Here is a 115,343-nt window from a genome sequence, read left to right as displayed (position 1 = left end):
AAGAAAGCCCGCAGGGGCGGGATGAATGTCTGTGATCAATTTCAACATCGCCCAGTGGCGCGCATGGGCCCCGGGGCTCGAAAGCGTGGACGACTGGCAGACCTGGAGTCGACGACCGGTCGTACTGCCGGGCAGCGATGCGGCTCCGGACGTCTCGTTTCTGCCGGCCATGCAGCGTCGGCGCCTCAGCCGGCTGGCGCGAATGGCGTTCGGCGTCGGCTGGCCCCTGGCCGAAGGTCGCCAGGACTTGCCGCTGGTCTTTGTTTCCCGTCATGGCGAAACCCCGCGCACTTTCGACATTCTCAGCGAGCTGGCCACTGAACAGCCGCTATCCCCGACCCAATTCAGCCTGTCGGTGCACAACGCGATCATCGGTCTGTGGTCGATCATGCGCGGTGAAACCAGCGAGATGACCGCCCTTGCCGCAGCCGGCGACGGACTGGAACACGGCATGCTGGAGGCCGTGGCATTGCTGAACGAGGGTGCGCCGGCCGTGTTGTTGGTGGTAACCGAAGAGCAGCCTCCCGAAGCCTATTCGACGTGGATCGATGACGTGCCGTTTCCGTACGCCCTCGGCCTGTTGATCACGCCAGGCAATGATTGGCAGCTGTCCCTGAACAGCCCACCGCAAGCGTTGTCCAAAGCTCGCTGGCCCCATCCACTGAATCTGCTGCGTGCGCTGTCGGGCGAGCAAACCACCTGCCAACATGCCTGGAAAAATCGTGTATGGACCTGGCAACGCAACCCATGACCGAGAAAAACCGCGACGCCTACTACTGGCGCCTGCTGGCCACGGCTGCAAGCTTCACCCTGTTCGGACTGGGCGGGCTGTGCCTGCGACTGGTCGTTTTCCCGGTGCTTGGCTGCCTGCCGGGCGATGCCCGGACCCACCGGCTGCGCGCAAGGCGCATGGTCAGCCGCTGCTTCTGGTTTTTCGTGCAGTTCATGGCCCGCGCCGGCGTGCTGACTTATGATATTCAGGGCGCGGAGAAACTCGGGCGTCCGGGGCAGATGATCATCGCCAATCATCCCTCGTTGATCGACGTGGTATTCCTGATCGGGCTGGTACGCCACACCAACTGCGTGGTCAAGCAAAGCCTCTGGGAAAACCCCTTCACCCGCGGTCCGCTGCGCCGCACCGATTACATCAGCAACGACGGCAGCATGGACATGCTCGATGCCGCCGCCGACGCCTTGAAAGAAGGGCAAACCCTGATCATCTTTCCCGAAGGCACCCGCACCCAGCCGGGCCAGGCGCCAGCCTTTCATCGGGGGGGAGCGGCAATTGCCCTGCGGGGTGCGAAAATCCTCACCCCCGTGGTGATCAAGGTCACCCCGACCACTTTGACCAAGGCGGAGCCCTGGTATCGGATCCCCAAGCGTCGCGTGCACTTCAGTTTCCGCGTCGGGGCCGATATAGACCCACAGGCCTTCGCTGCAATGGGCGCGGCCCCTCAGGCCTCGCGCAAGCTCAACGATTATCTACATACTTACTTTATTAAGGAGCTCGCCGAAGATGAGCGATCTGCACCGTGATATCAAAATGCTTATCATCGACGCCCTCGGCCTCGAAGACATCAGTGCCGACGACATCGGCGATGACCAGACGCTCTTCGGTGAAGGCCTGGGCCTGGACTCCGTGGACGCCTTGGAACTCGGCCTGGCCATCCAGAAAAAGTACGGCATCAAAATCGATGCCGACGCCAAGGACACGCGTAATCACTTCAGTAACGTGACGAGCCTTGCAGCGTTCGTCACCGCAAAACAGGCAGCTTGAGACCGGACCATGCAAACTCGTGACGACATTTTCAACACCCTGCGCGATGCCTTGGTTGAGCTGTTTGAACTGGACCCCGAGCGCGTCAGCCTCGAATCCAACCTGTATCAGGATCTGGAAATCGACAGCATCGACGCGGTCGACCTGATCGACCACATCAAACGTCAGACCGGCAAGAAAATCGCCGCCGAAGAATTCAAGTCGGTACGTACCGTCAGTGACGTCGTCGAGGCGGTCTACCGTCTGGTTCAACCGGCCGCATGAGCCGACTGATCGGCCTTGGCCTGCTGCTGGCAGGCCTGCTGTACCCCTTTGCGGTGTATTTCGGCATGGAGCACTTCGCGCCGTGGCAGTTCGGGCTGCTGCTGGGCAGCCTGTGGCTGGGTCGCGCGTTGACCGGCCGACACAAGCCCGGCAGCCAATCGATGGCGGCGTCAGCCATCGGGTTTTGCCTGTTGCTGGCGCTGTTCGACAGCCCGGCGTTGCTGCGCTGGTATCCAGTGTTGATCAGCGCTTTCATGCTGGCACTGTTCGGATTGAGCCTGAAGTACGGCCCGCCGATGGTCGAACGACTGGCCCGCTTGCGCGAACCGTACCTGCCCGCCAAGGCTATTCGCTATACCCGTCAGGTGACGATTGCCTGGAGTGTGTTTTTTCTTTGCAACGGCTTGTGCGCCGCAGCCCTGACGCTGTGGGCGCCGCTGAGCTGGTGGATGTTGTACACCGGCCTGATTTCCTACGGATTGATAGGCCTGATGTTTGCCATTGAATGGCTGATACGACAACGGGTACGAGGCCACCCATGAATTGGATAAAATTTGAGCAGTTGCTGCTCAAGGCCGAGCCGGAGCGTGCCGTAACGGCCGAGCCGTCGCTCGATCACGCACACCTGTGCGCACAGGCCCTGAGCCTGGCCGCCGGCCTGCAAGCCCAGGGCGTGCAGCGCATTGCCGTGCACCTTGAAGATGCCGCCGAACTGGCGATTGCCCTGCTGGGCGCCTGGCGTGCCGGGGCCAGCGTGTTATTGCCGGCCGACCTTCAAACGCAAACGCGCCAACGCTGGTCGAACGAGGTGGACCTGTGGCTGACCGATCAGCCCGACGATGCGCACATCAGCGATTATCGGCATTCACCGCTCAGTCCCGCCTCGCTGGATGTGGATCAATGCCGGCTAAGCCTGTGCACGTCCGGGTCCAGTGGCGAGCCCAAGCGCATCGAAAAAAGCCTGCGGCAACTGGCCAACGAGGTCGAAGCCCTGGAACAGCTGTGGGGTGCCGATCTCGGTCCGGCATGCATCATCGGCAGCGTTGCCACCCAACACATCTATGGCCTGCTGTTCCGGGTGCTCTGGCCGTTGTGCGCCGGGCGTCCGTTCATGCGCAGGCAACTGGCTTTTCCCGAAGACTTGCAACGCGCCAGTCGCGCGCATTCGGCCTTCGCCTGGGTCGCCAGCCCGGCGCTGCTCAAGCGCATGGGCGACAACCTCGACTGGCCGGCCTTGAGCGCAGTGCGCCGGGTATTTTCTTCCGGCGGTGCGTTGCCGGCCGAGGCCGCGCAAAACCTGCAACAACGTCTGCATCAATGGCCGACCGAGATTTTCGGCAGCTCGGAAACCGGCGGCATTGCCTGGCGACAAGGGCATGCACTCTGGCAGCCGTTTGCCGGCATCAAGCTCAGCCAGGACGACGACGGCGCACTGCTCATCGCCTCGCCGTACTTGCCCGACGGACATATCGAACACACCGCCGATGCCGCGCGAATCGCCGCTGACGGCCGTTTCGAACTACTGGGACGGCTGGATCGGATCGTTAAACTGGAAGAGAAACGCATCTCGCTGCCGATGCTGGAGCAAGCGCTGATGACCCACACCTGGGTGGCCGAAGCGCGCCTCGGCGTCGTCCAGGAAAACCGCGCCTCGCTGGGGGCGCTGCTGGTTCTGACCGACGCGGGCTTGCATGCCTTGCGCAATCAAGGTCGACGCACGGTCACCGAGCAGTTACGCCAACACCTGAGCGAGCATTGCGAAGCGCTGGCCCTGCCAAGGCGCTGGCGTTTGTTGCGGCAAATGCCATTGAACAGCCAAGGCAAACTGCCCCAGACCACCGTCGAAGCCCTGCTGCTGGCACCACGCCCCAAGGCACCGGAAGTATTGGAGCAGTCCGAAACCGAGGGCGAGTGGAGCCTGCAACTGGCCGTGCCGCCGGACCTTGCCTATTTCAGTGGCCACTTCCCCACGGCGCCGGTACTGCCTGGCGTGGTGCAGGTTGAATGGGCGCTGAATCTGGGCCAGCAATTGATGAACCTGCCGGCAACGTTCGCCGGCATGGAAGTGCTGAAATTCCAGCAACTGGTGCGCCCGGGGGATGAAGTCCAGTTGCACCTGCGTTTCGACCCGGTGCGCGGCAAGCTGTATTTCGCCTATCGCAACGAAACCGCGACCTGCTCCAGCGGGCGTATTTTGCTGGAGGCGGTGCATGCATAGCCCCTGCGCAATCATTCCGGTCTACAACCACGAAAGCGCAATCACCACCGTGGTCGATGCACTGATTGCCAGCAATCTGCCATGTATTCTGGTGGACGATGCCAGCAGCCCGGCCTGCGCCCGGGTGCTTGATCGACTGGCCCAACGGGAAATGGTTTACCTGATCCGCCTCGCGACCAATCAGGGCAAGGGCGGCGCGGTGATGACCGGCTTGCGTGAAGCATCGCGCCTGGGCTTCAGCCATGCCTTGCAGGTGGACGCCGACGGCCAGCATGACTTGCAAGACGTACAACGTTTTATCGAGCTGTCACGCAGCCATCCGCAAGCGGTGATCTGCGGCTATCCGCAGTACGATGAGAGCGTGCCCAAGGGTCGCTTGTACGCCCGCTACCTGACCCACGTCATGGTCTGGATCAACACCCTGTCGCTGCAGATCCGCGACTCCATGTGCGGCTTTCGTGTCTACCCGCTGCCGCCGGTCCTGGCGCTGATCGACACTGCGAAAATCGGCAAGCGCATGGATTTCGACTCCGACATCCTGGTGCGTCTGGCCTGGCGCAACCAGCCGATGAAATGGCTGCAAACCCGAGTTCATTACCCGCTGGACGGCGTTTCGCATTTCCGCATGTTCCACGACAACGTACTGATTTCGAGCATGCACACCCGGTTGTTCTTCGGCATGTTGTTGCGCTCGCCCGTGATCCTCTGGCGACGGTGGCGAGCATGAGCAACGAAAAACAGCACTGGGCCGATCACGAAGAGCGCGGCAGTTTCTGGCTGATGAAATTCACTGCGCTCGCCGCCAAAGTGCTTGGCCGTCGACTGCTAAGCCCCTTGCTGTATGGCATCGTCCTGTATTTTTTCCTGTTCGGACGCAGCGCCCGCCACAGCGCCTGGCAATACCAGCAACGCCTGGCCGACTGGAGCGGTCGCCGCGAATTGCGCCCGACCCATTGGCGAGTGTTCGGTCAGTTCATGGCGTTCGCCGATTCCATGCTCGACAAACTCGACGTGTGGAACGGTAAATTGAGCATCGAGCAGATCGAAATCATCGACCCGGCGCTGCTGCGTAATCAGCTGCGCGGTACGCGCGGACAGATGCTGGTCGGAGCGCATCTGGGCAATCTCGAAGTCTGCCGCGCACTGGCCGAGATCGGCGAGAAAGTGACGATGAACGTGCTGGTGCACACCAAGCACGCCGAGCAGTTCAACCGCTTGCTGGGCGAAGCCGGCGCGACCAATCTGCGCCTGATCCAGGTCAGCGAACTGGACCCGGTGATCATGCTGCAACTGCACGAGCGCCTGGAGCGCGGCGAGTGGCTGGCGATTGCCGGCGATCGCGTGCCGCTGCATGGCGGTCGCAGCGTGACGGTGGATTTCCTCGGTCACCCGGCCAGGTTTCCGCAAGGGCCCTGGCTGCTGGCCGGTTTGTTGAAATGCCCGGTCAACCTGTTGCTGTGTCTGAAGAAACCCGACGGTGACTATCGCCTGACCATTGAACCGTTCGCCGACTCGATCATCTGGAAACGCACGGATCGCGAGCGGGTCATTCATCAGTGGGCCTCCCGCTACGCCGAGCGCCTGGGTCACTATTGCCTCGATGCGCCTCAACAATGGTTCAACTTTTACCCTTTCTGGAAGACCGATGACGACGCCAACGCTTGAGCCGGTAACCTTCGGCGAACTCCCTTTGCGCATCGAAGACGTGCTGGCCCTGGCCAACCGTCAGGCGCCCACGCAGTTGCAGAGCGATCCTGCGTACCGCGAGCGCATCGCCAAAGGCGCGCGGTTTCTCGACTCCCTGCTGGACAAGGAAGGCGTGATCTACGGCGTGACCACCGGTTACGGCGATTCCTGCGTGGTGGCGGTGCCGCTGCATCACGTCGAAGCGCTGCCGCAGCACTTGTACACGTTCCATGGCTGCGGGCTGGGCAAACTGCTCGACGCGCAAGCCACCCGTGCGGTACTGGCGGCGCGGCTGCAGTCGCTGTGCCACGGCGTATCCGGGGTGCGCGTGGAGCTGCTGGAACGCCTGCAAGCCTTCCTTGAGCACGACATCCTGCCGCTTATTCCGGAAGAAGGCTCGGTCGGCGCCAGCGGTGATTTGACGCCGCTGTCCTACGTCGCCGCCACGCTGTCCGGCGAACGCGAAGTGATGTTCCGGGGCGAACGCCGGCAGGCCGCCGACGTGCATCGCGAACTCGGCTGGCAGCCGCTGGTGCTGCGTCCGAAAGAAGCCCTGGCGTTGATGAACGGCACTGCGGTGATGACGGGCCTCGCCTGTCTGGCCTTCGCCCGCGCCGATTACCTGCTGCAACTGGCCACGCGCATCACCGCAATGAACGTGGTCGCCCTGCAAGGCAACCCGGAGCATTTCGACGAGCGCCTGTTCGCCGCCAAGCCGCATCCGGGGCAAATGCAGGTCGCCGCATGGCTGCGCAAGGATCTGGCGATCGAAGCGCCCACCGCGCCGCTGCATCGCCTGCAAGACCGCTACTCCCTGCGTTGCGCGCCCCACGTCCTCGGCGTGCTGGCCGACAGCCTCAACTGGCTGCGCTCGTTCATCGAGATCGAACTCAATAGCGCCAACGACAACCCGATCATCGATGCCGAAGCCGAACGCGTTTTGCACGGCGGGCATTTCTATGGCGGGCACATCGCGTTCGCCATGGACAGCTTGAAAAACCTCGTGGCCAACGTCGCCGACCTGCTGGACCGACAACTCGCCCTGCTGGTGGATGAGCGTTACAACCACGGCTTGCCGAGCAACCTGTCCGGTGCCACGGCCGACCGCGCCATGCTCAACCATGGTTTCAAGGCCGTTCAGATCGGCACCAGTGCCTGGACCGCCGAAGCGCTGAAAAATACCATGCCGGCCAGCGTGTTCTCGCGCTCCACCGAGTGCCACAACCAGGACAAGGTGAGCATGGGCACCATCGCCGCGCGCGATGCGATCCGTGTTTTGGAACTGACCGAACAGGTCGCCGCTGCCACGCTGCTCGCCGCCAATCAAGGCGTATGGCTGCGCGGCCAGGCCGAGGATGCGCGACCGCTGCCGCCAGCGCTCGCGGCCATGCATGAAGCGTTGGGCAAAGACTTCCCGCCGGTGATCGAAGACCGCGCGCTGGAAAGCGAACTGCGCCTGTGCCTGAAACGTATCGCCGAACAACACTGGAGGCTGCATGCGTAGCAAGGGAGTGCTGCACACCGATACGGAAATCCTCGTGCCGTTCTTTGACGTCGACAGCATGAACGTCGTCTGGCATGGCCACTACGTCAAATACCTGGAGGTCGCCCGCTGCGCGCTGCTGGACAAGATCGGCCACAACTACAACGCCATGTCCGAGTCGGGCTACGCGTGGCCGGTGATCGACCTGCAATTGCGCTACGTACGCGGTGCGGTGTTCGGTCAGAAACTCAACGTGCGAGCCAATCTGGTGGAGTGGGAGAACCGGCTGAAGATCAACTACCTGATCAGCGATGCGCAAACCGGCGAACGCCTGACCCGCGCGGTGTCCGTGCAGGTCGCGGTCGACATGAGCAACCGCGAGATGCTGCTGGCTTCGCCGAAGGTGTTCACCGATGCCGTAGAGAGGGCCTTGCCATGACTTTCTTCCACCGCCGTTCCCCTGTAGGAGCTGGCTTGCCGGCGAGGGTCGTTAACGATGACGCTGGGCACCTGACACCCCGCAGAACTCTCAGGTTTTTCGCGAGCAGGCTCGCTCCCACAGTGCTCTGCGTGTTACTGGGCGTTCCAGTGCTGGCCCACGCTTTTGATCTGCAACAACTGAGCGATCAACTGGCCAAACCCGACGTCATCCACGGCAACTTCGTCCAGGAAAAACACCTGCGTGCCCTGCCCCAGCCACTGACCAGCAAAGGCACTTTTGTCCTCGCGAAAAATCACGGACTGTTGTGGCTGCTGAAAACGCCGTTGCAGCAGGATTACCGCATCACTGACAAAGGCATTGCCCGACGCGACGCCAACGGCTGGCAGATGCTACCGGGCAAGAGCGCTGGCGCCGAGCAGAACCGGTTGTTCCTCGCCGTGTTGCAAGGCGACAGCAGCAGTCTGCGACGGGATTTCGAACTGTCGCTGAGCGGCGATGCCCAGAACTGGAAACTGACACTGCTGCCGCGCTCGATGCTGCTCAAGCAGGTGTTCAACCAGATCAATATCACCGGCGCTGAGCTGGTGCACAGCATCGAACTGCTGGAAACCCAAGGTGACAGCACCCTGTTGCGCATGCAGGACAGCACCAGCGCGCAACCATTGAGCGAAGCGGAGCAACATGACTTTGCCCAGTGAACGCAGGCTGCCATGGCTGTTCCTGGCCCTGCTGCTGGCAGTGCTGGCGCTCGCCGGGTGGCAATGGCGTGACGGTGCGCCGCTGTCGGCCAACCTGATGGAGCTGGTGCCGGGCACTGCGCCCGACGCCCTGGAACTGCGCGCCGAACAGCGCATGCAGGAACCGCTGAACCGCGAAATGCTGGTACTGGTCGGCCATCAAAATCGCGAGCAGGCCATATCCATGGCTCAAAAAATGGGCGATCAATGGCAAGCCAGCGGCCTGTTCGAAAAGGTCCAATGGAACCTGCAAGCCGACTTGCCAGCGTTGCGCACGCAGTTGCTGCAAGGTCGATTGGCCATGCTGTCCGCTGACGACCGGCAACAATTGATCGAGCATCCCGACGCCTTCATTCAACAACGGGTGCAGGCGTTGTTCGACCCCTTCACCGGTTTCAGCCTGGTGCCAAGCCAGGACGACTGGCTGGGCCTGACCGGGCGCATCCAGAACAGTCAGCCGCAACACGGTGCGGTGCAACTGGACATTGGCAGCGGCGCGTTGATTGCCGATGCGGACGCCAAGAGTTGGGTGATGCTGCGCGCCCGAACCACCGGCAACGCCTTCGACATGAGCCTGCCGCTGCAAGTGGCTGACCTGCTCCAGCACAGCCGCGAAGAAGCGGCCAAGGCTGACGTGCAACTGTTGGCCGCCAGCGGTTTACTCTATGCCGCCAACGGTCAAAAACAGGCTTCGCGCGAAATGACCTGGGTCGGCGGGGGCGCCACGATCGGCATCCTGCTGTTGTTGCTGCTGGCTTTCCGGCGTTGGCGTGTGTTGCTGGCGCTTATTCCGGTGCTGGTGGGCATGCTGTTCGGCGCGGTGGCGTGCGTGGCGTTGTTCGGCCACATGCACGTGATGACATTGGTGCTGGGTTCGAGCCTGATCGGCGTCGCGGTTGACTACCCGCTGCACTACCTGTCCAAGAGCTGGAGCCTGAAACCCTGGCAAAGCTGGCCGGCGCTGCGCCTGACCTTGCCGGGCCTGACCCTGAGCCTGATCACCAGCGCCATCGGCTATCTGGCGCTGGCCTGGACACCGTTCCCGGCGCTGACCCAGATCGCCGTGTTCTCCGCCGCCGGTCTGTTGGGTGCGTACCTGTCGGCCGTGTGCCTGCTGCCGGCACTGCTCAAGGGCGTGGAGCTGCGCCCGGCGCAATGGCCGCTGCGGGTATCCGAATTTTTGCTGGCTCGTCGCGAAGACCTGCTCAAGCATCTGAGCACGCCGGTGTTGCTGGCGCTGTTGATTGCGTTCTGCGTCGGTGGCTTGCTGCAACTGGACACCAAAAACGACATTCGCCAATGGGTTGGTGCACCGCAACAGCTGACGGACGAAGCGCAAGCCATCGCGCGCATTACCGGCTATCAACCCACCAGTCAGTTCTTCCTGGTGCGGGCCGCCAATCAACAGCAATTGCTCGAAAGGTCGAATGCCTTGAGCGAGCGTCTGGATCAATTGGTCAATCTGGAAAAACTCCAGGGCTATCTGTCCCTCGACCAATTGGTGAGCCAGCCAAACGACCAGCAAAAAGTTCGCGAAGCCTTGAGCAAACTGCCGCAGTTCTGGCAGCCGCTGCTGGAAGTCGGCGTGCCGGTCGAAGCGCTGCAAGCTGAATTGGCCCAGTTACAAACACTGCCCGTGGAAGACATCGACGCAGCGCTGGCCGGACCGTTGGCCGAACCCTATCGCCTGCTGTGGCTAGGACCGACCGACGACGGCGTGGCGGCGATGGTCAGCCTGCAAGGCGTGAACAACCCGATGTTGCTGCAAGTTCAGGCCAAGGATTTACCGGGAGTGGTGCTGGTGGATCGTCTGGGTGAACTGAACAAAGTGTTCGCGGCCACGCAAATCAGCGCCGCCGAACTGAAACTCGCCTCCTGCGTACTGATCGTACTGGTGTTGGCCCTGCCGTTCGGTTTTGGAGGCGCGCTGCGCATTGTTTCCCTGCCGCTGCTGGCCGCACTGTGCAGCCTGGCCAGCCTTGGTTGGCTGGGACAACCGCTGACGCTGTTCAGCCTGTTCGGCCTGCTGCTGGTGACGGCGATCAGTGTCGACTACGCGATCCTCATGCGCGAACAGGTCGGCGGCGCCGCCGTGAGCCTGCTGGGCACCTTGCTGGCCGCGCTGACCACCTGGCTGTCGTTCGGCCTGCTGGCGGTGTCGAGCACGCCGGCGGTGAGCAATTTCGGTTTGTCGGTGAGCCTGGGGCTGATCTTCAGTTTCCTGCTCGCCCCATGGGCCGGGCGCCAGGTGCATGCCGTGCGTGTCGCGGAGTCGGCAGCATGATGATCGCGGTGTTCTGGGCAATGGCCCTGGCGCTGTTCGCCGTGGCGACCCGGCTCGGCCGCCACTTCGGCCTGATCCCGATCGTCAGCCAGTTGTTGCTAGCGACCATTGGCCTGCCGCTACTGATGTATTTCTGGATCGAACCGCATTGGCAAATGAGTGGCGCGGTGCTGGTCTCGCCGGGCTGGCTGAAGAACTTCTACAGCCTGAGCTTCGCGCTGCTGCTTGGCTACATTCTCAGCGACGTGATCGATCTGCAACTGGACCGCCAAAGCCTGAAAATCGCCCTGCCGAGTTTCTGCATTCCGTTTGCCTGTGGCCTGTTCACGGCCGTCTGGCTATTGCCGCCGCAACCGTGGATCAGCTCGCTGGCGGTCGGCCTGCTGTTTGCCATTACCGCGATCCCGGTGCTCTACCTGTACCTGCGACACATCAATTACCCGCCCGCCGCCACTCGGCGCCTGGTGCAGACCGCGATCCTGATCGACCTCGCCTGCTGGACCCTGTTCGGCATCGCCCAAGGCAGCCTGCACCTGAGCAGCTTGCTGCTGCCTTTGGCCGGCGCCTGCCTGCCGGTATTGCTGCGGCTACTCGGCCTGCGCCAGTTGTGGCTATACAGCCTTGGCTTTTTTGCCCTGCTGGTGGTGGCCGAACACTACAAGCTCAATGCGCTGATTTTCGGCATCGGCTATGTGCTGATCATGGCCGCGCTGAAGGTGCCGCTGGTGCTACCGCTGCCGGCGATCTGGATGAGCCGCCTGCAGACGAACATTGCCATTCCGCTGATCCTCACGTTCGGTATTGTGCAGATCAACGTGCACAGCGCGATGGACAGCCTCGGCTGGCTGCAACTGGCGGCGTTGCTGCTGCTGCCGATTGCCAGCAAATTACTGGGCAACTGGATCGGCCTTGGCTGGGCCGGCGCCTCGTTCCCGGGTGCCAGCCGCTGGCGCGAAAGCGTTCTGCTGAACATTCGCGGCTTGAGCGAGATCGTCTTTCTCAACCTGCTGCTGCAACAACAGCTGATCAGCCCGGCGCTGTACTTCGCCTTGATGCTGATGGGCCTGATCGCAACACTGCTGCCGGCACTCGCCGGTATGCATCGGATTCCCCTGAACGCTGCCGCCCCGGCAAGGAGCCCCCATGCCAACCGTTGAATTGCAACGTCACCCGATCGTGGTCATCGGGGCTGGCCCTTCCGGCGCCATCGCCGCCGCGCTGCTCAAGCGCAAGGGCCATGACGTGCTGGTGATCGAGCGACAGCATTTCCCGCGCTTCTCCATTGGTGAAAGCCTGCTGTCCCACTGCCTGGATTTCGTCGAGGAAGCGGGCATGCTCGAGGCGGTCAACGCGGCCGGTTTCCAACTGAAAACCGGGGCGGCGTTTGCCTGGGGCGAGCGCTACAGCACCTTCGATTTCGGCGACACGTTCACCCAAGGCAAGCCGACGACTTTTCAGGTCCAGCGCGCCGACTTCGACAAGCTGCTGGCCGATCAGGCCGCGCTGCAAGGCGTGGAAATCCGCTACGGCGAAACCATCGTCAGTGTCGAGATCGATCAGGCCAGACCACTGCTCGGCGTCAGGCGTGAAGACGGCAGCGAGTACCGCATCGAAGCCGGGTTCATGCTCGATGCCAGCGGTTACGGTCGCGTCCTGCCTCGCTTGCTGGACCTGGAGGCACCGTCGAATTTCCCGGTGCGCCAGGCCGTGTTCACCCATGTCGAAGACCATATCGACAACCCGAACTTCGACCGCACAAAAATCCTCGTCACCACTCACCCTACCCAGCGCGACATCTGGTTCTGGACCATCCCGTTCAGTAACGGACGCTGCTCGGTGGGCGTGGTCGCGGCCGCAGAACATTTTGAAGGCCGCACCGACAATCTGGACGATTGCCTGCGTGGCTTCATCGCCGAAACGCCGAGCCTGGCCGGGGTGCTGAACCACGCCGTCTGGGATACCCCGGCGCGTACCATCGGCGGCTACTCGGCCAACGTCAAAACCCTGCACGGGCCGGGGTTTGCCCTGCTGGGCAATGCGGCGGAGTTCCTCGACCCGGTGTTTTCCTCCGGCGTGACCATCGCCATGCGTTCGGCGAGCATGGCTGCCGGGGTCCTGCACCGTCAGCTGCAAGGTGAAACAGTCGACTGGCAACGCGAGTTTGCCGAACCGCTCAAGCGCGGCGTCGATACGTTCCGCTGCTACGTCGAGGGCTGGTACGCGGGGACTTTCCAGGACGTGATTTATTATCCCGACGGTGCTCCGGATATACGCCGCATGATCAGCTCGATCCTCGCCGGTTATGCCTGGGATGAACGCAACCCGTTCGTCGCCGAACCCAAACGCCGACTACGGATGTTGTCGGAACTCTGTGCAAGGGATGCCACATGGGCTACTTGAGCAACACCTACGTCGAAGAGACCCGTTTCGGGCTCTGGTTCCTGCGCAGCCACACCTGGCAGCATCACGTGCTACGCGTGGCGATCAATGATCTGCGGAGCCTGTTCAGCGAGCCGTTGCCAGGTCATCCGGTGTTGCTCGACGCCGGCTGCGGTCAGGGCAAGTCGTTCCGTTATTTGCACCAGACCTTCATGCCCGAACGTCTGATCGGCGTGGACGCCGACCCGCACAGCCTGAAACAGAGTCGCGAAGAAGCGGTCAATCAAGGGATGACGGTGGAGTTGATTGGCAGCGATTGCGCGACCCTCACTGTGCCCGACGCCAGCATCGACCTGCTGTTCTGTCACCAGACGTTCCATCATCTGGTCGAGCAGGAGCAGGCGCTCGCCGAGTTCTATCGCGTGCTCAAGCCGGGTGGTTACCTGCTGTTCGCCGAGTCCACCGAGGCTTACATTGATACCTGGGTGATTCGCTGGCTGTTCCGCCATCCGATGCAGGTGCAGAAAAGCGCCGCGCAGTATCTGGAGATGATTCGCCACCAAGGTTTCCAATTCACTGCGCAAAACGTGTCGTATCCATACTTGTGGTGGAGCCGCGCCAAGGACTTCGGCCTGCTTGAACGCTTGGGCCTGCGCCAGCCGAAGCCCTTTGGCCAGCGAGAAGAGACCCTGGTCAATGTGGTGGCGCGCAAACCGCTGGAAGGTGCTGTGTGATGTTTACCATCAGCCGCTTGAAACACTATCCCCCAAGGCTCGTGATCGCCATGCGTTTTCTGTTATTGGCCGCGGCCCTGCTGCTCAGCGCCTGCGCCAGCCGGCCTCCGCTGCCCGAACAAACCCCAAGCCTGACGTTGCCACTGCAATTGCACATCCAGCGCCTGCAAGCGGACCAACGTCAGGACTGGGTGCTGGTGATCCAGCATGAAGGCCCGGCCATTCGCTGGTCGATGATGGACCTGCTGGGCATTCCGCAGGCACGCCAGAAACTGGTCGACGGAACGTGGCGTGCCGATGGACTGCTACCGCCCAACCCGGAGGCCCGGGAGCTGTTCGCTGCCTTGCTGTTTGCGCTGACGCCCCGGGATGAATTGTCGGCCAACTACCCCTCCGCCTGGCAACACGGGACGCAACGCTCCCTGCCCGCGCGCTGGGACGTTCGTTATTCACAATCGTTGAGCTTCGAATTGAACCTGCCTGAAGGTCCGAATTATCAAATCACACCCCTGAGCGGTGACACGCCATGACGGCCTACCTGAACGCCCTCGGGGTGATCTGCTCGCTGGGGCGCGGCAAGGCGCAAGTCGCCCGTAACCTGTTCGCTGGCGATTGCTCCGGCATACGCAGCGAGACCGGCTGGGTGCCGGACCGTTCGTTGCCGGTGGGCGCGGTGCACGGCGAGCTGGCGGCGATCCCGGCCGAGTTGAGCCGGCACCGCAGCCGCAACAATCAACTGCTGCTCGAAGCCGCCCTGCAAATTCAGCAGGACATCGATCAAGCGATCCAGACTTACGGTCGCCATCGCATCGGCGTGGTGCTGGGCACCAGCACTTCGGGCATCGATGAAGCCAGTCAGGGGCTGGCCCACTACGTCCGCGAGCAGCGCTTTCCGGACGCGTACGACTATCAGCAACAGGAGCTCGGCGCACCGGCAAATTTCCTCGCCGAGTGGCTGCAACTGAGCGGCCCCGCCTATGTGATTTCCACCGCCTGCACCTCCAGCGCCCGCGCGTTGATGAGCGCCCGGCGCCTGCTCGATCTGGGGCTGTGCGACGTGGTGCTGTGCGGTGGCGTCGACACGCTGTGCAAACTGACCCTCAATGGATTTTCCGCCCTGGAGGCGGTGTCCGGCGAACGCTGCAATCCGTTCTCGGCGAACCGCAACGGCATCAATATCGGCGAAGCGGCGGTGCTGTTCCTGATGAGCAAACAATCAGCCGGCCGCCAATCGATCGCCTTGCTGGGCAGCGGCGCCAGCTCCGATGCGCACCACATTTCCGCCCCGGAGCCGTCCGGCCGAGGTGCCCGACAAGCGATGCGCAAGGCTTTGAGCCAGGCCAGCCTGCAACCTGAGCAGATCGGCTACCTGAACCTGCACGGCACCGCTACCCAGCACAACGACGCCATGGAAAGCCAGGCCGTGACCGCACTGTTTGCGCACGGTGTCCCTTGCTCGTCGACCAAACCCATGACCGGGCATACCCTCGGCGCAGCGGGGGCGCTGGAAGCAGCGTTCTGCTGGTTGAGCCTGCACCCTGACAACCAGCAGCACGCCCTGCCGCCCCACATCTGGGATGGCCAACCGGACCCGGCGTTACCGCCGCTGAAATGGGTGACCCTGGCCGATCGACTGGCGTCCACTGAACCTCGCTACCTGATGAGCAATTCCTTTGCCTTCGGCGGCAACAACGTCAGCCTGATTATCGGAGACGCCCCATGATTGACTGGCCGCTCGCCGAACTGCTGCCCCACGCTGGCGACATGATCTTTATCGATCAGATCCTGGCGTTCGATGACGAGCAGATTCATACCTGCCTCACCGTCAAGCCCAATGGCCTGTTCAGCCTCCCCGACGGCAGCTTGCCGGCCTGGGTCGGAATCGAACTGATGGCCCAGAGCGTCGCGGCCTTCGCCGGCTGCCATGCTCGCCAGCGTGGCGATGCAGTGGCCTTGGGCTTCCTGCTCGGCAGTCGTAAATTCGAATGCAACGTCGAAAGCTTTCCGGCCGGCACCGAACTGACCATCCACGGCATCCGCTCGCTGGAAGACGACAACGGCATGGGCGTGTTCGAATGCCACATCAACGCGCCCGGCATTCACGCCACCGCCCGCCTGAACGTGTATCGCCCGCCGCAAGCGGCCCACTATCTTCATGAACCTGCAGGAGTCCAGTCATGACTGAATCCGTACTGGTCACCGGCTCCAGCCGTGGCATCGGCCGCGCCATCGCCCTGCGCCTGGCCCAGGCCGGCCACGACATCGTGCTGCATTGCCGCAGCGGCCTGACCGAGGCCACGGCCGTACAAGCCGACATCGAAGCCCTGGGGCGCAAGGCGCGCATCCTGCAATTCGACGTCGGTGACCGCGCCGCTTGCAAAGCGACTCTTGAAGCCGACGTCGAAACCCACGGTGCTTATTACGGCGTGGTGCTCAACGCCGGCCTGACCCGTGATGGCGCTTTTCCGGCGCTGAGCGAGGATGATTGGGATGTCGTAATGCGCACCAACCTTGACGGTTTCTACAACGTGCTGCACCCGGTGATGATGCCGATGATTCGTCGTCGCGCCGCCGGGCGAATTGTCTGCATCACGTCGGTGTCCGGGCTGATCGGCAACCGGGGCCAGGTCAACTACAGCGCTTCCAAGGCCGGCCTGATTGGCGCGGCAAAGGCATTGGCGATAGAGCTGGGCAAGCGCAAAATCACCGTAAACTGTGTCGCCCCCGGCCTGATCGACACAGCCATGCTCGATGAAAACGTGCCGGTGGAAGAGCTGATGAAGATGATCCCCGCACAACGCATGGGCACCCCTGAAGAGGTGGCCGGTGCAGTGAATTTCCTGATGTCGGCGGAAGCCTCGTACATCACCCGGCAGGTTCTGGCCGTCAATGGAGGCCTGTGCTGATGAAGCGCGTCGTCGTCACCGGCATGGCCGGCATCACTTCCCTGGGCAGCGATTGGGACACCATCGCTGGCCACTTCGCGGCCAACCATAGTGGCATCCGCCGGATGGCCGAGTGGGATCGCTTTACCGAACTCAACACCCGTCTGGCCGGACCGATTGATGACTTCAAAGTGCCGAGCCACTGGACCCGCAAGCAACTGCGCAGCATGGGCCGGGTTTCACGGCTGGCGGTGGGTGCAGCGGAGCAGGCGTTGACCGACGCCGGATTGCTCGGCGACGAATCGATCAAGGACGGACGCATGGGCGTCGCGTGCGGTTCATCCACGGGCAGCACCGACGAGATCAAGGCCTTCGGCAACATGCTGCTGAATTCGGTGGCTGAGGGCCTGAACGCCAACTCCTACGTACGGATGATGCCGCACACCACGGCGGCAAACATCAGCATTTTCTTCGGCCTGACCGGTCGGCTGATCCCGACGTCGAGCGCCTGCACCAGCGGCAGCCAGGGCATCGGCTATGCCTACGAGGCGATCAAGTTCGGCCGCCTGCCGCTGATGCTCGCCGGTGGCGCCGAAGAGCTGTGCCCGACCGAAGCCATGGTCTTCGACGCGCTTTACGCCACCAGCCTGAAGAATGACACCCCACAACTGTCGCCACGGCCTTACGACAGCGGCCGCGACGGCCTGGTGATCGGCGAAGGTGGCGGCATGCTGGTGCTCGAAGAGCTGGAACATGCGCTGGCGCGCGGCGCACGCATCCATGCCGAAATCGTTGGTTTCGGCAGCAACGCCGACGGCCAGCACACCACCCGTCCGGAGCAAGTCACCATGCGCCGGGCCATGGAACTGGCGCTGGAAGACGCCGGCCTCAAGCCTTCGGACATCGGTTACGTCAACGGCCACGGCACCGCCACCGAACAGGGTGACATCGCCGAGACCCTGGCCACCAGCAGCCTGTTTGGCGAACACATGCCCATCAGCTCGCAGAAAAGCTTCCTCGGCCACACCCTCGGCGCCTGCGGTGCGCTGGAGTCCTGGTTCAGCATCGAAATGATGAACCGCGACCTGTACGCCCACACCCTCAACCTCGACGAAGTCGACCCGCACTGCGGCAAACTGGACTACCTGCGCGGCGAATTCCGGCAGATGAGCAACCAGTACGTGATGAACAACAACTTTGCGTTTGGCGGGGTGAATACTTCGTTGATTTTCAAGCGCTGGGCGTAAGCAATATCCCCCCTCTCAGGAGCGAGCCCTGCTCGCGCCTACAATGGTCAGGGTGGATCGAGTTTATCCAGCACCCGGTTCACCGCCAGCTCGCCCAGCATGATCAATTGCTGGATCCCCCCCAGGGTGTCGCTCTGCGCCCCCTTCAGGTACCTGGCGAAATCCATGGCCATCACGTTGGCGGAGGCCAGGGACACACAGTGGCAGCTGTACGCAGCGGGACGACCGTTACCAGTAATCTATTGGCCCTATGTTTGCGAATCACAGCAACGGGGCTGACTTTGACCACTTCAGGAATTTCATAACCCCTGACATCGCAAATCAGCACGCGGCCCTCCTTCGGTTGGTATAAAACTGGCATCCATGGCACTGGGCAAAAGAAATCGATTCCGCGCAAGATCTGGATAAACCACTAAGCCGGATCCGTTACTTGAAATGTCCCGGACAAGACGGTTTGCTCACGCCCCTACCCCCTCAACCTTCCTCGTCAACAACTCCACAAACGCCCTCGCCATCGGAGACTTCTGATCCTTGCGCTGCACCAGCCACACCGCCGACACCGCCGCCGGGTCGAGCAAGGGTCGATAGATCACGCCATCAATGCGCATCCGCTGGTAGGACGCCGGCAACACCGAGACCCCGAGCCCCGCTGCCACCAACCCGATGATGGTCATCGCCTCGCCGGCCTCCTGGGCGAAGTGCGGGCTGAAGCCGGCTTCGCGAGCCAGGCTGAGGAGTTGTGCATACAGGCCACTGCCATAGCTGCGCGGGAAAAACACGAAAGGCTCGAGAGCCAGGGCCGACAGGAACAAGCCCTCTTCACTGTCCTTGACCAACGGGTGCTTGGAACTGAGCACCGCCACCAGCGGTTCGCGCATCAGCTCCACCACGTTGAGGCAATCCGGCAGGCCCAATGGCCGCATGATCCCGACCTCAATCGCATTGTCCACCAGCGCATCGGCCACTTGGGTGCTGCTCATTTCCCGCAGGTTCAGGTGCACCGCCGGGAAACGCTGGCGAAACGAGAAAATCGCCTGGGGAATGGTCGAGTTGAACGGTGCCGACGAGGTGAAACCGATCTTCAACTCACCCAACTCACCGAGCTGGGCCCGGCGGGCGACATCCGCCGCTTTGTCGACCTGGGCCAACGCCAGCCGCGCCTCTTCGAGGAACAGCCGACCGGCCTCGCTCAGCTCGACCCGACGATTGGTACGTTCGAACAATCGCGCCCCGACCTCTTGCTCCAGCGCCTGAATCTGCTGGCTCAGCGGTGGTTGCGAGATGCCCAGCACCTGTGCGGCGCGGCCGAAATGCAGTTCTTCGGCGACGGCGATGAAGTAGCGCAGATGACGCAATTCCATGGGATTTCCATTAGGTCGTAAAAGCTATCAAACAGGTCGAACAATATATTGGATTGAATCATTAGCCAGCTATATGCTTTTTCCATTGCCTGACCGGCTGCGCCCCTCCGAGGTCCAACGTGAAAACTGCTGTCGCCCCACTTGCCCATGAAGTTCCACCTGCCGTACAGGACGATGTCGTCGCTGAACTCAAGGAGATCTACATCGAAAAAGGCACGCCGGCGTTCATGCGCACGGTGCTGGCGCTGTTCTGCGGCGGTTTCGCAACCTTTGCCCTGCTGTACTGCGTGCAGCCGATGATGCCGCTGTTATCCCACGAATATTCAATCAACGCGGCGCAGAGCAGCCTGATCCTGTCGGTCGCCACCGGCATGCTCGCCATCGGCCTGCTGATCACCGGTCCGATCTCAGACCGCGTCGGGCGCAAACCGGTGATGGTCGCAGCGCTGTTTGCCGCCGCACTGTGCACCATGGCCAGTGCGATGATGCCGAGCTGGCACGGCGTACTGGCCATGCGTGCGCTGATTGGGCTGTCGTTGAGCGGCCTGGCGGCGGTCGCGATGACCTATTTGAGCGAAGAAATCCATCCGCAGCACATCGGCCTGGCGATGGGTTTGTATATCGGCGGCAACGCCATTGGCGGGATGAGTGGGCGCTTGATCACCGGGGTACTGATCGACTTCGTCAGCTGGCACACGGCGATGCTGGTGATCGGGGGGCTGGCCCTGATTGCGGCGGCAGTGTTCTGGAAGATCCTCCCGGAATCGAAAAACTTCCGCGCTCGCTCATTGCACCCGCGCAGCCTGCTCGATGGCTTCACCATGCACTTTCGCGACGCCGGGCTGCCGTTGCTGTTTCTCGAAGCGTTCGTGCTGATGGGTGCGTTCGTCACGCTGTTCAACTACATCGGTTATCGCCTGTTGGCCGAGCCGTACCACATGGAGCAGGCCTTCGTCGGGCTGCTGTCGGTGGTGTACCTGTCGGGTATCTATAGTTCGGCGAAAATCGGCTCGCTGGCCGACAAACTCGGTCGCCGTAAAGTGCTCTGGGGCACCATCGCGCTGATGCTCGGCGGCCTGGCCCTGACGATGTTCACCCCGCTGCCGCTGGTGATCTTCGGCATGCTGGTGTTCACCTTCGGCTTCTTCGGCGCCCATTCGGTAGCCAGCAGCTGGATCGGCCGGCGCGCCAACAAGGCCAAGGGCCAGGCGTCGTCGCTGTACCTGTTCAGCTACTACGCCGGTTCAAGCATCGCCGGTACCGCGGGCGGGGTGTTCTGGCACCTGGGCGGCTGGAATGGTATCGGTCTGTTCATCGGCGGGTTGCTGTTGGTGGCGCTGCTGGTCGCGCTGAAACTGGCGAAGTTGCCGCCGTTGCCGGGATCCGGCGCGACTATCTGAGCACCATCCGCGCCTCCAGTACGACGTCACGCTTTTCCAGGGTCAACGATTGCAGCGCAATACCGTCACGTTCGATGCGGTCCAGCCAGGGCAGCAATGTCATGGCGTCGCCGCTGAGAGTCAGGCGCAGCAGGTCGTTGCTGCGTCGGCTGCCAGACCAGACCGAACGCCGCGACACTCAGGACAAACACACTCAGCCCCCCTAGCAGCCGCTGCCAGCGCTGTAACGTCGCCGCTTTAATCTCGCCTGGCTTCATGCCGCTTGCTCTACGGTCAGGGTCGCCTGCACCCGGTTTTGGCCCTTGCTCGCGTTGTCGATGCGCACAGGCGTTCCTTGTTGCCGCCCCCGCTCGCGCAATGAGTTCCAGACTACTTATCGAAATTTAAGGCGCGCATTGCTGGCGCTGAAGTTTGCGATATTGCTCAATCGTTGGGCTGAGCAAGGGTCCGAACCTTACTTGGATGAATACGTTTTCTATGTAGGAAATGTCCTTCCTGCCAGCAGGAACCGTCTCTACGACTCGTTCTCCGACATTGGACGAAAGAACTCCTACAAGCAGTGATCTCAGCTAACTAAGGAAAGCTGAGCATAAAAAAGCCTGTCGGGCACCAGGCCGGACAGGCTTTCGATCACGTCAAAGACGGTTATTCGTGATACTGCGCCGACAGCTCATGTACCGCACGCAAGAAAGCACCGGCATGTTCCGGATCGACTTCCGGCGTGATGCCGTGCCCCAGGTTGAACACGTGGCCGCTGCCTTTGCCGTAGCTGGCCAGGATGCGTCCGACTTCGGTGCGAATTGCTTCCGGCTTGGCGTAGAGCACGGTCGGGTCCATGTTGCCTTGCAGGGCGACTTTGTCGCCGACACGGGCACGGGCATTACCGATGTCGCAGGTCCAATCCAGGCCCAGTGCATCGGCGCCGGCATCGGCGATGCTTTCCAGCCACAGGCCGCCGTTCTTGGTGAACAGGATCACCGGCACCTTGCGGCCATCGTGCTCGCGGATCAGGCCGTTGACGATTTTCTTCATGTAGGCCAGGGAGAATTCCTGATACGCCGCCGCCGACAGGTTGCCGCCCCAGGTATCGAAGATTTGCACCGCTTGGGCACCGGCCATGATCTGGCCGTTGAGGTAGCTGGTGACCGACTGCGCGAGTTTATCCAGCAGCAGGTGCATGGCTTGCGGGTTGTCGTAGAGCATCGCCTTGGTCTTGCGGAAGTCTTTCGACGAGCCGCCTTCAACCATGTAAGTGGCGAGGGTCCATGGGCTGCCGGAGAAGCCGATCAGCGGCACACGGCCGCTCAGCTCGCGACGGATCGTGCTGACGGCGTCCATCACGTAACCGAGGTCTTTGTGTGGATCAGGGATCGGCAGGGCTTCGATGTCAGCCAGGGTGCTGACGACTTTCTTGAAGCGCGGACCTTCACCGGTTTCGAAGTACAGGCCCTGGCCCATGGCATCGGGGATGGTCAGGATGTCGGAAAAGAGGATCGCCGCGTCCAGTTGTGGATAGCGGTCAAGCGGTTGCATCGTGACTTCGCAAGCGAATTCCGGATTCATGCACAAGCTCATGAAATCACCGGCCTGGGCACGGCTGGCGCGGTATTCAGGCAGGTAGCGTCCGGCCTGGCGCATCATCCACACGGGGGTGACATCTACAGGTTGCTTGAGCAGGGCGCGCAGGAAACGGTCGTTCTTCAGGGCAGTCATGTCGGCATCCGGAAAAAAAGTGCGGGCATTTTCTCAGAGCCGGAGGCAAAAGGCACGGCAAGCGCCGCACCTTTTGTCTATCGGGTCAATTTGTCGCGGGTAAACACGGCATTCAGCAACACCACGAAACAACGGTGGGAGCGAGCCTGCTCGCGAAGGGGCCTGTACATCCAACATCGATGTTGGCTGACAGACCGCTTTCGCGAGCAGGCTCGCTCCCACAGGGGTTACTGCATTTGGCTCTGGATCGGGCTTAAACGCCCAGGTAATCCAGGATCCCTTCGGCGGCATTGCGGCCTTCGAAGATTGCCGTCACCACCAGGTCAGAACCGCGAACCATGTCGCCACCGGCGAAGATTTTCGGGTTGCTGGTCTGGTGTTTGTACTGGCCTTGTTCCGGGGCCACGACGCGGCCCTGGCTGTCGGTCTGGATGCTGAACTGCTCGAACCACGGCGCCGGGCTTGGACGGAAACCGAAAGCGATGACCACGGCGTCGGCCGGGATGATCTCTTCGGAGCCCGGGATTGGCTCGGGGCTGCGACGGCCACGGGCGTCCGGCTCGCCGAGACGGGTCTCGACCACCTTCACGCCTTCGACCTTGTCTTCGCCAACGATGGCGATCGGCTGGCGGTTGTAGAGGAATTTCACGCCTTCTTCCTTGGCGTTCTTCACCTCTTTGCGCGAACCCGGCATGTTGGCTTCGTCACGACGATACGCACAGGTCACCGACTTGGCGCCCTGGCGAATCGAAGTACGGTTGCAGTCCATCGCCGTGTCACCACCACCGAGAACCACGACCTTCTTGCCTTTCATGTCGACGAAATCTTCCGGCGACTTTTCAAAGCCCAGGTTGCGGTTGACGTTGGCGATCAGGAAGTCCAGCGCGTCGTAGACGCCCGGCAGATCCTCACCGGCAAAACCGCCCTTCATGTAGGTGTAGGTGCCCATGCCCATGAATACGGCATCGTATTCTTCGAGCAATTGCTCCATGGTCACGTCCTTGCCCACTTCGGTGTTCAGGCGGAACTCGATGCCCATGCCGGTGAAGACTTCGCGGCGATTGCTCAGCACGGTCTTTTCCAGCTTGAACTCGGGGATGCCGAAGGTCAGCAGGCCACCGATTTCCGGGTTCTTGTCGAACACCACCGGGGTCACGCCACCACGTACCAGCACGTCAGCGCAGCCAAGGCCCGCAGGCCCGGCGCCGATGATCGCGACACGCTTGCCGGTCGGCTTGACCTTGGACATGTCCGGGCGCCAGCCCATGGCGAACGCGGTGTCGGTGATGTACTTCTCCACCGAACCGATGGTCACCGCGCCGAAGCCGTCGTTGAGGGTGCACGCACCCTCGCACAGTCGATCCTGCGGGCACACCCGGCCGCAGACTTCCGGCAAGGTGTTGGTCTGGTGCGACAGCTCGGCAGCCGCGAGGATGTTGCCCTCGGCCACCAGTTTCAGCCAGTTGGGAATGAAGTTGTGCACCGGGCACTTCCATTCGCAATACGGGTTACCGCAACCCAGGCAGCGGTGGGCCTGGTCGGCCGACTGCTGGGGTTTGAAGGGTTCGTAGATTTCCACGAACTCTTTCTTGCGTTGACGCAACAGTTTCTTCTTCGGATCCTTGCGCCCGACCTCGATGAACTGGAAGTCATTATTCAGACGTTCAGCCATTGTTAAAACCTCATCAAACTCTTCAGGCGCATATCACTGCGGGTTGGCACGGGTGCTGGAAAGCAACGATTTCAGGTTGGCAGCCTTAGGCTTGACCAGCCAGAAACGACGTACGTAATCATCGAGGTTCTCGGCGAGTTCACGACCCCACTCGCTGTCGGTTTCCTCGACGTACTCGTTCAGCACGCGTTGCAAATGGCTACGGTAGGCTTCCATCGCCTCGCCGCTGATCCGCTGGATTTCCACCAGTTCATGGTTGACCCGGTCAACGAAGGTGTTGTCCTGGTCGAGCACGTAGGCGAAACCACCGGTCATGCCAGAGCCGAAGTTGTAACCGGTCTTGCCCAGGACGCAGACGAAACCACCGGTCATGTACTCGCAGCAGTGATCACCAGTGCCTTCCACAACGGTGTGGGCACCGGAGTTACGCACGGCGAAACGCTCGCCCGCGGTGCCGGCGGCGAACAGCTTGCCGCCGGTGGCGCCGTACAGGCAGGTGTTGCCGATGATGGCACTGTCCTGAGTCTTGTAGACGCTGCCCTTCGGCGGAACGATGACCAGCTTGCCGCCGGTCATGCCTTTGCCGACGTAGTCGTTGGCGTCGCCTTCCAGGTACATGTTCAGGCCGCCGGCGTTCCAGACGCCGAAGCTCTGACCCGCCGTACCCTTGAAGCGGAAGGTGATTGGCGCGCTGGCCATGCCCTGATTGCCGTGCTTGCGGGCGATTTCGCCGGAAATCCGCGCGCCGATCGAACGGTCGCAGTTGCAGATATCCAGTTCGAATTCAGCGCCGCTCAGGTCGTTGATCGCCGAGGTGGCCATGTCGACCATTTTCTCGGCCAGCAGGCCTTTATCGAACGGCGGGTTGCGTTCCACGCCGCAGAACTGCGGTTTGTCCGCCGGCACATGGTCGCTGCCCAGCAACGGCGTCAGGTCCAGGTGATGTTGCTTGGCGGTCTGCCCTTCGAGGACTTCCAGCAGATCGGTACGGCCGATCAGCTCTTCGAGGGAGCGCACGCCCAGCTTGGCCAGCCACTCACGGGTTTCCTCGGCGACGTAGGTGAAGAAATTCACCACCATGTCGACGGTACCGATGTAGTGATCCTTGCGCAGCTTCTCGTTCTGAGTCGCGACGCCGGTGGCGCAGTTGTTCAGGTGGCAGATGCGCAAGTATTTGCAGCCCAGGGCGATCATTGGCGCGGTGCCGAAGCCGAAGCTTTCAGCGCCGAGAATGGCGGCCTTGATCACGTCGAGGCCGGTTTTCAGGCCGCCGTCGGTTTGTACCCGGACTTTGCCGCGCAGGTCGTTGCCACGCAGGGTCTGGTGGGTTTCGGCGAGGCCGAGTTCCCACGGCGCGCCCGCGTATTTGATCGAGGTCAGAGGCGATGCACCGGTACCACCGTCGTAGCCGGAGATGGTGATCAAGTCCGCATAGGCCTTGGCCACACCGGCGGCAATGGTGCCGACGCCGGCTTCTGCTACCAGCTTCACCGAGACCAGCGCTTTCGGGTTGACTTGTTTCAGGTCGAAAATCAGCTGCGACAAGTCTTCGATCGAGTAGATGTCGTGGTGCGGCGGTGGCGAAATCAGGGTCACGCCCGGCACGGCGTAACGCAGCTTGGCGATCAGACCGTTGACCTTGCCGCCTGGCAGTTGACCGCCCTCGCCCGGCTTGGCGCCTTGGGCAACCTTGATCTGCAGCACTTCAGCGTTGACCAGGTATTCCGGGGTCACACCGAAACGGCCAGTCGCGACCTGTTTGATTTTCGAGCTCTTGATGGTGCCGTAGCGCGCCGGGTCTTCGCCGCCTTCACCGGAGTTGGAACGCGCACCGAGGCGGTTCATGGCTTCGGCCAGGGCTTCGTGAGCTTCCGGCGACAGCGCACCCAGGGAGATGCCGGCGGAGTCGAAGCGCTTGAGCACCGATTCCAGCGGTTCGATTTCGCTGATGTCCAGCGGAGTGTCGAGGGTTTTGACTTTCAGCAGGTCGCGGATCATCGACACCGGGCGGTTATCCACCAGCGACGTGTATTCCTTGAACTTGCTGTAGTCGCCCTGCTGCACGGCGGCTTGCAGGGTGTTGACCACGTCCGGGTTGTACGCGTGATATTCGCCACCGTGGACGAACTTCAACAGGCCGCCTTGCTGGATCGGCTTGCGCGGACTCCAGGCTTCGGCGGCAAGTGCTTTCTGCTCGGCTTCGATGTCGACGAAACGCGCACCTTTGATACGGCTTGGCACGCCGCGGAAGCTCAGGTTGCAGACTTCCTCGGACAGGCCGATGGCTTCGAACAACTGCGCACCACGGTACGACGTGATGGTCGAGATACCCATCTTCGACAGGATCTTGAGCAAGCCTTTGGTGATGCCTTTACGGTAGTTCTTGAACACCTCGTAGAGGTCGCCCAGCACTTCACCGGTACGGATCAGGTCGCCCAGCACTTCGTAAGCCAGGAACGGATAAACGGCAGAGGCGCCGAAACCGATCAACACGGCGAAGTGGTGCGGATCGCGAGCGGTCGCGGTTTCCACGAGGATGTTGGAGTCGCAACGCAGGCCTTTTTCGGTCAGGCGGTGGTGGACCGCGCCGGTGGCCAAGGATGCGTGGATCGGCAGCTTGCCCGGAGCGATGTGACGGTCACTCAGCACGACCTGGGTACGACCGGCGCGCACGGCTTCTTCAGCCTGATCGGCCACGTTGCGGATCGCCGCTTCGAGGCCGACGCTTTCGTCGTAGTTGAGGTCGATGATCGTGCGCTCGAAGCCCGGACGATCAAGGTTCATCAGCGAACGCCACTTGGCCGGGGAAATGACCGGCGAGCTGAGGATCACGCGCGAAGCGTGTTCCGGCGACTCCTGGAAGATGTTGCGTTCGGCACCGAGGCAGATCTCCAGCGACATAACGATCGCTTCACGCAGCGGGTCGATCGGCGGGTTGGTCACCTGTGCGAACTGCTGGCGGAAATAGTCGTACGGCGTGCGCACGCGCTGGGACAGCACGGCCATCGGCGTATCGTCGCCCATCGAGCCCACGGCTTCGTAGCCCTGTTCGCCGAGCGGACGCAGCACCTGGTCGCGCTCTTCGAACGTGACCTGGTACATCTTCATGTATTGCTTGAGCTGATCGACGTCGTAGAACGCCGAACCGTGGTCATTGTCTTCCATGGTCGCCTGAATGCGCAGGGCATTCTTGCGCAGCCATTGTTTGTACGGATGACGGGACTTCAGGCGGTTGTCGATCGCATCGGTGTCGAGGATCTGACCGGTTTCGGTGTCCACGGCAAAGATCTGGCCCGGGCCAACGCGCCCCTTGGCGAGCACGTCTTCAGGCTGGTAGTTCCAGACACCGATTTCGGACGCCAGGGTGATGAAGCCGTTCTTGGTGGTAACCCAACGCGCCGGGCGTAGACCGTTACGGTCGAGCAGGCACACCGCGTAGCGACCGTCGGTCATTACCACACCGGCCGGGCCGTCCCACGGTTCCATGTGCATCGAGTTGTATTCGTAGAACGCACGCAGGTCGGGGTCCATGGTTTCGACGTTCTGCCACGCAGGCGGAATGATCATCCGCACGCCACGGAACAGATCGATGCCACCGGTGACCATCAGCTCGAGCATGTTGTCCATGCTCGAAGAGTCGGAACCGACGCGGTTGACCAGCGGGCCGAGCTCTTCCAGGTCCATCAGATCGTTGCTGAACTTGGTGCGACGGGCCACGGCCCAGTTGCGGTTGCCGGTGATGGTATTGATCTCGCCGTTGTGCGCCAGGAAGCGGAACGGTTGAGCCAGCGGCCATTTCGGCAGGGTGTTGGTGGAGAAGCGCTGGTGGAACACGCAAATCGAGGTTTGCAGGCGCTCATCGCTCAGGTCTGGATAGAAGGCGGTGAGATCCGCCGGCATCATCAGGCCTTTATAAATGATGGTCTTTTGCGAAAAGCTGCAGACGTAGTGGTCGGTGTCAGCGGCGTTGGCCACGGACGAACGGCGACGAGAGGTGAACAGCTTGACGGCCATGTCCTGATCGCTCAGGCCTTCACCGCCGATGAACACTTGCTCGATCTGCGGCAGACGCTCAAGGGCCAGGCGACCGAGGACGCTGGTGTCGATCGGCACTTTGCGCCAGCCGACGAGATGCAGGCCGGCAGCCAGGATCTCGCGGTTCATGTTCTCGCGAGCGGCTTCGGCTTTGACCGGGTCCTGGTTGAAGAAGACCATGCCCACGGCATATTGCTTGGGCAGGTCGACGCCGAATGTTTCCTGGGCGATGGCTCGCAGGAACACGTCCGGCTTTTGAATCAGCAGACCGCAACCGTCACCGGTCTTGCCGTCGGCATTAATCCCACCGCGGTGGGTCATGCAGGTCAGGGCCTCGATGGCCGTTTGCAAAAGGGTATGACTGGGCTCGCCCTGCATGTGGGCTATCAGGCCGAAACCGCAGTTATCCTTGAATTCATCTGGTTGGTACAGACCTGCTTTCATAGACACTTTCTCACCAGGCTGCCTCTCATCGAGGCAAATTTCTTTTCAATTCAACCACTTACCATCCACGCCGAACGTACGCCAGCTTTGCAGAGGCAAAAGGGAGGTCATTGTACACACCGACACGGAGGCTCACAAATTTGACGACGAAATGTCGCAAATCTATGTCGCATTTGTGAAAGGTTTAAAGCGATCTGCTGTGCTAGTCAAAACTTTTTTAATTCTGACCGCAACGACTCAAAGACTACTGTGACGCAGACACCACAAGGCACGCGGCCTGTAGAGGCGGCATGCCGTGCAGAAATTTTGAGGTGCTTGGAGAGGCGGCCTGGGTAAGGCCGCCGAATCTTCAGCGAGTTGTTGCCAGTTCCTGTTGGACGCTGGCGACAGTGCGAGGCCAAGGTTTACCAGCCTGAACCTTCGCTGGCAAGGCCTTGATGGCGGAAACGGCTGCATCGCGGTTGCTGAAACTGCCGTAGGTGATGACGTAAAGCGGTTTGCCGTTCAGTACTTTCTTGAAGTACCGGTACTCGCCGCCCTGCTCCTTGACGAAGTTTTGCGCAGCCGCTTCGGAGCTGGTGCCGAGGATCTGCACCACGTAGTTACCCGGCGCCTGTCCGGCGTACCAGGTACCACCCGCTGCCTTGGTGGCGGCGGCTGGTTTCTCGACAGGCTTGGCCGCGGCGACGGCCGGTTTCGCAGGCGCCGGGGCAGGCTTGGCGGCAGGCGCCGGAACTGGCGCAGGTTTGGCGGTAGCAACCTGAGTCGGTGCCGGAACCGGCTTGGTCACCGGCGTCGGCGCAGGGCCGGCCGGAACGCCCGCAGGCGGCGCAGTGGTGGTGGTGACGGTCGGCGGGGTCTCGCTGGAACCTTCAAGCGGAACGCCATCGTCGCCTTCGGTGATACCACCCGCCGCTTCAGCCAGAGGCCCCCGCATGACAGGCTGCGAGTTACCGACCAACGGCAGCGGCATTGGCTGCGTATTGCCGGCAAATTCGACGGCTGGCGCACCACCGTTCGACTGAGGCGCACCCTGGCCGAGCGGCAATTGCGCCTGTTCGTTGGCCGGAGCACCCGTGGTCGGTGCCTTGCTGCGACCCGGCATCAACCAGGCGGCGGCTACCGCGACCACGACGACGGCGGAAATCGCCAATACGTGTTTCTTCGGCATATTGAACCCCATACTTGGACGTTTCACCGCTGAGCGGCTGGCAATCATGGCTTCGATCATTGCATCGCGGGCAACCTGGTTGATATTGCCAGGCCAACCCTCGGAGCTTTCGTGAATATCAGAGATCTGATCCGCGGTGAAAAGTTCGATACCCCGACCCGCACCTTCAAGGCGCTGGTCCAGGTATTCGCGGGTTTCTTCTTCGGTGTAAGGCTGCAGCTCGATGACGTGGAAGCGCTCTTCCTCGAGGCTCAATTGCTCGAGTTGGGCAATCAACGACGACTCGCCGAACAGGAACACATGCGGGCGTCCTTCCGGTGCACCGGCACCCAGCGCCATCAACGCTTCGAGCGCGGATTCATCGAGCTGCTCGGCGTCATCCACCAGCAGATAGACCTCCTGACCGGTCAGCGCCAGTTGCACCACCTGAGCCAGGATGGCGCCGATCTCAGGCTGGGCAACGTCCAGCGCCTGGGCGACCTGACGCAGCACACCCGCCGAATCGCCGGCGCCACGGGCGGACACCACCACGCTCTGCACCGACTGTTTATTGGTGCTGGCCACCAAAGCCTGACGCAGCAGGGTTTTGCCACTGCCTTGTGGCCCCGTGACCACCAGCAGCAACTGGCTGTAACGCGCCAGGTGATGCAACTGCCCCAGCACGGGCTTGCGCTGGGCCGGGAAAAACTTGAAGCCAGGCACCCGTGGAGCGAAAGGGTCATGACTCAACTGGTAATGGCCGAGGAAAGCCTCGTCGGCATGCAAACTAGTCATCGCGTTCTTATTAACCTTTAAGCTGAGCCAGGGCGCGGTAATCCGCTCCCAGCGTGGCCTGTAGAACCTCTTTCGGATAATCGTCGGTCACCACTGCTTCGCCCATGTGGCGCAGCAGCACCAGGCGCAAACGACCGTCGATCACTTTTTTATCAATTGCCATGTGTTCGAGGAAATCGGCCTCGGTCATCTCTTCAGGCGGGATGACCGGCAACCCGGCGCGCTGGAACAAACGAATACCGCGATCGCGCTCCTGCTCACTGATCCAGCCCAGGCGCGCGGACATCTCAAGCGCCATTACGGTGCCAGTCGCCACGGCTTCACCGTGAAGCCAGACACCATAGCCCATGTGGGTTTCGATGGCATGACCGAAGGTGTGACCGAGGTTGAGCGTGGCTCGCACACCGGTCTCTTTTTCGTCGGCACCGACCACCGCAGCCTTGGCCGCGCAGGAACGTTCGATGGCGTAAGTCAGGGCCTGTTGGTCCAGGTTGCGCAGGCGATCGACGTTGTCTTCGAGCCAGGTCAGGAACGGCTCGTCGCAGATCAGCCCGTACTTGATGACCTCAGCCAGGCCGGCAGACAGTTCCCGGGCCGGCAGGGTATTGAGGGAAGCGGTGTCGATCAGCACGACGTTCGGCTGATAGAAGGCGCCAACCATGTTCTTGCCCAGCGGATGGTTGATCCCGGTCTTGCCGCCCACGGAAGAGTCGACTTGCGACAACAGCGTGGTCGGGACCTGAATGAAATCAACACCGCGCTGGTAACAAGCGGCAGCAAAACCGGCCATGTCACCAATCACGCCGCCGCCAAGGGCGATCACGGTGGTGCGGCGATCGTGCCGGGCGGTCAGCAGGCCGTCGAAGATCAGTTGCAGGGTTTCCCAGGTCTTGAAGGCTTCACCATCGGGCAACACCACGGAAATCACCGAGAACTGCGCCAGACTGCGGGTCAGACGTTCGAGATAGAGCGGCGCAACGGTTTCGTTGGAGATGATCGCCACTTGCCGTCCGCGAATATGCGGGGCCAGCAGCTCAGGCTGATCCAACAAACCTTCGCCAATGTGAATCGGGTAGCTGCGCTCGCCTAGATCGACCTTGAGTGTCTGCATGTGTCCCCACAGTGAAGATGGAATCAGGCGTCCTGCCTTGAATTAACGAATGTCCACGGCCTCAGCTGGTGTGACGCCGTTCGGTAGCCAGCCGCCACAACCGTGTGCGGTCATGGCGGGACGCCGAGGATAGCGCATTTCGTGCGGCGCTTTAACGGGGCGGCAGCTGCTGCAGACGTTCCAGAATATCGAGCACGACCATTCGCGGTGGCCGCTCATCGGTTTCCACCACCAGATCGGCGATTTCCCGATAAAGCGGATCGCGGATCGCCAGCAGGTCCCGAAGGGTCTTGGCCGGGTCGGCGGTGCGAAGCAAGGGACGATTGCGGTCGCGAGCGGTGCGCCCGACCTGCTGCTCGACGGAGGCATGCAGATAGACCACGCGACCGCCGGCGTGCAGTGCCCGACGATTGGCCTCGCGCATGACAGCACCTCCACCGGTCGCCAGCACCACGCCGTCGTAATCGCACAGCTCGGCAATCATGGCCTGCTCGCGATCACGAAAGCCCGGTTCGCCTTCTTTATCGAAGATCCATGGGATATTGGCGCCCGTGCGTAATTCAATTTCCTTATCGGAATCTTTGAATGGCAAGCGCAGCTCTTTGGCCAGCAACCGGCCGATGGTGCTTTTTCCAGCGCCCATCGGTCCTACAAGAATCAAATTTCGCACAGAATCAACGACTCACAGCAATCGCCTGGTTATTCATGATACGCGGAGTGAGAAACACCAACAGCTCGGATTTTTTCTCCGAAACCACGTCACGCCGGAAAAGGCGGCCAAGATACGGCACATCGCCAAGAAATGGCACCTTATCTACAACCTTGCTCTGAGTATTTGAGAAAACACCACCAATGACGATGGTCTCGCCATCATTGACCAGGACTTTGGCGTTGACTTCGTTTTTCTTTATCGGCGGCACATCCTGGACCTTGTTCAAGTAGTCCGGCTCGTCCTTGGTGACCTTCACCTCCATGATGATCCGGTTGTCCGGCGTGATTTGCGGGGTGACCTCTAGCGACAGCGAAGCCTCCTTGAACGACACGGAGGTGGCGCCGCTGGAGCTGGCTTCCTGATAGGGAATCTCGGTGCCCTTGAGGATCTTCGCCGTTTCCTTGTCGGACGTGACCACCTTGGGTTGTGAGACGATTTCGCCGTTGCCGGTTTTCTCCATGGCGGTCAGCTCAAGGTCCAGCAGGACATTGTCGGTGATGAAGGCAATGCCGATTCCCGAGGTATTGTTGACTGCCCCCAGGTCGACGAACGGTGAATTGGTGCTGGTGCTGCCCGGCGTGCCGATGGTCGATGACGCATTGGCACCGTTGCTGACGCCCGACGTATTCCAGTTGCCCTTGTTCTGGATCGAGCCCCCCCAGCGCACGCCCAGGCTTTTGTCGTAATCGACGTTGGCTTCGACGATGCGCGCCTCGATCATCACTTGCCGCACCGGAATATCCAGTTGCGCCACGATCCGACGCAGCTCGTCGAGTCGGTCCTGGGTCTGGTAGGCGATGATGTTGTTGGTGCGCTCATCGACAGTGATCGAACCCCGTTCGTCGATTTTCGACTCGGCACTGGTCACCGACTGAAACAGCTTGGCGATATCGGCTGCCTTGGCATAGTTGACCTGAAGCAGCTCGCGACGCAGCGGCGCGAGTTCGGCGATTTGCTTTTGCGACTCCAGCTCCTGGCGCTCACGGGCGGCAATTTCATCGGCCGGCGCCACCAGCAGGACATTGCCGATTTTGCGTTTGTCCAGGCCCTTGGTTTTCAGCACCAGATCCAGTGCCTGGTCCCAGGGGACGTTTTGCAGGCGCAGGGTAATGCCGCCTTGCACCGTGTCGCTGGCCACCAGGTTGAGATTGGTAAAATCGGCGATCAATTGCAGCACCGAGCGCACATCGATGTCCTGGAAGTTCAGCGAAAGTTTTTCACCGCTGTAGGCGTAACGGTCGGCGTTACGTTTTTGCAGGTCGTCGGCGGTCATCGGGCGGATGCTGACGGTCAGCTTGTTGTCGGTCTGGAAGGTCGAATAATCGAAGACCCCGCTGGGCTCGATGGTGATCGTGGCTCTGTCGCCGGTGGAATTGGCATTGACGAACTGCACCGGCGTGGCGAAATCCTTCACATCCAGGCGCACTCGCAATGGTTCGGGCAAACGGGTCCTGGCGAAACCGAGAATGATCTTGCCCTCGCGCTCCTGGATGTCGGGCGCAATGGAAGGATCCGACAAATCGATCACCACATTGCCTTCACCCTGGGTGCCGCGCTGGAAGTCCACGCCGCGAATGGTCTTGCCTGCCGCCGCAGCCGGGCGCACCGGGGGCGTTGCCGCAATGGCGGTGACGACCGGTCGCGATACCGTGCTTTTGCCACCCTGCCCGACCACGACGAACAGGTTGTTGCCTTCGACGCGCGTGTTGTAAGGCGTCAGCTGGGTCAGATTGATGATCAGCCGCGTACGATCCTTGGCCTCGACCACTGTTGCGCTGCGGGCGTTGCCGGCGCCCAGGTCACGGGTCTTGCTGGTCAAGTGGCTGACCACGCCAGGCAGGTCGATGGCGATCCGCGCGGGCGACTCCGTGGTGTAACCATTGGGCGGCGGCGGTGGCTCATCGAACGCCAACTTCAACTCGATGCGGTCGCCCGGCAGCGCTGCAACCTCCAGCGCCTTGAGGTTGGCCGCTTGTACCATCGGCGACAGCAACGCTATCCATAGCGACATTCCGAGGGTGGAGAAAATCCTGTTCATTTTTCGAGTTCCACTATGAGTGTTCTTTCAAAGGGAGGGTCCGCGGTCTTTCCAGCCAGGCACCTTCACCATCCGGGACGATTTCGACCACGTCGACCTGGGTGCTGCTGATGGCGACTATTCGCCCATCGTTACGCCCAAGGTAATCGCCGACCTTCAGCCGATGCACCCCGCCGGCCCCGCGCAACAGCGCAAAGGAGCCCGCCGCGTTGGAAATCGTGCCGACCATTTCAAACTGCTCGATATTGAAACCCTCGAGGTATTGCTTGACCCGGCTCGGGTCTGGCTTGACGTTACGCGACCCTTGTTTCTGACCAGCCAGGTCGATTCTGACCTGCCGGGAAAAGGGGCTGCGCAGGTTCGCCGCGTTGTAGGTGAATGTCGGGTAAGACCGGAATGTCGGCGTTGGTTCAATCTTTCCCGGCGCCCGCAGGCGCATTTCGTTCATGTAGGCGTCCAGGTCACTGAAGTCCTCGCCACCGCAACCGGCCAGGACGACCAGCAATAGCGCTACGGTAAATCCGCGAACAAGGCTCATTGACGTAGCCCTTTGTCGTTGTAGCGATAGGTCTTGGCCAGGATGCTCATGCGCAGTTTCGGTCCGCCGTCAGGATTGACCGGGGACAGGTCGAAATCATGCAGGGTGACGATACGCGGCAGCCCGGCCACTCCGCTGACGAACGTCGCGAGGTCGTGATAGGCGCCGGTGACGGTAATCTGGATCGGCAATTCGATGTAGAACGGCTGGGTCACCTCCGGCAGCAGTTTGATTTCTTCAAACTCCAGACCACTGCCCAGACCGGTGCGGGTGATGTCTTCCAGCAGACCAGGCACTTCGGTGTCGCTGGGCAATTGACGCAGCAGCACACCAAAGGAGTTCTCCATCTCTTTCATCTGTTGCGTATAAAGCTCAAGGTTCGCCGCCATGTGCGCCTTGGTGGCGAACTGCTCTTTGAGGGTCGACTCTTCTTCGCGCTTGAGATCAAGCTGGGTCTGCAGCTCACTGGTGGAAAAGCTGTAACCCAGCGACAGCACCAGCACCATCAGTAACACAGCCACCAACACCTTGATCGCGGGGGGCCAGGAACCAATGTTGTTGGTGTCCAGTTCATTGATGTCGATCTTGCGCAGCCCTTCGAACCACCGGGTAAGGCTCATTTCCCGCCCTCCACGGCAGCAGGCTGCGTCTGACGCACGCTCAACTGAAAGACGTTGGCTTGATCCAGCTGACCTGCGGTGGTCGCTTTCACTTCGGTCAGACTGGGGGCATCGAACCAATCGGACGCATCCAGATTTCGCATCAGATCGGAAACACGATTGTTCGATTCTGCCGCACCGCTGATCGACAAGGTCTTGCCTGACATTTTGACTTCAGTGAAATAGACCCCGTCCGGCAAAGTACGCGCGAGCTGATCAAAAATCCGCCCACTGATCGGTCGGTTGCCTTGCAGGTCCTGGATGATGCGCATGCGCTCTACCAGCTGCTGGCGACGAGCCTTGAGCTCACTGATCTGCTTGATCCGCTCATCGACCACAACGATCTGTTTGCCGATGTAATCGTTGCGCGCAACCTGTCGGTCGATGGCGTTGTTGATGGCCTGATTGGCGATCAATACCGCGCCTGTCGACCCCACAAGCACGCCGACCAGAATCAATAGAAAGTGTTTGCGGCGTTGTTCACGCAGTTCCTCGCGCCAGGGTAAAAGATTGATCCGTGCCATCAGTCAAAACTCCTGAGGGCCAGACCGCAGGCGATCATCATGGCCGGGGCGTCGCTGGTCAGGGCCGCGGCATTGACCTTGCTGCTCAGGGTCATTTCGGCAAACGGATTGGCAACCTGCGTCGGCGTGCCCAGCTGCTGTTCGATCAATCGGTCCAGCCCGGAAACCGAGGCGGTGCCGCCCGCCAAAAGGATCTGATCGACTGAATGGTACTGACCGGACGCGAAGAAAAACTGCAACGAACGGGACACCTGCTGTACCAGTGCCTCGCGGAACGGCTGCAACACCTCGCGCACGTAATCGTCCGGCAGGCCGCCCTGCTTCTTCGCCAGCCCCGCCTGCTCGACAGTCAGCCCGTATCGACGCTGGATCTCTTCGGTCAGTTGCCGCCCACCGAACAATTGTTCGCGGGTGTAGATGATTCGCCCGTTGAACAGCACGCTCAGGGTAGTCATGGTCGCACCGATATCGACCACCGCCACCAGACGTTCTTTCGACGCCGCCAACTGACTGGCCAGCAAACCGAATGAGCGCTCCAGGGCATAGGCCTCCACGTCGACCACCCGTGCGGTGAGCCCGGCCAGGGTCAATACCGCTTCGCGAACCTCGACGTTTTCCTTGCGACAGGCGGCGAGCAGTACGTTGACCCGCTCGGGGTTGCGCGCTGACGCCCCCTGGACTTCGAAATCGATGGCGACTTCATCCAGCGGATAAGGGATGTACTGATCGGCCTCGATCTTGAGCTGGCTTTCCATCTCGTCATCGGAAAGCCCCGCATCCATCTCGATGGTCTTGGTGATCACCGCCGAACCGGAAACGGCCACGGCGACGTTCTTGACGCTGGTCCTGGCCTTGACCAGCACGCGGGAAAGGGCCTGGCCCACGCCTTCGAGCTCAGCGATGTTTTTCTCGATCACCGCGCTGGCAGGCAGTGGCTCGACCGCATAGGCCTCGACCCGATAACGGTCGCCCTGACGGCTCAGCTCCAGAAGTTTCACCGAGGTGGAGCTGATGTCGATCCCTAGAAGCGTATTGGCTTTTTTGTTGAAGAGTCCTGGCACTAGCAATTCCCTATGACTATCCGTGAGTTACGGACTCTGTAATATGTGTTGCGTTCCCTCCGCCCGTCTTGACAGCAGCCGCCAATGACGCCTGCACCGGAAAAATGCTTATAATGCCCAGCGTTTTTTTTCCGCTTTTTCTCAAGCGCGGGTCGTTCGCCTTTAGCCTGAACCCTGATGCCTAATTCATTCTTTGCCCTGGATATCCAAAAGCCTTGATTCGTCTGCTGAAATTTTTCGGTTGGTCCATCGTCGCGGTTTTCTGCGGACTGCTTCTGGGTCTGAGCGGGGCGTTTCTTTACCTTAGCCCCGGATTGCCGTCCGTGGAGGCTCTGAGAAGCATTCAGTTGCAGATTCCATTGCGGGTCTACAGCAGCGACAACAAGTTGATCGCAGAATTTGGCGAAATGCGCCGCACACCGATCAGGTTCGCCGACATTCCCCCCAACTTCATAAATGCGTTACTAAGTGCTGAAGACGACAATTTCGCCAACCATTATGGCGTTGACCCCAGCAGCCTGATGCGCGCGGCCACCCAACTGGTCAAGAGCGGCCACATTCAGTCCGGCGGCAGCACCATCACCATGCAGGTGGCGAAGAACTTCTTCCTGACCAGCGAACGCAGCTTCTCGCGCAAAACCACTGAGATTCTCCTGGCCTTGCAGATCGAACGTCAGTTGACCAAGGACGAAATCCTTGAGCTGTACGTCAACAAGATCTATCTGGGCAACCGCGCCTACGGGATCGAGGCGGCGGCCCAGGTGTATTACGGCAAGTCGATTCGTGACGTCAGCCTGGCGCAAATGGCGATGATTGCCGGCCTGCCAAAAGCCCCGTCGCGCTTCAACCCGCTGGCCAACCCGGCCCGCAGCAAGGAGCGTCGCGACTGGATCCTGGGGCGCATGTACAAGCTGGGCAAGATCAGCGAAGCCGATTACACCGCCGCGATCAACGAGCCGCTGAACGCCAGCTATCACGTACCGACTCCGGAAGTGAACGCCCCTTACATCGCCGAAATGGCCCGTGCCGAAATGGTCGGCCGCTATGGCAGCGACGCCTACACCGAAGGTTTCCGCGTCACCACCACCGTGCCGAGCAACCTTCAGGAAATGGCCAACACCGCCCTCCACGAAGGCCTGATGACCTACGACCAGCGTCACGGCTATCGCGGCCCTGAATCCCGCCTGCCGGGCAAGACCCGCGAAGCCTGGGCCACTGAACTGACCAAGCAGCGCACCATCAGCAGCCTTGAGCCGGCCATCGTGACCCAGGTCGACAAGACCGGTCTGCAGGTGCTGACCCGCACCGGACAGGAGCACGTCAACTGGGACACCATGAAATGGGCTCGCCCGTTTTTGAACACCAACAGCATGGGCGCCAATCCGAAGCAGCCGTCGGATGTCGCTCAGGTCGGCGACCTGATTCGCGTCCAGCGCCAACCGGACGACTCGCTCAAGTTCAGCCAGATTCCACAGGCCCAGGGCGCGCTGGTATCCCTTGATCCGCAGAACGGCGCCATCCGCTCGCTGGTGGGTGGTTTTGCCTTTGAGCAGAGCAACTACAACCGTGCATTGCAGGCCAAGCGCCAGCCGGGTTCGAGCTTCAAGCCATTCGTTTACAGTGCCGCGCTGGACAACGGGTACACCGCCGCCAGCCTGGTGAACGATGCACCGATCGTGTTCGTCGACGAGTACCTGGACAAGGTCTGGCGTCCGAAGAACGACACCAACACCTTCCTTGGCCCGATCCGCTTGCGTGAAGCGCTGTACAAGTCGCGCAACCTGGTGTCGATCCGCCTGCTGCAAGCAATGGGCGTCGGCAAGACCATCGACTACATCACCCGTTTCGGCTTCAACAAGCAGGACCTGCCGCCCAATCTGTCCCTGGCACTGGGCACCGCGACCCTGACGCCGATGGAAATCGCGACCGGCTGGAGCACCTTCGCCAACGGTGGCTACAAGATCACTCCTTACCTCATCGACAAGATCGAAAGCCGCAACGGCGACACGCTTTTCGTCGCCAATCCGCCGAGCGTGCCGAAGGGCGGCACGGCCACCGACGGTATCGCCGCGCCAGTCGCCGAGGCCTTTACCGTCAATGCCACCCCGAGCGACACGCTGAACGCGCAACCGGCGGCACAAGCACCGGCGGTGGCTGAACGCATCGTTGATGGCCGCACGACCTACATCCTCAATAGCATGCTCGAGGACGTGATCAAACTCGGCACCGGCCGTCGCGCCCTGGCCCTGGGCCGTGGCGACATCGCGGGTAAAACCGGTACCACCAACGAGTCCAAGGACGCCTGGTTCTCCGGTTATAACGCCGATTACGTGACCACGGTCTGGACCGGCTTCGACCAGCCTGAAAGCCTGGGCCGCAAGGAGTTCGGCGGTACCGTCGCCCTGCCGATCTGGATGAACTACATGGGCGCCGCGCTCAAAGACCTGCCGCCCCACACGCAGGCAGAGCCCGAAGGCATCCTGAGCCTGCGCGTAGACCCGATCAGCGGCCGCGCTGCCACTCCGAGCACGCCAGGGGCCTACTTCGAACTGTTCAAGGCCGAAGACACGCCGCCATCGGTGAACGAGCTGGGTAACGGCAGTGCGCCGGGCAGCCCGCTGCCAGCGGATGAAGCGGCGCCGATCGACCTGTTCTGATCGCAGCCACATTGAAAAGCCCCGCCTTCGAGAGAAGCGCGGGGCTTTTTTACATCTGACCGTTTTGCATTGACTGAACCGGCCTCTTCGCTGGCAAGCCAGCTCCCACTCCTGACCGCACTCCCCTGCGGGAGCTGGCTTGCCAGCGCTGGAACCCTAAAGGCAACACAAAACCCACAGGCATAAAAAACCCCGACTCATGACGAGCCAGGGCTTTGGGTTGAAGTGCTACAACGGCTTAGCCGTTGAACACGTCATCCACGCTTTTCAGCGGGTAGTTCTTCGGATACGGCAGGGTCGCCACACCGGTCTCGATGGCGGCTTTAGCGACGGCATCGGAGATCAGGGTGATCAGGCGGGCATCCATTGGCTTCGGAATGATGTACTCACGACCGAATTCCAGCTTGATGCCGCCGTAGGCGTCGCACACTTCCTGAGGCACTGGCAGCTTGGCCAGTTCGCGCAGGGCGTTGGCTGCAGCCACTTTCATTTCTTCGTTGATGCGCTTGGCGCGAACGTCCAGGGCACCACGGAAAATGAACGGGAAGCCCAGTACGTTGTTGACCTGGTTCGGGTAGTCCGAACGGCCGGTGGCCATGATCACGTCGTTACGGGTGGCGTGCGCCAGTTCCGGGGAAATTTCCGGATCAGGGTTCGAGCAAGCGAACACGATCGGGTTAGGCGCCATGGACAGCAGGCCTTCAGCGCTCAGCAGGTTCGGACCGGACAGACCGACGAACACGTCTGCGCCTTCCAGCGCATCTGCCAGGGTGCGTTTTTCGGTCGCGTGAGCGAAAACAGCCTTGTACTGGTTCAGGTCGTCACGGCCCGAGTGGATCACACCGGTACGGTCAACCATGAAGATGTTTTCGATCTTCGCGCCCATGCTCACCAGCAATTTCATGCAGGAGATGGCCGCAGCGCCAGCGCCCAGGCAGACGATTTTGGCTTCCGGCAGGGTTTTACCGGCGATTTCCAGGGCATTGATCATGCCGGCCGCGGTTACGATCGCGGTGCCGTGCTGGTCATCGTGGAATACCGGGATGTCGCACTGCTCGATCAGAGCGCGCTCGATCTCGAAGCACTCAGGTGCCTTGATGTCTTCCAGGTTGATGCCACCGAAGGTGATGGAGATGCGCTTGACGGGGTCGATGAAGGCTTGCGGGCTTTCGGAGTCGACTTCGATGTCGAAAACGTCGATGCCGGCGAAGCGCTTGAACAGCACGCCTTTACCTTCCATCACTGGCTTGGAAGCCAATGGGCCGAGGTTACCCAGGCCCAGAATCGCGGTGCCATCGGAAATGACTGCAACCAGGTTGCCTTTGCCGGTGTATTTGTAGGCCAGTTCAGGATCGCGGGCGATTTCGCGTACTGGTTCGGCTACGCCGGGGCTGTAGGCCAGCGACAGGTCGCGGGCGGTAGCGGTGGCCTTGGTGAGCTCGACACTCAGCTTTCCTGGACGAGGATTGGCGTGATATTCGAGAGCGGCAGTTTTCAGATCAGACATTTTGGCATTCCGCTTTTACTGTGGGACAGACTGGTCAGCGAGGATACGCGCCTCACAAAATCCCCACAAGACTGACCGGTCACCCCTGTCAAGCGCCCGGCCTTACGACTTTGGGCCAAGAGCCGCGGAACACAAGGGATAGACTGTTCACAATCAACAGAAAAAATGTCTACAATTTTTTCTTACGGCGCGACCTGAAGCATCGCCGGGTCGGTCAATGGCAGCACCCATCGCGCCTGACCCTCTTTGAGTCCGCCACGGCGCGAGCGATCCAGTACCCATCCGCGAGCCTCGACTTGCTTGCCTTTGAGGCCCTCCAGCGAAGCCACATCGAAGCGGCTCAGCAAATTGGGTGCAACGCGCAGTACAACCGGGTCCTGCAACTCGATCCAAACCCCGCCACGATTGCGTTGAACCTTGCTCACACGCCCGCTGAGCAGAGCAAAACCGGAGGCGCTGATCTGATCCGCTTTCAGTACAGGCGACTGGCGCCACACACCGAGCCCGGCCTGGCGGGCGCTGCGCTCCGCCGCCTGCTGACAGCTGACCAGATCGACATTCGGCGCGACCGCCACCAAAAACCCAAGGCCTTCGGCAAGCATTTGCGCTTCGAGGCTGGCGCCGTCGGCACCATAGACATGGGCCAGCGTGCGGCCATAGCGGTCTTTGCTTTCCTTACCAGGTTGCAGACTGACCCGCCCGTCGCTTGCCGCCACCAAGGCTTCCAGCCGTTTGCGCGCAGTCACGGCGAACGGTTCGTCGGAGCGACCTTTCTTGCCCAGCTCCGGCGTATTCAAGCCGATCATGCGCACATTGCGGCCATCGCTCAGACGCAGCGTGTCGCCGTCGACCACTCGCTGCACCGTGGCGGATGTCAGGCCGGACGGCGCGGGACAGAAGGCCTGGGCAGCGGAGAGCCAAATCGCGGACACAAAAAAGGCGCCCGCAAGGGACGCCTTTTTTATCAGCATGGAAAAACCGCGACGGCTTCCCAAGTTGATCGGCCTTAGGCCTTTTTCGCGCCGAACGCACCGAAACGGTCTGCGAAACGCTGAACGCGGCCGCCAGTGTCCAGAGTCTTTTGCTTACCGGTGTAGAACGGGTGGCATTCGTTGCAAACGTCGATCGCCATGGCTTTGCCGAAGGTCGAACGAGTTTCGAACTTGTTGCCGCAGCTGCAAGTAACAGCTACTTCTGGGTATTCTGGATGGATATCAGCTTTCATGGTGTCTTCCTCGGGCTAGCGTGCCGCCACCCAACACTATTGTTGAATACCGCACGTAATTAGGCCGCGGATTCTACCAGACAATGCCGATCACGCAAGCTGTCCCTTAGACCGACCGTCTGCTAGGCTCCCGGCCCAATACGCTGATCATCTGCATACAAGCCCGCTCCCACAGGGATCACGCTCAGCCTTTCTTCCCCGCCTAAAGAGACCATCCTGCGTGCCCGACGCCATTTTGCGCCTCGCCCTGCCTTCGCCGCTGCGCCGCCTGTTCGATTACCGCGCGCCAGCCGGCGTGCGGCGCGATCAGTTGCATCCCGGCATGCGCCTGCGAGTGCCGTTTGGCCGGCGCGAGATGATCGGGATCCTGGTCGAGGTCGCTGACACCAGCGAGGTGCCGGCGGAAAAACTCAAGCCCGCACTGGCCTTGCTCGACGCCACACCACCGCTGCCACCGGCGCTGTTCAAACTGTGCCTGTGGACATCCCAGTATTACCAGCACAGCCTCGGCGACACGTTGAGCTGGGCGTTACCGGTACTGCTGCGTCAGGGTGAACTGGCCGAAGCGCGCCAGGAACGCTTCTGGTCCGCCGCGCCGGGCGCGAGCCTCGATGACCCGCGCATCGCTCGCGCCCCGCGTCAACGGGAAGCCCTGGCGACGCTGGCCCAGCACCCCCATGGCGTCGCCCATCAACTGCTGAGCAAACTGATGCTGAGCAAAGACAGCCTGGACCTGCTGCTGGCCAAGGATCTGGTGCAGGTCGAGATTCGCCGCCATGCTCCAGGGGCTCGTCATGAACACTGGCTGGCCCAACCCGAGCTGCCGCTGAACCCGGAACAGCGTGCGGCGTATGAGGCGATCCGCGCCGGGTTCGACAGTTACCACGCGTTCCTGCTGGCCGGCGTCACCGGCAGCGGCAAGACCGAAGTCTACTTGCAGCTCATCCGCGAGACTCTGGAGGCCGGCAAGCAAGCGTTGGTGCTGATCCCGGAAATCAACCTCGGCCCGCAAACCCTGGCGCGCTTCGAGCAGCGCTTCAATGCGCGCATCGCGCTGATCCACTCGGCGGTCAACGATCGCGAACGCCTCGACGCCTGGCTCGCCGCCCGCGATGGCGAGGCCGACATTATTATCGGCACCCGCTCGGCACTGTTCACGCCGATGAAAAACCCGGGGTTGATCATCATCGATGAAGAGCACGACGGCTCTTATAAACAGCAGGAAGGCCTGCGCTACCACGCCCGCGATCTGGCATTGGTGCGCGCGCGACAGGAAAACATCCCGATTGTGCTCGGCTCCGCCACGCCTTCGCTGGAAAGCCTGCACAACGCCTACACCGGCCGATATGGCCTGCTACGCCTGAATGAGCGCGCCGGCGGCGCCAAGCAACCGCGCTTCCTGCGCCTGGACGTAAAAAGCCGTCCGCTGGACAGCGGCATTTCCGGGCCGATGCAACAAGCTATCGGCCAGACCCTGGCTGCCGGCCAGCAGGTACTGGTGTTCCTCAATCGCCGCGGCTTTGCGCCCACCCTGCTTTGCCACGACTGCGGCTGGATGTCCGAGTGCCAGCGCTGCGACGCGCGCATGACCGTGCACCAGCGTTACGGGGAGCTGCGCTGCCACCACTGCGGTTACGTCGAACGCGTGCCCCGCCAATGCCCGAAGTGCAACAAGGTCGATTTGCGTCCGGTGGGTGCCGGCACCGAACGGGCCGAGGAACGCCTGGCGATCCTGTTCCCGGACTACCCGGTATTACGGGTCGATCGCGACAGCACCTCGCGCAAGGACGCGATGAACCAGTTGTTCGCGACCATTCAAAAAGGCCAGCCGTGCATCCTGATCGGCACGCAGATGCTCGCCAAGGGTCACCACTTTCCACGGGTAACGCTGGTGTCGATTCTGGATGCCGACGGCGGGCTGTTCTCCGGCGACTTCCGCGCCAGTGAGCGCATGGCGCAATTGATTGTTCAGGTCGCGGGCCGCGCAGGCCGCGCCGAAGAACCGGGCAAGGTGATCATTCAGACGCACCTGGCCGACCATCCATTGCTGATACAGCTGACCGAGCAAGGTTACTTCGCGTTCGCCGAACAAGCCTTGAGCGAACGTCGCGCCGCAGGCTTGCCGCCGTTTGCGCATCTGGCGTTGTTGCGGGCCGAAGCACACAAACCAGGGCAGGCTGAAGGTTTTCTTGATGAAGCGTGCAGCGAAGCTGAGCGCCTGCTGGCCGAACAGAGCCTGACCGGTATCGAATTGCTCGGGCCGGTGCCGGCTCCGATGGAACGCCGGGCCGGACGTTATCGGGCGCAGTTGCTGCTGCAGGCAACGGCCCGGGCGCCGCTGCATCGATTGCTGGCCAGTTGGTTGCTGGTGCTGGAGCAGATGCCGAGCGGGCGGGCGGTGCGTTGGTCTTTGGATGTGGACCCGGTCGACTTGTATTGATAGCGGTTGATTTGTCACCACACATCCACAACCTGCCTGCTAAGGTTGGCAAGCCCGCCTTCGCAACGGATAATGCCCAGTTTTTCCACCAGCGCATGATGCGCCGCCGCGCCAGCGGTCGAAAGAGAAGACCATGAAAGACACCATTCGCCAGCTGATCCAACAAGCCATCACCCAACTCGTCAACGAAGGTGTGTTGCCTGAAGGCCTGTCGCCGGCGATCCAGGTGGAAAACTCCCGCGACAAGAAGAACGGCGACTTCGCCAGCAACATCGCCATGATGCTGGCTAAACCGGCGGGCATGAAGCCCCGCGACCTGGCGGAAAAAATCATCGCCGCGTTGCCGGCTGACGAAAACGTCAGCAAGACCGAAATCGCCGGCCCTGGCTTCCTGAACTTCTTCCAGAACACCGACGCCCTGGCCTCGCGCCTGGACGCGGCCCTGGCCGATGCCAACATCGGCGTGCGCAAGGCTGGCCCGGTGCAGCGCACCGTGGTCGACCTGTCGGCGCCGAACCTGGCCAAAGAGATGCACGTCGGCCACTTGCGCTCGACCATCATCGGCGACGGCGTGGCCCGCGTGCTGGAACTCCTCGGCGACACCGTGATCCGTCAGAACCACGTCGGCGACTGGGGCACCCAGTTCGGTATGCTGATGGCTTACCTGCAGGAAAACCCGGTCACCAGCGACGAGCTGTCGGACCTGGAAAACTTCTACCGTGCCGCCAAGCAACGCTTCGACGAATCCGAAGAATTCGCCGACCGTGCCCGTGGCCTGGTGGTCAAGCTGCAGGCCGGCGATGCCGATTGCCTGGCGCTGTGGACCAAGTTCAAGGACATCTCGCTGTCCCACTGCCAGAAAATCTACGAACTGCTGAACGTCAAGCTGACCATGGCCGACGTGATGGGCGAAAGCGCCTACAACGACGACCTGATCAACGTGGTCAACGACCTCAAGGCCGCCGGCATGCTGGTCGAGAGCAACGGCGCCCAGTGCGTGTTCCTCGACGAGTTCAAGAATGCCGATGGCGACCCGCTGCCAGTGATCATCGTCAAGGCTGATGGCGGCTACCTCTACGCCACCACCGACCTCGCGGCCGTGCGCTACCGCAGCGGCGTATTGAAAGCCGATCGCGCGCTGTACTTCGTCGACCAGCGTCAGGCCCTGCACTTCCAGCAAGTGTTCGCCGTGGCGCGCAAGGCCGGCTTCGTGACCCATCCGATGGAAATGGAACACATGGGCTTCGGCACCATGAACGGCGCTGATGGCCGTCCATTCAAAACCCGCGATGGCGGCACAGTGAAGCTGATCGACCTGCTGACCGAAGCCCAGGAACGCGCCTACACCCTGGTGAAAGACAAGAACCCGGAACTGGCCGAAGCCGAGTTGCGCAACATCGCCAAGGTGGTGGGTATTGGCGCGGTGAAATACGCCGACCTGTCCAAACACCGCACCAGCGACTACAGCTTCAACTTCGACCTGATGCTGAACTTCGAAGGCAATACCGCGCCGTACTTGCTGTACGCCTACACCCGCGTGGCCGGCGTGTTCCGCAAACTCGGCAAGGACTTCAGCGAGGTCGAAGGCCAGATCGTGCTGGAAGCGCCGCATGAGCACGAGCTGGCAGCGAAACTCGCGCAGTTCGGCGAGGTCCTCAACAACGTGGCCGAAAAAGGCACGCCGCACATCCTCTGCACTTACCTGTATGACGTCGCCGGCCTGTTCTCCAGCTTCTACGAGAACTGCCCGATCCTCGCCGCCGAAACCCCGGAACAAATGCAGAGCCGCCTGCGCCTCGCCGCGTTGACCGGACGTACTCTCAAGCAAGGCCTGGAACTCTTGGGCCTGGAAACACTGGAGCGCATGTAAGTTGGCTGCCAAGAAAAAACCTGCACCCAAGCGTGGCGCCAGCCGTTATCAAGCTCCAGCGAAGCAACCGATCCCGGGTTGGTTGTGGATGGCCATCGGCCTGACGGTCGGAGCGTTCCTCGTGTTCCTGATGAAACTGGAGCCGGGCAAGGGCAGCGATACGGTCAAGCGCGAGAAGGTCGAGCAGCAACAGAAAGCCAGCAAAATCGCCGAGGCCAACAAAACGCCGCCGAGCCCGACGCAACCGGTGAAGCCGAAGTACGACTTCTATACGTTGCTGCCGGAATCGGAGGTCATCGTACCGCCGGATGCCGTGCCGGAGAAAACCCTGCCGACGCCACAAGTGCCGGCCATTCCGACCACGCCGGTGACCCCGGCCGAAGCGGCGAAGATCGACACCGCCCGCGCCCAGGCAGCCCTGGCCGGCATTACGCCGCCGCCCGCGCCGCCGGTGACCAAGGCCGCGCCGGTGACCAAGTTCTTCCTGCAGGCGGGTTCGTTCCGCAAGGAAACTGATGCCGACAAGGTGCGCGCGCAGATCATCCTGCTCGGCCAGGCGGTGGCGGTTGAGTCCGGCACGGTCAAGGACGAAACCTGGTACCGCGTCCTGGTCGGCCCGTTCAGCAACCGCGAGCAACTGACCACCGCGCAGAAACAACTGGCCGGCGCCGGCTTCAGCAACCTGTTGTTACAACAACGCCAGAGCCGCTGAGACCGCATCATCATTCTTCGCGAGCAGGCTCGCTCCCACAGGGTTAGCCTAAATCCTGTGGGAGCGAGCCTGCTCGCGAAGACGTCCTCATAATCACCAAATCCATTTCTGCCCCACACCGTCCGTCCCCTCTCCCACCCCACAGTTGAAATCCACTCCACCACCCCCATATGAATGGGCATAAGGCATTTTCGCCCCGCTGCGTGGAGACTCTTCCCTTGACCACCATCGTTTCAGTTCGCCGCCACGGCAAAGTCGTCATGGGCGGCGACGGCCAGGTTTCGCTTGGCAACACCGTGATGAAAGGCAACGCGAAAAAAGTTCGTCGCCTGTACCACGGCCAGGTCATCGCCGGTTTTGCCGGCGCCACCGCTGACGCCTTTACCCTCTTCGAACGCTTCGAAGGCCAGCTGGAAAAACACCAGGGCCACCTGGTTCGCGCCGCTGTCGAACTCGCCAAAGAATGGCGCACCGACCGTTCCCTGAGCCGTCTCGAAGCCATGCTTGCCGTCGCCAACAAAGATGCTTCCCTGATCATCACCGGCAACGGTGACGTAGTTGAACCCGAAGACGGCCTGATCGCCATGGGTTCCGGCGGCGCCTACGCTCAAGCAGCCGCCAGCGCGCTGCTGAAAAAAACCGGTCTGTCGGCCCGTGAAATCGTCGAAACCGCCCTCGGCATCGCCGGCGACATCTGTGTCTTCACCAACCACACCCAGACCATTGAGGAGCAGGACTGCGCCGAATAAGCCTGTGCAGGCCATCGCGCCACGGCTCATTCTTGCTTGAGGTCCGCCAAATACTATGTCCATGACTCCCCGTGAAATCGTCCACGAACTCAATCGCCATATCATCGGCCAGGACGATGCCAAGCGCGCCGTCGCCATTGCCCTGCGCAATCGCTGGCGCCGGATGCAGCTGCCTGAAGAGCTGCGCGTTGAAGTCACGCCGAAGAACATCCTGATGATCGGCCCGACCGGTGTCGGTAAAACCGAGATCGCCCGTCGCCTGGCCAAGCTGGCCAACGCGCCGTTCATCAAGGTCGAAGCGACCAAGTTCACCGAAGTCGGCTACGTTGGCCGTGATGTCGAATCGATCATTCGCGACCTCGCCGATGCCGCCATCAAACTCCTGCGCGAACAGGAAATCGTCAAGGTCCGCCACCGCGCCGAAGACGCCGCCGAAGAGCGCATTCTCGATGCGCTGCTGCCGCCGCCACGCATGGGTTTCAGCAACGACGACGCCCCGACTGCCGACTCCAACACCCGCCAGCTGTTCCGCAAACGCCTGCGTGAAGGTCAGCTGGATGACAAGGAGATCGAAATCGAAGTCGCCGAGATGGCCGGCGTCGATATCTCCGCGCCTCCGGGCATGGAAGAAATGACCAACCAGCTGCAAAGCCTGTTCGCCAATATGGGCAAAGGCAAAAAGAAGGCTCGCAAGCTCAAGGTCAAAGAAGCGCTGAAACTGGTGCGTGACGAAGAAGCCGGCCGACTGGTCAACGATGACGAGTTGAAGGCCAAGGCCCTGGAAGCCGTCGAGCAACACGGTATCGTGTTCATCGACGAAATCGACAAGGTCGCCAAACGTGGCAATTCCGGTGGCGTCGACGTGTCCCGCGAAGGCGTGCAACGCGACCTGCTGCCGCTGATCGAAGGCTGCACCGTCAACACCAAACTGGGCATGGTCAAGACCGATCACATCCTGTTCATTGCGTCGGGTGCCTTCCACCTGAGCAAGCCGAGCGATCTGGTGCCTGAACTGCAAGGTCGCCTGCCGATTCGTGTCGAGCTCAAGGCGCTGTCGCCGGAAGATTTCGAGCGCATCCTCAGCGAGCCGCACGCCTCGCTCACCGAGCAATACTGCGCACTGCTGAAAACCGAAGGCCTGGGCATCGAGTTCCAGCCGAGCGGCATCAAGCGCATCGCCGAGATCGCCTGGCAGGTCAACGAAAAAACCGAGAACATCGGTGCCCGTCGCCTGCACACGCTGCTCGAGCGTCTGCTCGAAGAGGTGTCGTTCAGTGCCGGCGACCTGGCCAGCAGCCATGACGGCAAGGTTATCCAGATCGACGCCGACTACGTCAACAGCCACCTCGGTGAATTGGCGCAGAACGAAGACCTGTCGCGCTATATTCTGTAGAGCAGCAAGCGGCAAGCTACATGCGGCAAGCTGAGTTAAGCTTGCTGCTTGTAGCTTTTCCGCCCAAGGCTCCTTCCCATGATTCCCACCGACATCAAACTGCACAAAGCCTCGAAAACCCTGACGCTCAAATATGCGTCCGGCGAGGAATACACCTTGCCCGCCGAATTCTTGCGCGTGCACTCTCCTTCCGCCGAGGTCCAGGGCCACGGCAAACCTGTCCTGCAATTTGGCAAGATCAACGTAGGCCTGAGCAAGGTAGAACCGGCCGGTCAGTACGCACTGAAACTGACCTTCGACGACGGCCACGACAGCGGCCTGTTCACCTGGGAATACCTGTACGAGCTGGGGCGACGTCATGACGCGCTCTGGGAAGATTATCTTGCCGAGCTAAAAGCGGCCGGAAAAACCCGCGACCCCAACGAGTCCGTCGTCAAGCTGATGCTCTAGCCTGAGCCTCTTGCTCTTTAGAGGGCATTTTCTAATTTCATCTGTTTGAATGCTCCGCTTCAGGGTCGGCGTTTGGCCTGCTTGCGAAAAAAATTAAACTCGGGTAACCAATGGAGCTGGCAAGTTCCCTGCAGTGCTCTCTGCGAACAAAAAGCAGCGATGCAGTATTAACGGTCACCCGAGCAGTAGTACCTGGCATTGGCTGTGTGACTGCACAGCAGGTCCCGGTACTCGTCTCAGGACAATGGAGCGTCGTAGATGAGTAACAAGAATAACGATGACTTGAAATATCAGGCCTCGGAAAACACCTTGGGACTGAATCCTGTCGTTGGGCTGCGTGGAAAGGATCTACTGGCTTCTGCTCGAATGGTGCTCAGGCAGGCCATCAAGCAACCGGTGCACAGCGCCAAGCATGTTGCGCATTTCGGCCTTGAACTCAAGAATGTGCTGTTCGGTAAATCCGAGCTGCAACCGACCAGCGATGACCGTCGCTTCGCGGATCCGGCCTGGAGCCAGAACCCGCTTTATAAACGTTATCTGCAAACCTACCTGGCGTGGCGCAAGGAACTCCACGACTGGATCGACGACAGCAACCTCGCGCCCAAGGACGTCGCCCGCGGGCACTTCGTGATCAACCTGATGACCGAAGCGTTTGCCCCAACCAACACGGCGGCCAACCCTGCAGCGGTCAAACGCTTTTTCGAAACCGGCGGCAAAAGCCTGCTCGACGGTCTCTCGCATCTGGCCAAGGACATGGTGCACAACGGCGGCATGCCGAGCCAGGTCAACATGGGTGCGTTCGAGGTCGGAAAAAGCCTGGGCGTGACCGAAGGTGCGGTAGTGTTCCGCAATGATGTGCTGGAGCTGATCCAGTACAAGCCGATTACCGAACAAGTCCACGAGCGCCCGCTGCTGGTGGTGCCGCCGCAAATCAACAAGTTCTATGTTTTCGACCTGAGCCCGGACAAGAGCCTGGCGCGGTTCTGCCTGCGCAACAACGTGCAGACCTTCATCGTCAGCTGGCGCAACCCGACCAAGGAGCAGCGCGAGTGGGGCCTGTCGACCTACATCGAGGCGCTCAAGGAAGCGGTCGACGTGGTCACCGCCATCACCGGCAGCAAAGACGTGAACATGCTCGGCGCCTGCTCCGGCGGCATTACCTGCACCGCGCTGCTGGGCCACTACGCCGCGATCGGCGAGAACAAGGTCAATGCCCTCACCCTGCTGGTCAGCGTGCTCGACACGACCCTGGACAGCGACGTGGCCCTGTTCGTCGACGAGCAGACCCTCGAGACCGCCAAGCGCCATTCGTATCAGGCCGGCGTGCTGGAAGGCCGCGACATGGCGAAAGTCTTCGCCTGGATGCGCCCCAACGACCTGATCTGGAACTACTGGGTCAACAACTACCTGCTGGGCAACGAGCCGCCGGTGTTCGACATCCTGTTCTGGAACAACGACACCACACGGTTGCCGGCAGCGTTCCACGGCGACTTGATCGAGATGTTCAAAAACAACCCATTGATCCGCTCCAATGCACTGGAAGTGTGCGGCACGCCAATTGACCTCAAGCAGGTCACCGCCGATATCTTTTCCCTGGCCGGCACCAATGACCACATCACGCCGTGGAAGTCTTGCTACAAGTCGGCACAGCTGTTCGGTGGCAACGTTGAATTCGTGCTGTCCAGCAGTGGGCATATCCAGAGCATCCTGAACCCGCCGGGCAACCCGAAATCGCGCTACATGACCAGCACCGAGAAAATGGCCACCAGTGCCGAGGAGTGGCAAGAGAACTCCACCAAGCACACCGACTCCTGGTGGCTGCATTGGCAGGCGTGGCAGGCCCAGCGTTCGGGCGACATGAAGAAGGCCCCGGCAAAACTGGGCAACAAAGCCTATCCGGCGGGCGAAGCAGCGCCGGGCACATATGTACATGAGCGGTAACTGACACACCCCGCGCCACTGTGGGAGCGAGCCTGCTCGCGAATGCGATCTGTCTGCGGCACAGGCGTCGACTGACACAACGCTATCGCGAGCAGGCTCGCTCCTGCAGGGGGATCGGGGATGAATTCATAAACAGGGCTTGAGCATGCCGCATCCGTTCATATTCCGTACCGTCGACCTGGATGGCCAGACCCTCCGCACGGCAGTACGTCCCGGCAAGCCTCACTTGACGCCCCTGCTGATTTTCAATGGCATCGGCGCCAACCTTGAGCTGGTGTTTCCGTTCGTCGCGGCGCTGGATCCGGACCTGGAGGTCATCGCGTTCGACGTCCCCGGTGTCGGTGGTTCGTCGACGCCGAACCGGCCTTATCGTTTTCCGGGCCTGGCCAAACTCACGGCGCGGATGCTCGATTATCTCGACTACGGACAGGTCAATGTGATCGGCGTGTCGTGGGGCGGCGCCCTTGCGCAGCAATTCGCTTACGACTATCCCGAGCGTTGCAAGAAGCTGGTGCTGGCGGCCACGGCGGCAGGCGCGGTGATGGTACCGGGCAAACCGAAAGTGTTGTGGATGATGGCCAGCCCACGACGCTACATCCAGCCGTCCCACGTGATCCGCATCGCCCCGATGATTTACGGCGGCTCGTTCCGTCGCGACCCGACGCTGGCCGCCAGCCATGCCGCGAAAGTGCGTTCGGCGGGCAAGCTCGGTTACTACTGGCAGTTGTTCGCCGGTCTTGGCTGGACCAGCATTCACTGGCTGCACAAGATCAACCAGCCGACTCTCGTGCTGGCAGGTGACGACGACCCGCTGATCCCGCTGGTCAACATGCGCTTGCTGGCCTGGCGCATTCCCAATGCCCAGTTGCACATCATCGATGACGGCCATCTGTTCCTGATTACCCGGGCCGAAGCGGTGGCGCCGATCATCATGAAATTTCTCGAGGAAGAACGTCAGCGTGCAGTGATGCATCCGCATCCGTCGCCATTGGGCGGCTAAACCGCCCAATGTCGGTCGGCAGGACGCCGCGCCGCGCAACAACCGGTTACAGCGTCTATGGTGTTCTGGTTCGGTGTGTTTGTTTTTGGCCTGAAGACGAAGGAGTGTTGACTGATGCGTGACAAACCAGCGAGGGACTCGTTGCCCACTCCCGCCGCGTTCATCAACGCACAGAGTGCGATTACCGGTCTGCGCGGCCGGGATCTGATTTCGACGTTGCGCAGCGTTGCCGCCCATGGTTTGCGCAACCCGTTGCACACCGCTCGGCACGCCTTGAAACTAGGCGGGCAATTGGGCCGCGTATTGCTGGGCGATACCCTGCACCCGACCAACCCCCACGACAGTCGTTTCGCCGACCCGGCCTGGAGCCTCAATCCGTTTTATCGTCGCAGCCTGCAGGCCTACCTGGCCTGGCAGAAAGAGGTCAAAAGCTGGATCGACGAAAGCAACATGAGCCCGGACGATCGCGCCCGCGCGCACTTTGCCTTCGCCTTGCTCAACGATGCCGTGTCGCCGTCCAACAGCCTGCTCAACCCGCTGGCGATCAAGGAAATCTTCAACTCCGGCGGCAACAGCCTGGTGCGCGGGATCAGCCATCTGGTTGACGACTTGCTGCACAACGACGGCTTGCCCCGGCAGGTCACCAGGCAGGCATTCGAGGTCGGCAAGACCGTCGCCACCACCCCAGGCGCCGTGGTGTTTCGCAATGAGCTGCTGGAGCTGATCCAGTACAAGCCGATGAGCGAAAAGCAATATTCCAAACCGCTGCTGGTGGTGCCGCCGCAAATCAACAAGTACTACATTTTCGATTTGAGCCCGCATAACAGCTTCGTCCAGTTCGCGCTCAAGAACGGCCTGCAAACCTTCATGATCAGTTGGCGCAACCCGGATGTGCGCCATCGCGAATGGGGCCTGTCGACTTACGTTGAAGCGGTCGAAGAAGCCCTGAATGTCTGCCGCGCGATCACCGGCGCCCGCGAGGTCAACCTGATGGGCGCCTGCGCCGGCGGACTGACCATCGCCGCGCTGCAAGGTCACCTGCAAGCCAAGCGACAATTGCGCCGTGTCTCCAGCGCGACCTATCTGGTGAGCCTGCTCGACAGCCAGCTGGATTCCCCGGCGACCCTGTTCGCCGACGAACAGACCCTCGAAGCCGCCAAACGTCGCTCCTATCAAAAAGGCGTGCTCGATGGCCGCGACATGGCCAAGGTCTTCGCCTGGATGCGGCCCAATGATTTGATCTGGAGCTACTTCGTCAACAACTACCTGCTGGGCAAGGAGCCGCCCGCGTTCGACATTCTCTACTGGAACAACGACAACACGCGTCTACCGGCGGCCCTGCATGGCGACTTGCTGGACTTCTTCAAGCACAACCCGCTGAGCCATCCGGGCGGCCTTGAAGTGTGCGGCACGCCGATCGACCTGCAGAAGGTCACCGTCGACAGCTTCAGCGTCGCCGGGATCAACGACCACATCACGCCGTGGGATGCGGTGTATCGCTCGACGTTGCTGCTGGGTGGCGAGCGCCGCTTCGTGCTGTCCAACAGTGGCCATGTGCAGAGCATCCTCAACCCGCCGAGCAACCCGAAAGCCAACTACGTCGAGAACGGCAAGCTGAGCAGCGACCCACGGGCCTGGTACTACGACGCCAAGCGTGTCGATGGCAGTTGGTGGACGCAATGGCTGGACTGGATACAGCAACGCTCCGGGGCGCAAAAGGAAACCCACATGGCCCTCGGCAACCAGAACTATCCACCGATGGAGGCGGCGCCCGGTACTTACGTGCGCGTGCGCTGACGTTCAAACGAACCACGGTCGATGTCGGCCGTGGCAGGACCCGAACATTAAGAAGACTGGATGAAAACCCGCGACCGCATCCTCGAATGTGCCCTGCTGTTGTTTAATCAGAAGGGTGAACCGAACGTTTCCACCATGGAAGTTGCCAATGAAATGGGCATCAGCCCGGGCAACCTCTACTACCACTTCCACGGCAAGGAGCCACTGATTCTCGGGTTGTTCGAACGTTTTCAGGCCGAGCTGGCCCCGCTGCTCGACCCACCGGCGGACGTCGAACTGGCTCCCGAGGATTACTGGCTGTTCCTGCACCTGATCGTCGAACGCCTGGCCCACTACCGCTTTCTGTTCCAAGACCTGTCGAACCTTGCCGGGCGCCTGCCGAAACTGGCCAAGGGCATTCGCAATTTACTCAATGCGCTCAAGCGCACGTTGGCCTCGTTGCTGGCGCGCTTGCAGGCTCAGGGGTTATTGGTCAGTGAAACGCAAGCGCTGGGGCAGTTGGTGGAGCAAATCACCATGACGCTGCTGTTCTCGCTGGACTATCAGCGGATTCTCGATCGAGAGGGAGAAGTACGATTGGTGGTTTACCAGATCATGATGCTGGTGGCGCCGCACCTGTTGCCGCCGATCAAGGCCGCGACAGAACAACTGGCCCTTCAATACCTGGAAGTACACGAGTAGCGCTGATCACATCAATCCCTGCTCGCGAGCAGGCTCGCTCCCACATGGAGTTTGTGGTGTTTTCAAAATGACGCACAAACAAAAACGCCCGACCTTGGCAGGCCGGGCGTTTTCTTGAGCCCTGAGAATCAGGACTGACTGGTTGGCGTCGACGAAGCCGGCGCGGCAGTCGGGGTGACAGCTGGGGTCGGTGCAGTCGCGGAGTTCGATGCGCTGACCGGAGCGGCTGCCGGGGTTGCCGGTTTGGCCGCTGCCACTACTGGCTTGGCGGCAGCTTTTGGAGCCGCCGGCTTTTTCACCGCTGGCTTCTTCGCAGCAGCCGGTTTGGCCGCTGGCTTGGCTGCAGGTTTAGCTGCGGCGGTTTTTGCGGCCGGTTTGGCGGCTGCCTTGGCGGCCGGCTTGGCAGCCGCTTTGGCAGCGACTGGTTTGGCCGCTGGCTTGGCAGCTGCAGGTTTAGCGGCAGCCGTTTTGGCCGCTGGCTTGGCAGCAGGTTTGGCTGCAGCTTTTACCAACGGTTTAGCCGCGGTTTTTGCAGCCGGTTTGGCCGCTGCGGTTTTCGCCGCTGCTGGCGCAACCTTGGCACCGGTGAGTTTTTCGATTTGCTTGGTCAGGGTATCGACCTTGCTGTGCAGTGCCTTGACTTCGTTGCGGCTCGGTACGCCCAGACGCGAAATGGCGCTGTTCAGACGCTTGTCGAAAGCGCCTTCGAGCTCATCCCACTTGCCCAGTGCGCGGTCTTTCACGCCGCTGATGCGCGATTTGGCCGAAGAAGCGGAGTCCTTGGCGGCGTCGACTTTTTTGCCAACGGCGCTCTTGGTGAGCTTCTCGGCTTTCTCGCCGTCCTTAACCAATGCATCGAAGAGTTTGCTGCCGTCAGTGTCGATCTTCGAGTACACGCCTAAACCAGCCAGCCAGATTTTCCGGGAGTAGTCTTCGACCTTCCCGATCCACGAGCTGCCTTCTTTTTCGGTGTTCTTTTTAACAGCCATCCCGTTCTCCTTAAGATTTACGCGCGACACGTTCGAGCAATGCCGTCAGCTCATCGAGCTTAGCAGAGAGTGTCTCAACGTCATGTTTAGACGGAATGCCGATACGATTCAAGGCACTTGCGACACGCGTGTCGAACGCCTTCTCGACCTTGTCGAGTTGAACTTCGACCTTGCCCTTGAATGTAGTGACTTCATTCTTGGCGTCGTCGATCTCGGCATTGGCCGCTTCGAGCTTCTCAGCGACCACTTTTTTGCCTTTCTTTTCAACAGTTTGGCCAGCTTTCACCAACTCTTGAAAGTAATCGCTGCCCTCTTGGCCCACCTTGGCGTAGGCACCCAGGCCTGCCAGCCAGACCTTGCGGGCATAGGATTTGACGTCGCCCAGCGCACTGGTCGATGCGTCGATTTTTTTCTTCAAAATAACGTTGGCCATGGTCCACCTCACGCGCAGAAGGTTTGAGGAACTGCCCGGGAAAAGTGTCGGGCTCTGGCACAAAGTAGGGAGAAAAATTAGAAACGGCACCCTAACAAATGACATAAATGCTTGGGCGCACCACAAAACAAAATGTGGGAGCCAGCCTGCTGGCGATAGCGATGTAACAGTCACAAAGACGCTGACTGACAGGACGTTATCGCCAGCAGGCTGGCTCCCACAGGGGACCGTATTCAACCGGAGATCAGACCAACGCTTTATCCAGCGCCTTCTCGATTTCCGCTTTGATCATGCCGCTCATGGCCGACATCATCAGGCCCAGTTCCACATCGACCTTGATCAAATCGTCACTGACATGCACCGCGCCTTTCACGCCCGAGCGCTTGAGGTTCAGCGTGTCACCCGACCACTGAGGCTCCAGGCCATATTGCTCGTTGAGTTTCTGCGCCAGCTTGTCGGCCTTCGCGCGCGCCGCGTCCTTACCCAGGCCGTGGGCACGTTCAACACTGATACGGGCCATCGAATGACTCCTGTTTTGTGAATGCTTGTACGGTAAATCTTGACCGCTGCTGCGGCAAAACGTCCCGAGGGTGATCCATCTTACCTTCAGCCTTGCCAAGACAAAGCATCCCTTGGGGATTAGAATGTCGCGCATTCTCTTTTGGTGACAGCGATATGACTGATCAGCGCAAAGGCAGCGATGCCGAACCCACCACTCACTTCGGCTTCAAAAACGTTCCGGAAAGCCAGAAAGCGGAAAAAGTCGCTGAGGTTTTCCACTCGGTAGCCGCCAAGTACGACCTGATGAACGACCTTCTGTCGGGCGGCATGCACCGTCTGTGGAAGCGCTTCGCGATCGAACTATCGGGCGTTCGCACCGGCAACCGCGTGCTCGACATCGCCGGCGGCACCGGTGATCTGACCAAAAAATTCTCGCACCTCGTCGGCCCGACCGGCCAGGTGGTGTTGGCCGACATCAACGAGTCCATGCTCAAGGTCGGTCGTGACCGCCTGCTGGACCTGGGTGTGGCGGGCAACGTCGAGTTCGTCCAGGCCGATGCGGAAAAGCTGCCGTTCCCGGACAACCATTTCGACTGCGTGACCATCGCTTTCGGCCTGCGCAACGTCACGCACAAGGAAGACGCCCTGCGCTCCATGCTGCGTGTGCTCAAGCCGGGCGGTCGCCTGTTGGTACTGGAATTCTCCAAGCCGACCAATGCGCTGATGTCCAAGGCTTACGACGCCTACTCGTTCGCCTTCATGCCGCTGATGGGCAAGCTGATCACCAACGACTCGGAAAGCTATCGCTACCTGGCCGAATCGATCCGCATGCACCCGAATCAGGAAACCCTGAAGTCGATGATGGTCGAGGCCGGTTTCGACCGCGTGACCTATCACAATATGACCGCAGGCATCGTCGCCCTGCACCGCGGCATCAAGCCCTGATGTTGCTCGCCGGCCTGCTCGCCAGCGTTGAACTCGGCCTGAACCGGGTGCTTCGTCTCGACAGCACGGCGCTGCCGCGGCTCGCGCATTTGACCGGTAAAGTGATTGCCGTCGATTGCCGCAGCCCGGCGCTGCAATTGTTCATCCTGCCCAGCGACGAAGGCCTGATGCTCGCTTCCCAGTGGGAAACCGGCGCCGACTGCACCTTGCGTGCACCGGCCTCAAGCCTGTTGAAACTGGCGATGAGCAAGGACAAGACGGCGGTGCTGCACGCACCGGAAGTCGAACTCGACGGCGACAGCGGCGTGCTGCTGGAACTGGCGGCGATTCTTCAGGACCTGGAGCTGGACTGGGAGTACGAACTCTCGCGCTGGCTCGGCCCCGTCGCCACGCAACTGGTCGGCGGCCACCTGCGCAGCCGCGCCCGCTGGTATCAGCAAGGATTTGCCAGCCTGGGCCAGAACCTGGGCGAATACCTGGCCGAAGAATCGCGCACCCTCGTCGGTCAGCGCGAAGCCGAAGCCCGTTTCAGTGAACTGGACCGGATCAAACTTGATCTGGAACGTCTCGAGGCGCGTTTCGAGCGCCTTTCCCGATCCCTCGACCCAAGCGATAACGCATGAAGCTGCTTGCCGTCCGCCGTTTGTTGCGCATCCAGCGCGTCGTGATCCGCTACCGCCTCGATGACCTGCTGTTCGCCCTGCCGCTGCCCTGGTTCTTGCGAGCGCTGCGTTATGCCTTGCCGTGGCGCTGGTTCCCGCGCAAGACCCTGGACCTGAGCCGTGGCGCGCGATTGCGCCTGGCCTTGCAGGACCTGGGGCCGATCTTCATCAAGTTCGGACAGATCCTGTCCACCCGCCGCGACCTGCTGCCCGAAGACATCGCCGACGAACTGATGAAGCTGCAGGACCGTGTGCCGCCCTTCGACTCGCAGGTGTCGGTCAAGCTGATCGAAGAACAGCTGGGCAAGAAAATCAGCGAAGTGTTCAGCCGTTTCGACGTCGAACCGCTGGCCTCGGCGTCGGTGGCGCAGGTGCACGCCGCGCAGCTGAAAACCGGCGAAGAAGTCGTGGTCAAAGTCATCCGCCCAGGCCTCAAGCCGGTGATTGCCCAGGACCTGGCGTGGTTGTTCATCCTTGCCCGCGCCGCTGAAAAACTTTCGGCCGACGCCCGCCTGTTGCACCCGGTGGACGTGGTTCAGGACTACGAAAAAACCATCTACGACGAACTCGACCTGCTGCGCGAGGCGGCCAATGCCAGCCAGTTGAAACGCAATTTCGAAGGTTCGCCGCTGCTGTACGTGCCGCAAGTCTATTGGGACTGGTGCCGCCCGAAAGTGCTGGTGATGGAGCGCATCTACGGCATTCAGGTCACCGATCTGGCGACCCTGGCCGACCAGCGCACCGACATGAAAATGCTCGCCGAACGCGGCGTGGAGATCTTCTTCACCCAAGTGTTTCGCGACAGTTTCTTCCACGCCGACATGCACCCGGGCAACATTTTCGTCAGCACCGTGAGCCCGTGGAGCCCGCAATACATCGCGATCGACTGCGGCATCGTCGGCAGCCTGACGCCGGAAGACCAGGATTACCTGGCGCGTAACCTGTTCGCCTTCTTCAAGCGTGACTACCGCCGCGTGGCGCAGTTGCACATCGATTCGGGCTGGGTGCCGGCGGAAACCAAGCTCAACGAGTTCGAAGCGGCGATCCGCACCGTTTGCGAGCCGATCTTCGAAAAACCGTTAAAGGATATTTCATTTGGCCAGGTGCTGATGCGCCTGTTCCAGACCGCTCGCCGCTTCAACATGGAGGTGCAGCCGCAGCTCGTGCTGTTGCAGAAAACCCTGCTGAACATTGAAGGCCTGGGCCGTCAGTTGTACCCGGACCTCGATTTGTGGAACACCGCGCAGCCATTCCTGGAGCGCTGGATGCGCGAAAGGGTCAGCCCCAAAGCTTTGATCGGCAACGTGCAGAGCCAGTTCGAACAGCTACCGCACTTGGCCAACATGGCCCGCGACCTGCTCGAACGCATGTCCCAACCCCACGCCTACGACCCGCCGCCACCGTGGCACCGACGTCGCGACGACTGGTTCCTGCGCCTGCTCGGCACGGCGCATCTCGCCGGTGGCGCCCTCCTCGCCGCGGGCGGGCCGTTGAACGAACTGGCCTACTGGCCGGCCGGGATCATGATGGCGGTCGGTTTGTATCTGGTCGTTCGTCGATAGCATCAATCAGCGGCAAGTTATAAGCTGCACGCTTCAAGCGATGTTGTTAGCACTCATGTTTAATTCACGCCGGTAGCCAGGCGTTGCACAATATGAAAGACCGAAGCGCACTGGCTTTTACTTGCGGCTTGAAGCTCGAAGCTTGTAGCTGCTTTTCAGGAACCGAAGATGAAAAACTGGCTGGACGAGATCAAATGGGACACTGACGGCCTGGTGCCGGCGATTGCCCAGGATCACAAGACCGGGCGCGTCCTGATGATGGCCTGGATGAACCGCGAAGCACTGGAACTGACCGCTGCCGAGAATCGCGCGATCTATTGGTCCCGCTCTCGTGGCAAGCTGTGGCGCAAGGGCGAAGAGTCCGGCCATGTGCAAACCCTGCATGAGATGCGTCTGGATTGCGACGCCGACGTGATCATCCTGATGGTCGAGCAGATCGGCGACATCGCGTGCCATACCGGCCGCCAGAGTTGCTTCTACCGCGTCTATGAGAACGGCGACTGGACCACCGTCGACCCGGTTCTGAAAGATCCGCACGCCATCTATTCCGCAGGACACAAACATGAGTGACACTCTCACCCGACTGGCCGAGGTACTGGAAGAGCGCAAAGGCGCCGCCGCGGACAGTTCGTATGTCGCCAGCCTGTATCACAAGGGCTTGAACAAGATTCTGGAAAAAGTCGGCGAAGAGTCGGTCGAAACCATCATCGCCGCCAAGGACGCCGCCATCAGCGGTGATTGCAGCGATGTGATCTACGAAACCGCCGATCTGTGGTTCCACAGCATGGTCATGCTCGCCCAACTGGGGCAGCATCCTCAGGCTGTACTCGATGAACTGGACCGTCGTTTCGGTCTGTCCGGACACGCCGAGAAAGCCTCGCGCCCGTCCGCCTGAATAACGACTAGAGAGGAGCAGCAACATGGGCATTTTTGACTGGAAACACTGGGTCGTCATTCTGGTTGTTGTCGTACTGGTGTTCGGCACCAAGAAGCTGAAAAACCTCGGCACTGACGTCGGCGAGTCGATCAAGGGCTTTCGCAAAGCCATGAACGATGACGAAAAGCCGGCCGATCCGACCGTCACCCCGGCCCAACCGGTTCCGTCTGCTCAGCCACAGACCACACAGTCCGTGAATCAGCCGCACACCATTGACGTGCAGGCGCAGAAAGTCGAAGAGCCGATCCGCAAAGACGTGTGAGCACTGACTAATGTTTGGTATCAGCTTCTCTGAATTGCTGCTCGTCGGCCTCGTCGCCCTGCTGGTGCTGGGTCCTGAGCGCCTGCCGGGCGCAGCGCGCACCGCCGGCCTGTGGGTCGGGCGACTGAAGCGCAGCTTCAATGCGATCAAACAGGAAGTTGAACGTGAGATCGGTGCCGACGAAATTCGCCGGCAACTGCACAACGAACACATCCTGTCGCTTGAGCAGGAGGCGCGGAAGATCTTCTCGCCGACCCAGCAGGAGCCAACACCGGTCGAGCACGTGGGTGAGCAGACGATTCACGCACCCGCCCCTGCCGCCGCGCCAACACCGGCCCCTGCAGTTGCGGCTGTCGAGCCTGCGCCCGTTGTTGCTGCAACCCCTGCGGTTGAACCCGTTACACCTGCGGCTGCGCCCGTTGCGCCGGCCCCTCATGACCCAACATTGCCGCCGCGAGCCCCATGAGCGATCTCCCAGAAAACGACCAGCACATGCCGCTGGTTTCGCACCTCACCGAGTTGCGTACCCGCCTGCTGCGCTGTGTAGCGGCGATCTTCATCATTTTTGCCGGGTTGTTCGCTTTTACCCAGCAGATCTACACCTTTGTCTCGACGCCGCTGCGGGCTTACCTGCCGGCCGGCGCGACAATGATCGCCACAGACGTGTCGTCGCCATTCCTGACGCCGCTGAAACTGACGATGATGGTGTCGCTGTTCCTGGCGATCCCGGTGATCCTGCATCAGATCTGGGGCTTCATCGCACCCGGCCTGTACAAGCACGAAAAACGCATCGCCGTGCCTTTGCTGATCTCCAGCATTTTTCTGTTCTATGCCGGCATGGCATTCGCCTACTTCCTGGTGTTCCCGCTGATCTTCAAGTTCTTCGCCGCCGCCACCCCGGCCGGCGTGGAAATGATGACCGACATCACCAGCTACCTCGATTTCGTCATGACGCTGTTCTTCGCCTTCGGCGTGGCGTTCGAGATTCCGGTGGCCGTTGTGTTGCTGGTGTGGATCGGCGTGGTCGACGTCAAATACCTGAAAAAAATCCGTCCGTACGTGATCATCGGCTGCTTCGTGGTCGGCATGATCCTGACCCCTCCGGATATCTTCTCGCAGACCCTGCTGGCCGTACCGATGTGGATGCTGTTTGAAGTCGGCATCCTGTTTGCCAGCATGATCAGCAAACGTGGCGAACACGCGGACGATCAACCGGCTGACGATCACAACGACCAGCCGCCAGCGACCCAAGCGTGAATCTGCTGCTTCTCGAAGAGGCCGATTTCATTGCGGCCGACCGGGTGATCCTGCGTGACCGGCGGTTGACCCACATGCAGGAAGTTCACCGCTGTGAGGTCGGCGACAGCATGCGCGTCGGCCGCATCGGCGGACTGATGGGTTCGGCCGAAGTGCTGCGCCTGGATGCCACTGAAGCCGAATTGCGCGTCACTCTCGACCAGCCACCACCGGCCAAGCTGCCACTGACCCTGGTGCTGGCCCTGCCACGTCCCAAAATGCTCCGTAGGGTGTTCCAGACCGTGGCGGCCATGGGTGTGCCACGGATTGTGTTGGTGAACAGCTATCGCGTCGAGAAGAGCTTCTGGCAGACGCCGTTCCTGGAACCGGAAGCGATTCGCGAGCAGCTGATCCTCGGTCTCGAACAGGCGCGGGACAGTGTGCTGCCGGAAGTTGTCATCGAGAAACGCTTCAAACCCTTCGTCGAAGACCGTCTGCCGGCGATTACCGAAGGCACCCTCGGTCTGGTGGGCCATCCGGGCAACTACCCGCCCTGCCCCCGCGCACTGAGCGAACCGGTGACCCTGGCCATCGGCCCCGAGGGTGGCTGGATTCCTTACGAAATCGACCTGCTCGGCAAATCCGGCCTGCAACCGGTGCAACTGGGGGACCGTATCCTGCGCGTCGAAACCGCCGTTACAGCACTGCTGGCACGCCTCTTCTAACCCCGCCACAGGTAAACCTGCCTCCCCGCATATCGGGTCGCCTCTACAGATATCCACTCACTTGCCGATATACCTCCCATAAAACCAATGCATGGTCCGAGGGAGATTCAGCATGTACCAATGGCTGGCCGATAAGCTGGGAAACGTAGGCGTAAACCGCAAGCTGGGCGTCGGCTTCGGTCTCGTGCTGCTGCTGACCTTACTGATCACCTTTACCGGCTGGACCGGTCTGAGCGATGTGACCAGTCGTGGCGATAAACTCGGCTTCATATCCGAGATCAACGGGCTGACCAAAGACCTGCGCATCGCTCGCCTGGACTACGAAACCCATCGCGGTGAACAAGGCCCCGGTGCCGTCAATGACCTGTTGGGCAAGATCGACAGTAGCCTGCAAGCTGCTCGCCAGATGATCGAACAGCCTGCCGACATTGCCATGATCGACCAGCAACTGGCCGCCCTCAGCCAGTACAAGCAAGCCTTCGCGGCCATGATCCAGGCCGGCGTCCTTCGTGAAGATGCCCGCAGTAAACTCGGCGCCACGGCTGACAACGCCGTAGCCAAGGTCGCTGAAGTGGAGAAATCCATGCTGCAAGGCGACAGCGTGACAGCCTTCAACAGCGTGATCGAGCTGAGCAAACTGATCCAGCAAGCACGCTTCCAGGTACGCGGCTACACCTACAGCGGCAAGAGCGAGGCCGAGCAACCCGCCCTCGACGCGATCGACAATGCCTTGAAGAACCTCGAAAGCCTGCCGGCCAAACTGCCGGAAGAACACATCGCCAACCTGCAACAAGCCACCGACTCGCTCAAGGCTTACCGCGCGGCGGTCAGTCAGTACCGTGATTCCCAGGTGGCCAGCGCCGAAGCCTTGAAGCGCATGGCGGCCCAAGGCGAGATTCTGTTGCAGGCGAGCAACAAACTCACGGTCTCGCAAACGCTTGTGCGCGACACCGATGTGGCACACGCCAAGTACATGCTGATGCTGGCCACCGTCCTGGCACTGATATTCGGTCTGTTTGCCGCTTGGGCCATCACCCGGCAGATCGTGATTCCGCTGAACCAGACCCTCAAAGTCGCCGAGCGCATCGCTGCCGGTGACCTGACCCACAACCTGGACTCCAAACGCCAGGACGAACTGGGCCAGTTGCAACGCGCCATTCAGAGCATGACCCAGGGTCTGCGCGAACTGATCGGCGGTATCAGCGATGGTGTCACCCAGATCGCCAGCGCCGCTGAAGAATTGTCGGCGGTCACCGAGCAGACGAGCGCCGGGGTCAACAGCCAGAAGGTCGAGACTGACCAGGTGGCCACCGCCATGAACGAAATGACCGCCACGGTGCAGGAAGTCGCGCGCAACGCCGAGGAAGCCTCCGAGGCCGCCGTTGCCGCTGACCAACAGGCCCGTGAGGGCGACAAGGTGGTCGGCGAAGCTATCGCCCAGATCGAGCGCCTGGCCAAGGAAGTCGGCAACTCCACCGAAGCCATGGGCGAGCTCAAGCGCGAAAGTGACAAGATTGGCAGCGTGCTCGACGTGATCAAGTCCGTGGCGCAGCAAACCAACCTGCTGGCGCTCAACGCCGCCATCGAAGCCGCCCGTGCCGGTGAAGCCGGACGCGGTTTTGCCGTGGTCGCCGACGAAGTCCGCAGCCTGGCGCAGCGCACCCAGAAGTCCACCGAAGAGATCGAGGAATTGATTGTCGGCCTGCAAAACGGCACACAGCAAGTGTCGACTATCATGGACAACAGCCGCGCCCTGACCGACAGCAGCGTCGAACTGACCCGCCGCGCCGGTGGCTCGCTGGAAAGCATCACCCGCACGGTGTCAGCGATCCAGGCGATGAACCAGCAGATCGCCGCCGCTGCCGAGCAACAGAGCGCCGTGGCGGAAGAGATCAACCGCAGCGTGCTGAACGTGCGGGATGTGTCGGATCAGACGTCCGCGGCGAGCGAAGAAACGGCGGCGTCCAGCGTTGAGCTGGCGCGGTTGGGGACGCATTTGCAGATGCTGGTGGGGCGGTTCAGGGTTTGAACAGGCTTGCAGTCTGGAAAACATCTGATGCTGCTTGGAACGTGAGTGGTCGGCACCCGTAGCGCCGGCCACCTTTTAGTGCCTCCATTACACTCGTGAGACTCGAGGAAAACCCTTTAACATTAAACAGAAATCCAACCACTGCAACTAACAGTTCTGATAGTTACGGCCCAATATAAAGCAGCTCATGATTAAGTTCCGTCCTTCCGGAGCACCCAATCATGAGCAATGATCCCATCGAAGCTTCGACCACCTCAGAAACAGAACCAACAGCAAATTACAGCCGTTGGATGACTGACCTTGAAACTGAAATTTCACACCTCAAGCTGTATCAACTCGCTATACCTGGCGCCCACAATTCCGGGGTTGACAAGAGTGGGACTTGGGGGCCATGGGAAGACTGGGGCGCGTGCCAGATTAACTCATTCCCGCAACAACTTGCCGCCGGTGCTCGTTTTCTCGATTTGCGCCTGCTTGACGACAGTTATAAAAAACCACCGGAAACCACAGCCCCATTACTAGGTTTTATGAGGTATTCCAATTCAATCATGGCCTTGCCAAGGCAGGAAGGCGATTGGAACACCTCATCAGGGACGTAAAAAATTTCGTAACCGCCAATCCGCGCGAAATAGTCATACTCAACTTTCGTCATTACGACAAAAATAAATGGCCAGACAGCCTTGAACGCTGCCTTCCCTATTTCAATCCGATTAAAAATCTTCTCATTCCCAAAACGGCCCATGACCTTACCATCAACGACATCCGTAAACTTTACCCGTCACGTAGTATTATTCTTGCCTTCGATCACGGCACCCCGCAAACCTGGAAACCCGAATGGGTGCAAAGAGAGCAATTATGGAGTCTTATCCATTATTATTGGAATTTAGATGACAGCGAAGAAGCCATCGAAAAACTTGTTGTTGAGTCAATGTTGTCGCCGCCACTTGAAGCTTATTGGGTATTAAGCGCCGCGGCACGAGATAACAGAGGACCTAAGCTATTACCGCCCCACCACCCTATAAGAGTAGAAACATTTAGCCCCGGAAAACAAAACGGAAACATTATATTGGTCGATTTCGTCGAGAAAAACGAAACGATTATTAGCGTGACAGATAAATGCATCGCACTCAATAAGCAACGGGCTGCCAATACGCTGCCACCTACGACCCCAAAGAACCTGATTGTCAAAAAAATTAATGAGGCGAACTTTCAAAATACGCTTGAATTCAATTGGGAACGTGGCGACGACAACATTGGCATTCGAAAATACGAAATATTTAACGGTAACGACTTTCTTTTCTCCACCTATAACATTCCTCACCGAGAAAAGAATTTCCCATTAAGTAATTGCTCTTTTAAAGTCAGGTCTGTTAATACCATTGATTAAAAATCGGATTTCTCAGTACCCTTTATACTGATTCAGGACGTAATACCTCCAACAGCCCCACAAAATTTCCGTATCTCAAAGCTCGGGCTCACTGCTCTTGAATTAGAGTGGAAAGCTTCATTTGACGCCGCTGGAATAGCGGGCTACGAAGTCAGCATTGATAATCAAGCACCGCAATTCACTTCCGAATTAAAAATAATTTTCAGCAACCTCGCCACAAGTCAACAGCACTATTCAAAGGTCAGAGCCAAAGACGTCAATGGAATGTTTTCTGAACACACAGAATTAGTTATCCAACCGCCCCCCACAAAATTACTGAACCCAAAACTGGATATCAGAGAAATCGAAGAAAATTCAGATACTTACACCGGATATATTTCATGGGATTTAATTGAAGCCCCAAATCGTACTATTTCGTATGAATACAAAGTCGATGGATTTCTTTATGCAGGCATTCATGAAGAGGGCAAGGTGCCGAAACGGTTCTTGGTTGGCAGCGTAAACCGTCCAACTACGATAGAAGCGTACATCGCTTTTTTTGCAGGTGAACGCGGCGAGACCAGCACCTATAATTTTACCTTCAACCCCACCCCCCCACATCCTGTGCAGAACTTAAAAGTACAGGCACGCACACCAGCTGGCACCATTATCGGCTGGGCTCGCTCGTCAAGCGCGGATGTAGTAAGCTATGCTGTTTCAATAGACGAGGCGCCACCAGGGCTGGTATCTGCATCCGCGAGCAGCTATGAATTTGTCGGCCTGCCACTGAACCAAACCTTTCTCATCGAAGTTTGGGCAATCAACAGGTACGGCGTCCCCTCCATTACTGAGTCGATCATCATCGAACCCCTTGAAGGTAATCCCCCTAGAAACTTTCGTGTCAGTAACATTTACGATCAGCGTATTACTTTTGCGTGGTCCCGTCCTTTCGCCAAGTCTGGGAAACTCGTTGCTTATGATTTTGTCAGGTACGTGGTCGGACTCCCGGTGACTATACCCATAGAAGGGCTACAAGAATTTCTTACTATAGTCGATTCATTGCCCCAACTTACGCTAACAGTGAAGCTTCGGTGTGTGTATGAGGGTGGAGTGCGATCTGACTTTGTTGAGCTGATCGTACCGCCCAGATCCTGATATTCCTCATTAAAAAGGGCAGAGATCATTTGTCGTACTGAAGAAGCGCACCTCACGGTACCCGTAACCCCTCGCCGCTCATAGATACATAAACGTGTTCGCAGTCGCGGCGCTTATTTCACAAAACCTGCCTCAAAAACGCCTGCGCCCGCGGATCCTTCGGTGTATCGAAGAACTCCGTCGGCGGGGCGACTTCCAGCAATTTGCCGCGATCGAAAACATCACCCGGTCCGCCACACCCAGGCGAAGTCCAGTTCTTAAGTTACGCAGACCATGGACATGCCTTCCACCGCCAGGTTTTTCATGACATCCAGCACTTCACCGAATCTCCGGATCCAGCGCCGAAGTCGGCACACCAAACAGCATAACCCTCAGATCCATCGCCAGCGCCCGGGCAATCGCCAAGCGCTGGCCGCCGGACAGGCGAGACAGGAACTCGTTGGCATTCTGCGCAATGCCAAGCTTATTCCATGTCCTTGGGCTACTCGGTGCTCTTGAACCACTTGCTAAGAATGCGATCGCAGGTGCCGTCTTCGTAGATCTGGTGCGGGAGGTTTTTGATGAAGTTGGTACTGTCGCATTCACCGACGTAGGGTTCGCTGAAATTCCGGCGAAGTTGGCGCTCTCCCTAACGCGGATCGTTCCCACCTCTTGTGAACAATCATAAAAAAACCCGCTTTCGCGGGTTTTTTCATCAGGCCAACTGTGGCTGAACGCTCACGGGCTTGAGCGGCAGCAGCGGTGCATGGGGGTCGGCCGTGACCGACTTGCGCCACGCGCCCAGCCACTCCTGGTGACCTTCGCGCCAGACCTGCTCATGCAGGCGAGCCAATGCCACCGGGTCGCTCAACAGTTGCACACGTTCATTGTTGGTCAGCCCTTCAGGCCCGACTTTCATCGCATGCCGTACCCGCTCGACGCGCAGCCACTCGATCGGTTCCGCCTGACGGTGACGGGAGGTCGCCAGCGAGCACGCCAGGGCGTTCTGCTGAGGGTCGACCACCGCACGGATGAAGCCGTCGTTCAGTGCATGCCAGCGGTTTTCGTGGGTGTACTGGTCGGTGGCCAGCAAGGCCTGCGGCGGGTTGTATTCCTCGGGGATCAGGAACAGGCTCTCGTCACGGGACTTGAGGCCCAGGCCGACCCGGCTGGAGATCACCGAGACCGGGATCGACAGCATCAGCGAACCCACGATGGGCACCAGCCACCAGAGGAAGCTCGGGTTCAGCCAGATCACCAGCAAAGCCCAGAGGAAGCCGAGCAAGGTTTGCGGACCGTGGCGTTTTACCGCTTCGCTCCATGGCGTGGAGTCGTCGTCACGCTGTGGCGAGTTCCAGCTCGCGGCCCAGCCGAGGAACGCGGCCAGTACGAAACGGGTGTGGAAAATCATCCGCACCGGCGCCAGCAGCATGGAGAACAGCATCTCCAGCAGCATCGACAGGGTCACCTTGAACTTGCCGCCGAACTCTTTCGCGCCCTTGGCCCAGATCAGGATGATGCTCAACAGCTTCGGCAGGAACAGCAGCACGATGGTGGTCGAGAACAGCGCGATGGCCTTGTCCGGGTGCCATTGTGGCCACAGCGGATAAAGCTGACGCGGCTCAAGGAAGTACTGCGGCTCCATCAACGTATTGACCGCCAGCAGCGCCGTCGACAACACCAGGAAGAAGAACCACAGCGGCGCCGACAGGTAAGACATCACGCCGGTCAGGAACACCGCACGGTGCACCGGGTGCATGCCTTTTACCAGGAACAGGCGGAAGTTCATCAGGTTACCGTGGCACCAGCGACGGTCACGCTTGAGTTCGTCCAGCAGGTTCGGCGGCAGTTCTTCGTAGCTGCCCGGCAGGTCGTAGGCAATCCACACGCCCCAACCGGCACGGCGCATCAGCGCGGCTTCAACGAAGTCGTGGGACAGGATCGCACCGGCGAACGCGCCTTTACCGGGCAACGGCGCCAGGGCGCAGTGCTCGATGAACGGCTTCATACGAATGATCGCGTTGTGGCCCCAGTAGTGCGATTCGCCCAACTGCCAGAAGTGCAGACCGGCGGTGAACAGCGGACCGTACACACGGGTCGCAAACTGCTGCATGCGCGCATACAGGGTGTCCATGCCCGACGCACGCGGCGCGGTCTGGATGATCCCGGCGTCCGGCGTGGCTTCCATCAAGCGCACCAGACTGGTCAGGCACTCACCGCTCATGACCGAGTCGGCGTCGAGAACGACCATGTACTTGTAGTCACTGCCCCAACGACGGCAGAAGTCGTCGAGGTTGCCGCTTTTACGTTTTACGCGACGGCGACGGCGGCGATAGAAGATCTTGCCGAAACCACCGGCCTCGCGGCAGACGTCCAGCCAGGCCTGCTGCTCGGCAACGCAGATGTCGGCGTCGTTACTGTCGCTGAGGACGAAGAAGTCGAAGCGGTCGAGGTCACCCGTGGCCGCGACCGATTCGAACGTAGCGCGCAGACCGGCGAATACCCGTGGCACGTCTTCGTTGCAGATCGGCATCACCAGCGCGGTACGCGCGTCCTTCGGAATCGGCTCGTTGCCGGCACTTTTGCCGGAGATGCGGTATTTATCGTGACCTGTGAGCAACTCGAGGAAGCCCATCAACGCGGTCCAGAAACCCGCCGAAACCCAGCAGAACAGAATCCCGAACAAGATCAGGATGCTGGTCTGCAACGCATACGGCAGCACTTGCGTGGCGGTTTTCAGCAGCGGTTGGTGCAAGACCTCTTCGAGGTCGACGAAGGACCAGCCCTGGTACGGCATGATGCCTTTCATGTACCAGCCGGCGACGATGGTCTGGCCGAGCATCAATACCAACAGAATGTAGCGACGGATCGATCCCACGGTGCGCCAGCGCGCAGCCGGCAGGACACGCTCGTCTTTCGGCGGCTTCGGCGGGTTGGTGCGACCGGTCATCCGGCGCCAGCCACGTACCAGAATGTTGGTACGCCACGGCTCCGGCACGACCTTGGTCCGGCGAATCGGCGGAGTAGCCTTGAGGCAAACGCGACCACTGGCGTCGAGCGCCAGCATTTCGGCATCCTGCAGCTCTTCGGCGGTGCTCAGGGTCAGGCGCTTGCCCACCGAAGCCTGGGCGGCTTCGGTCGGGGCGTCGAACGTGGAGGACGACAGGCGTTCATGCAGCTCGCTGAAGGACTTGCAGCCCGCGAGTTCGGCGCGCTGCTGGTCTGTCATCGGTAGATGCGCCAGATACTCGGAGAGCGTTTCTGGCTGTACTTGAGAATTACTCATCGGCTGGCAACTGATAGCTCCAGGTCTCGGTCAGGACTTCTTCAGTCGGCGCCGATTCCGGTGTGGCTGGGGCCGCGTCAGCAGCGGCTGGCTGCGTGGCGTCTTTATTGGCCTTGTCCTTGGCATCTGCAACCGGCTTGGCTTCGGCCTGTTTGGCCTCGGCTTGCTTGGCTTCCTTGTCCGCTTTCTCCTGCTGCCTGGCGGCGACTTTGTCGGCCTTGGCAACGGACGAGTTCGACGCCGGGACCGCAGACTTGGTCAGGTCGGCCGTCACGACAGGCCGCACCAGTGCAGCACGCATTTCGGTGGACTTGTTCGGGTCCTTGATCTTCATGCGCAAGGTCAGGCGCCAGCCTTTGGTCTCAGGGTTGTAACGCACGCTGTTTTCAACGATCTCGGCGTTGTCACCCACGCTGACTTGGCTGCGAACGTCCGCATCGGCCGGCAATGCCGCCAGCGACGGGCCTTCGAAATCCACCAGGTACGCCACGCTACCGTCCGGCTGACGAATCAGGTTGGACTGTTTGACGTCGCCGGTGGAACGCAGGGTCTGCTTGACCCAGGCGCTGTCCGGCGCGTGAATCGAAGCTTCGTCCATGGTCCAGTGCATACGATAGGCGACATCGAGCGGCTGACCAGGTTCCGGCAGCTTTTCCGGGCTCCAGAACGCCACGATATTGTCGTTGGTTTCGTCAGCGGTCGGAATTTCTACCAGATCGACGGAGCCCTTGCCCCAGTCGCCTTTCGGTTCGATCCAGGCGCTTGGACGCTTGTCGTAGCGGTCATCGAGGTCTTCGTAGTGGCTGAAGTCACGACCACGTTGCAGCAAACCGAAACCGCGCGGGTTCTCCACCGAGAAGTTGCTCACGGCCAGGTGTTTCGGGTTGTTCAGTGGGCGCCAGATCCACTCGCCGTTGCCGGCATGGATCGACAGACCGCTGGAGTCATGCAGTTCACGACGATAGTTCAGCACTTTCGACGGCTGATTGGCGCCGAACAGGTACATGCTGGTCAGCGGCGCTACGCCGAGCTTGCTAACTTTGTCACGCAGGAACATCTGCGCCTTGACGTCGACAATGGTGTCGCTGCCCGGACGCAGGGTCAGGCGATAGGCACCGGTCGCACGTGGCGAATCGAGCAACGCGAAGATCACCAGATGCTTGTCGCCCGGCTTCGGCCGTTGAATCCAGAACTCGCGGAAACGCGGGAACTCTTCACCGGATGGCAATGCAGTATCGATCGCCATCCCGCGAGCGGACAAACCGTAGACGTGCCCCTTGCCGACAACGCGGAAGTAACTCGCGCCGAGCATGGTCATGATTTCGTCTTGCTTGTCAGCCTTGTTGATCGGGTACAGCACACGGAAACCGGCATAGCCGAGTTGTTCAGTGGCCTTAGGATCGAATTTGAGATCGCCGAAATCGAACCGGGTGGGGTCGTATTTGATCTCTTCGACGGTGTTCGCCGTGATTTCGTTGATTTTCACCGGAGTGTCGAAATGCATGCCCTGGTGATAGAACGACAGCTTGAACGGGGTTTTCTGGTCCGCCCATTCAGCCTTTTCAGTCAGGAAACGAATTTTCTGATAGTCCGCGAATTTCATCTCGCGAAATTCATTCGGCAGGTTACTGCGCGGCGCTTCGTACTTCTGCCCGGCCAGTTCTTTTGCCTTGACCGATACATCATCCAGATTGAATGCCCAGAGCTGACCGGCGCTGAACAGGCAGAGCAATGCGGAGCCCGCTACCAGAGCGCTACGTAACCGTTTGGCAGACAATTTTGGTGCGTTACAGGGACTAACAATCACGAGCAACCCTCGCCGAAAACAGATCAAAAAACCAACGGCCAGTTAAAGGGTCTGTTCGGTGTCCGATACATGAAAACCGGTCCCGCAGACCACTCTTGCCAAGTTGGCGAGCATTGTTCCGACTCCGCTGGGGCAAAATGATTCCCCAATCGGATCCAGACAAGTCTCTACCTAAGTCAAAATGGACCAACGAACGCTGATCCCCGTAGCGCGCGATTATCTAGCAGGCCGCGTTACAACGCATCAGGGGTAACAAAGTATTTATTGGGAAAAACGCCTGTTTTCAGCCGAAATGCGCTTAAAAAGATGTTTCAAGCGCTTTCAGGTCTGTAACAGGAAGGTTACCGGGCCATCATTGACCAGGTGCACCTGCATATCCGCGCCGAATCTACCTGATGCCACAGTGCCATGCACCTGTTTCGCTTTGCCGAATAGATAGTCGAAAAGCTCCTCGCCCAGGGCCGGGGGGGCGGCGGTCGAGAAACTCGGGCGCAACCCGCTCTTGGTATCGGCGGCCAGGGTGAACTGCGAGACCAGCAGCAGCCCGCCGCCCACGTCCGCCAAGGACAAATTCATCTTGCCTTCCGCGTCGCTGAACACTCGATAGTTAAGCAGCTTATTAAGAAGTTTGTCGGCGCTGGCCCGCGTGTCGTCGGGCTCAACGGCCACCAGCACCAGCAAACCTTGATCGATTGCGCCGACCACCTCTCCTGCTACCTCGACCCGCGCGCCACGCACGCGCTGCAGCAAACCCTTCATGCTTCGTCAGGGGCCAGGTCGAGCAGACGTCGTGCCATCTGATCGGCAGCGCGTACCAACGCGTCGGTGATGCCCGGCTCGGACGCGGCATGCCCGGCGTCGCGAATGACTTGCAGTTCACTGTTCGGCCAGGCCTGGTGCAGCTCCCAGGCGTTGTCCAGCGGGCAGATCACGTCATAGCGGCCATGGATGATCACGCCGGGCAAGTGGGCGATCTTGCCCATGTCGCGAATCAACTGGTTCGGTTCGAGGAACGCATTGTTGGTGAAGTAGTGGCATTCGATACGGGCGATGGACAACGCGCGCTGAGGCTCGGAGAAACGATCGACCACCAGCGGGTTCGGGCGCAGGGTGGCGGTGCGGCCTTCCCAGAGCGACCAGGCCTTGGCCGCATGCATCTGGGCAATCTGGTCATTGCCGGTCAGGCGCTTATGGAAGGCAGTAAGCAAGTCGTCGCGCTCGTCCAGCGGGATCGGCGCCACGTAGTCCTGCCAGTAATCGGGGAACAGGCGGCTGGCACCGGCCTGATAGAACCATTCGATTTCCTGCGGACGGCAGAGAAAGATCCCGCGCACGATCAGACCGTGCACGCGCTCCGGATGGGTTTGCGCGTAGGCCAGGGCCAGGGTCGAACCCCAGGAGCCGCCGAACAGCACCCATTTATCGATGCCCAGGTGTTTGCGAATGCGCTCGAGGTCGGCGACCAGATCCCAAGTAGTGTTGTTTTCCAGGCTCGCGTGGGGTGTGGATCGACCACAACCACGCTGGTCGAAAGTGACAATGCGATACAGGTTTGGATCGAAGTACCGACGACTCTGGGCATCACAACCGGCCCCCGGGCCGCCGTGAATGAACACCACCGGCAAACCTTCCGGTGAACCGCTTTCGTCGACATACAGCGTATGGGTTTCATCGACAGCCAGATCATGCCGGGCGTAGGGTTTGATCTGCGGGTACAAAGTCTGCATTGCGCGCTCCGTAAGGGGTCGAGTTCATCCCTGGGGGGACTTCTATTATTCTGCCGTTGGGCATCATAAACCCGATTTACGTCAATGAGCATGCCCTTGCGGGGTCAGAGTTTTTCCGCGAGATACCCGAGCAGCGTTTCGTACAACGCATCCACCTCGCCAGCCTGCCCCCGCGCTCGCAAACAACCGTGAACCAGTCCTTCGCCGTAATACAACTGCGTTGCCACGCCGGCAGCGTTTAGTCGCTCGGCATACAGCACACCGTCGTCGCGCAGCGGATCGAACTGCGCCACGGCAATCAAGGCCGGCGGCAGGCCCCTGAAGTCCTGGGCCAGTAGCGGCATCGCGTAAGCGCGCGGCTTCGCAGGGCCTTGCAGGTACAGCGCGTGGTAGCAATCCACATCGCTGCTGGTCAACAACGGCGCATCGTTGCATTCACTGCGAGAAGCCAGGTGCTGATCGCCTCCCAGCCCCGGATAGATCAGCACTTGCGCCGCCGGCAACGGCTCGTCCGCGTCGCGCAATGCCAGGCACAGCGCGGCCGCGAGATTGCCACCGGCGCTGTCGCCCGCCACCAGCGTGCGTGCGGGGTCCAGTTGAAACGGCCCGTTACGCAGCACCCGCCAGACTTTCAGGCAATCGTCGAAGCCTGCGGGAAACGGATGTTCCGGCGCCAGACGGTAATCGACGGCGATCACCAGCACGCCGAGGGTCGAGGCCAGCTCCGCGCAAATGAAGTCGTGGGAATCCAGATCCCCCACCACCCAGCCGCCGCCATGCAGATAGACGATGCACGGCACGCCACCGGAAGCAGATGCAACCGGCGGCTGATACGACCGAACGGCAACCCCCGCCAATTCGAAATCGACCACATACAACCCGGCAGGACGCGGCGGCGTGAATGCCCGGCACATCTCGCTATAGGCCAGGCGCAATCCGGCCAGGCTGCTGTCGGTACTATTGAAGCTGACAGTCTTCTTGACGAAAGCCGTCATCTGTTCGGAAAGTGAATAAAGAGCCATGAGTCTGCTGCCCGTGCAGGAATGTGAGGGGTCAACGCCTTTGTGGGATCGAGCTTGCTCGCGAAGACTGACCAATGGTCGACATAGAGGTTGAATGCACCGGCCTCTTCGCGAGCAAGCTCGCTCCCACAGGTTCTACATACATCTGCAAAGGTGTCAGTTTTTCAGGCTGGCCTGAACCGTGGCGACGCCGTCCTTGCCATCAAAACTGCTGACGCCCGCCAGCCAGCGCTGCAGATCCTCCGGATGGTCACGCAGCCATTTTTTGGCAACGTCTTGAGGCGTCTGGCGCTCCATGATTGGCACCATCAACTGGCTTTCCTGGGCAGCGGTGAACGTCAGGTTTTCCAGCAGGCGATTGACGTTCGGGCAACGCCGGGCGTAATCGGGAGCGGTCACGGTCGAGACGGTTGCGGCGCCTTCGTTCGGGCCGTAGACGTCTTCGCTGCCAGTCAGGTAGGCGATGTTCATGTTGATGTTCATCGGGTGCGGGGTCCAGCCGACGAACACCACGAACTCATTGCGATTCACTGCACGCTGGACGGCGGCGAGCATGCCGGCCTCACCCGACTCGATCAGTTTGAAATCCTTGAGGCCGAAGTGATTGGTTTCGATCATGGTCTTGATCGTGGTGTTGGCGCCGCTGCCCGGCTCGATGCCGTAGATCTTGCCGCCGAGTTGATCCTTGAACTTCGCGATGTCGGCAAAGGTTTTCAAGCCGGCCGCCGCGACATAATCAGGCACCGCGAGGGTTGCCTGGGCGTCGGCCAGGCTTGGTTTGTCCAGGACCTTCACTTGATTGGCAGCCAGGAACGGCGCGATGTTCTTGTCCATCGCCGGTTTCCAGTACCCAAGGAAGATGTCCAGGCGCTTGTCGCGGATGCCGGCGAAGATGATTTGCTGCACGGCGCTGGTCTGCTTGCTTTCATAGCCGAGGCCATTGAGCAGCACATCGGCCATGCCACTGGTGGCGATCACATCGGTCCAGTTGACCACGCCCATGCGCACGGTTTTGCAGGAGGCGTCGTCAGCGGCCAGGACACTGGTGCTCAGAAGAGCGGTGCCGCAGAGGATTGATAGACAGCGGGTGAACAAACGTTTGGTGCTTGTCATAGAGAGCATCTCGTGCGGCAGCGATTATTGTGAGGCCGGTGTCTTTGTGCACCGTGGCCAGAACATTACGCAGCAGACGAGCGGTAAAAGCGAACTGTGGCGACTGAGATTTGCACAGGGGCGACTGTCATGTGCAGATGTTGCGATATCTGAAAAACCTGTGGGAGCAAGCTCGCTCCCACAAGGGTTGCGTAGGGTTTCAGCGCTTGTAGTGCTTCTCGCCCCAGGCCAACAAGCCTTGCAGCAACGCTTTGAGCACTACTCGCGTCGGCTCGGCCAGATCCGGCCGATAACGGAACGGCTCGAACTCTTCCATATACGTGCACTGGCCCAACTCCAGTTGCACCGCATGGATGTTCTCGGCCGGGTTACCGTAATGCCGAGTGATGTGGCCGCCCTTGAAGCGCCCGTTCAGCACATGGCTGTAGTCCGGATGCGCGGCACAGATCGCTTCCAGTTGAGTCGCCAGTTGCGGATCACAACTGGCGCCATTGAACGTACCCAGGTTGAAGTCCGGCAACTTGCCGTCGAACAGATGCGGGATGATCGAGCGGATCGAGTGGGCATCGAACAGCAGCGCATAGCCGAACTCGGCTTTCAGTCGCGCCAGTTCCTGCTGCAAGGTGCTGTGGTACGGCGTCCAGATCTGCTCCAGCCACGTCGCGCGCTCTTCTTTCGAAGGCTCCAGCCCTTCGCGGAACAGCGGCACACCGTCAAACAGCGTCGCAGGGTACAGGCCGGTGGTCGCGCCCACGTACAACGGTTTGTCGTCGGACGGCCGATTCAGGTCGATGACGAATCGCGAATACTCGGCGGCCAGGGTGCTGGCACCCAGTTCGGCGGCGAAGTCGTAAAGCTGCGGGATGTGCCAGTCGGTGTCCGGCAGGCTTTTCGCATCGGGGATCAACCCGGCTTCGACCGCAGGCGTCAGACGCAGACCGGCGTGGGGCATGCTGATCAGCAGCGGCACGCGGCCTTGTTTGAAGTTCAGAACCTTATCCACAACTGCTCTCCTACAGACTCGTTTCAACGCCGTGACGCACGACGCGTTTTTCCAGGTCGCCGCCCAGCCAGTAGCACAGGTCGGCCGGACGATCGATCTGCCAGGCGACGAAATCCGCAACCTTGCCAGCCTCCAGCGAACCGTGGGTTTGTGCCATGCCCAAGGCCGTGGCGGCATGAATCGTCGCGCCGGCCAGGGCTTCTTCCGGGGTCATGCGCAAACAGGTGCACGCCATGTTCAGCATCAGGCGCAACGACAGTGCCGGCGAGGTGCCGGGGTTGAGGTCGCTGGCGATGGCGATCTTCACGCCGTGTTTGCGCAGGGCATCCATCGGCGGCAATTGAGTTTCGCGCAGGAAGTAGAACGCGCCGGGCAGCAACACCGCGACGGTGCCGGACTCGGCCATGGCGATGGCGTCGTCTTCGGTCATGAATTCCAGGTGATCGGCGGACAGTGCACGGTACCGCGCCGCCAGGCTCGAACCATGGAGTGACGACAGTTGCTCGGCGTGCAGCTTCACCGGCAACCCCAGCTGCTGGGCGGTGATGAAAACGCGCTCGACCTGAGCGGGCGAGAACGCCAGGTATTCGCAGAATGCATCCACCGCATCCACCAGCCCTTCGTTGGCCAGGGCCGGGAGCATTTCAGCGCAGATGTGATCGATGTAATCGTCTGCGCGATCCTTGTATTCCGGCGGCAAGGCGTGCGCAGCCAGGCAAGTGGCGCGCACGCTGACCGGCAGTTCGGCACCGAGGCGACGGGCTACCCGCAGCATCTTGCGTTCGTTGGCCAGGTCCAGGCCGTAGCCGGATTTGATCTCGATGCTGGTGACGCCATCGCGCATCAGGCTTTTCAGACGCTTGGCGGCGCTGGCGAACAGTTCGTCTTCACTGGCGGCACGGGTGGCGCGCACGGTGCTGGCGATGCCCCCGCCGGCAGCGGCAATTTCCGCGTAGCTGACACCCTGCAGGCGCTGCTCGAATTCACCGCTGCGGTTGCCGCCGAACACCGTGTGGGTGTGGCAGTCGATTAGGCCCGGCGTGACCCAGGCCCCGTTCAAATCATTGACCGCCGGGTATTCGCCCGCCGGCAGTTCGGCGCGCGGGCCCACCCATTCAATGAGCGCACCGGACGTCACGATGGCCGCGTCCTCGATGATCGAGTAGACGCCTTGCGCCATGCTTGCGACGTGGCAGTGTTGCCAGAGGGTTTTCATCCCATGTCCTCGTGTTAATCAAAATCGATTCGCGAGCAGGCTCGCTCCCACAAGTGGTACGCATTCCAATGTGGGAGCGAGCCTGCTCGCGAAGGGGCCCTTACAGGCTAGGCAAAAGCTTGGTCGACAGCAGTTCATTCAGGCAACGCGAAGCCAGCAACTCAGTCGCCGCATTGATGTCCGGCGCAAAGAACCGGTCTTTCTCATAGAACGGCACTTCGTTACGCAGAATCGCCCGCGCCTTTTCCAGCTTCGGCGAGGTCTTCAGGCCATTGCGCAGGTCCAGGCCCTGCACCGCCGCCAGCCATTCAACGGCGAGAATCCCGCGCGTGTTCTCGGCCATTTCCCACAGACGCTTGCCCGCCGCCGGGGCCATGGACACGTGGTCTTCCTGGTTGGCGGAGGTCGGAAGACTGTCCACCGAATGCGGATGGGACAACGCCTTGTTCTCGCTGGCCAGCGCCGCTGCGGTCACCTGGGCGATCATGAAGCCGGAGTTAACGCCACCGTTGGCCACCAGGAACGGCGGCAGTTGCGACATGTGCTTGTCCATCATCAACGAGATCCGGCGCTCGCTCAGGGAGCCGATTTCGGCAATGGCCAGCGCCATGTTGTCAGCGGCCATGGCCACCGGTTCGGCGTGGAAGTTGCCGCCGGAGATCACATCGCCTTCAGCGGCGAATACCAGCGGGTTATCCGACACGGCGTTGGCTTCGACGGCCAGCACTTCAGCGGCCTGACGGAACTGGGTCAGGCAAGCGCCCATGACTTGTGGCTGGCAACGCAGGGAATACGGGTCCTGGACCTTCTCGCAGTTTTCATGGGAGTCGGAGACTTCGCTGCGCTCACCCAACAGGTCGCGATAAGCGGCAGCGGCGTCGATCTGGCCTTTCTGGCCGCGTGCAGCGTGGATGCGTGCATCGAACGGCGAGCGCGAGCCGAGCACCGCTTCAACGGTCAGGCCGCCCAGCGCCAGGGCGCCGGCGAACAAGTCTTCGCCTTCGAACAGGCCACGCAGGGCAAATGCCGTGGATACTTGCGTGCCGTTGAGCAGCGCCAAACCTTCTTTTGCCGCCAGGGTCAGCGGGGTCAGACCGGCGACTTTCAGCGCTTCGGTGGCTTCCATCCACTCGCCCTTGTAGCGCGCCTTGCCTTCGCCCAGCAGCACCAGCGACATGTGGGCCAGAGGCGCCAGGTCGCCGGATGCACCCACCGAACCTTTCAGCGGAATGTGCGGGTAAACCTCGGCGTTGATCAGGGCAATCAGCGCATCGATCACCACCCGGCGGATGCCGGAGAAACCACGGCTCAGGCTATTGACCTTGAGCACCATGATCAAGCGCACCAGGTCGTCGCTGATCGGCTGGCCGACACCGGCGGCGTGGGACAGCACCAGCGAGCGCTGCAGGTTTTCCAGGTCTTCGCTGGCGATGCGGGTCGAGGCCAGCAGGCCGAAACCGGTGTTGATGCCGTAGGCGGTGCGGTTCTCGGCGAGGATCTGTTCCACGCAGGCAACGCTGGCTTCGATCTGGGCGCAGGCGCTGTTGTCGAGGGTCAGTTTCACCGGTTGCTGATACACGTCACGCAGTTGGGCGAGGGTCAGTTGGCCAGGGATCAAATTAAGCGCAGTCACATTCATTCTCCTTTTGAGAGTTTTTATTAACTAACCAGACGCTCCGGAGATGTCCGTTGTCCGTCGCTTGCCACCTTTTGGGGGGCTGGCGCCTTGGCACGCTGGCTTATGTAGAAATCAGTTCAGGTTCGGCAACGTCTTGTGCAGCAAATCCGCTTCTTTCAGCACAGCGGCAGCGGCGGCGATGTCCGGCGCCAGCCAACGATCCTGATCGTAAGCCGGAACACGTTCACGCAGCAGACGCCAGGCGGCATCGGTGCCCGCGCCGAAGCGTTGCTCCTTCAGGAACTCAAACGCCTGGGCGGCCAGCAAGTACTCGATGGCGAGGATCTGCGTGCAGTTTTCCAGTGCGCGATGCAGCTTCAGCGCGGCGTTGGTGCCCAGGCTCAGGTGGTCTTCCTGCAGGCCCGAAGTGACGTAGTTGTCGAGCACTGCCGGTTGCGCCAACTGGCGGTTTTCCGCGCACAGCGAAGCGGCCACGTATTGCACGATCATCATTCCGGAGTTCACCCCCGGATTGGCTACCAAAAATGCCGGCAGCCCGCTGACGTGCGGATTGATCAAACGGTCGAGGCGACGCTCGGCGATGGAGCCGATTTCCGCCATGGCAATCGCCAGCAAATCCGCCGCCATTGCGACGGACTGGCCGTGGGGGTTGGCCTGGGAAACCACGCGGTAATTCACCGCGGTGCCCAACACCAGCGGATTGTCGGTGGCGCTGTTGAGTTCGGTTTCGATCTGCTTGATCGCGTGCACCAGTTGATCGCGTGCGGCGCCGTGCACCTGCGGGATCGAGCGGATACTCAGCGCGTCCTGGGTGCGAATGCCTTTGCTTTGGGCGATCACTTCGCTGCCGTCGAGCAACGCACGCAGGTTGATACCGACCTGCTGCATGCCCGGGTGCGGCTTGAGCGCGATGATTTCGGCATCGAATGCGTCGATCTGCCCGCGCTGCGCTTCGAAGCTCATGGCACCGATGACGTCGGCCCATTCCAGCAGATGCGCGGCGTCAGCAATGGCCAGGCAGCCGAGGCCGGTCATGCACGGGGTGCCGTTGACCAGGCACAAACCGTCTTTGGCGCCGAGTTTTACCGGTTGCAGGCCTTCTTCAGCCAGCGCCTGCTGAGCCGACACGATCTGCCCGCCATAGCTGACGTTGCCGACGCCCAGCAGCGCGATGCCGATGTGCGCCATGTGGGTCAGGTAGCCAACAGAACCCTGGGACGGCACTTGCGGAGTGATGCCGCGATTGAGCAGCGAAAGCAGTGCTTCAACCACTTGGCGATGCAAGCCGGATTTGCCGTGGCTGTAGTTGACGATGGCGGCGCATATGATCGCGCGGGTCTGCTCGTTGCTGAGCGGCGCACCAACGCCGCAAGCGTGACTGAGCAACGTGTTGCGCGACAACTGGCTGAGTTGTTCGTCTTGCAGCGAGACGTTGCACAGCGCACCGAGGCCGGTGTTGATGCCGTAGGCACGTTCGCCGCTGGTGACGATGCGCTGGACGATGGTCTGGGCGTTGTCGATCCGCGCCCAGATCGGCGCCGACAGTTCAAGCTGTGCGCCATGACGGGAAACGGCGACCACGTCCTGCCAGGTGACTGGCACTTCGGTGATAACGATTTTTTCGGCCTGGGACATCTTTGACCTCTTACCTGAATATTGATGCAGCTTTGCCGACGCCTTCGCGAGCGGGCTCGCTCCCACAGGGTACTCATTCCAATGGTGGGAGCGAGCCTGCTCGCGAAGAGGCCAGCTCACTCACTGCAAATCTCTTAAACCACCGCAGCCCTGCGCTGTACGAACCGGTCTACATACTCATCCGCTGGCGAATGCAGGATCTCTTTCGGCGTGCCGACCTGGATCAGGCGGCCGTCCTTGAGGATCGCGATGCGGTTGCCGATGCGCACGGCCTCGTCGAGGTCGTGGGTGATGAAGACGATGGTCTTGTGCAGGGTCTTTTGCAGCTCCAGCAACTGGTCCTGCATCTCCGCGCGGATGAGCGGGTCGAGGGCGCTGAAAGCTTCGTCCATCAGGATGATGTCGGTGTCCGCCGCCAAGGCACGGGCCAGGCCCACACGTTGACGCATGCCACCGGAAAGCTGGTGCGGGTATTTGTTTTCGTAGCCCTTGAGGCCCACGGTATTGATCCAGTGCAGCGCACGTTCGTTGCACAGGGCTTTGCTTTCGCCACGGACCTTCAGGCCGTAGGCAACGTTGTCCAGCACGCTCTTGTGCGGCAACAACCCGAAGCTCTGGAACACCATGCTGATCTTGCGCCGACGAAATTCGCGCAGGGCTTCCATGTCGTATTGCAGGATGTCCACGCCGTCCACCAGGATCGCGCCGCTGGTCGGGTCGATCAGGCGGTTGAAGTGGCGGACCAGCGTCGACTTGCCGGAGCCCGACAGGCCCATGATCACGAAGATCTCGCCACTGCCGATGCTCAACGACAGGTCGTTGACGCCGACCACGCAGCCGGTTTCGGCCAGCACCTGCTCCTTGGTCTTGCCCTGGCCAACCATCGCCAGCGCGTCCTTGGAACGGTTGCCGAAAATCTTGAAGACGTTTTTGACTTCGATCTTGCTCACGGTTGCGTTGTTCATTTGCTCACCTCATGCCGGGCACGACCGTACGCCTGTGTAATGCGGTCGATCACCACAGCCAGAATCACGATCGCCAGACCGGCTTCGAGGCCGCGTCCGACGTTGAGGGTCTGAATCCCCACCAGCACGTCTTCACCCAAACCACGGGCACCGATCATCGAGGCGATAACCACCATCGACAGGGCCATCATGGTCGTCTGGTTGATCCCCGCCATGATGCTCGGCAGCGCCAGCGGCAGTTGCACGCCGAACAGTTGCTGCCAGCGGTTGGCGCCGAAGGCGTTGATGGCTTCCATCACTTCACCGTCGACCTGGCGAATGCCCAGATCGGTCAGGCGGATCAGCGGCGGCGCGGCGTAGATCACGGTGGCGAAAATTGCCGGGACCTTGCCCAGACCGAACAGCATCAATACCGGGATCAGGTACACGAAGCTCGGCATGGTCTGCATGATGTCCAGCAGCGGCATCAGCACCGAACGCAGGCGATTGCTGCGCGCCGAAAGAATGCCCAGCGGAATGCCGATGAGTACCGAAATGACCGTCGCCACCATCATCAGCGCCAGGGTCTGCATCAGCTTGTCCCAGAGGCCGACCGCCCCCACCAGGAACAGCAGGCCGACAATGACGGCGGTGGTCACGACTTTACGGGTTGCGTGCCAGGCAATGCCCCCCACGATCGCCAGCATCAGCCACCAGGGCGCGGCACGCAGCAGGCTTTCGAGATTGACGATGGCCCACAGCAGCGTATCGGAGATGCTGCGGAACACGTCGCCGTAGTTGGTCACCAGCGAATCGACCCAACCGTTGACCCAGTCGGCGATGGAAAAGGTAAAGCTTTCGGGAAACATAAGAGACTCTCAATCAAGGGTTGCGATCAAGCATCCGGCTGCCGTCGTCGACAACCGGAGAAGCCCGACCTACAAGGCCGCGTCGATTTTCTTGGCTGCGTCTTCGCTCACCCATGCGTGCCAGACTTCAGGATGTTCCTTCAGGAAGATCTTGGCCAGTTTTGGCGACTCGATGCGTTCCTTGCTCATGCGACCCAGGTTCTGGTTCAACAGATCGATTGGCACGTTGACCTTTTCCAGCACGGCCACCAACTCCGGGGCTTCATCGTGGAAGGTCTTGGACAGGCCGACCTTGATGGTCACGGTCTTGTTCACGCCTGGCTTTTCTTCGAGCTTCACTGCGTCGATCTGGCCCATCAGCGGCGTTGGCGACCAGTAGTAGAACAGGATCGGTTCGCCACGCTTGTAGCTCGACAGCACCGCGGCATCCAGCGCAGGGCCGGTGCCAGGACGGAAGTTGGTGTAGCTGCTTTCCAGGCCGTAGCTTTTCAGCATTTCGCTGTTGTCGAGCTCACAGGTCCAGCCGGCCGGACAGTTGTAGAAACGGCCCTTGGCAGGTTCTTCGGCGTCCTTGAACACCGCGGAGTATTTGGCCAGGTCGGCGATGTTTTTCAGGTCCGGGGCCTTGGCTTCCAGCTTGCGCTTGGCGTCGCCTTCGATCACGTAGCGCGGCACGTACCAGCCTTCGATAGCACCGACGACAGGGGCGCCAACGCCGACGACCTTGCCGGCCTTCTCGGCCTTGTTCCAGACTTCGCTGCGACCCACCCACTCTTCGGCGAACACTTGAATGTCGTTGCTGCTCAGGGCGTTTTCCATGGTGATGGAGTTGCCCGGCAGGCTGTCGGTCTTGCAGTCGTAACCCTTCTCCAGCACGACTTGCATCACGTCGGTCAGGAGCATGCCGCTTTCCCAGTTCAGGCCGGCGAATTTCACCGGTTTACCCGACTCGCACCAGCCCGCCGCCTGAGTGGCGCCAGCGCCGGCCAGCAGGCCCATGGAAAGCAAAGTGGTCAGCAGGGTCTTGTTCGATTTCATTGTAGTGACGCTCCTAATCATGAATGGGCTTACGGCAGTCAAGAGGCATCCAGCCCTGTCCACGTCCAGTCAGGCCTGCGCCGCAGCGCGACCGGCTCCGCTTGTTTTCGGTTGTTCAACGCTGTCCTGCTCGACCGGCAGAATCAATTGATCGGGCACGCTGCCGTGCCATTTTTTTGCGCACACGTAATACACGGCGGCGGGCAGCACCAGGCCGATGATCCAGGAAATATCCACATCGCCCAGCGCTGCGACCAGCGGACCGGTGTAGAACTTGGTGGAAATGAACGGCAATTGCACCAGCACACCGAAAACATAGACGCTGATACCGAGCGCGTTCCAACGACCGTAGCGGCCATTGGGATCGGCCAGTGCGGGCACGTCATAACGCTCGCGGGTGATGCAGTAGTAGTCCACCAGGTTGATTGCGCTCCATGGCGTGAAGAACGCCAGCAGGAACAGGATGAACGACTTGAACGCCCCGAGGAACGAGTGCTGGCCGAGCAACGCCATCAGGGTCGCGGCACCGACGATCGCCAGCACGAACACCAGACGCTGCAAGCGCGTGACCTTCAGGTCACCGCGGAACCCGCTGATGATGGTCGCGATGCACATGAAGCTGCCATAGGAGTTCAGCGTGGAGATGGTGACCTTGCCGAACGCGATGCTGAAGTACAGCAGCGCAGCAGTGGCACCGGTACCCCCCAGGCCCACGATGTAGGCCACTTCGTGGCCAGCGAATTGCCCGTTGGCCGAAGCGGCGGCAAACACACCGAGGATCATCGCCACCTGTGCACCAATGACTGAACCCGCACCCGCGGCGAAAAAGGTTTTCACCGAGGAAACATTGCTCGGCAGGTAGCGTGAGTAGTCCGCCACATAGGGGCCGAACGCGATCTGCCAGGAGGCCGCGAGCGACACCGCCAGCAGAAAGCTGCTCCAGCTGAAGTGACGAATGTCCAGGAGTGCGCCTACGTCTGTCTGGCTCATCAGGCGGCTGAACAGAAACACAAAGGCAATCACGCCAATGACGCTGGCGACACGGCCGATCCAATGGATCACCCGGTAGCCGAGCACCGTGACCAGCACGATGACACTGGCGAAAATGAGGATACCGACGCTGTCGCTGACGCCAAACAACTGGCCCAGCGCCTGGCCGGAAAGTACCGTGCCCGTTGCGGTAAAGCCCAGGTACATCAGGCACACCAGGACGATCGGGATGGCCGCACCATAGACGCCGAACTGCACGCGGCTGGAGATCATCTGCGGCAGGCCAAGCTTGGGACCTTGCGCGGCATGCAGCGCCATCACGCCACCGCCAAGCAGTTGGCCGATCAGCAGACCGATCAGCGACCAGAACACATCACCGCCCAGCACCACAGCCAGAGCCCCCGTGACAATCGCGGTGATTTGCAGGTTGGCACCCATCCACAAGGTGAACTGGCTGAACAGACGACCGTGTCTTTCCGCTTCCGGGATGTAGTCAATCGAACGTTTCTCGATCAACGGTTTGTTGCCTGCACGCTCGCTGTTAACAGCCATGGTTCAACCTCTGTGGATTGTTATTCGGTGTTGCTGTGATCCCCTGTAGGAGCCGGCTTGCTGGCGATCCATGCGGCGCGGTGTAACGGGTGCACCGCACAGATGCTATCGCCAGCAAACCGGCTCCTACAGGGCAAGCATTACTTGCCGGTGATCATCGGCAGGTTCAGGCCTTGTTCCTTGGCGCAGTCGATGGCGATCTGGTAACCCGCATCGGCGTGACGCATAACGCCAGTGGCCGGGTCGTTGTGCAGAACGCGAGCGATACGCTCGGCCGCTTCGTCAGTACCGTCGCAGACGATGACCATGCCCGAGTGCTGGGAGAAGCCCATGCCGACGCCGCCGCCGTGGTGCAGGGAAACCCAGGTCGCGCCGCTCGCGGTATTCAGCAAAGCGTTGAGCAATGGCCAGTCGGACACAGCGTCGGAACCGTCCTGCATCGATTCGGTTTCGCGGTTCGGGCTGGCGACCGAGCCGGAGTCCAGGTGGTCGCGACCGATCACGATTGGCGCCGACAGCTCGCCGCTACGGACCATTTCGTTGAACGCCAGGCCCAGCTTGGCGCGCAGGCCCAGGCCAACCCAGCAGATACGTGCCGGCAGACCCTGGAAGCTGATGCGCTCACGGGCCATGTCCAGCCAGTTGTGCAGGTGGGCGTCGTCCGGGATCAGTTCTTTGACCTTGGCGTCGGTCTTGTAGATGTCTTCAGCGTTGCCCGACAGTGCAGCCCAGCGGAACGGGCCGATGCCGCGGCAGAACAGTGGACGGATGTAAGCCGGCACGAAGCCTGGGAAGTCGAATGCGTTCGCCACGCCTTCTTCCTGGGCCATCTGGCGGATGTTGTTGCCGTAGTCGAAGGTCGGCACGCCCATTTTCTGGAAGTCCAGCATCGCTTTAACGTGCACGGCCATCGATTGCTTGGCGGCTTTGATCACAGCGGCAGGTTCGGTCTTGGCGCGGGCGCGGTATTCGTCCCAGGTCCAGCCGGCCGGCAGGTAACCGTTGAGCGGGTCGTGGGCGCTGGTCTGATCGGTGACCATGTCCGGGCGTACGCCACGCTTGACCAGTTCCGGCAGGATTTCTGCGGCGTTACCCAGCAGGGCGATGGAGATCGCCTTGCCTTCCTTGGTGTATTTTTCGATGCGCGCCAGTGCGTCGTCGAGGTCTTTGGCTTGCTCGTCGACGTAACGGCTTTTCAGGCGGAAGTCGATGCTCACCTGCTGGCATTCGATGTTCAGCGAGCAGGCACCGGCCAGAGTGGCGGCCAGTGGTTGCGCGCCACCCATGCCGCCCAGGCCAGCGGTCAGTACCCACTTGCCTTTGAGGTCATCGTTATAGTGTTGGCGACCGGCTTCGACGAAGGTTTCGTAGGTGCCCTGGACGATGCCCTGGCTGCCGATGTAGATCCAGCTGCCGGCGGTCATCTGGCCGTACATGGCCAGGCCTTTGGCGTCCAGTTCGTTGAAATGCTCCCAGCTCGCCCAGTGCGGTACCAGGTTGGAGTTGGCGATCAGCACGCGGGGGGCGTTGGTGTGAGTCTTGAACACGCCGACCGGCTTGCCGGATTGTACCAGCAGGGTCTCGTCGTCGTTCAGGTTGGTCAGGCTTTCAACGATCTTGTCGTAGCATTCCCAGTTACGTGCCGCACGACCGATGCCACCGTAAACCACCAGTTCTTTAGGGTTCTCGGCGACTTCCGGGTCGAGGTTGTTCATCAGCATGCGCAGTGGCGCTTCAGTCAGCCAGCTCTTGGCGGTCAGCTTGTTACCGCGGGCAGCGCGGATTTCAACGTCACGAAATTTAGTCACGAAAAAACTCCTCAGCAATCAATCCAAAACCAGCCCAGGCAGTGGGCGAGCAAGCCGATGGGCATCAGTGCACACCGGCGAATCAGTGGACGACGGTTGAGTCTCCGTGACTCATACGCATACGTCTTTACTTGTACATACAAGCATATGCAATCAAGCGGCCAACTTGTTGGATGAGCATTCAAGAAGAATCCGGAAACGGCTGGAGAACCCATGAAACAAGGGTTCTGACGAAGATGAAATTTTTCGCGGAGATTTTTTGCAGGGGATGCAGGCTGTTACTTGAGCGGGGTTTTGCGCCACGCTGGGGCGTTCGGTAACAAAGTGGTGCGCTTTGGGCAGCAGGGAGAGGATCGTTTTTTGTGGCGAGGGAGCTTGCTCCCTCGCCACAGTCAAGCGCGTGAAGTCAGTTCGATCACGCAGCAGGCGCCGCGAATGGAAACCTCAAGCAGGCCGGCGTTGCCACCCAACTGAAAGCAATCATGACGCCCCAATTGCGACGCACTGTTACCGACCTTCACTTCCAGCGCATCGCTGACACTGAACACCAGCACCGTGCCTGCCGAACTGAAAAACCGCTGCTCGCCACTCAACCATTGCAACCGCGCGCCGTAGCGTTGTGGTGCATAGATCAGGTTGAAATCGCGGATCGGCCCGCCGAGCAACGTGCAGGAAACCTTGCTCTCGCCGCTGAACGCGAACGGGTCCAGCGGCAACAACGGCCGCGAGTCGTGGCCGTCAACCGACAAGGTCATGCCATCACCCTGCAACACCGTGATGATGCGCTCGTAACCGGCGAATGTGGAAAACCCACCGGACTCACCGATATCGGCAATCGACAGGCGCCAGCCAAAGCCGTCCAGGCCGGTGCCGGCATCGCGGGTGATTTCTTCGGTGCTGCCGCCACCGTTTTTCCAAGGCATGCGCGGGTAATCCTTGGCGCGTAGAACCTTCAAACTGCTCATTTATGAAAGCGACCTTCCAGACGATGACGGGAACCGGGGTGAATCAATCGAGCGGCGGTCACGGGCTGGCGGCCAGACCAGGTGCGGCGTCGAATCAGCAGGCACGGCTCGCCTTTTTCAATCTGCAGCAATTTGCATTCGGACGGCTCGGCCAGGATCGCCTCGACCACGTGCTCGCCTTCGGTCAGCGGCGCGACCTGGTTGAGGTAGGCGTAAGGCGTTTGCAGAGTGAAATCCTGCTTGAGATAGTCCGGCGCCACCAGCGCGTTGACGAAACGGTCTTCGATTTGCACCGGAATATCGTTTTCGAAATGCACGATCAGCGAGTGGAACACCTTCTGCCCTTCGCGCATGTCCAGGGCCAGGGCGCGCTCGGAACCGGCGGCCTCTTCCTCCAGGGTGATGACCTTGCAGGTGTGGCGATGGCCGCGGGAGGCGATTTCGTCGGCGATGTTGTGCACTTCGAACAGGGCGGACTGGCTTTTCGGCTCGGCGACGAACGTACCGACCCCTTGCATGCGCACCAACAGACCGTCAGCGGTCATCTCGCGCAAGGCCCGGTTGATCGTCATGCGGCTGAAGCCGAGCTGGCTGACCAGTTCGCTTTCCGACGGCACGCGGTAGTGCGGCGGCCAGTTTCCACTGTCGATTTGCTGGGTAATCATTTGTTTGACGCGGGCGTACAAGGGCGCCGGACTGTCGCCCATGTTCGCGGCCAACGGAGAGACTGGAGGCGGAGTCGGCACGGTTAATCCTTGTTCGTCTGGATAGAGTGGCTAGCTTGCCGGAGTTTACCGGGCAGGCAAACGTCTGTATATGTATATACAAATAACACACGATGGGGTGCTGAACCATGTCCGCCTTCTTTGCCGAACGCGCACTGCTGCCTAGTGGATGGGCCAACAATGTACGTCTTGAGGTCAGCGCCGACGGTGTATTGACCCATATCCAGGCCGATTCCAACGCAGATGGCGCTGAACGGTTAAGCGGGCCGCTGCTGCCGGGCATGCCGAATCTGCACTCCCACGCCTTCCAGCGGGCCATGGCCGGGCTGGCGGAAGTGGCGGGCAATCCGAACGACAGTTTCTGGACATGGCGCGACTTGATGTATCGCCTCGTCGGAAAAATCAGCCCGGAGCAACTCGGCGTCATCGCCCGTCAGCTGTACATCGAAATGCTCAAGGCCGGTTACACATCGGTCGCGGAATTTCACTACGTACACCACAACACCAATGGTCAGCCCTACGCCGACCCGGCCGAGCTGGCCCTGCGCATCAGCCAGGCCGCCAGCTCGGCCGGCATTGGTCTGACCCTGCTGCCAGTGCTGTATAGCCATTCCGGTTTCGGCGGCCAGACGCCGAACGAAGGTCAGCGCCGCTTCATCAACAGCACTGAAAACTACCTCAAGCTGCAATCGCGCTTGCAACCCATACTGGCGCAACAAAAAGCGCAGTCGCTGGGTTTGTGTTTCCACTCACTACGCGCGGTCACGCCGCAACAGATCAGCGAAGTGCTGGCCGCCAGCGACAAGCAGTGCCCGGTGCACATTCACATCGCCGAACAACAGAAAGAAGTCGACGACTGCCTGAGCTGGAGCGGCCGACGCCCGTTGCAGTGGCTATACGAGAATGTCGACGTCGATCAGCGCTGGTGTCTGGTCCACGCGACCCACGCCAACCCGGAAGAAGTCTCGTCGATGGCCAAAAGCCGCGCGATTGCCGGTTTGTGCCTGACCACCGAAGCCAACCTCGGCGACGGGATTTTCCCGGCGGTGGACTTCCTCGCCCAGGGCGGGCGCATGGGCATCGGTTCCGACAGCCATGTGTCGTTGAGCGTGGTGGAAGAACTGCGTTGGCTGGAATACGGCCAGCGACTGCGCGATCAGCGGCGCAACCGCTTGTATGGCGCGGATCAACCGATGGTCGGGCGCACGTTGTTCGATGCGGCACTGGATGGCGGCGCGCAAGCGCTGGGTCAGCCGATTGGAACGTTGGAAGTGGGCAAGCGTGCGGATTGGCTGGTGCTGGACGGTCACGATCCGTATCTGGCGACAGCCAATGGCGACGGGATCTTGAATCGCTGGTTGTTTGCCGGTGGCGATCGGCAAGTGCGGGATGTGCTGGTGAATGGTCAGTGGGTTGTGCGAGATGGCCGGCATGCTGCTGAAGAAGAGAGCAACCGCGCGTTCACCCAGGTCCTGCGCGATCTCCTGGGCTAACCCCAAACAAAATGTGGGAGCGAGCAGGCTCGCTCCCACATTGGGTTTCTGCAAACAGTTAGTTCGAGGTCTTGGCCATCTGCGTATCCGACGCCCGCCAGATCAATCGCGTGGTGTCGTAACCCTGCTGACGCGCCTTGCTCAGCAAGTCTTCACGCACCACACCGTTGACGGTCGGGGTACGAGACAGCAGCCAGAGGTAGCGACGGCTCGGGTCGCCGACGATGGCGGTCTTGTAGTCATCGCTGACATACAGCACCCAGTATTCGCCCTTCGCCACGCCCGGAATCAGCCTCGAAAACCAGGTATCGAACTCGACCCACAACTTGTCGGTTTTACCCGGCACCTGTGGATAAGCCGTACCCTTGACCTCTTCCCATTGCCACTGCGCTGTCAGGCAGCGGTTCAACACTGCGACATTACCATCGGGCAACAGGGTGTAGTGGGCTTCGGATTGTGCGCAGTCGCGCTGGAAATACATCGGCAGTCGGGCCAACTCGTACCAGGTGCCCTGGTAACGCTTGAGGTTGACGCTGTTGGCAGTCTTGGGCGCCAACGGATCCTGGCCAGAACTGGCACAGCCGGCCAATACCAGGCCGGCAAAAAGCATTATCAATAACCGCTTCATTGTTTTTCTCCCGTGGGCACGTCGCCCCGGTTTACTTCAGGCCTTGGCCGGAAAACATCAACACTTTGTCACCGGCGAACTGCACGCTGATAAAGCTGTTCTTGTCACCCCATGTGCAACTGGACATGCCGAGCGCGCCAGAGCAATCGGCGGGTTTGCCCAACAAGGTTTCCACTTCGGTCTTGGCCATACCGGCCGAGAGCTTCGAGTAGTTTTCCTGATTGACTTTGCTGCACGCAGCCAACAACACGCAGAACGAAAGCAGGGCGATGGATCGCAGCGACATGTGAACTCCAGGGGCGATGGGGAATGGCATGACTGCCAAGCAGAACCTTAGAAGAGAAAACCCCTATCTGGTTCCCTGCCCGGCTGCCTATTTGTTAGGCCGCTCGTCTGCCTTTTTCCGGAAAATCAGTCACTTTGCATGGCTATCGAGTATTTCGTCGGATTTGCGCAAATCCGCCTAATCTTTGGCGCCGCCCAGTCGACACAAATGCAACGCAAAGCCACGTCCGGGGCCATTGCCCCCCTTTGTTGACCCGATTTCCTGCGGTAGCTCATCCCATGACTCGAAACATGAAGTTCAGCCACAAGATTTTGTTGGCTGCCGCCCTCGTGGTGGCCGTCGCATTCGCTTGTTTCATCCTGTTCAACGACTATCGCCAACGGCAGACCTTGCGCAGCAGCACCGAAGCGTCGATGCAGGAACTCGGCAGCCTGACCACCAGCAACATCCAGACCTGGCTGGAAAGCCGCATGCAGTTGCTGCAATCGATGGCCCAGCAGGTGAGTGCCGACGGCAATGCCCCGGCCAGCCTGAAACGGATCATCGACCTGCCCGCCTACACCGGCAATTTCCAGCTGAGTTACTTCGGTGGCGCCGACGGGGTGATGTTCTCGGTCCCGGCCGGCAACCGCGCGCCAGACTACGACCCCCGCGCCCGTGGCTGGTACAAGGCCGCCAACAGCGCACAACAGACCATCGTTACCGAGCCGTACATCGCCGCTTCGTCCGGCAAACTGGTGATCACCGTGGCCACACCGGTGCAGCGTCAGGGCCAGATGATCGGCGTGGCCGGCGCCGACATCGACCTGTCCAGCGTCAGCGCGATCATCAACTCGCTGAACTTCGGCGGTCACGGTCACGCGTTCATCGTCGGCGCCGATGGCAAGATCCTGATCCACCCGGACAACAAACTGGTGCTCAAGAACCTGGCCGAGGCTTACCCCAACGGTGCGCCGAACGTCAGCCCGGGCATGAAAGAAGTCGAGATCGACGGCAAGCGCCAGTTCATCTCCTTCACCCACGTCAACGGTGTGCCGTCGGCGGATTGGTACGTGGCACTGGTGCTGGACCAGGACACCGCGTTCTCGATGCTCAGCGAATTCCGCACCTCGGCATTCATCGCCATGGTGATTGCCGTGGTGATCATCATCGCACTGCTGGGCATGCTGATCAGCCTGTTGATGCAACCGCTGCTGACCATGGGTCGCGCCATGCATGACATCGCCGAAGGCGAGGGTGACCTGACCAAACGCCTGACCATTCACGGTCACGACGAATTCGGCGCGCTGGGGTTGTCGTTCAACCGTTTCGTTGAGCGCATTCACGCTTCGATCATCGAAGTGTCGTCGGCCACCGGCCAGGTCAACGAAGTCGCCCTGCGCGTGGTGGCGGCCTCCAACTCATCGATGTACAACTCCGACCAGCAAGCCTCGCGCACCAGCAGCGTGGCCGCGGCGATCAATCAACTCGGCGCCGCCGCCCAGGAAATCGCCCAGAACGCCGCCCTTGCCTCGCAACACTCCAGCGATGCGCGCAGCCTGGCCGAAGACGGCCAGCAGGTGGTGGATAAAACCATCGCGGCGATGCAGCAGCTCTCGGCAAAAATCAGCGATTCCTGCGGCAACATTGAAACGCTCAATAGCAACACGGTCAACATCGGACAGATTCTGGAAGTGATCACCAGCATCTCCCAGCAGACCAACCTGCTGGCGCTCAACGCCGCCATCGAAGCGGCCCGCGCTGGCGAAGCCGGACGCGGTTTCGCAGTGGTCGCCGACGAAGTGCGCAACCTTGCCCATCGCACCCAGGACTCCGCACAGCAAGTGCAGACCATGATCGAAGAGCTGCAAGTCGGCGCCCGTGCGGCCGTGGGCATCATGACCGACAGTCAGCGCCAGAGTGAAAGCAGCGTCGGCATCGCCAACCAGGCCGGCGAACGCCTGGGCAGCGTGACCCAGCGCATCGGCGAAATCGACGGCATGAACCAGTCGGTAGCGACCGCCACCGAAGAACAAACGGCCGTGGTGGAATCGATCAACGTCGACATCACCGAGATCAACACGCTGAACCAGGAAGGTGTGGAGAACCTGCAAGCGACCTTGCGTGCCTGTGCCGACCTGGAGCAGCAGGCGGCGCGATTGAAGCATCTGGTGGGCAGTTTCAGGATCTAAGGCGCTTTCGCTGGCCCCATCGCTGGCAAGCCAGCGATGGGGCCAGCGGCAGTACAATTCTAAAACCTTGATCCCGGCTTCGACAGAAACGCCAACTCTTCTGCCGTCGATTCACGTCCCAATACCGCATTGCGATGGGGAAACCGTCCAAACTGCGCAATCACTTTCTGATGCTTCTCGGCGTAATTCAGATAATCGGCAAACAACGCCCGGTCATCTTCCGGTTGTTGCGCCACCAGCTCGATGTACCGTGAGACGCATTCGTTCTGCACCGCCAGGTGCTCGCAGTGCTCCAGCACCAGATAAATGAACACTCGCTGGATCGGTTGCAACTGCCGATCGAAATCCGCAGCAATGCCTTGCGCCACCAGTGCCTGAGCCCTGAGATCGCCGGAAAAGGATTGGGGAGCGTCGCGAAAGATCATTCGCGGGAGTTGATCGAGCAACAGCACCAGCGCCAGCCAACCTTCGGGACGTTGCGTCCACTCGGTCAATCCGCCGGCCAGTGCCTGCTCGACCCAGTCCCCGAAACGCTCGCGCGCTTCGAGGTCCTGGCTGTCACGCTTGCCGAACCACAACTTGCCCCTGTCAGCCGCGATAGCCCTGGCGGTTTCGGCTGTACCGAACCACCAATCGAGCAACGGCTGCCAGGGCGCGTTCATGGTTTATTCCTTGTGGTAGGCCGTGACGCGTGCCACTTCTTCTTTCGAACCGAGGAACACCGCTACACGCTGGTGCAGGCCTTCAGGCTTGATGTCGAGGATGCGCTGGTGACCGTCGGTGGACGCACCGCCCGCCTGCTCCACCAGGAACGACATCGGGTTGGCTTCGTACATCAAACGCAGCTTGCCAGGCTTGGATGGCTCGCGGCTGTCGCGCGGGTACATGAACAGACCGCCACGGGTCAGGATGCGGTGTACGTCGGCGACCATCGCGGCCACCCAACGCATGTTGTAGTTCTTTTTCAGCGGACCTTCATCGCCTGCCAGCAATTCGCCAACGTAGCGCTGTACCGGTGCTTCCCAATGACGCTGGTTGGACGCGTTGATGGCAAATTCCTGGGTGGCTTCAGGAATGGTGATGTTTTCGTGGGTCAGTACGAAACTGCCCATTTCACGGTCCAGGGTGAAGCCTTTGACGCCGTCGCCCAAGGTCAGGATCAACATGGTCTGTGGACCATAGATCGCGTAACCGGCGGCCACTTGCTGAGTGCCTGGCTGCAGGAAAGCCTTTTCATTCAACGGTTCGTTCTGGCTCAGGTATTCGTTCGGGCAACGCAGTACCGAGAAGATGGTGCCGACCGGGGCGTTGATGTCGATGTTCGACGAACCGTCCAGCGGGTCGAATACCAGCAGGTACGCGCCTTTCGGGTATTTGCCCGGGATCTGGTAGGCGTTGTCCATTTCTTCGGACGCCATGCCGGCCAGGTGACCGCCCCATTCGTTGGCTTCGAGCAGGATCTCGTTAGAGATCACGTCGAGCTTCTTCTGCACTTCGCCCTGGACGTTTTCAGTGCCCATGCTGCCCAGAACGCCGCCGAGGGCGCCTTTGGACACAGCGTGGTTGATCTCCTTGCAAGCACGCGCCACCACTTCGATCAGGAAGCGCAGATCGGCAGGAGTGTTGTTGCTACGGGTCTGCTCAATCAAATAGCGACTCAAGGTAACGCGGGACATGGAAGGCTCCGAGGAATGGGGGGGGGGCTAAAAACCCGCGCAGTTTAGCGCGAGTCGAGGCGCATTTCCTCCTATCAGACGTGATCGGCTAAAGAGAGTTCATGCGCGGGGTTCAGCGTAGATGGAAATGGGCCGGATGCGAGGCACCGATAGATGGCCGTTTCGATAATTCAGTGTCAGTTCCGGCCCTATCGCTGGCAAGCCACAGGACTTCAAGGTTTGACTGGCGGTTTGCGCAACAGACTGAAGGCCATCGCCGCCAGGAACAGCACGCTGAGCAACAGCACCGCCCACAGGCCGAATTTCTTCCAGTCGGTGCTCACGACACCCGGGACTGCTGCAGTGGTCGAGGCCGTCACGCCGCCATCCACAGAAGCCTTGCCCAGCGTGGTCAGCTTCGCCGCGCTGTAATCCGGTATCAGCGTCGAAAAAGGCAGGTTTGCCGCCTTCACGGTCGAGTTGCCCAGCGCCAGCGTATACGGCCCCGGCCCGCGTGCCAGGAACACCAGATGCGTTGCCCGTACGGCGAACTTCACGAAAGGTGCCTGCGCGCCCAAGCCACCGCCGCGCTCATCCACGGTCAGCTTCAATTGCTGCACGGTTTGCCCCGACAGCTGCAACTCGTTTTGCACCACGTCCTGACCACCCTGCGTCAGGCGATAAAGCAAACCACTGCTCAAAGGCTGCCACGGCAGGCTGCTATCCCGGCGACCGGACAACGTGACCGGCGCCAGGCTGTTGGGTTGGTTCAGTTCGACCTGCACTCGCTCGACGTTTACGCCCATTGGCAATTGCCAGGTGTATTCACCGGCCTTCACGCTGCTGCCGGCCAACGCTTGCGACCAGACCAGTGGCAGCGGCAGGCTGCGGCTGCTTTGCAGTTGCGCCGACGTCAGGATCGGCGCCGATTGCGGTGTCTCCCACAGCAAACGCAAATAGCGCGCCGATTGCCCCGGCAGGCCGACTTCATGTTGCTCGACCCGCTCATCGGCAAAGGTCAGTCGCGCGACCTGCCCTTCTCCCCAGGACTGCCAGGTTTGCAAATCGTCACTGGCCTCGATGGTAAAACGCTGGAAGCCGTCGCGCTCGCTGGTCCAGTCGAGGATCAATTGCTGCAACGGCGCCTTGATCGCGCTGGCGTCGAGCAGCCAGCCGCGCAACTCTTCCTCGCCCGCCTCCAACTGACTGGAAGGCTGCACTTGGACCAGCGTGCCGTTGGCGCTCGATTGCACCCGTACGCTCGGCGCGTGCTCGGTGGCGTCCGCCGAGTTGTAGAGCGGGAACCATTTGACGTCGGTCAGCGTGCGGCTGTCTTCCGCTTGCGTGGTGGCCCGCGCCAGGGCGTAGGCCTGAGGTTCGCCATCGGCATTGAATACGCGAACATCGCTCAGGTCGGTTTGCCGGGCATTGAGTTGCACCGCCAATGGCAGCTCAAGGCGGTACCACGGCCCCTCGCCGCTGACGGACAGCGGCACTTGCGTGGTGAAGTCCGCGAGTTTTTCCTGGGCGCCAGCCGAGAGCGCCATCCCCATGGCAAACACGCCCAGCCAACTCAGGTTCAGCTTGTGACTCAAGACGACACTCCTCCGGTTTGCGGGGCCGGGTTTCCGGCATCCGCCGCCTCGACGCGCTTGGGTGGCAACGGGGCAAAGTAGCCCACCACCAACAGCAACACGCCAACGCCGATAAACGACACGATCCGCGCCAGCCCGCCACGGTTACTCAATTCGACAAAGAACAGTTTCGCCACCACCACGCCGATCAGCGCCGCACCGATCAGCCAGACTTCGCGGCGATGTCGCACATGGCCGCCGATCATCAGACTCAGGGCGATCAACGTCCAGACAATCGACAGTCCCGCCTGCACCAACATGGACTCGAGCAACGCATCGAGCTGGAACGGCACGCCGCCCCAATGGTGCGCCGTGCGCATCACCAGTGCAGTAAAGAACACGAACAGCGAGACGCCAGCGATCAGTTGCGTGGCGCGCGCGGCGTAGTCCTTGCGCACTTCCAGTTGCGTCACGGCGCTGCGTGACCAGACGTAAACGCCGAACAGTGCAAACAACAATCCCAGCTCCAGCGGACTGACCAACGGTACGTAGGGCAACGGCTCGGCCATGCCGTCACTGACAGCGTTGGCGAGCCAGAACCAGACCAGCATCAACAACGCCAAAGGCGCGGCGGCGTACACACGGTACTCGCGGGAATAATCCGAAACCGGCCACGGCCAATCCCGGGGTGCGGCCATCAGCACCAGATACAGGCTTGGCAGAATCGCCCAGCCCAACCAGCGCCAGGCGTTGTATTGCTCGGACAACAGCAACAGGCCGTAACGCAACTCCAGCGCGAGCACGCCGATCAGCAGCCAGCAACCGAGCACATGGGCGACGCTGAGCGCCCACGCAGGCAACAGCGGTGCCAGGCGTCGCAGCGAGATGAAATGCACCACGAACAGCGCCGTCCACGCCAGCCAGCCGAAGTTGGCCGCCGGGTGATAACGCGAATGCCATGCGGCGAGCAAAACCAGGCCGGCAGCCGGGATCAGCAAGGTGCAAAGCAACGCCAGTGATGACCAATTCAGACGCAATGCCAGCACGGCCCACAACGCAACGCTCAGCGCCGCGACCGCCAGCAGCAGCGTCGCCTGCAGGGTCGGCGGAGCGAACCGCAGCACTTCGCTGACCCATGCCAGCGCCCACCAGCCTGCGCCCCACACCAGCAATGCCTGAGACAGGCGTTGCAGGGTCAGTCCGTCAAACGCCGTGGCCGGCTTGCTGAACTGCACGCGCCAGGCGCCCACCAACCCCGCCAGGCCGAGTATCAATGGTGTCCAGAAACCGCCATGGGCCAACGGGCGTAAATCCTCGGTGAACAACGGTGCGGCCACCAGGAACAGCACACCCCCCAGCCACTGCACGGCCATCGCGGTGAACACGAAGGTGCGCGACGGCAAGCGCAGACCGCCAAACAACGTGATCAACCCGGCCAGCGCCCAGCTGATCGCCGTACCCTCGGTGAAGAAGAACAGCGGCGCCAGCAGATAGAGGAATGTCAGGCCGAGGCAAGCCAACACCGGGCCCCCTTTGCGCTCCCACGCTGTCATCTGTCCGGGCGAAGCTTTGTGCAATTGATAGAAGCTGAACAACAACGCGACACCGAGCAGCAATGCACCCAACGGCACGCCGTCAAGAAGGCTGCCCTCGCCATCGCTCAACTGGCTGAGAAACGTCAGCGCCGCCCCCAGTTGCAGCAGCAAGGCGAATGCCCGGGCCACTGGTCGTTGCTGACGCAGGCCAAGCCAGAAAATCCCCGCGCCTTCTACGGCCCAAGCCGCTGTCGTCCAGCGCGCATCGAGCCCCAGTGGAATTGCCAGGCTGGTGAAGATCACGCCCAAGGCCAGGCAAGTTTCTGCCAGCAGCAACGTACGACCGCGATACAGTAGACGGGCCAGGCCCATGTAGATGATGCCCAGCGCCAAGGCACTGAACGCGGCGGCGAATTCCAGGTGTTGCACCAACGCGAACTGCAAGCCGAAGCCCACCAGCGGCGGACCGAAAAGCAACGTACCATCGACGTAGTCGCCCTTGCGGGCCGACCACTGCAGAAGTGCCTCACGGCCACTACCCTCGGGCGCATCACCGAGCTCCAGCAACTTGCGGCGGGCGAACAACAGGCCGATGGCCAGATACATCAGGAAGAACAGAATCAGAAACGGTTCGGTGCTCCACAACAGCTCCGGCGTGTAGGATCGTGCGCCCCAGGCGAAACCGATGCCGAAGGTGCCGACGAAGCCGATCACGTTCAGCGTCCGCCAGGCCTTGAACCAGGCGATGGCCAGGATGCCGGCATTGAGCAAGGCAAAATAGCTGAACAACGCAACATGGCTGCCGCTACCGGTAGACGCCAGGATCGGCGCGGCAAACCCGCCCAATGCCGCCGCAGCCGCCAGCCCCAACGAGTCCTGAGTAATGGCGAGAATCGCCGAAAACACCGTCACCGCCACCAGCAGTCCAAACGCCGCCGAAGGATCGAGCAGCGGATGCAATCGCATCGCTGCGAACACCGTCAGGTACAGCACCGCGACCCCGGCGCCCTGAAGCATCAATGCGTAATGGTTGTTTCGGCTGCGCAGCCACCATCCAAGACCCAGCAGTCCCAACGCCGCCACCGCGACACCGGCGTAACGCAGTTCAACCGGCACCACCACGCCTTCCGTCGCGTAACGCAACAGGAACGCCAGACCGAGAAACAACAGCACCACGCCGACCCGCAGCACGGTGTTGCCACCGAACAACCAGGCACGGGCGCCATTAATGGCGCGTTCGATAAAGCCAGGGCCTTGGGGTGCCGCAGGCGCCTGCGGCTCGCGGGCGACCGGCGCCGGTTTCCAGGCATCGAACGATGGCGCAGGACGGGTTTCGGTGGCTGCGGCGGGAACGGCTTCGAGTTCCGGCGGCAGCTCCCAGACCAGTTCAGTGGGGGTTTGCGCGACCACAATGTCGGGGACGGGAACAGCTTCGCTGATGACCGGTTCACTGGCCTCGGGCACTTTGACGCCGGACACCTCCAGGACCGCCAACCGTTGTTCGACGGCATGCAAGGCCACCTGCGCCTGTTCAAGCAAGCGCCGTTGCGCGTCGGCCTGCACAGCCAAACGACCAAGGCGAATGGCCTGGCCGATTGCCAGGCCAAGCAGCGCGCCCAGCAACGCATCGCTGAACGACTCGTCGAGTATCCAGCCCAGCACCAGGCCAATCAGCATCAACATCCATTGCATGGTCGATATCCCTAAGCGGCCCCCATGGCGGGGCGTTTCCGGCTATTCAGTGTCAAGATCAGTCTAGTGTGTAACCACAAAAACCTGTGGGAGCGAGCCTGCTCGCAATGGCGGACTTACATTCAACATCAATGCTGAATGAAGCGACGTCATCGCGAGCAGGCTCGCTCCCACAGGGATTGCGGTGTTTCTGAATCCTGACGGCAGAACCGCCCTCAGTATATCGATCAGGCCCGGTCAGCACCGGGCCTCAAGCGAAAATGTCAGTCCAACGCCTTCCAGATATCCGTCGCGTACTCACGAATCGTCCGGTCAGACGAGAACCAGCCCATGCGCGAGGTGTTCAGCACAGCCGAACGCCACCACTCCTTGGAGTCGTGCCAATGGGCTTCGACCCGCATCTGCGCGCTCCAGTAGGAATCGAAATCGGCGCAGACCAGGAAACGGTCGTAATCGACCAGCGAATCGATCAGCCCGGTGTAGCGCGACGGATCATCCGGCGAGAACACCCCGCCACGGATGGCTTGCAGTACATCGTTGAGTCGGTGAGACGCAGCAATGTCCGGCACTGCGCTGAACTCGTGGTTCTGCTTGCGCGCTTCGACCTGCTGCGCGCTGAGGCCGAAGATAAACATGTGCTCGGCGCCGATGCGTTCGCACATTTCCACGTTGGCGCCGTCCAGCGTGCCGATGGTCAGCGCACCGTTGAGGCCGAATTTCATGTTGCTGGTGCCGGACGCCTCGAAACCGGCGGTGGAGATCTGCTCGGACAAATCCGCCGCCGGAATGATGCTCTCCGCGAGGCTGACGTTGTAGTTGGGCAGGAACACCACTTTTAGCAAGCCACGCACGGTCGGGTCGTTGTTGACCACCCGGGCGATGTCGTTGGTCAGCTTGATGATCAGCTTGGCCTGGTGATAACTGGCCGCCGCTTTACCGGCGAAGATTTTCACCCGTGGCACCCAATCGATTTCCGGCTCGGCGCGAATTGCCTGGTACAGCGCCACGGTGTGCATCAAATTGAGTAACTGGCGTTTGTACTCGTGAATCCGTTTGACCTGCACGTCGAACATCGCCGCCGGGTTGACCGCCACGCCCAATCGCTCATGAATGAGATACGCCAAGGCTTTCTTATTGTGCAAACGTTGCTCGGCGAACGATTTGCGGAACGCGGTCTTCTCGGCAAACGGCTCCAGATCGAGCAGCCGCGCTTCAGGGTTATCCAGCAGGTCCGGGCCGAGGGCGTCGACCAGCATCGAGGTCAGCTCAGGGTTGGCTTGATAGAGCCAGCGGCGGAAAGTGATGCCGTTGGTTTTGTTGTTGATCCGCTCCGGATAGAGCTTGTGCAGCTCGGAGAACACGGTTTTGCGCATCAATTGCGTGTGCAACCCGGATACGCCGTTGACGCTGTGAGAACCCAGGAACGCCAAATTACCCATGCGCACCCGGCGGCCGTTGTCTTCTTCGATCAGCGACACTGCGCGCAGCACGTCGAAATCGTGAATGCCTTTGGCGCGCAGCGAATCGATGTGCTGGGCGTTGATCAGGTAAATGATCTGCATGTGCCGTGGCAGCATGCGCTCCATCAACCCCACCGGCCAGGTTTCCAGCGCCTCGGGCAGCAAGGTGTGGTTGGTGTACGAAAGCGTGTCGACGGTGACCTGCCACGCGGCATCCCACGCCACGTCGTAGACGTCGACCAATTGGCGCATCAGTTCTGCCACGGCAATCGACGGGTGCGTGTCATTGAGCTGGATCGCCGCGTGATCGCCCAGGGTCAGTACCGAGGTGTGCATGTTGCGGTGGCGGCGCAGCAAATCCTGCAGGGACGCGGCGACAAAGAAGTATTCCTGACGCAAGCGCAGTTCCTGGCCGGCTTCGGTGCTGTCCGCCGGGTAAAGCACGCGGGAGATACTCTCGGCCCGCGCCACTTCCGCCACTGCGCCCAGGTGGTCACCAGCGTTGAAGCGCTCCAGGTGCAAGTCTTCCATGGCCCGTGCCCGCCACAGACGCAGGGTATTCACGCTCGCCCCGCGCCAGCCGACGACGGGTGTGTCGTAGGCAATCGCCCGCACGGTTTCCGCCGGGTGCCAGACTTGCCTGGACTTGCCGGCCTCATCGGTCAAGGTCTCGACGCTACCGCCGAAGCCGATCGGATAAACCACCTCCGGACGCTCGAACTCCCAAGGGTTGCCGAAATCCAGCCAGTGTTCGGTTTGTTCCTGTTGCCAGCCGTCGACAATGGCCTGTCGGAACAAGCCATGCTCATAACGGATGCCGTAGCCATGACCGGCAATGCCCAGGGTCGACATGCTTTCCATGAAGCACGCCGCCAGACGCCCAAGGCCACCGTTGCCCAGCGCGGCATCGGGCTCCAGCAGACGGATGCGTTCAAGGTCGACACCGAGCTCTGTCAGGGCCTCGCGCGCGACGTCGAGCAGGCCCAGGTTGCTCAGGCTGTCGTAGAGCAAGCGGCCAATGAGAAACTCCAGGGAAAGGTAGTAAACGCGCTTCTGGCCTTTGCGGTAAATCTGCCGCGTGTGGTCCATCCAGTGCTCGACCATGTGATCGCGCGCCGCCAGGGCGATGGCCTCGAACCAGTCATGGTCGAAGGCGTGATCCGGGTCTTTGCCCACCGCATAGGTGAGTTTGGTCAAGACGGCGTCGCGGAATGCGGCCACCTCTGCTTCGCGAACAAGTGGTTCTTGAGTCATCGATAGGACCTCGAGCGAGCTTGGAGTTGTCTGAGCCTAGTCGGTCTGACAGGCGGTAGAGGCTCTGGTTCGGCAGTATTTCCTGTAAGTGCAAATAGCGTCAGCAATACATTGTCGTAAGCCGGAATCAATGCAGGGGCCGTGCCGGATTAGCGGGTTGTCGGACGCCAAAGAAAAAATCTGGCGAAAGGTTGTTCAAAAATCCACCAGTCCCGGTATGATCGCGCGCCCTGATGCACACGCTGGTAACAACCGATGATGAAGCCCAACCTGATCGCCGCCGCGGAGATCGACCGACTCGATACCTGGGCAAAATATTCTGCCCCGATGTGCGGTTCGTGCATGTCCAGCTGCTGCACCCTGCCGGTCGAGGTCAAGATCAAGGATCTGATCCGTATCGGCGTGGTCGATGAATTCGAGCTGGGGGATCCGCCGAAGAACATCGCCAAGCGCCTGCAAAAGGAAGGCCTGGTCGAGCGCTTCAACCAGAAGTCGGGAATCTTCACTCTCCAGCGCATGAGCAACAACGACTGCCTGTACCTGGATCGTAAGAGCCGTCTGTGCACTATTTATGAAAAGCGCCCGGATACTTGCCGCAACCACCCGAAAATCGGTCCACGGCCGGGGTATTGCGCGTACAAGCCGAAGGAAGTGGTGCGCGAACAGAATTCGCGGTCGATCGAGCGGTTCTGATCATCGTCGGTTTCGCGGTGGCTGAACGACCGCCTTCGCGAGCAGGCTCGCTCCCACACGGGATCTCTGGTGAACACAAACCAGGTGTTCACTGAAGATTCAATGTAGGAGCGAGCCTCCTCGCGATGGGACCAGCACAAGCACTGCACAAACCCCAGACAAACAAAAACGCCCCCGGCCTTTCGACCGGGGGCGTTTTCGTTCAGCCAGGACTAAATCTTATGCCTTGGCTTTCTTGGCAGCGCGGGTACGCTCGCTTTCGTCCAGGATCTTCTTGCGAAGACGGATGGACTTAGGCGTCACTTCACACAGCTCGTCGTCCTGGATGAATTCCAGAGCCTGTTCCAGGGTGAAGCGAACAGGTGGAACCAGAGCGATGGTTTCGTCTTTACCCGAAGCACGCATGTTGTCGAGCTTCTTGCCCTTGGTAGGGTTAACGCCCAGGTCGTTGTCACGGCTGTTCAGACCAACGATCTGACCGTTGTAGATTTCCTGACCGTGTTCTACGAACAGCTTGCCACGCGCCTGCAGGGTTTCCAGGGAGTAGGTCAGTGCCTTGCCGGTTTCAACCGAAACCAGAACGCCGTTCTGACGGCCGGACATGTCGCCGGACTTCATCACGTCGTAACGGTCGAAGATCGAGGTCAGGATGCCCGCACCGTTGGTCAGGGTCAGGAACTGGTTACGGAAACCAATCAGACCACGAGCAGGGATGTTGTATTCCAGACGTACACGGCCTTTGCCATCCGGCACCATGTTGGTCAGGTCGCCTTTACGCAGGCCCATCTCTTCCATCACCTTGCCCTGGGATTCTTCCGGCAGGTCGATGGTGACGTTTTCGAACGGTTCGTGCTTCACGCCGTCAACCAGACGGATGATCACTTCCGGACGGCCTACAGCCATTTCGAAGCCTTCGCGACGCATGGTTTCGATCAGTACCGAGAGGTGCAGTTCGCCACGGCCGGAAACCTTGAACTTGTCAGCCGAGTCGCCTTCTTCAACGCGCAGTGCAACGTTGTACAGCAGCTCTTTGTCCAGACGTTCCTTGATGTTACGGGAAGTCACGAACTTGCCTTCTTTACCGCAGAATGGCGAGTCGTTTACCTGGAAGGTCATGGAAACGGTTGGCTCGTCGACGGTCAACGGCTTCATCGCTTCAACGGTGTCCGGGTGGCACAGGGTGTCGGAGATGAACAGCGAGTCCATACCGCTGATGCACACGATGTCGCCTGCAGCCGCTTCGTCAACGTCTACACGGTGCAGACCGTGGTGACCCATCAGCTTCAGGATACGACCGTTACGTTTCTTGCCGTCGGCGCCGATAGCGACAACCGGGGAGTTCGGCTTGATGCGACCACGGGCGATACGGCCAACACCGATAACACCCAGGAAGCTGTTGTAGTCCAGTGCGGAGATCTGCATCTGGAACGGACCGTCACGGTCAACAGCCGGCGCTGGTACGTTGTCGACGATCGACTGGTACAGCGGGGTCATGTCTTCAGCCATTTCGTTGTGGTCCAGACCGGCAATACCGTTCAGGGCCGAGGCGTAGACGACTTTGAAGTCCAGCTGTTCTTCGGTGGCACCCAGGTTGTCGAACAGGTCGAAGATCTGGTCCAGAACCCAGTCCGGACGCGCGCCTGGACGGTCAACCTTGTTGATGCACACGATCGGACGCAGGCCGGCTTCGAAAGCCTTCTTGGTCACGAAACGGGTTTGCGGCATAGGGCCGTCTTGAGCGTCAACCAGCAGCAGAACGGAGTCAACCATCGACATTACGCGTTCAACTTCGCCGCCGAAGTCGGCGTGGCCAGGGGTGTCCACGATGTTGATGTGGTAGCCGTTCCAGTTGATGGCGGTGTTTTTCGCCAGAATGGTAATACCGCGCTCTTTTTCCTGGTCGTTGGAGTCCATCACGCGCTCGTCGTTGAGCTCGTTGCGCTCCAGGGTGCCGGATTGACGCAGGAGTTTGTCTACCAGGGTGGTTTTACCATGGTCAACGTGAGCAATGATGGCGATGTTGCGTAGATTTTCGATCACTTGTGTATCTCGATCAGAGGATTCGGTGCGCTGACAAGTCTTGGCAGCGATTTACAGTAGAGTCAGGCCTTGCCGTTACAGCTTGACGGCGGCGTCGGGGGGCCGGTGACGCAAGCCACAGGCAAACAGCCCCGGGCACTTAGCTCGGTCGATAAACGCGCACATTGGCATGCCCCTCACTGAGCAAATGGTGGGCATGCAGGCGACTCATAACGCCTTTGTCGCAATAAAGCAGGTACTGGCGAGTAGGGTCCAGTTCCTTGAAACGAGCGTTCAGTGCATAAAACGGCATCGTTTGTACCTCGATGCCAGCGAGGTCCAGCGGGTCGTCTTCAGCGGCATCCGGGTGACGGATATCGATGACGATCTGACCGGCCAGCGCTTCGCTGACTTCTTCAATTTGAACATCCTGGCCCAATTCATCGATCACGCGATCGATCGGCACCAGTTTGGCGTTTTCGAGCGCACGCTCGAGTACCGCCATATCGAATTCTTTCTCTTCATGCTCGACACGATGGCGCTTGGCTGCAGTCTTCGGATTGACCGAGATGACGCCGCAGTATTCCGGCATGTGCCGGGCGAAATCGGCGGTGCCGATCTCGTTGGCCAGGTCGATGATGTCCTGCTTGTGGCTGGCGATGAGCGGACGCAAGACCAGTTTGTCGGTCACGCAGTCGATCACGTTCAGGTTCGGCAACGTCTGGCTCGACACCTGGGAGATCGCCTCACCGGTCACCAATGCCTCAATATGCAGTCGATCGGCAATTTGGGAAGAAGCGCGCAACATCATACGCTTCAATACTACGCCCATATGACTGTTATCGACTTTGCCGAGAATTTCTCCCAGCACTTCCTCGAACGGCACACTGACAAATAACACGCGTTGAGAGCTGCCGTACTTCTTCCAGATGAAATGCGCGACTTCCATAACGCCCAGTTCATGGGCACGTCCGCCCAGATTAAAGAAGCAGAAATGCGCCATCAGGCCGCGTCGCATGATCTGGTAAGCCGCGACGGTGGAATCGAAACCACCGGACATCAGCACCAGCGTCTGCTCCAGCGCGCCCAGCGGATAACCGCCGATGCCGTTGTGCTGGCTGTGGATCACAAACAACCGTTGGTCGCGAACTTCGATGCGGACTTCGATTTCAGGTTTTTTCAGGTCGATCCCGGCGGCACCGCACTGACGGCGCAGTTGGCTGCCGACATATTTCTCGATGTCGATGGAGCTGAATGGGTGCTTGCCGGCGCGTTTGCAACGCACCGAAAAAATCTTCCCGGCCAGCGCATCGCCGTAATGCTGTTTGCACTTCTCGACGATGTCGTCGAAATCCCCCAGCGGGTACTCGTCGATTTGCAGGAAGTGCGCGATGCCCGGCATGCAGCTCAGGCGCTCGCCCATCTCTTTCAGGGCCTTGGGGTCGCTGACGCGGGTTTCCAGCTCGAGGTTGTCCCACACACCGTTCACCACCACAGCCGGGTCCAGATCGCGGAGCACGGCACGGATGTTCTTGGCCAATTGGCGGATGAAACGCATCCGTACCGGGCGGCTCTTGATGGTGATCTCGGGGAAGACTTTTACGATTAATTTCATGGAAACAGCGCGCGCAGGGCCTGCCGAAAAAGGGGGGCGCGGATTATAGCGGAAATTGCTCAAGGTTTAACCAGTTAATGTGCAGAAGGTTTTGCGCGCACCAAAACAGGTCACTTCGCAACTCGAGCGCTACATTAAGGGGCGCGAATTCCGACTTTTATGCGCCTCAGACCTCTATAAGCGTGAAATTGGGGCAAAAAACCCATGCTGGGGCACTGGCATGCAATTTGCTCCCTTGTGAGGCAGGTTGCCTTGGCAGAGTATTCGCGCCGGCATCACAAACATTTAAGGGCATCCACTACCAGCCCTAAGCCACCCGGAGGACACTATGTCGAAGTCGGTTCAACTCATCAAAGATCATGACGTCAAGTGGATTGATCTGCGGTTCACGGACACCAAAGGCACTCAGCACCACGTGACCATGCCGGCTCGCGACGCGCTGGATGAAGACTTCTTCGAAGTCGGCAAGATGTTCGACGGTTCCTCCATCGCTGGCTGGAAAGGCATCGAAGCCTCCGACATGATCCTGCTGCCGGACGACTCCACCGCTGTTCTGGACCCGTTCACCGAAGAGCCGACCCTGATCCTGGTCTGCGACATCATCGAACCTTCGAGCATGCAAGGCTACGACCGCGACCCACGTGCGATCGCCAAGCGTGCTGAAGAGCATCTGAAAGCCACCGGTATCGGTGACACCGTATTCGCCGGTCCAGAGCCAGAGTTCTTCATCTTCGACCAGGTGAAATTCAAGTCCGACATCTCCGGCTCCATGTTCAAGATCTACTCCGAACAGGGCTCCTGGATGTCCGACCAGGACATCGAAGGCGGCAACAAGGGCCACCGTCCAGGCGTCAAAGGCGGCTACTTCCCGGTTCCACCGTTCGACCACGACCACGAAATCCGTACCTCCATGTGCAACGCACTGGAAGAAATGGGCCTGACCGTCGAAGTTCACCACCACGAAGTGGCAACTGCCGGCCAGAACGAAATCGGCGTCAAGTTCAACACCCTGGTGAAGAAAGCCGACGAAACCCAAACCCTGAAGTACGTTGTGCACAACGTTGCTGACGCTTACGGTCGCACCGCTACCTTCATGCCTAAGCCGCTGTACGGCGACAACGGTTCGGGCATGCACGTCCACATGTCCATCTGGAAAGATGGCAAGAACACCTTCGCAGGCGAAGGCTATGCCGGCCTGTCCGACACCGCTCTGTACTTCATCGGCGGCATCATCAAGCACGGTAAGGCCCTGAACGGCTTCACCAACCCGGCAACCAACTCCTACAAGCGTCTGGTGCCAGGCTTCGAAGCGCCAGTGATGCTGGCCTACTCGGCTCGCAACCGTTCCGCTTCGATCCGCATTCCTTACGTGTCGAGCCCGAAAGCCCGCCGTATCGAAGCTCGCTTCCCGGATCCGGCTGCCAACCCATACCTGGCTTTCGCCGCACTGCTGATGGCTGGCCTGGACGGCATCCAGAACAAGATCCACCCTGGCGATGCAGCTGACAAAAACCTGTACGACCTGCCGCCTGAAGAGGCGAAAGAGATCCCACAAGTTTGCGGCAGCCTGAAAGAAGCCCTGGAAGAGCTGGACAAAGGTCGTGCGTTCCTGACCAAAGGCGGCGTGTTCTCCGACGACTTTATCGACGCTTACATCGCCCTGAAAAGCGAAGAAGAAATCAAAGTACGCACCTTCGTACACCCACTGGAATACGAGCTGTACTACAGCTGCTAATCCGGTAGCGCCTGCGCGAGCGGCGTGACAAGAAAGGCCTCCTTCGGGAGGCCTTTTTTATGGACTTTTGACACCCCGCAAATCATGCCCAAATGTTTAGTGACTTGGGTCTACTGCCAACCCTGACCTATGCTGTAACCCAACGTTTTCGTTTCCGGTCGATTTTATGGGTCGTGGCTTTCTCTTCATTCTGCTGCTGATCGCCCTGCCCGCCGCAGCGCAGATCTACAAGTACACGGACGCCAACGGCAACACCGCGTACAGCAACCAACCGCCCGATGGCGTGCGGGCGCAACCGGTCGAGTTGCCACCGCTCAACAGTGTTGGACCTCAGGCGGCGCCAGCCCCAGCGACCGAACCCAGCACGCGCGAACAGGCCAACGATGCCTACCAAGTGCTTGAACTTACCGGCCTGCCGACCACCGAAGCCCTGCGCGCCAACAACGGTACCTTCACCGTCAACGTGCTGATCAAGCCACGCCTGCAAGGCCCGCACCTGTTCAGGCTGGTACTGGACGACCAACCCTACGGCCAACCGGGCAACGTGCCGACGCTGCAACTGGTGAACATCGACCGCGGCTTGCACAGCCTGGCGGTTCAGGTGATCGACGGCGATACCGTGGTCCAGCAAAGCCCCAGCGTGACGTTCACCGTGCAACGGGTGCACAAGCCTTGAAGGTCTTGCTGCTGATCGGCCTGCTGTTGGCCCAGCCCTCATCGGCGGAGGTTTTTACTTACATCGATGCGCAAGGCAATCGGGTTTTCACCGATCAGCCAAAACCCGGCGACGCCAAGCGCGTACCGCTGGCAACCAGCAATCGAATGTCCAGCACCGCCTCCGCCGCGGCCCATAGCACCAGGAAAACCGAGCAGAAACCTCTATTCCACTACGACCTGCTGCGAATTCTGGTCCCGGAGCCTGATGCCACCGTGCGCAGCACTGCAGGTGAAATCATCGTCAGCATCACCAGCGAGCCGGGCCTGCAAAAAGGCCATCGCTACCGGTTATTGCTCGATGGCCAACCCACGGCTGAGCCCGGCATTAGCCCCGTGTTCCCGCTGAGCAATATCGACCGCGGCACCCATCAGCTGTCCGTGGAAGTTCTCGACGAACAAGGCCAAACCGTCGAACGCACCGCCAATCAGCCATTCCACATGCAGCGCGTGTCCCTGGCGCAGAAGCGCAAGGTCAAACCCTGCGTGCTTACCGATTACGGCCAACGGCCGGAATGCCCGCTCGCCGATAAACCCGCCGAAGAAAAAAGTCCGTTTTTGCGGTTCTTCTGACGCGGCTCAATCTTACGCACTATATTGGTGCGATTAGTTGCACCTTAGCCAAATTCCAACCCATTTTGGTTCGAAACTACCCGCCGAAGGTGGCAGAGCGCCACTCAATCGAGCGTCAAACGCCCGCTTCAGGCTTTCAACGCTTCTTTTCGGAGCCTTGGTTTGGTTTTTGCATTTTCCTCGCGTCAGCGCTTTTTTCTTGCGCATGCTTTGCCCTAAAAGAGGTCCCGATGACCATTAGCGACGCACTCCACCGTTTGCTACTCGACAACCTCACCACCGCGACCATCCTGCTCGATGCCGAATTGCGTCTCGAGTACATGAACCCAGCGGCGGAAATGCTCTTGGCCATTAGCGGCCAGCGCAGCCATGGGCAGTTCATCAGCGAGCTGTTCACTGAATCCACCGAAGCGCTCAACTCCTTGCGCCAGGCAGTCCAGCAGGCGCACCCGTTCACCAAGCGCGAAGCGATGCTCACCGCCCTCACCGGCCAGACCTTGACGGTCGATTACGCGGTCACGCCGATCCTGAGCAACGGCGACACCCTGCTGCTGCTCGAAGTCCACCCCCGGGATCGCTTGCTTCGGATCACCAAGGAAGAGGCCCAGCTGTCGAAGCAGGAAACCAGCAAGATGCTGGTGCGCGGCCTGGCCCATGAGATCAAGAATCCGCTGGGCGGCATTCGTGGCGCGGCGCAATTACTGGCCCGTGAACTGCCGGAAGAAAGCCTGCGCGATTACACCAACGTGATCATTGAAGAAGCCGACCGCCTGCGTAACCTGGTCGACCGCATGCTCGGTTCCAACAAGCTGCCATCGCTGGCCATGTGCAACGTCCATGAAGTGCTGGAGCGTGTTTGCCACTTGGTCGAAGCGGAAAGCCAGGGCTGCATTACTTTGGTGCGTGACTACGACCCAAGCATCCCCGACGTCCTGATCGATCGTGAGCAAATGATCCAGGCCGTCCTGAACATCGTGCGCAACGCGATGCAGGCCATCAGCAGCCAGAACGAGCTGCGCCTGGGCCGCATCAGCCTGCGCACCCGCGCCATGCGCCAGTTCACCATCGGCCACGTGCGCCATCGCCTCGTGACCAAGATCGAGATCATCGACAACGGTCCGGGCATTCCTGCGGAACTTCAGGAAACCATTTTCTTCCCCATGGTCAGCGGACGTCCGGACGGTACCGGACTCGGCCTGGCCATTACCCAGAACATCATCAGCCAGCACCAGGGCTTGATCGAGTGTGAAAGCCACCCCGGCCACACTACCTTCTCGATCTTTCTGCCACTGGAACAAGGAGCCACATCGACATGAGCCGTAGTGAAACCGTGTGGATCGTCGATGACGACCGTTCTATCCGTTGGGTCCTGGAAAAAGCCTTGCAACAGGAAGGCATGACCACGCAGAGCTTCGACAGCGCCGATGGCGTGATGAGCCGCCTGGCGCGCCAGCAGCCGGACGTGATCATCTCCGACATCCGCATGCCCGGCGCCAGCGGCCTGGACCTTCTGGCGCGGATTCGCGAACAGCACCCGCGTCTGCCGGTGATCATCATGACCGCGCACTCCGATCTGGACAGCGCAGTCGCGTCCTATCAGGGCGGCGCTTTCGAATACCTGCCCAAGCCTTTCGATGTCGACGAAGCGGTTTCCCTGGTCAAGCGCGCCAACCAGCATGCTCAGGAACAACAAGGCCTGGAAGTCGTACCGACCCTGACCCGCACCCCGGAAATCATCGGCGAAGCGCCGGCGATGCAGGAAGTGTTTCGCGCCATCGGGCGCTTGAGCCACTCCAACATCACTGTGCTGATCAACGGTGAATCGGGTACCGGTAAGGAGCTGGTGGCCCACGCCCTGCACCGCCACAGTCCTCGCGCGGCGTCGCCGTTTATTGCGCTGAACATGGCGGCCATCCCGAAAGACCTGATGGAATCCGAACTGTTCGGCCACGAGAAAGGCGCGTTCACCGGCGCTGCCAACCTGCGTCGCGGACGTTTCGAGCAGGCTGACGGCGGCACGCTGTTCCTCGATGAAATCGGCGACATGCCGGCTGACACACAGACCCGCCTGCTGCGCGTACTGGCTGATGGCGAGTTCTATCGCGTTGGCGGCCACGTGCCAGTCAAGGTTGATGTGCGCATCATCGCCGCGACTCACCAGAATCTGGAAACCCTGGTGCACGCCGGGAAATTCCGTGAGGACTTGTTCCATCGCCTCAATGTAATTCGCATCCATATCCCGCGCCTGTCGGACCGTCGCGAAGACATCCCGACCCTGGCCAAGCATTTCCTCAGCCGCGCCGCGCAAGAATTGGCGGTAGAGCCGAAGCTGCTGAAAAGCGAAACCGAGGAATACCTGAAAAACCTGCCGTGGCCGGGCAACGTGCGTCAGCTGGAAAACACTTGCCGCTGGATCACGGTGATGGCTTCGGGTCGCGAAGTGCACATTGGCGACTTGCCGCCCGAACTGCTGAGCCTGCCGCAGGACTCCGCGCCCGTCACCAACTGGGAGCAGGCACTGCGCCAGTGGGCAGATCAGGCGCTGGCACGCGGTCAGTCGAGCCTGCTGGACAGCGCCGTCCCGGCCTTCGAGCGAATCATGATTGAAACCGCCCTCAAGCACACCGCCGGCCGCCGCCGCGATGCCGCGGTTCTGCTGGGTTGGGGCCGCAACACCCTGACGCGCAAGATCAAGGAATTGGGGATGAAAGTGGATGGTGGAGAGGATGATGAGGGGGATGAGGGCTGAACAGCCTTTAACTTTGCGCTGACCGTTACATCCAGTCGCGGGCACGCCCGCGATGCTTTTTTAGGGGCACAATGCACCGACTGAATGCACCGTGAACCGCAATCGCGCACAGCATTTGATCCATCAGCCCGCCTTCTACTGCAAGAAGAACCCGCCTGCAAAAACACGAAAGCCCCGTTCTACGGGGCTTTCGTCGTTCTGATGTGTTTATTAATGACCAAATATTAAAACCTGGCACGGCCCCTGCAATAACTCTTTCAAGTGAATCAGTTCACCTACCCAGTTTCGGGGACCTTGGTACAGGCAGGCCGGGGATTCCCCTCTTTACACCGGGCTCACACCGCACAAGCGACGAGCCCACCCCGTTTTGGGGTCCTTGGTACAGGCAGGCCGGGGATTCCCTCTTTACATCGGGCTCACGATGCAATGCGTGAACCCTCCCGTTTTGGGGACCTTGGTACAGGCAGGCCGGGGATTCCCTCTTTTATTGCTCTCGGAGATGGATCTCCAGCCGCCAGCGGCCATCGACCTCACCACCGGCCCACTCACCTTGCAGTGGCCGGGCCGCCACCACCGTCAGCAACAACCCCCCATCACTCAACCGAA

At 60.5% G+C, this 115,343-nt stretch carries 99 protein-coding genes and 4 pseudogenes (1 of these 103 only partly in view); 55 read left to right on the top strand and 48 right to left on the bottom strand.

The window, feature by feature from the left end:
- Window positions 1–25: 25 nt before the first annotated feature.
- The 20 genes from BVK86_RS15585 to BVK86_RS15490 are packed head-to-tail and all read left to right on the top strand — an operon-like array spanning window position 26 to window position 18,136.
- A complete protein-coding gene (locus BVK86_RS15585) occupies window positions 26–751 on the top strand; it encodes a beta-ketoacyl synthase chain length factor (protein WP_075947268.1) in 726 nt (241 codons plus the stop codon).
- Window positions 727–1,536, top strand: coding sequence for a lysophospholipid acyltransferase family protein (locus BVK86_RS15580; RefSeq protein ID WP_075947267.1), 810 nt, complete (start codon window positions 727–729; stop codon window positions 1,534–1,536). The genes BVK86_RS15585 and BVK86_RS15580 overlap by 25 nt, the downstream gene beginning before the upstream one ends.
- Window positions 1,517–1,777 (top strand): phosphopantetheine-binding protein, encoded by a 261-nt coding sequence (locus tag BVK86_RS15575; RefSeq protein ID WP_075947266.1) that lies wholly within the window; start codon window positions 1,517–1,519, stop codon window positions 1,775–1,777. Before BVK86_RS15580 ends, BVK86_RS15575 begins: the two co-directional genes overlap by 20 nt.
- Before the next feature lie 9 nt (window positions 1,778–1,786).
- Complete coding sequence (locus BVK86_RS15570) at window positions 1,787–2,041, top strand: acyl carrier protein (RefSeq protein WP_007992314.1); 255 nt, start codon at window positions 1,787–1,789, stop codon at window positions 2,039–2,041.
- The gene (locus BVK86_RS15565; protein WP_075947265.1) at window positions 2,038–2,583 is read left to right on the top strand and encodes a COG4648 family protein; all 546 of its coding nucleotides are present in this window, start codon (window positions 2,038–2,040) and stop codon (window positions 2,581–2,583) included. Before BVK86_RS15570 ends, BVK86_RS15565 begins: the two co-directional genes overlap by 4 nt.
- The gene (locus BVK86_RS15560) at window positions 2,580–4,259 is read left to right on the top strand and encodes an acyl-CoA synthetase family protein (RefSeq protein WP_075947264.1); all 1,680 of its coding nucleotides are present in this window, start codon (window positions 2,580–2,582) and stop codon (window positions 4,257–4,259) included. The genes BVK86_RS15565 and BVK86_RS15560 overlap by 4 nt, the downstream gene beginning before the upstream one ends.
- Window positions 4,252–4,986: a glycosyltransferase family 2 protein gene (locus BVK86_RS15555; RefSeq protein ID WP_075947263.1), complete on the top strand. Its 735-nt coding sequence runs from the start codon at window positions 4,252–4,254 to the stop codon at window positions 4,984–4,986. The genes BVK86_RS15560 and BVK86_RS15555 overlap by 8 nt, the downstream gene beginning before the upstream one ends.
- Window positions 4,983–5,924, top strand: a complete 942-nt coding sequence (locus BVK86_RS15550) for an LpxL/LpxP family acyltransferase (protein WP_075947262.1) — start codon at window positions 4,983–4,985, stop codon at window positions 5,922–5,924. Before BVK86_RS15555 ends, BVK86_RS15550 begins: the two co-directional genes overlap by 4 nt.
- Entirely contained in the window at window positions 5,905–7,449 is a 1,545-nt protein-coding gene (locus BVK86_RS15545; protein ID WP_075947261.1) for an HAL/PAL/TAL family ammonia-lyase, read from the top strand. The genes BVK86_RS15550 and BVK86_RS15545 overlap by 20 nt, the downstream gene beginning before the upstream one ends.
- Window positions 7,442–7,867 (top strand): acyl-CoA thioesterase, encoded by a 426-nt coding sequence (locus tag BVK86_RS15540; RefSeq protein WP_075947260.1) that lies wholly within the window; start codon window positions 7,442–7,444, stop codon window positions 7,865–7,867. Before BVK86_RS15545 ends, BVK86_RS15540 begins: the two co-directional genes overlap by 8 nt.
- Window positions 7,864–8,568: an outer membrane lipoprotein carrier protein LolA gene (locus BVK86_RS15535; protein ID WP_075947259.1), complete on the top strand. Its 705-nt coding sequence runs from the start codon at window positions 7,864–7,866 to the stop codon at window positions 8,566–8,568. Before BVK86_RS15540 ends, BVK86_RS15535 begins: the two co-directional genes overlap by 4 nt.
- Window positions 8,552–10,891, top strand: coding sequence for an MMPL family transporter (locus tag BVK86_RS15530; protein WP_075947258.1), 2,340 nt, complete (start codon window positions 8,552–8,554; stop codon window positions 10,889–10,891). The genes BVK86_RS15535 and BVK86_RS15530 overlap by 17 nt, the downstream gene beginning before the upstream one ends.
- Window positions 10,888–12,048: a cation:proton antiporter gene (locus tag BVK86_RS15525; protein WP_075947257.1), complete on the top strand. Its 1,161-nt coding sequence runs from the start codon at window positions 10,888–10,890 to the stop codon at window positions 12,046–12,048. The genes BVK86_RS15530 and BVK86_RS15525 overlap by 4 nt, the downstream gene beginning before the upstream one ends.
- On the top strand, window positions 12,035–13,291 hold the full coding sequence (locus BVK86_RS15520; RefSeq protein WP_075947256.1) for an NAD(P)/FAD-dependent oxidoreductase: 1,257 nt from the start codon (window positions 12,035–12,037) through the stop codon (window positions 13,289–13,291). The genes BVK86_RS15525 and BVK86_RS15520 overlap by 14 nt, the downstream gene beginning before the upstream one ends.
- Entirely contained in the window at window positions 13,279–14,004 is a 726-nt protein-coding gene (locus tag BVK86_RS15515; protein ID WP_075947255.1) for a class I SAM-dependent methyltransferase, read from the top strand. The genes BVK86_RS15520 and BVK86_RS15515 overlap by 13 nt, the downstream gene beginning before the upstream one ends.
- Window positions 14,004–14,534: a hypothetical protein gene (locus tag BVK86_RS15510; protein WP_075947254.1), complete on the top strand. Its 531-nt coding sequence runs from the start codon at window positions 14,004–14,006 to the stop codon at window positions 14,532–14,534. The genes BVK86_RS15515 and BVK86_RS15510 overlap by 1 nt, the downstream gene beginning before the upstream one ends.
- Window positions 14,531–15,727 carry a beta-ketoacyl-[acyl-carrier-protein] synthase family protein gene (locus BVK86_RS15505; protein WP_075947253.1) on the top strand — a complete coding sequence of 399 codons (1,197 nt, stop codon included), beginning with the start codon at window positions 14,531–14,533 and terminating at the stop codon, window positions 15,725–15,727. The genes BVK86_RS15510 and BVK86_RS15505 overlap by 4 nt, the downstream gene beginning before the upstream one ends.
- Window positions 15,724–16,185, top strand: coding sequence for a hotdog family protein (locus tag BVK86_RS15500; RefSeq protein ID WP_075947252.1), 462 nt, complete (start codon window positions 15,724–15,726; stop codon window positions 16,183–16,185). Before BVK86_RS15505 ends, BVK86_RS15500 begins: the two co-directional genes overlap by 4 nt.
- A complete protein-coding gene (fabG, locus tag BVK86_RS15495) occupies window positions 16,182–16,910 on the top strand; it encodes a 3-oxoacyl-ACP reductase FabG (RefSeq protein ID WP_075947251.1) in 729 nt (242 codons plus the stop codon). Before BVK86_RS15500 ends, fabG begins: the two co-directional genes overlap by 4 nt.
- Window positions 16,910–18,136, top strand: a complete 1,227-nt coding sequence (locus BVK86_RS15490; protein ID WP_075947250.1) for a beta-ketoacyl-ACP synthase — start codon at window positions 16,910–16,912, stop codon at window positions 18,134–18,136. Before fabG ends, BVK86_RS15490 begins: the two co-directional genes overlap by 1 nt.
- Window positions 18,137–18,183: 47 nt before the next feature.
- On the opposite strand, the pseudogene BVK86_RS15485 reads toward BVK86_RS15490, so the two are convergent.
- Window positions 18,184–18,336: pseudogene (locus BVK86_RS15485) on the bottom strand (DUF6124 family protein); the annotation flags it as partial.
- 258 nt (window positions 18,337–18,594) lie between these two features.
- The gene (locus BVK86_RS15475) at window positions 18,595–19,497 is read right to left on the bottom strand and encodes a LysR family transcriptional regulator (protein WP_075947247.1); all 903 of its coding nucleotides are present in this window, start codon (window positions 19,495–19,497) and stop codon (window positions 18,595–18,597) included.
- 119 nt (window positions 19,498–19,616) lie between these two features.
- On the opposite strand from BVK86_RS15475, the gene BVK86_RS15470 reads away from it, so the two are divergent.
- Entirely contained in the window at window positions 19,617–20,897 is a 1,281-nt protein-coding gene (locus BVK86_RS15470) for an MFS transporter (protein WP_075947246.1), read from the top strand.
- Here the strand turns inward: BVK86_RS15470 and BVK86_RS15465 are convergent.
- The 12 genes from BVK86_RS15465 to BVK86_RS15405 all read right to left on the bottom strand — a co-directional run bounded on the left by BVK86_RS15465 (window position 20,890) and on the right by BVK86_RS15405 (window position 37,349).
- Window positions 20,890–21,075: a hypothetical protein gene (locus tag BVK86_RS15465; RefSeq protein ID WP_408002971.1), complete on the bottom strand. Its 186-nt coding sequence runs from the start codon at window positions 21,073–21,075 to the stop codon at window positions 20,890–20,892. The genes BVK86_RS15470 and BVK86_RS15465 overlap by 8 nt on opposite strands.
- A 467-nt stretch (window positions 21,076–21,542) precedes the next feature.
- Entirely contained in the window at window positions 21,543–22,610 is a 1,068-nt protein-coding gene (gene hemE, locus BVK86_RS15460; RefSeq protein WP_075947245.1) for a uroporphyrinogen decarboxylase, read from the bottom strand.
- 253 nt (window positions 22,611–22,863) lie between these two features.
- Window positions 22,864–24,282: an FAD-dependent oxidoreductase gene (locus BVK86_RS15455; RefSeq protein WP_075947244.1), complete on the bottom strand. Its 1,419-nt coding sequence runs from the start codon at window positions 24,280–24,282 to the stop codon at window positions 22,864–22,866.
- A 33-nt stretch (window positions 24,283–24,315) separates the two neighbouring features.
- On the bottom strand, window positions 24,316–28,761 hold the full coding sequence (gltB, locus tag BVK86_RS15450; protein ID WP_075947243.1) for a glutamate synthase large subunit: 4,446 nt from the start codon (window positions 28,759–28,761) through the stop codon (window positions 24,316–24,318).
- Window positions 28,762–29,110: 349 nt separating this feature from the next.
- Complete coding sequence (locus tag BVK86_RS15440) at window positions 29,111–30,706, bottom strand: AAA family ATPase (protein ID WP_075947242.1); 1,596 nt, start codon at window positions 30,704–30,706, stop codon at window positions 29,111–29,113.
- Between the two features lie 10 nt (window positions 30,707–30,716).
- A complete protein-coding gene (gene aroB, locus BVK86_RS15435; RefSeq protein WP_075947241.1) occupies window positions 30,717–31,817 on the bottom strand; it encodes a 3-dehydroquinate synthase in 1,101 nt (366 codons plus the stop codon).
- A 151-nt stretch (window positions 31,818–31,968) separates the two neighbouring features.
- A complete protein-coding gene (gene aroK, locus BVK86_RS15430) occupies window positions 31,969–32,487 on the bottom strand; it encodes a shikimate kinase AroK (RefSeq protein ID WP_015093141.1) in 519 nt (172 codons plus the stop codon).
- A gap of 4 nt (window positions 32,488–32,491) precedes the next feature.
- Window positions 32,492–34,567: a type IV pilus secretin PilQ gene (locus BVK86_RS15425; RefSeq protein ID WP_075947240.1), complete on the bottom strand. Its 2,076-nt coding sequence runs from the start codon at window positions 34,565–34,567 to the stop codon at window positions 32,492–32,494.
- Between the two features lie 13 nt (window positions 34,568–34,580).
- Complete coding sequence (locus tag BVK86_RS15420; protein ID WP_075947239.1) at window positions 34,581–35,105, bottom strand: pilus assembly protein PilP; 525 nt, start codon at window positions 35,103–35,105, stop codon at window positions 34,581–34,583.
- Window positions 35,102–35,725, bottom strand: coding sequence for a type 4a pilus biogenesis protein PilO (gene pilO / locus BVK86_RS15415; protein WP_075947238.1), 624 nt, complete (start codon window positions 35,723–35,725; stop codon window positions 35,102–35,104). Before pilO ends, BVK86_RS15420 begins: the two co-directional genes overlap by 4 nt.
- Window positions 35,722–36,288 carry a PilN domain-containing protein gene (locus BVK86_RS15410; RefSeq protein WP_075947237.1) on the bottom strand — a complete coding sequence of 189 codons (567 nt, stop codon included), beginning with the start codon at window positions 36,286–36,288 and terminating at the stop codon, window positions 35,722–35,724. Before BVK86_RS15410 ends, pilO begins: the two co-directional genes overlap by 4 nt.
- Complete coding sequence (locus BVK86_RS15405; protein WP_075947236.1) at window positions 36,288–37,349, bottom strand: pilus assembly protein PilM; 1,062 nt, start codon at window positions 37,347–37,349, stop codon at window positions 36,288–36,290. Before BVK86_RS15405 ends, BVK86_RS15410 begins: the two co-directional genes overlap by 1 nt.
- Before the next feature lie 218 nt (window positions 37,350–37,567).
- Here BVK86_RS15405 and BVK86_RS15400 point away from each other — a divergent pair, with 218 nt between their 5' ends.
- Window positions 37,568–40,006, top strand: coding sequence for a penicillin-binding protein 1A (locus BVK86_RS15400; RefSeq protein WP_408002981.1), 2,439 nt, complete (start codon window positions 37,568–37,570; stop codon window positions 40,004–40,006).
- Between the two features lie 238 nt (window positions 40,007–40,244).
- Here the strand turns inward: BVK86_RS15400 and BVK86_RS15395 are convergent, their stop codons facing one another.
- The 3 genes from BVK86_RS15395 to rpmE all read right to left on the bottom strand — a co-directional run bounded on the left by BVK86_RS15395 (window position 40,245) and on the right by rpmE (window position 42,738).
- On the bottom strand, window positions 40,245–41,513 hold the full coding sequence (locus BVK86_RS15395; RefSeq protein ID WP_075947234.1) for a malic enzyme-like NAD(P)-binding protein: 1,269 nt from the start codon (window positions 41,511–41,513) through the stop codon (window positions 40,245–40,247).
- 182 nt (window positions 41,514–41,695) lie between these two features.
- Window positions 41,696–42,484 carry a thermonuclease family protein gene (locus BVK86_RS15390; RefSeq protein ID WP_075947233.1) on the bottom strand — a complete coding sequence of 263 codons (789 nt, stop codon included), beginning with the start codon at window positions 42,482–42,484 and terminating at the stop codon, window positions 41,696–41,698.
- Window positions 42,485–42,519: 35 nt separating this feature from the next.
- A complete protein-coding gene (gene rpmE / locus BVK86_RS15385) occupies window positions 42,520–42,738 on the bottom strand; it encodes a 50S ribosomal protein L31 (protein ID WP_075947232.1) in 219 nt (72 codons plus the stop codon).
- A 220-nt stretch (window positions 42,739–42,958) separates the two neighbouring features.
- Between rpmE and BVK86_RS15380 the strand changes: the two genes are divergently transcribed.
- The 10 genes from BVK86_RS15380 (at window position 42,959) to BVK86_RS15335 (ending at window position 55,771) form a co-directional block, all read left to right on the top strand.
- Window positions 42,959–45,178 (top strand): primosomal protein N', encoded by a 2,220-nt coding sequence (locus tag BVK86_RS15380; RefSeq protein ID WP_075947231.1) that lies wholly within the window; start codon window positions 42,959–42,961, stop codon window positions 45,176–45,178.
- A gap of 133 nt (window positions 45,179–45,311) precedes the next feature.
- Window positions 45,312–47,048 (top strand): arginine--tRNA ligase, encoded by a 1,737-nt coding sequence (gene argS, locus BVK86_RS15375; protein WP_075947230.1) that lies wholly within the window; start codon window positions 45,312–45,314, stop codon window positions 47,046–47,048.
- Window position 47,049: 1 nt separating this feature from the next.
- Window positions 47,050–47,760: an SPOR domain-containing protein gene (locus tag BVK86_RS15370; protein ID WP_075947229.1), complete on the top strand. Its 711-nt coding sequence runs from the start codon at window positions 47,050–47,052 to the stop codon at window positions 47,758–47,760.
- Between the two features lie 218 nt (window positions 47,761–47,978).
- Window positions 47,979–48,509: an ATP-dependent protease subunit HslV gene (gene hslV / locus BVK86_RS15365; protein WP_075947228.1), complete on the top strand. Its 531-nt coding sequence runs from the start codon at window positions 47,979–47,981 to the stop codon at window positions 48,507–48,509.
- Between the two features lie 55 nt (window positions 48,510–48,564).
- On the top strand, window positions 48,565–49,902 hold the full coding sequence (hslU, locus tag BVK86_RS15360; RefSeq protein WP_075947227.1) for an ATP-dependent protease ATPase subunit HslU: 1,338 nt from the start codon (window positions 48,565–48,567) through the stop codon (window positions 49,900–49,902).
- A gap of 78 nt (window positions 49,903–49,980) precedes the next feature.
- Entirely contained in the window at window positions 49,981–50,352 is a 372-nt protein-coding gene (locus BVK86_RS15355) for a gamma-butyrobetaine hydroxylase family protein (protein ID WP_075947226.1), read from the top strand.
- A 258-nt stretch (window positions 50,353–50,610) separates the two neighbouring features.
- Window positions 50,611–52,293, top strand: coding sequence for a class II poly(R)-hydroxyalkanoic acid synthase (phaC, locus tag BVK86_RS15350; RefSeq protein ID WP_075947225.1), 1,683 nt, complete (start codon window positions 50,611–50,613; stop codon window positions 52,291–52,293).
- Window positions 52,294–52,438: 145 nt separating this feature from the next.
- A complete protein-coding gene (gene phaZ / locus BVK86_RS15345) occupies window positions 52,439–53,293 on the top strand; it encodes a poly(3-hydroxyalkanoate) depolymerase (protein WP_075947224.1) in 855 nt (284 codons plus the stop codon).
- A gap of 114 nt (window positions 53,294–53,407) precedes the next feature.
- Window positions 53,408–55,090, top strand: a complete 1,683-nt coding sequence (phaC, locus tag BVK86_RS15340) for a class II poly(R)-hydroxyalkanoic acid synthase (RefSeq protein ID WP_075947223.1) — start codon at window positions 53,408–53,410, stop codon at window positions 55,088–55,090.
- 60 nt (window positions 55,091–55,150) lie between these two features.
- Window positions 55,151–55,771: a TetR/AcrR family transcriptional regulator gene (locus BVK86_RS15335; RefSeq protein ID WP_075947222.1), complete on the top strand. Its 621-nt coding sequence runs from the start codon at window positions 55,151–55,153 to the stop codon at window positions 55,769–55,771.
- Window positions 55,772–55,899: 128 nt separating this feature from the next.
- Here BVK86_RS15335 and BVK86_RS15330 read toward each other — a convergent pair whose 3' ends face one another.
- From BVK86_RS15330 to BVK86_RS15320, 3 genes are all read right to left on the bottom strand, one after another.
- Window positions 55,900–56,760, bottom strand: coding sequence for a phasin family protein (locus BVK86_RS15330; RefSeq protein ID WP_075947221.1), 861 nt, complete (start codon window positions 56,758–56,760; stop codon window positions 55,900–55,902).
- 10 nt (window positions 56,761–56,770) lie between these two features.
- Window positions 56,771–57,193 carry a phasin family protein gene (locus BVK86_RS15325; protein WP_075947220.1) on the bottom strand — a complete coding sequence of 141 codons (423 nt, stop codon included), beginning with the start codon at window positions 57,191–57,193 and terminating at the stop codon, window positions 56,771–56,773.
- A gap of 244 nt (window positions 57,194–57,437) precedes the next feature.
- Complete coding sequence (locus tag BVK86_RS15320) at window positions 57,438–57,713, bottom strand: polyhydroxyalkanoic acid system family protein (protein ID WP_075947219.1); 276 nt, start codon at window positions 57,711–57,713, stop codon at window positions 57,438–57,440.
- Window positions 57,714–57,868: 155 nt separating this feature from the next.
- On the opposite strand from BVK86_RS15320, the gene ubiE reads away from it, so the two are divergent.
- The 14 genes and pseudogenes from ubiE to BVK86_RS15255 all read left to right on the top strand — a co-directional run bounded on the left by ubiE (window position 57,869) and on the right by BVK86_RS15255 (window position 68,573).
- On the top strand, window positions 57,869–58,639 hold the full coding sequence (gene ubiE / locus BVK86_RS15315) for a bifunctional demethylmenaquinone methyltransferase/2-methoxy-6-polyprenyl-1,4-benzoquinol methylase UbiE (protein WP_007948968.1): 771 nt from the start codon (window positions 57,869–57,871) through the stop codon (window positions 58,637–58,639).
- Window positions 58,639–59,262, top strand: a complete 624-nt coding sequence (locus tag BVK86_RS15310) for a ubiquinone biosynthesis accessory factor UbiJ (protein ID WP_075947218.1) — start codon at window positions 58,639–58,641, stop codon at window positions 59,260–59,262. Before ubiE ends, BVK86_RS15310 begins: the two co-directional genes overlap by 1 nt.
- Window positions 59,259–60,863 (top strand): ubiquinone biosynthesis regulatory protein kinase UbiB, encoded by a 1,605-nt coding sequence (gene ubiB, locus BVK86_RS15305; protein WP_075947217.1) that lies wholly within the window; start codon window positions 59,259–59,261, stop codon window positions 60,861–60,863. Before BVK86_RS15310 ends, ubiB begins: the two co-directional genes overlap by 4 nt.
- A gap of 168 nt (window positions 60,864–61,031) precedes the next feature.
- Window positions 61,032–61,433: a phosphoribosyl-AMP cyclohydrolase gene (hisI, locus tag BVK86_RS15300; protein WP_075947216.1), complete on the top strand. Its 402-nt coding sequence runs from the start codon at window positions 61,032–61,034 to the stop codon at window positions 61,431–61,433.
- Window positions 61,426–61,758 (top strand): phosphoribosyl-ATP diphosphatase, encoded by a 333-nt coding sequence (locus BVK86_RS15295; protein ID WP_008047820.1) that lies wholly within the window; start codon window positions 61,426–61,428, stop codon window positions 61,756–61,758. The genes hisI and BVK86_RS15295 overlap by 8 nt, the downstream gene beginning before the upstream one ends.
- 25 nt (window positions 61,759–61,783) lie before the next feature.
- Entirely contained in the window at window positions 61,784–62,062 is a 279-nt protein-coding gene (locus tag BVK86_RS15290) for a twin-arginine translocase TatA/TatE family subunit (RefSeq protein ID WP_075947215.1), read from the top strand.
- 10 nt (window positions 62,063–62,072) lie between these two features.
- A complete protein-coding gene (gene tatB / locus BVK86_RS15285; RefSeq protein ID WP_075947214.1) occupies window positions 62,073–62,528 on the top strand; it encodes a Sec-independent protein translocase protein TatB in 456 nt (151 codons plus the stop codon).
- Complete coding sequence (gene tatC, locus BVK86_RS15280) at window positions 62,525–63,319, top strand: twin-arginine translocase subunit TatC (protein ID WP_075947213.1); 795 nt, start codon at window positions 62,525–62,527, stop codon at window positions 63,317–63,319. The genes tatB and tatC overlap by 4 nt, the downstream gene beginning before the upstream one ends.
- Window positions 63,316–64,023 carry a 16S rRNA (uracil(1498)-N(3))-methyltransferase gene (locus tag BVK86_RS15275; protein ID WP_075947212.1) on the top strand — a complete coding sequence of 236 codons (708 nt, stop codon included), beginning with the start codon at window positions 63,316–63,318 and terminating at the stop codon, window positions 64,021–64,023. The genes tatC and BVK86_RS15275 overlap by 4 nt, the downstream gene beginning before the upstream one ends.
- A gap of 91 nt (window positions 64,024–64,114) precedes the next feature.
- Window positions 64,115–65,197: pseudogene (locus BVK86_RS30540) on the top strand (methyl-accepting chemotaxis protein); the annotation flags it as partial.
- Window positions 65,189–66,052, top strand: a complete 864-nt coding sequence (locus BVK86_RS30535) for a methyl-accepting chemotaxis protein (protein WP_425272398.1) — start codon at window positions 65,189–65,191, stop codon at window positions 66,050–66,052. The pseudogene BVK86_RS30540 and the gene BVK86_RS30535, both read left to right, overlap by 9 nt.
- A gap of 221 nt (window positions 66,053–66,273) precedes the next feature.
- Complete coding sequence (locus BVK86_RS29380) at window positions 66,274–66,651, top strand: hypothetical protein (protein WP_139315774.1); 378 nt, start codon at window positions 66,274–66,276, stop codon at window positions 66,649–66,651.
- Entirely contained in the window at window positions 66,627–67,439 is an 813-nt protein-coding gene (locus BVK86_RS29375; protein WP_139315773.1) for a PI-PLC domain-containing protein, read from the top strand. Before BVK86_RS29380 ends, BVK86_RS29375 begins: the two co-directional genes overlap by 25 nt.
- Before the next feature lie 264 nt (window positions 67,440–67,703).
- Window positions 67,704–68,573: a fibronectin type III domain-containing protein gene (locus tag BVK86_RS15255; protein WP_075947208.1), complete on the top strand. Its 870-nt coding sequence runs from the start codon at window positions 67,704–67,706 to the stop codon at window positions 68,571–68,573.
- Window positions 68,574–68,691: 118 nt separating this feature from the next.
- Here the strand turns inward: BVK86_RS15255 and BVK86_RS29370 are convergent.
- From BVK86_RS29370 to hutC, 18 genes and pseudogenes are all read right to left on the bottom strand, one after another.
- Window positions 68,692–69,038, bottom strand: a pseudogene (locus BVK86_RS29370) (ATP-binding cassette domain-containing protein); the annotation flags it as partial.
- A 229-nt stretch (window positions 69,039–69,267) separates the two neighbouring features.
- Entirely contained in the window at window positions 69,268–71,838 is a 2,571-nt protein-coding gene (gene mdoH, locus BVK86_RS15240) for a glucans biosynthesis glucosyltransferase MdoH (protein ID WP_075947206.1), read from the bottom strand.
- Window positions 71,831–73,645 (bottom strand): glucan biosynthesis protein G, encoded by a 1,815-nt coding sequence (locus BVK86_RS15235; RefSeq protein WP_075947205.1) that lies wholly within the window; start codon window positions 73,643–73,645, stop codon window positions 71,831–71,833. The genes mdoH and BVK86_RS15235 overlap by 8 nt, the downstream gene beginning before the upstream one ends.
- 321 nt (window positions 73,646–73,966) lie before the next feature.
- Window positions 73,967–74,404 (bottom strand): D-aminoacyl-tRNA deacylase, encoded by a 438-nt coding sequence (dtd, locus tag BVK86_RS15230; protein ID WP_075947204.1) that lies wholly within the window; start codon window positions 74,402–74,404, stop codon window positions 73,967–73,969.
- Window positions 74,401–75,372 (bottom strand): prolyl aminopeptidase, encoded by a 972-nt coding sequence (pip, locus tag BVK86_RS15225; protein ID WP_075947203.1) that lies wholly within the window; start codon window positions 75,370–75,372, stop codon window positions 74,401–74,403. The genes dtd and pip overlap by 4 nt, the downstream gene beginning before the upstream one ends.
- 104 nt (window positions 75,373–75,476) lie before the next feature.
- Window positions 75,477–76,394 carry an alpha/beta hydrolase gene (locus BVK86_RS15220; protein ID WP_075947202.1) on the bottom strand — a complete coding sequence of 306 codons (918 nt, stop codon included), beginning with the start codon at window positions 76,392–76,394 and terminating at the stop codon, window positions 75,477–75,479.
- A gap of 156 nt (window positions 76,395–76,550) precedes the next feature.
- Window positions 76,551–77,507 carry a choline ABC transporter substrate-binding protein gene (locus tag BVK86_RS15215; RefSeq protein WP_075947201.1) on the bottom strand — a complete coding sequence of 319 codons (957 nt, stop codon included), beginning with the start codon at window positions 77,505–77,507 and terminating at the stop codon, window positions 76,551–76,553.
- 199 nt (window positions 77,508–77,706) lie between these two features.
- Window positions 77,707–78,510, bottom strand: a complete 804-nt coding sequence (gene hutG, locus BVK86_RS15210) for an N-formylglutamate deformylase (RefSeq protein ID WP_075947200.1) — start codon at window positions 78,508–78,510, stop codon at window positions 77,707–77,709.
- 10 nt (window positions 78,511–78,520) lie between these two features.
- Complete coding sequence (gene hutI, locus BVK86_RS15205; RefSeq protein ID WP_075947199.1) at window positions 78,521–79,726, bottom strand: imidazolonepropionase; 1,206 nt, start codon at window positions 79,724–79,726, stop codon at window positions 78,521–78,523.
- 100 nt (window positions 79,727–79,826) lie between these two features.
- Window positions 79,827–81,365 (bottom strand): histidine ammonia-lyase, encoded by a 1,539-nt coding sequence (hutH, locus tag BVK86_RS15200; RefSeq protein WP_092267215.1) that lies wholly within the window; start codon window positions 81,363–81,365, stop codon window positions 79,827–79,829.
- A gap of 111 nt (window positions 81,366–81,476) precedes the next feature.
- A complete protein-coding gene (locus tag BVK86_RS15195) occupies window positions 81,477–83,000 on the bottom strand; it encodes an HAL/PAL/TAL family ammonia-lyase (protein ID WP_075947198.1) in 1,524 nt (507 codons plus the stop codon).
- A 134-nt stretch (window positions 83,001–83,134) separates the two neighbouring features.
- Entirely contained in the window at window positions 83,135–83,965 is an 831-nt protein-coding gene (locus tag BVK86_RS15190; protein ID WP_056852229.1) for a quaternary amine ABC transporter ATP-binding protein, read from the bottom strand.
- On the bottom strand, window positions 83,962–84,813 hold the full coding sequence (locus tag BVK86_RS15185; protein WP_075947197.1) for an ABC transporter permease: 852 nt from the start codon (window positions 84,811–84,813) through the stop codon (window positions 83,962–83,964). The genes BVK86_RS15190 and BVK86_RS15185 overlap by 4 nt, the downstream gene beginning before the upstream one ends.
- A gap of 69 nt (window positions 84,814–84,882) precedes the next feature.
- On the bottom strand, window positions 84,883–85,851 hold the full coding sequence (locus tag BVK86_RS15180; RefSeq protein ID WP_075947196.1) for an ABC transporter substrate-binding protein: 969 nt from the start codon (window positions 85,849–85,851) through the stop codon (window positions 84,883–84,885).
- Between the two features lie 69 nt (window positions 85,852–85,920).
- The gene (locus BVK86_RS15175) at window positions 85,921–87,393 is read right to left on the bottom strand and encodes a purine-cytosine permease family protein (protein WP_075947195.1); all 1,473 of its coding nucleotides are present in this window, start codon (window positions 87,391–87,393) and stop codon (window positions 85,921–85,923) included.
- Between the two features lie 140 nt (window positions 87,394–87,533).
- Window positions 87,534–89,201: a urocanate hydratase gene (gene hutU / locus BVK86_RS15170; RefSeq protein WP_075947194.1), complete on the bottom strand. Its 1,668-nt coding sequence runs from the start codon at window positions 89,199–89,201 to the stop codon at window positions 87,534–87,536.
- A 392-nt stretch (window positions 89,202–89,593) separates the two neighbouring features.
- Window positions 89,594–90,166 (bottom strand): HutD/Ves family protein, encoded by a 573-nt coding sequence (locus BVK86_RS15165; RefSeq protein ID WP_075947193.1) that lies wholly within the window; start codon window positions 90,164–90,166, stop codon window positions 89,594–89,596.
- The gene (hutC, locus tag BVK86_RS15160) at window positions 90,163–90,873 is read right to left on the bottom strand and encodes a histidine utilization repressor (protein WP_162135916.1); all 711 of its coding nucleotides are present in this window, start codon (window positions 90,871–90,873) and stop codon (window positions 90,163–90,165) included. Before hutC ends, BVK86_RS15165 begins: the two co-directional genes overlap by 4 nt.
- Window positions 90,874–91,019: 146 nt before the next feature.
- Between hutC and BVK86_RS15155 the strand changes: the two genes are divergently transcribed.
- Complete coding sequence (locus BVK86_RS15155) at window positions 91,020–92,384, top strand: formimidoylglutamate deiminase (RefSeq protein WP_075947192.1); 1,365 nt, start codon at window positions 91,020–91,022, stop codon at window positions 92,382–92,384.
- 58 nt (window positions 92,385–92,442) lie between these two features.
- On the opposite strand, the gene BVK86_RS15150 is transcribed toward BVK86_RS15155, so the two are convergent.
- Together BVK86_RS15150 and BVK86_RS15145 are read right to left on the bottom strand one after the other, a co-directional pair.
- Window positions 92,443–93,012 (bottom strand): lipocalin family protein, encoded by a 570-nt coding sequence (locus tag BVK86_RS15150; protein ID WP_075947191.1) that lies wholly within the window; start codon window positions 93,010–93,012, stop codon window positions 92,443–92,445.
- A 31-nt stretch (window positions 93,013–93,043) separates the two neighbouring features.
- Window positions 93,044–93,298 (bottom strand): hypothetical protein, encoded by a 255-nt coding sequence (locus BVK86_RS15145; protein WP_075947190.1) that lies wholly within the window; start codon window positions 93,296–93,298, stop codon window positions 93,044–93,046.
- A 278-nt stretch (window positions 93,299–93,576) separates the two neighbouring features.
- Between BVK86_RS15145 and BVK86_RS30530 the strand changes: the two are divergent.
- Window positions 93,577–94,614 (top strand): annotated as a pseudogene (locus BVK86_RS30530) (HAMP domain-containing protein); the annotation flags it as partial.
- Between the two features lie 90 nt (window positions 94,615–94,704).
- On the top strand, window positions 94,705–95,469 hold the full coding sequence (locus BVK86_RS30525) for a methyl-accepting chemotaxis protein (RefSeq protein WP_408002983.1): 765 nt from the start codon (window positions 94,705–94,707) through the stop codon (window positions 95,467–95,469).
- A 59-nt stretch (window positions 95,470–95,528) separates the two neighbouring features.
- Here the strand turns inward: BVK86_RS30525 and BVK86_RS15135 are convergent, their stop codons facing one another.
- The 5 genes from BVK86_RS15135 to BVK86_RS15115 form a co-directional block, all read right to left on the bottom strand.
- On the bottom strand, window positions 95,529–96,131 hold the full coding sequence (locus BVK86_RS15135) for a DUF924 family protein (RefSeq protein WP_075947188.1): 603 nt from the start codon (window positions 96,129–96,131) through the stop codon (window positions 95,529–95,531).
- Between the two features lie 3 nt (window positions 96,132–96,134).
- The gene (locus BVK86_RS15130; RefSeq protein WP_075947187.1) at window positions 96,135–97,145 is read right to left on the bottom strand and encodes a class 1 fructose-bisphosphatase; all 1,011 of its coding nucleotides are present in this window, start codon (window positions 97,143–97,145) and stop codon (window positions 96,135–96,137) included.
- A gap of 212 nt (window positions 97,146–97,357) precedes the next feature.
- Window positions 97,358–98,719, bottom strand: a complete 1,362-nt coding sequence (locus tag BVK86_RS15125) for a DUF3999 domain-containing protein (protein ID WP_075947186.1) — start codon at window positions 98,717–98,719, stop codon at window positions 97,358–97,360.
- Complete coding sequence (locus BVK86_RS15120) at window positions 98,716–101,925, bottom strand: DUF2339 domain-containing protein (protein ID WP_075947185.1); 3,210 nt, start codon at window positions 101,923–101,925, stop codon at window positions 98,716–98,718. The genes BVK86_RS15125 and BVK86_RS15120 overlap by 4 nt, the downstream gene beginning before the upstream one ends.
- Window positions 101,926–102,188: 263 nt before the next feature.
- Window positions 102,189–104,639 carry a glycogen/starch/alpha-glucan phosphorylase gene (locus BVK86_RS15115; RefSeq protein ID WP_075947184.1) on the bottom strand — a complete coding sequence of 817 codons (2,451 nt, stop codon included), beginning with the start codon at window positions 104,637–104,639 and terminating at the stop codon, window positions 102,189–102,191.
- Window positions 104,640–104,894: 255 nt separating this feature from the next.
- Here BVK86_RS15115 and BVK86_RS15110 point away from each other — a divergent pair, with 255 nt between their 5' ends.
- Complete coding sequence (locus tag BVK86_RS15110) at window positions 104,895–105,332, top strand: YkgJ family cysteine cluster protein (RefSeq protein ID WP_075947183.1); 438 nt, start codon at window positions 104,895–104,897, stop codon at window positions 105,330–105,332.
- Between the two features lie 219 nt (window positions 105,333–105,551).
- Here the strand turns inward: BVK86_RS15110 and typA are convergent, their stop codons facing one another.
- Window positions 105,552–107,372 (bottom strand): translational GTPase TypA, encoded by a 1,821-nt coding sequence (gene typA, locus BVK86_RS15105; RefSeq protein ID WP_034148560.1) that lies wholly within the window; start codon window positions 107,370–107,372, stop codon window positions 105,552–105,554.
- 139 nt (window positions 107,373–107,511) lie between these two features.
- Window positions 107,512–108,966, bottom strand: a complete 1,455-nt coding sequence (gene thiI / locus BVK86_RS15100; RefSeq protein ID WP_075947182.1) for a tRNA uracil 4-sulfurtransferase ThiI — start codon at window positions 108,964–108,966, stop codon at window positions 107,512–107,514.
- A 328-nt stretch (window positions 108,967–109,294) separates the two neighbouring features.
- Between thiI and glnA the strand changes: the two genes are divergently transcribed.
- From glnA to ntrC, 5 genes are all read left to right on the top strand, one after another.
- Complete coding sequence (glnA, locus tag BVK86_RS15090; protein WP_075947181.1) at window positions 109,295–110,701, top strand: type I glutamate--ammonia ligase; 1,407 nt, start codon at window positions 109,295–109,297, stop codon at window positions 110,699–110,701.
- Between the two features lie 166 nt (window positions 110,702–110,867).
- Window positions 110,868–111,377 carry a DUF4124 domain-containing protein gene (locus BVK86_RS15085; protein ID WP_075947180.1) on the top strand — a complete coding sequence of 170 codons (510 nt, stop codon included), beginning with the start codon at window positions 110,868–110,870 and terminating at the stop codon, window positions 111,375–111,377.
- The gene (locus BVK86_RS15080) at window positions 111,374–111,988 is read left to right on the top strand and encodes a DUF4124 domain-containing protein (protein WP_231977958.1); all 615 of its coding nucleotides are present in this window, start codon (window positions 111,374–111,376) and stop codon (window positions 111,986–111,988) included. Before BVK86_RS15085 ends, BVK86_RS15080 begins: the two co-directional genes overlap by 4 nt.
- Before the next feature lie 230 nt (window positions 111,989–112,218).
- A complete protein-coding gene (gene glnL / locus BVK86_RS15075; RefSeq protein ID WP_075947179.1) occupies window positions 112,219–113,304 on the top strand; it encodes a nitrogen regulation protein NR(II) in 1,086 nt (361 codons plus the stop codon).
- A complete protein-coding gene (gene ntrC, locus BVK86_RS15070) occupies window positions 113,301–114,737 on the top strand; it encodes a nitrogen regulation protein NR(I) (protein WP_075947178.1) in 1,437 nt (478 codons plus the stop codon). The genes glnL and ntrC overlap by 4 nt, the downstream gene beginning before the upstream one ends.
- 484 nt (window positions 114,738–115,221) lie before the next feature.
- Here the strand turns inward: ntrC and BVK86_RS15065 are convergent, their stop codons facing one another.
- Window positions 115,222–115,343 carry the end of a hypothetical protein gene (locus BVK86_RS15065; protein WP_075947177.1) on the bottom strand. 319 nt of this gene lie beyond the right edge of the window, so only the last 122 of its 441 coding nucleotides appear in the window; the start codon falls outside the window, past its right edge; it ends in the stop codon at window positions 115,222–115,224.

It is taken from the genome of Pseudomonas reinekei (genome assembly GCF_001945365.1).
Classification (GTDB): domain Bacteria; phylum Pseudomonadota; class Gammaproteobacteria; order Pseudomonadales; family Pseudomonadaceae; genus Aquipseudomonas; species Aquipseudomonas reinekei.
This window is presented reverse-complemented; position numbering and strand designations above follow the sequence as displayed.

What these genes read in the sequence shown, in the direction of transcription:
- BVK86_RS15560 (WP_075947264.1), top strand. Translation starts at nt 2,580, where the DNA reads ATGAATTGGATAAAATTTGAGCAGTTGCTGCTCAAGGCCGAGCCGGAG.
- BVK86_RS15425 (WP_075947240.1), bottom strand. Translation starts at nt 34,567, where the DNA reads ATGAACAGGATTTTCTCCACCCTCGGAATGTCGCTATGGATAGCGTTG.
- BVK86_RS30525 (WP_408002983.1), top strand. Translation starts at nt 94,705, where the DNA reads ATGTACAACTCCGACCAGCAAGCCTCGCGCACCAGCAGCGTGGCCGCG.
- BVK86_RS15085 (WP_075947180.1), top strand. Translation starts at nt 110,868, where the DNA reads ATGGGTCGTGGCTTTCTCTTCATTCTGCTGCTGATCGCCCTGCCCGCC.
- BVK86_RS15150 (WP_075947191.1), bottom strand. Translation starts at nt 93,012, where the DNA reads ATGAAGCGGTTATTGATAATGCTTTTTGCCGGCCTGGTATTGGCCGGC.
- hutC (WP_162135916.1), bottom strand. Translation starts at nt 90,873, where the DNA reads ATGGGCGACAGTCCGGCGCCCTTGTACGCCCGCGTCAAACAAATGATT.
- BVK86_RS15555 (WP_075947263.1), top strand. Translation starts at nt 4,252, where the DNA reads ATGCATAGCCCCTGCGCAATCATTCCGGTCTACAACCACGAAAGCGCA.
- hutI (WP_075947199.1), bottom strand. Translation starts at nt 79,726, where the DNA reads ATGAAAACCCTCTGGCAACACTGCCACGTCGCAAGCATGGCGCAAGGC.
- BVK86_RS15135 (WP_075947188.1), bottom strand. Translation starts at nt 96,131, where the DNA reads ATGAACGCGCCCTGGCAGCCGTTGCTCGATTGGTGGTTCGGTACAGCC.
- BVK86_RS15500 (WP_075947252.1), top strand. Translation starts at nt 15,724, where the DNA reads ATGATTGACTGGCCGCTCGCCGAACTGCTGCCCCACGCTGGCGACATG.
- BVK86_RS15180 (WP_075947196.1), bottom strand. Translation starts at nt 85,851, where the DNA reads ATGAAATCGAACAAGACCCTGCTGACCACTTTGCTTTCCATGGGCCTG.
- BVK86_RS15410 (WP_075947237.1), bottom strand. Translation starts at nt 36,288, where the DNA reads ATGGCACGGATCAATCTTTTACCCTGGCGCGAGGAACTGCGTGAACAA.
- hslU (WP_075947227.1), top strand. Translation starts at nt 48,565, where the DNA reads ATGTCCATGACTCCCCGTGAAATCGTCCACGAACTCAATCGCCATATC.
- BVK86_RS15565 (WP_075947265.1), top strand. Translation starts at nt 2,038, where the DNA reads ATGAGCCGACTGATCGGCCTTGGCCTGCTGCTGGCAGGCCTGCTGTAC.
- BVK86_RS15545 (WP_075947261.1), top strand. Translation starts at nt 5,905, where the DNA reads ATGACGACGCCAACGCTTGAGCCGGTAACCTTCGGCGAACTCCCTTTG.
- phaC (WP_075947225.1), top strand. Translation starts at nt 50,611, where the DNA reads ATGAGTAACAAGAATAACGATGACTTGAAATATCAGGCCTCGGAAAAC.
- ubiB (WP_075947217.1), top strand. Translation starts at nt 59,259, where the DNA reads ATGAAGCTGCTTGCCGTCCGCCGTTTGTTGCGCATCCAGCGCGTCGTG.
- dtd (WP_075947204.1), bottom strand. Translation starts at nt 74,404, where the DNA reads ATGAAGGGTTTGCTGCAGCGCGTGCGTGGCGCGCGGGTCGAGGTAGCA.
- BVK86_RS15320 (WP_075947219.1), bottom strand. Translation starts at nt 57,713, where the DNA reads ATGGCCCGTATCAGTGTTGAACGTGCCCACGGCCTGGGTAAGGACGCG.
- BVK86_RS15490 (WP_075947250.1), top strand. Translation starts at nt 16,910, where the DNA reads ATGAAGCGCGTCGTCGTCACCGGCATGGCCGGCATCACTTCCCTGGGC.
- BVK86_RS15130 (WP_075947187.1), bottom strand. Translation starts at nt 97,145, where the DNA reads ATGTCCCGCGTTACCTTGAGTCGCTATTTGATTGAGCAGACCCGTAGC.
- BVK86_RS15310 (WP_075947218.1), top strand. Translation starts at nt 58,639, where the DNA reads ATGTTGCTCGCCGGCCTGCTCGCCAGCGTTGAACTCGGCCTGAACCGG.
- BVK86_RS15540 (WP_075947260.1), top strand. Translation starts at nt 7,442, where the DNA reads ATGCGTAGCAAGGGAGTGCTGCACACCGATACGGAAATCCTCGTGCCG.
- glnL (WP_075947179.1), top strand. Translation starts at nt 112,219, where the DNA reads ATGACCATTAGCGACGCACTCCACCGTTTGCTACTCGACAACCTCACC.
- fabG (WP_075947251.1), top strand. Translation starts at nt 16,182, where the DNA reads ATGACTGAATCCGTACTGGTCACCGGCTCCAGCCGTGGCATCGGCCGC.
- BVK86_RS15395 (WP_075947234.1), bottom strand. Translation starts at nt 41,513, where the DNA reads ATGTCTGATCTGAAAACTGCCGCTCTCGAATATCACGCCAATCCTCGT.
- BVK86_RS15165 (WP_075947193.1), bottom strand. Translation starts at nt 90,166, where the DNA reads ATGAGCAGTTTGAAGGTTCTACGCGCCAAGGATTACCCGCGCATGCCT.
- hemE (WP_075947245.1), bottom strand. Translation starts at nt 22,610, where the DNA reads ATGACTGCCCTGAAGAACGACCGTTTCCTGCGCGCCCTGCTCAAGCAA.
- BVK86_RS15510 (WP_075947254.1), top strand. Translation starts at nt 14,004, where the DNA reads ATGTTTACCATCAGCCGCTTGAAACACTATCCCCCAAGGCTCGTGATC.
- BVK86_RS15585 (WP_075947268.1), top strand. Translation starts at nt 26, where the DNA reads ATGTCTGTGATCAATTTCAACATCGCCCAGTGGCGCGCATGGGCCCCG.
- pip (WP_075947203.1), bottom strand. Translation starts at nt 75,372, where the DNA reads ATGCAGACTTTGTACCCGCAGATCAAACCCTACGCCCGGCATGATCTG.
- BVK86_RS15475 (WP_075947247.1), bottom strand. Translation starts at nt 19,497, where the DNA reads ATGGAATTGCGTCATCTGCGCTACTTCATCGCCGTCGCCGAAGAACTG.
- ubiE (WP_007948968.1), top strand. Translation starts at nt 57,869, where the DNA reads ATGACTGATCAGCGCAAAGGCAGCGATGCCGAACCCACCACTCACTTC.
- BVK86_RS15295 (WP_008047820.1), top strand. Translation starts at nt 61,426, where the DNA reads ATGAGTGACACTCTCACCCGACTGGCCGAGGTACTGGAAGAGCGCAAA.
- BVK86_RS15505 (WP_075947253.1), top strand. Translation starts at nt 14,531, where the DNA reads ATGACGGCCTACCTGAACGCCCTCGGGGTGATCTGCTCGCTGGGGCGC.
- BVK86_RS15325 (WP_075947220.1), bottom strand. Translation starts at nt 57,193, where the DNA reads ATGGCCAACGTTATTTTGAAGAAAAAAATCGACGCATCGACCAGTGCG.
- BVK86_RS15195 (WP_075947198.1), bottom strand. Translation starts at nt 83,000, where the DNA reads ATGTCCCAGGCCGAAAAAATCGTTATCACCGAAGTGCCAGTCACCTGG.
- argS (WP_075947230.1), top strand. Translation starts at nt 45,312, where the DNA reads ATGAAAGACACCATTCGCCAGCTGATCCAACAAGCCATCACCCAACTC.
- BVK86_RS15255 (WP_075947208.1), top strand. Translation starts at nt 67,704, where the DNA reads ATGTTTTCTGAACACACAGAATTAGTTATCCAACCGCCCCCCACAAAA.
- BVK86_RS15185 (WP_075947197.1), bottom strand. Translation starts at nt 84,813, where the DNA reads ATGTTTCCCGAAAGCTTTACCTTTTCCATCGCCGACTGGGTCAACGGT.
- thiI (WP_075947182.1), bottom strand. Translation starts at nt 108,966, where the DNA reads ATGAAATTAATCGTAAAAGTCTTCCCCGAGATCACCATCAAGAGCCGC.
- hisI (WP_075947216.1), top strand. Translation starts at nt 61,032, where the DNA reads ATGAAAAACTGGCTGGACGAGATCAAATGGGACACTGACGGCCTGGTG.
- BVK86_RS15580 (WP_075947267.1), top strand. Translation starts at nt 727, where the DNA reads ATGGACCTGGCAACGCAACCCATGACCGAGAAAAACCGCGACGCCTAC.
- mdoH (WP_075947206.1), bottom strand. Translation starts at nt 71,838, where the DNA reads ATGAGTAATTCTCAAGTACAGCCAGAAACGCTCTCCGAGTATCTGGCG.
- phaC (WP_075947223.1), top strand. Translation starts at nt 53,408, where the DNA reads ATGCGTGACAAACCAGCGAGGGACTCGTTGCCCACTCCCGCCGCGTTC.
- BVK86_RS15570 (WP_007992314.1), top strand. Translation starts at nt 1,787, where the DNA reads ATGCAAACTCGTGACGACATTTTCAACACCCTGCGCGATGCCTTGGTT.
- BVK86_RS15440 (WP_075947242.1), bottom strand. Translation starts at nt 30,706, where the DNA reads ATGACTAGTTTGCATGCCGACGAGGCTTTCCTCGGCCATTACCAGTTG.
- BVK86_RS15525 (WP_075947257.1), top strand. Translation starts at nt 10,888, where the DNA reads ATGATGATCGCGGTGTTCTGGGCAATGGCCCTGGCGCTGTTCGCCGTG.
- BVK86_RS15110 (WP_075947183.1), top strand. Translation starts at nt 104,895, where the DNA reads ATGATGAAGCCCAACCTGATCGCCGCCGCGGAGATCGACCGACTCGAT.
- BVK86_RS15420 (WP_075947239.1), bottom strand. Translation starts at nt 35,105, where the DNA reads ATGAGCCTTGTTCGCGGATTTACCGTAGCGCTATTGCTGGTCGTCCTG.
- BVK86_RS15155 (WP_075947192.1), top strand. Translation starts at nt 91,020, where the DNA reads ATGTCCGCCTTCTTTGCCGAACGCGCACTGCTGCCTAGTGGATGGGCC.
- hutH (WP_092267215.1), bottom strand. Translation starts at nt 81,365, where the DNA reads ATGAATGTGACTGCGCTTAATTTGATCCCTGGCCAACTGACCCTCGCC.
- BVK86_RS30535 (WP_425272398.1), top strand. Translation starts at nt 65,189, where the DNA reads ATGACCCAGGGTCTGCGCGAACTGATCGGCGGTATCAGCGATGGTGTC.
- BVK86_RS15575 (WP_075947266.1), top strand. Translation starts at nt 1,517, where the DNA reads ATGAGCGATCTGCACCGTGATATCAAAATGCTTATCATCGACGCCCTC.
- BVK86_RS15535 (WP_075947259.1), top strand. Translation starts at nt 7,864, where the DNA reads ATGACTTTCTTCCACCGCCGTTCCCCTGTAGGAGCTGGCTTGCCGGCG.
- gltB (WP_075947243.1), bottom strand. Translation starts at nt 28,761, where the DNA reads ATGAAAGCAGGTCTGTACCAACCAGATGAATTCAAGGATAACTGCGGT.
- phaZ (WP_075947224.1), top strand. Translation starts at nt 52,439, where the DNA reads ATGCCGCATCCGTTCATATTCCGTACCGTCGACCTGGATGGCCAGACC.
- glnA (WP_075947181.1), top strand. Translation starts at nt 109,295, where the DNA reads ATGTCGAAGTCGGTTCAACTCATCAAAGATCATGACGTCAAGTGGATT.
- BVK86_RS29380 (WP_139315774.1), top strand. Translation starts at nt 66,274, where the DNA reads ATGAGCAATGATCCCATCGAAGCTTCGACCACCTCAGAAACAGAACCA.
- BVK86_RS15220 (WP_075947202.1), bottom strand. Translation starts at nt 76,394, where the DNA reads ATGGCTCTTTATTCACTTTCCGAACAGATGACGGCTTTCGTCAAGAAG.
- aroB (WP_075947241.1), bottom strand. Translation starts at nt 31,817, where the DNA reads ATGCAGACACTCAAGGTCGATCTAGGCGAGCGCAGCTACCCGATTCAC.
- BVK86_RS15190 (WP_056852229.1), bottom strand. Translation starts at nt 83,965, where the DNA reads ATGAACAACGCAACCGTGAGCAAGATCGAAGTCAAAAACGTCTTCAAG.
- BVK86_RS15335 (WP_075947222.1), top strand. Translation starts at nt 55,151, where the DNA reads ATGAAAACCCGCGACCGCATCCTCGAATGTGCCCTGCTGTTGTTTAAT.
- BVK86_RS15145 (WP_075947190.1), bottom strand. Translation starts at nt 93,298, where the DNA reads ATGTCGCTGCGATCCATCGCCCTGCTTTCGTTCTGCGTGTTGTTGGCT.
- BVK86_RS15550 (WP_075947262.1), top strand. Translation starts at nt 4,983, where the DNA reads ATGAGCAACGAAAAACAGCACTGGGCCGATCACGAAGAGCGCGGCAGT.
- BVK86_RS15455 (WP_075947244.1), bottom strand. Translation starts at nt 24,282, where the DNA reads ATGGCTGAACGTCTGAATAATGACTTCCAGTTCATCGAGGTCGGGCGC.
- BVK86_RS15520 (WP_075947256.1), top strand. Translation starts at nt 12,035, where the DNA reads ATGCCAACCGTTGAATTGCAACGTCACCCGATCGTGGTCATCGGGGCT.
- BVK86_RS15115 (WP_075947184.1), bottom strand. Translation starts at nt 104,639, where the DNA reads ATGACTCAAGAACCACTTGTTCGCGAAGCAGAGGTGGCCGCATTCCGC.
- BVK86_RS15390 (WP_075947233.1), bottom strand. Translation starts at nt 42,484, where the DNA reads ATGCTGATAAAAAAGGCGTCCCTTGCGGGCGCCTTTTTTGTGTCCGCG.
- BVK86_RS15515 (WP_075947255.1), top strand. Translation starts at nt 13,279, where the DNA reads ATGGGCTACTTGAGCAACACCTACGTCGAAGAGACCCGTTTCGGGCTC.
- rpmE (WP_075947232.1), bottom strand. Translation starts at nt 42,738, where the DNA reads ATGAAAGCTGATATCCATCCAGAATACCCAGAAGTAGCTGTTACTTGC.
- tatC (WP_075947213.1), top strand. Translation starts at nt 62,525, where the DNA reads ATGAGCGATCTCCCAGAAAACGACCAGCACATGCCGCTGGTTTCGCAC.
- ntrC (WP_075947178.1), top strand. Translation starts at nt 113,301, where the DNA reads ATGAGCCGTAGTGAAACCGTGTGGATCGTCGATGACGACCGTTCTATC.
- BVK86_RS15355 (WP_075947226.1), top strand. Translation starts at nt 49,981, where the DNA reads ATGATTCCCACCGACATCAAACTGCACAAAGCCTCGAAAACCCTGACG.
- BVK86_RS15530 (WP_075947258.1), top strand. Translation starts at nt 8,552, where the DNA reads ATGACTTTGCCCAGTGAACGCAGGCTGCCATGGCTGTTCCTGGCCCTG.
- BVK86_RS15330 (WP_075947221.1), bottom strand. Translation starts at nt 56,760, where the DNA reads ATGGCTGTTAAAAAGAACACCGAAAAAGAAGGCAGCTCGTGGATCGGG.
- BVK86_RS15290 (WP_075947215.1), top strand. Translation starts at nt 61,784, where the DNA reads ATGGGCATTTTTGACTGGAAACACTGGGTCGTCATTCTGGTTGTTGTC.
- pilO (WP_075947238.1), bottom strand. Translation starts at nt 35,725, where the DNA reads ATGAGCCTTACCCGGTGGTTCGAAGGGCTGCGCAAGATCGACATCAAT.
- BVK86_RS15120 (WP_075947185.1), bottom strand. Translation starts at nt 101,925, where the DNA reads ATGCAATGGATGTTGATGCTGATTGGCCTGGTGCTGGGCTGGATACTC.
- BVK86_RS15175 (WP_075947195.1), bottom strand. Translation starts at nt 87,393, where the DNA reads ATGGCTGTTAACAGCGAGCGTGCAGGCAACAAACCGTTGATCGAGAAA.
- BVK86_RS15215 (WP_075947201.1), bottom strand. Translation starts at nt 77,507, where the DNA reads ATGACAAGCACCAAACGTTTGTTCACCCGCTGTCTATCAATCCTCTGC.
- tatB (WP_075947214.1), top strand. Translation starts at nt 62,073, where the DNA reads ATGTTTGGTATCAGCTTCTCTGAATTGCTGCTCGTCGGCCTCGTCGCC.